General features: G+C 58.6%; 70 protein-coding genes, 1 tRNA gene and 1 other RNA gene. 38 read left to right on the top strand and 34 right to left on the bottom strand.

All coding sequences use genetic code 11. The annotated features are described in order from the left end of the window. Positions 1-277: 277 nt before the first annotated feature. Positions 278-354, top strand: a tRNA-Met gene (locus BMZ42_RS14195). A 236-nt stretch (positions 355-590) separates the two neighbouring features. Here BMZ42_RS14195 and BMZ42_RS14190 read toward each other — a convergent pair. After that, entirely contained in the window at positions 591-1,844 is a 1,254-nt protein-coding gene (locus tag BMZ42_RS14190; protein WP_091523660.1) for a glycosyltransferase, read from the bottom strand. A gap of 163 nt (positions 1,845-2,007) precedes the next feature. On the opposite strand from BMZ42_RS14190, the gene BMZ42_RS14185 reads away from it, so the two are divergent. After that, positions 2,008-3,558 (top strand): hypothetical protein, encoded by a 1,551-nt coding sequence (locus BMZ42_RS14185; RefSeq protein ID WP_244523272.1) that lies wholly within the window; start codon positions 2,008-2,010, stop codon positions 3,556-3,558. Positions 3,559-3,577: 19 nt separating this feature from the next. Here the strand turns inward: BMZ42_RS14185 and BMZ42_RS14180 are convergent, their stop codons facing one another. Continuing rightward, positions 3,578-3,811, bottom strand: coding sequence for a hypothetical protein (locus BMZ42_RS14180; RefSeq protein ID WP_091523658.1), 234 nt, complete (start codon positions 3,809-3,811; stop codon positions 3,578-3,580). Positions 3,812-3,916: 105 nt separating this feature from the next. On the opposite strand from BMZ42_RS14180, the gene BMZ42_RS14175 reads away from it, so the two are divergent. After that, the gene (locus BMZ42_RS14175; RefSeq protein WP_091523656.1) at positions 3,917-4,933 is read left to right on the top strand and encodes a glycosyltransferase family 2 protein; all 1,017 of its coding nucleotides are present in this window, start codon (positions 3,917-3,919) and stop codon (positions 4,931-4,933) included. 167 nt (positions 4,934-5,100) lie between these two features. Here BMZ42_RS14175 and BMZ42_RS14170 read toward each other — a convergent pair whose 3' ends face one another. Both BMZ42_RS14170 and BMZ42_RS14165 read right to left on the bottom strand, forming a co-directional pair. Beyond that, positions 5,101-6,528 carry an exopolysaccharide biosynthesis polyprenyl glycosylphosphotransferase gene (locus BMZ42_RS14170; RefSeq protein ID WP_244523271.1) on the bottom strand — a complete coding sequence of 476 codons (1,428 nt, stop codon included), beginning with the start codon at positions 6,526-6,528 and terminating at the stop codon, positions 5,101-5,103. 9 nt (positions 6,529-6,537) lie between these two features. Next, positions 6,538-7,788 carry a glycosyltransferase family 2 protein gene (locus BMZ42_RS14165; protein WP_091523654.1) on the bottom strand — a complete coding sequence of 417 codons (1,251 nt, stop codon included), beginning with the start codon at positions 7,786-7,788 and terminating at the stop codon, positions 6,538-6,540. A gap of 272 nt (positions 7,789-8,060) precedes the next feature. On the opposite strand from BMZ42_RS14165, the gene BMZ42_RS14160 reads away from it, so the two are divergent. Beyond that, positions 8,061-8,861, top strand: coding sequence for a WecB/TagA/CpsF family glycosyltransferase (locus BMZ42_RS14160; protein ID WP_244523270.1), 801 nt, complete (start codon positions 8,061-8,063; stop codon positions 8,859-8,861). Here the strand turns inward: BMZ42_RS14160 and BMZ42_RS18505 are convergent. Next, positions 8,853-9,539, bottom strand: a complete 687-nt coding sequence (locus tag BMZ42_RS18505) for a 4'-phosphopantetheinyl transferase family protein (protein ID WP_091523651.1) — start codon at positions 9,537-9,539, stop codon at positions 8,853-8,855. The genes BMZ42_RS14160 and BMZ42_RS18505 overlap by 9 nt on opposite strands. Beyond that, positions 9,529-14,133, bottom strand: coding sequence for a MupA/Atu3671 family FMN-dependent luciferase-like monooxygenase (locus BMZ42_RS14150; protein WP_091523649.1), 4,605 nt, complete (start codon positions 14,131-14,133; stop codon positions 9,529-9,531). Before BMZ42_RS14150 ends, BMZ42_RS18505 begins: the two co-directional genes overlap by 11 nt. Before the next feature lie 299 nt (positions 14,134-14,432). Here BMZ42_RS14150 and BMZ42_RS14145 point away from each other — a divergent pair, with 299 nt between their 5' ends. Genes BMZ42_RS14145 through BMZ42_RS14135 form a run of 3 tightly spaced genes read left to right on the top strand, consistent with a single transcriptional unit; the run spans position 14,433 to position 23,863 of the window. Further along, positions 14,433-20,885, top strand: a complete 6,453-nt coding sequence (locus BMZ42_RS14145) for a type I polyketide synthase (RefSeq protein ID WP_091523646.1) — start codon at positions 14,433-14,435, stop codon at positions 20,883-20,885. Positions 20,886-20,909: 24 nt separating this feature from the next. Further along, positions 20,910-22,331, top strand: a complete 1,422-nt coding sequence (locus tag BMZ42_RS14140) for an oligosaccharide flippase family protein (protein WP_244523268.1) — start codon at positions 20,910-20,912, stop codon at positions 22,329-22,331. Between the two features lie 2 nt (positions 22,332-22,333). Beyond that, positions 22,334-23,863 carry an O-antigen ligase family protein gene (locus BMZ42_RS14135; protein WP_175556731.1) on the top strand — a complete coding sequence of 510 codons (1,530 nt, stop codon included), beginning with the start codon at positions 22,334-22,336 and terminating at the stop codon, positions 23,861-23,863. Positions 23,864-23,890: 27 nt separating this feature from the next. On the opposite strand, the gene BMZ42_RS14130 is transcribed toward BMZ42_RS14135, so the two are convergent. Beyond that, positions 23,891-25,075, bottom strand: coding sequence for an acyltransferase family protein (locus tag BMZ42_RS14130; RefSeq protein WP_210185226.1), 1,185 nt, complete (start codon positions 25,073-25,075; stop codon positions 23,891-23,893). A gap of 345 nt (positions 25,076-25,420) precedes the next feature. Here BMZ42_RS14130 and BMZ42_RS14125 point away from each other — a divergent pair, with 345 nt between their 5' ends. The 4 genes from BMZ42_RS14125 to BMZ42_RS14110 all read left to right on the top strand — a co-directional run bounded on the left by BMZ42_RS14125 (position 25,421) and on the right by BMZ42_RS14110 (position 31,125). After that, positions 25,421-27,484, top strand: a complete 2,064-nt coding sequence (locus tag BMZ42_RS14125) for an acyltransferase family protein (protein ID WP_091523637.1) — start codon at positions 25,421-25,423, stop codon at positions 27,482-27,484. Beyond that, positions 27,481-29,061 carry a GMC oxidoreductase gene (locus BMZ42_RS14120; RefSeq protein ID WP_091523635.1) on the top strand — a complete coding sequence of 527 codons (1,581 nt, stop codon included), beginning with the start codon at positions 27,481-27,483 and terminating at the stop codon, positions 29,059-29,061. The genes BMZ42_RS14125 and BMZ42_RS14120 overlap by 4 nt, the downstream gene beginning before the upstream one ends. A gap of 5 nt (positions 29,062-29,066) precedes the next feature. Continuing rightward, positions 29,067-29,843 (top strand): SDR family oxidoreductase, encoded by a 777-nt coding sequence (locus tag BMZ42_RS14115; protein WP_244523267.1) that lies wholly within the window; start codon positions 29,067-29,069, stop codon positions 29,841-29,843. 133 nt (positions 29,844-29,976) lie between these two features. Next, on the top strand, positions 29,977-31,125 hold the full coding sequence (locus BMZ42_RS14110; protein ID WP_210185225.1) for a glycosyltransferase: 1,149 nt from the start codon (positions 29,977-29,979) through the stop codon (positions 31,123-31,125). A gap of 50 nt (positions 31,126-31,175) precedes the next feature. On the opposite strand, the gene BMZ42_RS14105 is transcribed toward BMZ42_RS14110, so the two are convergent. Beyond that, on the bottom strand, positions 31,176-32,033 hold the full coding sequence (locus BMZ42_RS14105; protein ID WP_244523266.1) for a response regulator transcription factor: 858 nt from the start codon (positions 32,031-32,033) through the stop codon (positions 31,176-31,178). 333 nt (positions 32,034-32,366) lie between these two features. Between BMZ42_RS14105 and BMZ42_RS14100 the strand changes: the two genes are divergently transcribed. Beyond that, positions 32,367-33,398 (top strand): acyltransferase family protein, encoded by a 1,032-nt coding sequence (locus BMZ42_RS14100; protein WP_091523629.1) that lies wholly within the window; start codon positions 32,367-32,369, stop codon positions 33,396-33,398. Between the two features lie 38 nt (positions 33,399-33,436). On the opposite strand, the gene BMZ42_RS14095 is transcribed toward BMZ42_RS14100, so the two are convergent. The 9 genes from BMZ42_RS14095 to BMZ42_RS14055 all read right to left on the bottom strand — a co-directional run bounded on the left by BMZ42_RS14095 (position 33,437) and on the right by BMZ42_RS14055 (position 42,012). After that, on the bottom strand, positions 33,437-34,396 hold the full coding sequence (locus BMZ42_RS14095; protein WP_091523626.1) for a glycosyltransferase family 2 protein: 960 nt from the start codon (positions 34,394-34,396) through the stop codon (positions 33,437-33,439). Between the two features lie 20 nt (positions 34,397-34,416). Continuing rightward, positions 34,417-35,157, bottom strand: coding sequence for an ExeA family protein (locus tag BMZ42_RS14090; RefSeq protein WP_244523273.1), 741 nt, complete (start codon positions 35,155-35,157; stop codon positions 34,417-34,419). Between the two features lie 133 nt (positions 35,158-35,290). Beyond that, a complete protein-coding gene (locus BMZ42_RS14085; protein ID WP_139207934.1) occupies positions 35,291-36,112 on the bottom strand; it encodes a P-loop NTPase family protein in 822 nt (273 codons plus the stop codon). 17 nt (positions 36,113-36,129) lie between these two features. After that, positions 36,130-37,611 (bottom strand): GumC family protein, encoded by a 1,482-nt coding sequence (locus tag BMZ42_RS14080; RefSeq protein WP_091523619.1) that lies wholly within the window; start codon positions 37,609-37,611, stop codon positions 36,130-36,132. Continuing rightward, positions 37,589-38,809, bottom strand: coding sequence for a polysaccharide biosynthesis/export family protein (locus BMZ42_RS14075; RefSeq protein WP_091523617.1), 1,221 nt, complete (start codon positions 38,807-38,809; stop codon positions 37,589-37,591). Before BMZ42_RS14075 ends, BMZ42_RS14080 begins: the two co-directional genes overlap by 23 nt. Before the next feature lie 247 nt (positions 38,810-39,056). Continuing rightward, positions 39,057-39,458 (bottom strand): peptide-methionine (R)-S-oxide reductase MsrB, encoded by a 402-nt coding sequence (msrB, locus tag BMZ42_RS14070; RefSeq protein ID WP_091523614.1) that lies wholly within the window; start codon positions 39,456-39,458, stop codon positions 39,057-39,059. A gap of 53 nt (positions 39,459-39,511) precedes the next feature. Beyond that, positions 39,512-40,702 (bottom strand): vWA domain-containing protein, encoded by a 1,191-nt coding sequence (locus BMZ42_RS14065; RefSeq protein ID WP_091523612.1) that lies wholly within the window; start codon positions 40,700-40,702, stop codon positions 39,512-39,514. A 5-nt stretch (positions 40,703-40,707) separates the two neighbouring features. After that, positions 40,708-41,154: a GNAT family N-acetyltransferase gene (locus tag BMZ42_RS14060; protein WP_091523610.1), complete on the bottom strand. Its 447-nt coding sequence runs from the start codon at positions 41,152-41,154 to the stop codon at positions 40,708-40,710. A gap of 18 nt (positions 41,155-41,172) precedes the next feature. After that, the gene (locus tag BMZ42_RS14055) at positions 41,173-42,012 is read right to left on the bottom strand and encodes an AAA family ATPase (RefSeq protein ID WP_091523608.1); all 840 of its coding nucleotides are present in this window, start codon (positions 42,010-42,012) and stop codon (positions 41,173-41,175) included. 129 nt (positions 42,013-42,141) lie between these two features. On the opposite strand from BMZ42_RS14055, the gene ssrS reads away from it, so the two are divergent. The 5 genes from ssrS (at position 42,142) to BMZ42_RS14030 (ending at position 45,608) form a co-directional block, all read left to right on the top strand. Further along, positions 42,142-42,298: non-coding RNA, 6S RNA (ssrS, locus tag BMZ42_RS14050), on the top strand. 42 nt (positions 42,299-42,340) lie between these two features. Next, on the top strand, positions 42,341-42,970 hold the full coding sequence (locus BMZ42_RS14045) for a 5-formyltetrahydrofolate cyclo-ligase (protein WP_091523678.1): 630 nt from the start codon (positions 42,341-42,343) through the stop codon (positions 42,968-42,970). Positions 42,971-42,992: 22 nt separating this feature from the next. Next, positions 42,993-43,817 (top strand): TIGR00282 family metallophosphoesterase, encoded by an 825-nt coding sequence (locus BMZ42_RS14040; RefSeq protein WP_091523605.1) that lies wholly within the window; start codon positions 42,993-42,995, stop codon positions 43,815-43,817. A gap of 160 nt (positions 43,818-43,977) precedes the next feature. Further along, positions 43,978-44,751 carry a TerC family protein gene (locus BMZ42_RS14035; protein ID WP_420492475.1) on the top strand — a complete coding sequence of 258 codons (774 nt, stop codon included), beginning with the start codon at positions 43,978-43,980 and terminating at the stop codon, positions 44,749-44,751. Between the two features lie 107 nt (positions 44,752-44,858). Then, positions 44,859-45,608 carry a YebC/PmpR family DNA-binding transcriptional regulator gene (locus BMZ42_RS14030; protein WP_091523604.1) on the top strand — a complete coding sequence of 250 codons (750 nt, stop codon included), beginning with the start codon at positions 44,859-44,861 and terminating at the stop codon, positions 45,606-45,608. A gap of 218 nt (positions 45,609-45,826) precedes the next feature. Here the strand turns inward: BMZ42_RS14030 and rpmE are convergent, their stop codons facing one another. Beyond that, positions 45,827-46,048: a 50S ribosomal protein L31 gene (gene rpmE / locus BMZ42_RS14025; protein ID WP_091523601.1), complete on the bottom strand. Its 222-nt coding sequence runs from the start codon at positions 46,046-46,048 to the stop codon at positions 45,827-45,829. Positions 46,049-46,236: 188 nt separating this feature from the next. Here rpmE and BMZ42_RS14020 point away from each other — a divergent pair, with 188 nt between their 5' ends. After that, positions 46,237-48,039 (top strand): ABC transporter transmembrane domain-containing protein, encoded by a 1,803-nt coding sequence (locus BMZ42_RS14020; protein ID WP_091523599.1) that lies wholly within the window; start codon positions 46,237-46,239, stop codon positions 48,037-48,039. A gap of 5 nt (positions 48,040-48,044) precedes the next feature. Here BMZ42_RS14020 and BMZ42_RS14015 read toward each other — a convergent pair whose 3' ends face one another. The 10 genes from BMZ42_RS14015 to BMZ42_RS13970 all read right to left on the bottom strand — a co-directional run bounded on the left by BMZ42_RS14015 (position 48,045) and on the right by BMZ42_RS13970 (position 58,880). Continuing rightward, positions 48,045-49,193, bottom strand: coding sequence for an amidohydrolase (locus BMZ42_RS14015; RefSeq protein ID WP_091523674.1), 1,149 nt, complete (start codon positions 49,191-49,193; stop codon positions 48,045-48,047). Between the two features lie 11 nt (positions 49,194-49,204). Then, on the bottom strand, positions 49,205-50,866 hold the full coding sequence (locus BMZ42_RS14010; RefSeq protein ID WP_091523597.1) for an FAD-binding dehydrogenase: 1,662 nt from the start codon (positions 50,864-50,866) through the stop codon (positions 49,205-49,207). A 151-nt stretch (positions 50,867-51,017) separates the two neighbouring features. Beyond that, positions 51,018-51,491: a hypothetical protein gene (locus BMZ42_RS14005; protein WP_091523595.1), complete on the bottom strand. Its 474-nt coding sequence runs from the start codon at positions 51,489-51,491 to the stop codon at positions 51,018-51,020. A gap of 312 nt (positions 51,492-51,803) precedes the next feature. Further along, complete coding sequence (locus BMZ42_RS14000) at positions 51,804-53,300, bottom strand: carboxypeptidase M32 (protein WP_091523593.1); 1,497 nt, start codon at positions 53,298-53,300, stop codon at positions 51,804-51,806. Positions 53,301-53,379: 79 nt separating this feature from the next. Next, positions 53,380-54,411 (bottom strand): peptidoglycan -binding protein, encoded by a 1,032-nt coding sequence (locus BMZ42_RS13995; protein ID WP_091523591.1) that lies wholly within the window; start codon positions 54,409-54,411, stop codon positions 53,380-53,382. A 1-nt stretch (position 54,412) separates the two neighbouring features. Further along, entirely contained in the window at positions 54,413-55,438 is a 1,026-nt protein-coding gene (locus BMZ42_RS13990; protein WP_091523589.1) for a MotA/TolQ/ExbB proton channel family protein, read from the bottom strand. A gap of 128 nt (positions 55,439-55,566) precedes the next feature. Continuing rightward, a complete protein-coding gene (locus BMZ42_RS13985; RefSeq protein WP_091523587.1) occupies positions 55,567-56,358 on the bottom strand; it encodes an inositol monophosphatase family protein in 792 nt (263 codons plus the stop codon). Positions 56,359-56,555: 197 nt separating this feature from the next. Next, complete coding sequence (efp, locus tag BMZ42_RS13980) at positions 56,556-57,119, bottom strand: elongation factor P (RefSeq protein ID WP_091523585.1); 564 nt, start codon at positions 57,117-57,119, stop codon at positions 56,556-56,558. 130 nt (positions 57,120-57,249) lie between these two features. Further along, positions 57,250-58,224, bottom strand: coding sequence for a tetratricopeptide repeat protein (locus BMZ42_RS13975; RefSeq protein WP_091523582.1), 975 nt, complete (start codon positions 58,222-58,224; stop codon positions 57,250-57,252). Between the two features lie 8 nt (positions 58,225-58,232). Continuing rightward, positions 58,233-58,880, bottom strand: a complete 648-nt coding sequence (locus BMZ42_RS13970; RefSeq protein WP_091523580.1) for a thiamine phosphate synthase — start codon at positions 58,878-58,880, stop codon at positions 58,233-58,235. A gap of 180 nt (positions 58,881-59,060) precedes the next feature. Here BMZ42_RS13970 and BMZ42_RS13965 point away from each other — a divergent pair, with 180 nt between their 5' ends. The 3 genes from BMZ42_RS13965 to rcdA all read left to right on the top strand — a co-directional run bounded on the left by BMZ42_RS13965 (position 59,061) and on the right by rcdA (position 62,451). Further along, complete coding sequence (locus BMZ42_RS13965) at positions 59,061-59,831, top strand: sulfite exporter TauE/SafE family protein (protein ID WP_091523578.1); 771 nt, start codon at positions 59,061-59,063, stop codon at positions 59,829-59,831. A gap of 51 nt (positions 59,832-59,882) precedes the next feature. Then, on the top strand, positions 59,883-61,523 hold the full coding sequence (locus BMZ42_RS13960; protein WP_091523575.1) for an acyl-CoA synthetase: 1,641 nt from the start codon (positions 59,883-59,885) through the stop codon (positions 61,521-61,523). 394 nt (positions 61,524-61,917) lie between these two features. Continuing rightward, positions 61,918-62,451, top strand: a complete 534-nt coding sequence (gene rcdA, locus BMZ42_RS13955) for a protease adaptor protein RcdA (protein ID WP_091523572.1) — start codon at positions 61,918-61,920, stop codon at positions 62,449-62,451. A gap of 17 nt (positions 62,452-62,468) precedes the next feature. Here rcdA and BMZ42_RS13950 read toward each other — a convergent pair whose 3' ends face one another. Continuing rightward, on the bottom strand, positions 62,469-63,251 hold the full coding sequence (locus BMZ42_RS13950; RefSeq protein WP_244523265.1) for a sulfite exporter TauE/SafE family protein: 783 nt from the start codon (positions 63,249-63,251) through the stop codon (positions 62,469-62,471). A gap of 135 nt (positions 63,252-63,386) precedes the next feature. Between BMZ42_RS13950 and ruvC the strand changes: the two genes are divergently transcribed. The 12 genes from ruvC (at position 63,387) to ftsH (ending at position 75,198) form a co-directional block, all read left to right on the top strand. Beyond that, entirely contained in the window at positions 63,387-63,914 is a 528-nt protein-coding gene (gene ruvC, locus BMZ42_RS13945; RefSeq protein ID WP_091523569.1) for a crossover junction endodeoxyribonuclease RuvC, read from the top strand. An 8-nt stretch (positions 63,915-63,922) separates the two neighbouring features. After that, positions 63,923-64,537, top strand: coding sequence for a Holliday junction branch migration protein RuvA (ruvA, locus tag BMZ42_RS13940; RefSeq protein WP_091523566.1), 615 nt, complete (start codon positions 63,923-63,925; stop codon positions 64,535-64,537). A gap of 42 nt (positions 64,538-64,579) precedes the next feature. Next, entirely contained in the window at positions 64,580-65,617 is a 1,038-nt protein-coding gene (ruvB, locus tag BMZ42_RS13935; protein WP_091523563.1) for a Holliday junction branch migration DNA helicase RuvB, read from the top strand. A 62-nt stretch (positions 65,618-65,679) separates the two neighbouring features. Beyond that, positions 65,680-66,072, top strand: coding sequence for a tol-pal system-associated acyl-CoA thioesterase (gene ybgC / locus BMZ42_RS13930; RefSeq protein ID WP_091523670.1), 393 nt, complete (start codon positions 65,680-65,682; stop codon positions 66,070-66,072). 291 nt (positions 66,073-66,363) lie between these two features. After that, entirely contained in the window at positions 66,364-67,080 is a 717-nt protein-coding gene (tolQ, locus tag BMZ42_RS13925) for a protein TolQ (protein ID WP_091523562.1), read from the top strand. A gap of 11 nt (positions 67,081-67,091) precedes the next feature. Next, a complete protein-coding gene (tolR, locus tag BMZ42_RS13920; protein WP_091523559.1) occupies positions 67,092-67,541 on the top strand; it encodes a protein TolR in 450 nt (149 codons plus the stop codon). Positions 67,542-67,545: 4 nt separating this feature from the next. Further along, positions 67,546-68,607, top strand: coding sequence for a TonB family protein (locus BMZ42_RS13915; RefSeq protein ID WP_091523558.1), 1,062 nt, complete (start codon positions 67,546-67,548; stop codon positions 68,605-68,607). 47 nt (positions 68,608-68,654) lie between these two features. Then, positions 68,655-69,971 (top strand): Tol-Pal system beta propeller repeat protein TolB, encoded by a 1,317-nt coding sequence (gene tolB / locus BMZ42_RS13910; protein ID WP_091523555.1) that lies wholly within the window; start codon positions 68,655-68,657, stop codon positions 69,969-69,971. A 277-nt stretch (positions 69,972-70,248) separates the two neighbouring features. Continuing rightward, positions 70,249-70,770, top strand: a complete 522-nt coding sequence (pal, locus tag BMZ42_RS13905) for a peptidoglycan-associated lipoprotein Pal (RefSeq protein ID WP_091523552.1) — start codon at positions 70,249-70,251, stop codon at positions 70,768-70,770. A 150-nt stretch (positions 70,771-70,920) separates the two neighbouring features. Further along, a complete protein-coding gene (ybgF, locus tag BMZ42_RS13900) occupies positions 70,921-71,802 on the top strand; it encodes a tol-pal system protein YbgF (RefSeq protein WP_091523550.1) in 882 nt (293 codons plus the stop codon). A gap of 9 nt (positions 71,803-71,811) precedes the next feature. Beyond that, positions 71,812-73,137, top strand: a complete 1,326-nt coding sequence (gene tilS, locus BMZ42_RS13895) for a tRNA lysidine(34) synthetase TilS (protein WP_091523547.1) — start codon at positions 71,812-71,814, stop codon at positions 73,135-73,137. Positions 73,138-73,260: 123 nt separating this feature from the next. After that, complete coding sequence (gene ftsH / locus BMZ42_RS13890) at positions 73,261-75,198, top strand: ATP-dependent zinc metalloprotease FtsH (protein ID WP_091523545.1); 1,938 nt, start codon at positions 73,261-73,263, stop codon at positions 75,196-75,198. A gap of 74 nt (positions 75,199-75,272) precedes the next feature. Here the strand turns inward: ftsH and BMZ42_RS13885 are convergent, their stop codons facing one another. Then, positions 75,273-75,929: a TetR/AcrR family transcriptional regulator gene (locus BMZ42_RS13885; RefSeq protein ID WP_175556730.1), complete on the bottom strand. Its 657-nt coding sequence runs from the start codon at positions 75,927-75,929 to the stop codon at positions 75,273-75,275. A gap of 35 nt (positions 75,930-75,964) precedes the next feature. Between BMZ42_RS13885 and BMZ42_RS13880 the strand changes: the two genes are divergently transcribed. The 5 genes from BMZ42_RS13880 (at position 75,965) to BMZ42_RS13860 (ending at position 81,959) form a co-directional block, all read left to right on the top strand. Beyond that, positions 75,965-77,200, top strand: coding sequence for a parallel beta-helix domain-containing protein (locus BMZ42_RS13880; RefSeq protein WP_210185224.1), 1,236 nt, complete (start codon positions 75,965-75,967; stop codon positions 77,198-77,200). 6 nt (positions 77,201-77,206) lie between these two features. Further along, on the top strand, positions 77,207-78,262 hold the full coding sequence (locus tag BMZ42_RS13875) for an SO2930 family diheme c-type cytochrome (protein ID WP_139207932.1): 1,056 nt from the start codon (positions 77,207-77,209) through the stop codon (positions 78,260-78,262). Positions 78,263-78,400: 138 nt separating this feature from the next. Then, complete coding sequence (glmM, locus tag BMZ42_RS13870; RefSeq protein ID WP_091523538.1) at positions 78,401-79,753, top strand: phosphoglucosamine mutase; 1,353 nt, start codon at positions 78,401-78,403, stop codon at positions 79,751-79,753. Positions 79,754-79,939: 186 nt separating this feature from the next. Further along, positions 79,940-80,728 carry an outer membrane protein gene (locus BMZ42_RS13865; RefSeq protein ID WP_091523665.1) on the top strand — a complete coding sequence of 263 codons (789 nt, stop codon included), beginning with the start codon at positions 79,940-79,942 and terminating at the stop codon, positions 80,726-80,728. Between the two features lie 178 nt (positions 80,729-80,906). Further along, entirely contained in the window at positions 80,907-81,959 is a 1,053-nt protein-coding gene (locus tag BMZ42_RS13860; protein WP_091523536.1) for an outer membrane protein, read from the top strand. 59 nt (positions 81,960-82,018) lie between these two features. Here the strand turns inward: BMZ42_RS13860 and BMZ42_RS13855 are convergent, their stop codons facing one another. From BMZ42_RS13855 to BMZ42_RS13845, 4 genes are all read right to left on the bottom strand, one after another. Next, positions 82,019-82,504 (bottom strand): hypothetical protein, encoded by a 486-nt coding sequence (locus BMZ42_RS13855; RefSeq protein WP_091523663.1) that lies wholly within the window; start codon positions 82,502-82,504, stop codon positions 82,019-82,021. A 271-nt stretch (positions 82,505-82,775) separates the two neighbouring features. Next, positions 82,776-82,934 (bottom strand): hypothetical protein, encoded by a 159-nt coding sequence (locus BMZ42_RS18055; RefSeq protein WP_175556729.1) that lies wholly within the window; start codon positions 82,932-82,934, stop codon positions 82,776-82,778. Between the two features lie 135 nt (positions 82,935-83,069). Next, complete coding sequence (locus BMZ42_RS13850; RefSeq protein ID WP_091523534.1) at positions 83,070-84,137, bottom strand: acyltransferase family protein; 1,068 nt, start codon at positions 84,135-84,137, stop codon at positions 83,070-83,072. Between the two features lie 431 nt (positions 84,138-84,568). Continuing rightward, the coding region (locus BMZ42_RS13845) for an ATP-binding protein (RefSeq protein WP_175556664.1) at positions 84,569-84,746 on the bottom strand (178 nt) is incomplete at its 5' end.

The raw sequence follows: 84,746 nt of genomic DNA, 5'->3' as shown, positions 1-84,746 counted from the left end.
CAAGACGCGGGAGAGTAGGTCGCTGCCAGGTCTGCCAAACACATGAAATATTCTCATCACAAACAAGCCGCAACAAAGCGGCGCATCAAAGGGGCAGCAGCCCCTTTTGTCATTCAGGACAAAATGTGGTCCAATGCATCAGCAAGGACCAAGGTGACGCGGGGTGGAGCAGCCCGTTCGGCCTACAATCGATCCTCAATCGATTGCTTGACGGCCTCACCTCATCAGGCTACGCCTGACTTCGCTCCCGGGCACAAAAGCCCGGCTCTAAAGGTGACGCGGGGTGGAGCAGCCCGGTAGCTCGTCAGGCTCATAACCTGAAGGTCGTTGGTTCAAATCCAACCCCCGCAACCAAAAGCGCAAAGACAATCACCGAGCATTCGAGCATGTTTCGCGATCTTTTGTAACCGCTTTGAAGGCTCTAAGTCGATGTATTCGCAAGCGTCTTATGCGGCGACAGCGGTTCCCATTTTCGGAAAATGCGCACATAGCCCTTCCAGCTCTCGGTTTGTCGTGTGCAGGCGTTCTAACGCGCTTCTTGTCCTGCGCAGTTAACCCGTGCTTTTGCCACCCAGCGCAACCCATTCGCCTTATAGTGACGCAGGAGTTGGCTGCTGCGTGATGGTTTGCGTCTCGGCAGGCGCTGAAATGCCGCTTCTTGCCATATGACGCTCTAGAAGACGGGCGGAAGTCGTGATGTCGTGGCGGGCGAGCGCCCGAGCTCGTGCCTGAGCGCCCATTGCGGCGAGCGTCGGGGCATCGACAGCAAGAGCTTCTTTCATTGCGATGGCCAGCGCGGCCGCGTCGCCTGCGGCAACCAGCCAGCCATTTTCGCGCTCCACCAGTTCCGGGATGCCAGCGACATAGGTCGTGATGGTCGGCGTCGAAAGCGCCATGGCCTCCATCAGTGCAACGGGGAGCCCTTCTGCAAAGCTTGGCAGGACCAATGCACGGGCGGTTTGGATCTCTTCGCGGATTTTCATCTGCGGTAGCGCACCCAACAGGAGAACGTGGTTCGATAGCTCCAGATCATGAATTCTTTTTTCCATGATTGGACGCAAAGGGCCATCGCCGGCCAGCCTTATCTGAAATTGCGCGCCCTGATCGCGCAGCTTGGCCGCCGCATCGATGAGAAGCAGGTGTCCTTTCTGTTCGCTGTAGCGCCCGATGCAAAGGAATGTGTTTGAAGGTTTTTTGGGTAAAGGCTGGTTGCGATATGTCGCATCGAGCCCGCAGTGGACAATGTGGAGCTTGTGCCAGTGCTCGTAGTCTGCCCACCGCATCAATTGGCTGCGACCGTAAGAGCTGATGGCCGCAACGAACGAGGCGGCCGCTGTCTTTTTGCCGAGCGCATGCTCGTGCGGCCGGTCGAATTCTTCGGGTCCATGAACGGTGATACTGAACGGTACGCCGGTGAGGTCGTGGACAAGAGCTGCGACAGTTGCGGGATTTGTCCCAAAATGGACGTGGATGTGTTCGACGTCGTCTCGCCTGAACCAATCGGCGAGCACCAACGCCTCGGCAAGATAGGCAAGATGTACCAGAAAGCCACGCTTGGAGTGGGAGGAGTAGCGGCTTGCAGTACGCGCAGCGCGAAAGAATGCAGCGGGACTGGAAAGGACGCTGCTTATGACGCTCGCCAAGAGCCGCGCTTTGGGCAGATGCAAGACATGCGCTGTCCGTTCCATTTCGGCGATGTCGTCCGGATCGATCAGCTCCTCTGGTTTGCAGCGCAGCGCATAGCGCAGGATCGTGTGGCCGCGCGTTTCCATCGCCCGGATTTCCCTTCGGATGAAGGTGTGACTGGTCGCGGGATATTCATTGGTGAAATACGCGATGCGCATCGTTTTCTCGTTGCAGACTTAGTCATTCTGTCGAGCATGAATGGTGCTTGAGAAAGGCGTAACAGAACAAGTGTTCGGCAGCGATCCAGCCAAAATGAGTAAGAGTGGAGAGTTGCCTGTACTATTGAGCAAGTACATCCTGAGACGAAGGATGGAGCGCTGTATGAAAAGACGAAATCTGCTGAAGCTGGTTCCGGCACTGGTGGCATCGGGCGTCTTGCCCCCGTCATCGGTCCGCAGTCAGGCTCTGAACGGTGGAAGCACGTCTCGCGCCGCGTCCTTTGGTATGAATTTAGCGCCGGTGAACTATTGGACAACCGAGCATCCATTCAAGAATCTTGCGCTGTGTGCATCACCCTGGCGCCTGCAGGAGGTGAACGGCCCTTATCGAATGGATCTGCCATTGCCCCCTGCAACGGCGGAGGGCTATCCAACCGTGGTTCCCAGGGGAACATTCCTCGAGACATTTCTCGTCTTCACGCCCTATCGCGCGCATCTGGGGCACACCCTTTCCGTCACTTATGAAGGCAAGGGCGTGATCGAATATCTTGCTGGCGGTGAACTGGTCTCTCGCGCTCCTGGCAAAGATGTTGTCAGATTGCTTCAGAATGAGGCCCCGGTGATAGCCCGGCTGAAATCGACGGATGCGAACACGCCATTGCGGGATGTTCGCGTAGCCGAGGTTGAGAGCGACGATCCGGAACCCAGCCGGTTCAGGACTGCGTTTCTCAACCGGCTGTCCTCCATGTCAGTGCTGCGCTTCATGGATTGGATGGAGACCAACAATTCGAAAATATCGCGCTGGGACGAGCGACCAGTCGAGGCTCGCTACAGTCAGGCAGAAGGGGGGGTGGCGATCGAGATCATGGTCGAGTTGTGCAATCGTCTCGGCATCCCGCCGTGGTTCACGATGCCGCATCTGGCCGACGATGATTATGTGCGCAACTTCGCCCAACTGGTGAAGACGACGCTGCAGCCACAGATTCCGGTCTATGTCGAGTACTCCAACGAAGTCTGGAACGGCCTGTTTGAACAGGCGCAATATGCCAGTCGCGAAGGGCTGAGCTTGGGCTTGTCGGCCAATCCGTACGAAGCCGGATTACGCTTTTATTCGCAGCGCAGTTCCGAGGTGATTTCGATCTGGGAGGATGTTTTCGCCGAAGAGCGGGATCGCGTTGTTGGCGTCTATGCGACACACGGCGTGAATGCCTGGACGAGCGAGGTCGTTCTTTCCTGGCAGGATGCGTCGAAATATTGCGATGTTCTGGCCATTGCGCCGTATTTTGGCGGCGCTATGGGCAATCGTGACAACGCACCAACTGTGTCCAAATGGAATCTTGATCGACTGTTTGAAGCGCTTGCCGCGGAAGTCGACGGAGAGAACCGTGATTACATCCGGCGACAGGCAGAAATTTCCAATCGCTTCGGAGTGCCGCTGATCGCTTACGAGGGCGGGCAGCATCTGGTCGGTTACAGCGGAACCGAGCATGACGAGATCCTGCATCGTCTGTTTGCAGAAGCAAATCGCGATCCCCGCATGGGCGATCTTTATCGACGCCATATTGCGCATTGGCGTGAAGCTGGTGGCGGCACCTATGCGCTGTTCAATTCCATGAGCCGAAGCTCCCAATGGGGATGCTGGGGCCTGTTGGAATATGAGAGTGACAGCGACGCCCCGAAATGGCGTGCCGTCGAGCAGATGCTGAATATGTGAGGATGCGGCAGATGATGCATCAACGCCTTGCGCGCGTCTTCAGCCACCAACAGGAGAATGCACCCAACAGATATCCTGCGTTGAGTGCGGTGACGACGACAATGGCAGCAAGAAGCCGCGAGCCGTCAAATGTGACATCGCTCAACAGCCCAATGACGACCGCCAGAGCAGCAAGCGGGACAATCGTGATAGGGCCGAAGCGGAGCGAGACCACAAAACCGATCGCGAGGGCAGCCAGAAGGGCTATCTGCATTCTTCGTCATTCCGTACGCGTGGTGGAATTCCGATCACAGCATGAACCTGCAGTCTTACCAGATGGTTTTCGCGAGGCGAAAAACCAACTTAGGCAGCTGAAAACATGAACGAATTCTTGGAAACCGTCAGCTACGCCGATGATGACCTGACCCTGCCTGCAATCGCGGTTGTCGTGATTGGACGAAACGAGGGGCAGAGGCTGATCGATTGCCTGGCCTCACTGGCGAGCTACGCCGGGCGCACGGTCTATGTCGATTCCGGCTCCACAGATGGAAGCTGTGAAGCGGCGCGGCGTTTTGGTGTACAGGTGGTCGAGTTGGACATGAAGCAACCGTTCACTGCCGCGCGAGCACGCAACGCCGGGTATCGCGAACTATGCACCAAATGGCCGGATACGCGCTATGTGCAGTTTGTTGATGGTGATTGTCGGGTTGACGACGACTGGATCGCGACGGCATGGCGGTTCATGGCGACGCGGCCCGATGTCGCCATCGTTTTCGGGCGCCGTCGTGAAAGTCATCCCGACCATTCCGTCTACAACCAGCTTTGTGATCGCGAATGGGATGGTCCGCCTGGAGATGTGATGGAATGCGGCGGGGATATTTTCGGCCGGGTGCAAGCGTTGGACGCGGCGGGTGGCTATCGCGCCTCGTTGATCGCCGGCGAAGAGCCCGAACTATGTGTCAGACTGCGCGAGCTTGGCTGGAAGATCTGGAGGCTGGATCATGAAATGACCCTTCATGACGCCAACATGACGACGATCAGGCAGTGGTGGCAGCGCAATCGCCGCGCCGGGCATGCCTTCGCAGAAGTGGCCAGTCTGCACTGGCAGTCGCCACAGGGAATATGGAAACGCAGTTTTCTGCGGACAGTAAGCTGGGGAGGCGTGTTGCCTGTCGTCGCGCTCGCGGGGGCTTTGGTGCATCCTGCCGCGCTTGTGCTTCTGCTGCTCTATCCCTTGCAGATGGTTCGAATCGCTGCGCGTGATGGTTTCAGCATTGAAGGGTGGCGCCACGGTTTTTTTGGAGTTCTAGGCAAATTCGCCGAATTTCACGGCGCCGCGACCTGGATGTTCAGGCGTCTGATCGGACAGCGAGAGAAGCTCATCGAATACAAGTAGATTGTGTCGTTGACCTTCTACAGCTTTTCCGTTTTTTCCTTGTTTCTATGTAATTCCGAACGCAAAGCGCCGCGCATTTTTGCTGGTATTGCTGACGCGTGTCGCGTTTTTCTGGATTGGCTTCACACGCTTCAAGTGTTCGTGCCAGCGCCGCTTTTGATGCAGGCCTAATGTCCGCGGAGAGATATGAAGGTCTGCAAGACGATCTTGATATCAAGCCACAAGGACCAATTGTCGATATACCAGCGGTCGTACTGAATGCGTTTTGCCATCAGTTCCACGGTCGGAGTCTCACCGCGATGCCCGCACACCTGGGCCCAGCCGGTGACACCCGGCTTGACGTGCCGCCGGGAGGCGTATTCGGAGATCAAAGGATCGAAAAGATTGTCGTGTGCGACAGCGTGAGGGCGAGGCCCCACCACCGACATTTCGCCTCTTAGCACGTTCCAGAACTGAGGCAGTTCATCGATGCTGTAGGCCCGAATAAAGGCACCGACCCGGGTGATCCGTGGATCAGCCACAGTGGCCTGGTTGACGCAATCGCCATCTTCCATCACCGACATGCTGCGAAATTTCACGATGCGGAATGGTTCGTTGTCGTGGCCAAGCCGCCGCTGCAGGAAAAGCACCGGGCCGGACGAATCGAGCTTGATGGCAATGGCAACCAACAGCAACATCGGTGCCAGCAGCAAAAGTGCGATTGCGGCGACCGCGATGTCGAATATGCGTTTGACCAGACGTTCGGCAGGCGCAAGGGGCGCGCTTTGAACCTGAAACGCTGACAGCTTTCCGAATTGTGCTCTCGGACATGACGCGACCGAGCCGATAAGGTTGTCGAACACAATCTTCGCCGGCAGCGGCAGTCTTCCAATGGCGATCAGCAGGTCTTCAAGCTGGTTGGCGTTGCCATCGCGCCAGATCACGATGATCTCGTCGATGCCGGAACGGGTATCAAGACCTGCAAGCCGGTCCTTGAGCTGTTCGGCAGAAATATCGTCGTCTGGCAGTAGCGCGAATGATACGGCCTGTGCCGAGCCGACATGGAGAAGCTGCTGGAGCCGCTCTGCCGGAAGCTCGCGTGGGCAAATCAGGAATGCCTTTCGCGGGCGCAGCAGGCTGCTTGCGAGCGCTGGTGCAATCCAGCGGTACATCGCAAAACGCATGCCGGCCAGTGTCAGCATCGACAGGAGCGTGAAGTAAAGGATTGCCCCACGCGAAAAGCTTTCGCCGAGCTTGAGAAAGAACACAATGGCAAGAACGAAGGCGAGAATTGTCGGAAACAGGAACAGGATCAGGAGCATCTGCCGGCGCATCGATGCCATGGAATCGTAGCTGTAGGCCCGCATCGACGCCATCGCGAGCACGAAGATCACCGCCGTCAGTATCCCCACGCCAAAGTTCATCGAGGGATCGCCAGTGATCCCGAACATGAGGTGATGGTACAAAGTTACGGCTGCGACCGTGGAAGCAAGGATCAGCACAATGTCCATCAGCGCCGCGACATGCGCCACCATGTCGAAACTAATCCTGCGGCGACGCCGTGTCGCCGCGGCAAGACGGGTGCGATGATTTGACGATTCTGCCGTGATCGACATGGTGCCGGCTCAATTCCGATAGTTCGTGGTTGAATGACGGGAGTTCATCGTCTCACCAGCGCTTGGGGGAACGGTGGAGGCTCGGCTGGTACGAACCCAGGAAATCTTGGGCGAGCGTGAAAAAAACATTTCGACATAGAGCGCAATCTTGCTGGCCAAATATCTGGGCAGAAGCAGCAGAGAGCTGAGGGGAAGGATTCGCCGCCCATGAACGAGCCACGCGATGAGCGTTCCACCCGTCACCATCATGAAAAGCACCGTGCACAACAGAAATGGCAGATAGCCCAGCCCGGCCACCGCCACCGCAGCGCTGATCACGGTCAGCGCGACAATCATGAAGACGAGCAGCATGAGTGGCGGCACCATCACGTCGAGGATCATGGCCGCATAGGGCAGCGAAAACGACCGCCATTGTGCAAAGCGGCGAAGACCGGAAATCATGATGCCCAAATGCCCATGCTCCCAGCGACGATGCTGGATTTGTGCGCTCGCCGCGGTGTCGGGAAAATAGCTGCGAACGCCGGCTTCTTCGCAATAGAGAGGGTAATGGCCCGCTGCTGCCAGATCGAGCCCGAGCTTCATGTCCTCGACGATTTCGCCGCTTGCCAGATGTGCGTTAGAAGCCAGATGCCACGGCAGAGCCATTCCGGTTCCCGTCAACTGGCAGGGCAGCCCCAATAGATTCAGGCCCCGCGCCCGCACATGGTTCTTGACCATGAATGCGAATTCGGAAATTCCGAACGCCTCTTTCTGGTCACCTCTGGTGATCATGAGATTGGATGCCTGCACCGGCCGGTCCTGGCATGACACGAGGCAGGAAAGCGCATCGAGCGTGCCGGCGGTCAGCGTACAGTCAGCGTCCACGAACGCCACGACCGGAAGGGGGGCGCTTGCAAGGTGGGAGATGCCGAAGTCGAGGGCATAGCCCTTGCCTATTCGCGAGGGGTCGGTGCGCTCGATGACTTCAGCGCCGGCCTTGCGTGCCATGGCTGCGGTGTTGTCGGAGCAATTATCGGCGATTACGACAAGCCGGTCCCCGGCACGCATCTGGGCGCGAACACTTTCCACCGTCCTGGTGATTCCCAGCGCCTCATCGTGAGCGGGCACAAGAATGGCAATGGCCGGTCGGCTCTGCCGGCCAGCGTGTCTGTCCCGTCGACGTGGCAGAGCTCCGGCAAGGCACTCGATCGTGTAGATCGCTGCAGGAACGGCCAACAGGCTGGCAGCTCCAAAGGTCAGGAGCCAGATCGTTGTAGCCATTTGGTGGGTTCACTCCCCTTTTTCAAAAGCCATGTTCGTCTTCTGAAAAAGGGATGTGAACGTACGAATTCGGGGTTCCATCTCAGAAATACGGTCGAACCGCCCGAGGGATTCTGCGCCATTCGGGGGTGGAGTTTTCTTCTCGCTACACCTTTGTGATGGCATTGGCTGGCTTGAGAGGAGCGCGCTCGCGCCAGCTAATAACTGCAACGCCAACAGAAGTTGTCGCAGCACTTTTCAGTGCAGGCGAGAAGGTTGCAGGAGACGCCGTGATGGCAAATGTAGAGATGTTCGAACCCGCGCCGGCGGATGGTTTGAAGGTCGAGCGCCAGCGCTTCCTGCATGTGCCTTTTGATCCGCTGGAGCAAAGCGCAGTTTTGCAGCTTGTGGGCCGGTCACATCGGGATCTGCCTTTCCGCTATATCGTCACGCCAAACGCCGACCATGTCGTTCGTCTCAACCGACAGCCGGAACTTATGCCATTTTACGAGCAGGCATGGCTGACCCTTTGCGACAGCAAGCCGATCCATCTGTTTGCACGGACACGAGCACGCAACCTTACACATGTCACCGGCTCGGACCTGACAAACAGGCTTTTCGACACAGTGATCCGTCCGGGTGATCGCATCGTCATGATTGTCGCGACACAGGCAATCGCGACAGACATTCAAGCTGCTTACCCTGATCTCGACATTCGCGCTCATGTGCCCCCTGCCGGTCTGCTCAACAATCGCGCCGCGATCGAGCACTGCGTACATTTCGTCGAACGCGAGCGGGGCCGCTTCGTTTTCATTGCAGTGGGATCGCCTCAGTCAGAGAAGATCGCGTGGCTGTTGGCGCGACGTGGCATCGCCGTGGGAATCGGCCTGTGCATCGGCGCTGCGCTGGAGTTTCTGGTTGGCAACAAGAAACGCGCGCCGCTGTGGATGCAGCAGATGAGCCTGGAGTGGCTGCATCGCATGGCCGGTGATCCGAAGCGGCTGTGGCGCCGCTATGTCTACGGTGCAATGCCGCTGATGGGGTTGTTCCTGCAAGAAATGTCCGAGCGGGACAAGGCGGGACACTCAGCGTAGGACCAGAAGAGAGAATATGTGTTGCTCGGCGATCCAGATTTTGCCGAACAGGGGGGCTTCCGGGCAGAACGCTCCAACTTTCTCGGTGAAATGTGCCGTAAAACTGTTGCGCCGCAGATCTGGTTCGACCCTCACGCGTTCGAAGCCGAACATTTCAAGCGTGAGCGGGAACTGACATTTGTAGACCGCTTCCTTGATGCTGAAAATTGCCTTGGCAAGGAGGCCGCGCGTTGCCGCAGGCTGGGATTGCAGCCACAAGCGTTCGCTTTCCAGACAGATTTCTTCGATGAGCTCGTCCGCAAGCGGTGTCAGTTCTTCGATGTCAAACCCGATCGCGCGGATGCCGTGCCCCTTGCTCGACACGGCGGCGGCGGCAAGCTTTGAGCTATGCGTTATTGAACCAACAACTTCCGCCGGCCAGATCGGGGACCGGTCGGCTGAGATCATGACTGGATGCGCCTCGAGGCCGAGGTCACGCATGGCTTGAGCCGCGCATAGGCGACCGGCCGCAAATTCGCGCTGACGTGACGCGACTGCACCGGCCGAGAGTGACGCTCTTTCAGACGAGTGCAGCAAATCAGGATTTCCGCTTGCAATCGATGCGACGCGTATCGCCAGTCCCCTTTCGGGGGACTGGCATGAGCTCGTCAACTCAGGCTCCTGCAATTCAGCGCCCATGTCCACCGCTGGCCATAACAGGTCGTCGCGCTTCCATCGCTGCGCGGCGCAAGGCGGCGCGTTCTGCAACCCTGTCCAATTGAGCTGACGGGTTGCTCTTCCCCGAAACGTGCTCTGCGAGGCCTGCTACCGTCGGGAAGCGGAAGATGTCGGTAATGGTCAGTTGCGGTGCAATCGTGGCTTTCAGATCCCGGTGCATCTGCACCGCCAGCAAGGAATGGCCGCCAAGGGCAAAGAAGTTCTCGTGTAAGCCAACCGCAGGGATGTTGAGCACCCGTTTGAACGCGTCCGCGATCTTGCGCTGATGCTCGGAACTCGGCGGAGCGTCGTCGGCTTTATCTGCAGGCGCAGCGACGGCGACAACTGGTTTCGGCAGTTTTGCGCGATCTACCTTGGCATTCGGAGTGAGCGGGAAGGAGGCCAGCGTGACGACATGCGCAGGGATCATGTATTCCGGCAGGTCTTTGGCAAGATGCTCGCGCACTGCTTCGATCGGAGTGTGTGCGGTTCCGCGAAGATACGCCACGATGCGTTTGTCGCCTGGATGATCCTCGCGCACCGTTACGATCACCTCACGGACGCCAGGCAGTTCCCCCAGCCGTGTTTCGATCTCGCCGAGCTCGATGCGATTGCCGCGGATCTTGACCTGATTGTCAACTCGCCCGACGAACTCAAGACTTTCATCGGCACGATAGCGCACCAGATCTCCGGTCGCATAGATGCGGCCTTCGGCAAAGGGATTGGGAATGAAGCGTTGATTGGTCAGGTCTTCCCGGTTGAGATAGCCGCGTGCCACGCCATCGCCACCAATATAGAGCTCACCTGCTTCACCGGGCGGAACTGGCTGCAGCCAGCGGTCGAGCACATAAAGACACGTGTTGGCAATTGGCGTTCCAAGCGACACGACTTCTTCATCAGTGTCGACTGTCTTGGTGGACGACCAGATCGTCGTCTCGGTCGGCCCATACATGTTCTCAAGCGTCGCAGCACTCGCCTGTCGCAGTTCCTCGACGAGGGTTCGTCTCAAAGGTTCGCCGCCAATGAAGAGATGCTTCAGGCTGGCCATGGCCGTGCGGTCTGCCGGGTCGTTGAGGAACATGCTTGCCATGGATGGGGTGCATTGCAGATGGGTGACGCCTTCGCGGCGAATGTCGGCTGCCAGACCCGTGGGAAGACTTTCAGCTGTCGCTGGGGCACGCATCGCCGCAACCACGCTTGCAAGTGGCACCAGCGCATCCAGCACCATCGTGGAGGCAAGCCCGAAGTCGATCAGGCAGGCAATCTCATCGACGCCGATGGCCTGGACCTGTCGAGCGCGCGCGATTGCATCCTCGACGGTTCCGAACAGACCGCTGTCCTCGAAATAGCGGGTGAAGGCGAATTCCAGGATCGCGTCCAATTCTTCCGGAGCAAGGCTCTGGAGGTCTACCTGCATCGGATTTGTGACCCCTGCCGGTTTTTTGAACGCAGGGAAGGCCCAGGCATATTGCTTGACCAGCGCCGCCGCGCTGCGCAGATAGTCCTTCATCGGCTCGCGCGCCTGGTCCCGCACCACTTCCCGGTCATCGCCGACCATGGTGTGCAACATCAGCGTCACCTTGTAGTCGGCCGGGTTGCGTCCTTCTTCGACCAGTGTCCTGCGATAAAGCGCGATCTTGTCGGCCAGTTCCTCGATGGACTGTCCAAGCAAGTGGGTCAGAACATTGGCGCCAGCGCGTGCAGCGTCGCGATAGGTTTCAGGATTGCCGGCGGTCGTCAGCCACACGGGAAGTTCCTTGCTCATCGGACGCGGCTGGGTCACCACGCCGACATTGCCGGTGCCGAAGCCAAACTCGACGCTTTCACCGCGCCACAGTTTCCTCACCGTCTCCATGTCGCGCAGCAACGCGGTCTTGTTGTGAGGGGGCGCGTTCTCCGGCCGCAGAACGAAGTCTTCCGGCATCCAGCCGGACGCGAAGGCAAGTCCAACCCGCCCGCCGCAAAGATTGTCGACAACAGCCCATTCTTCTGCGACGCGCGCAGGATGGTGAAGCGGCAGAACGCAGCTTCCGGCCCGAATAGCGAGATTGCGTGTGATCGCTGCGACTGCGGCGCCCGTTACGGCGGGGTTCGGATAAGGCCCTCCGAACGCGTGGAAATGTCTCTCCGGTGTCCATATCGCGGTAAAGCCGTGCTCGTCTGCAAAACGGGCACCTTCCAGCAATGTCTGATATTTCTGTGGGCCCACGCCGTCATCATTGCCCCAGTAGAACAATGAGAAGTCCATCGCTTCATTGCTCGCTGACGCGGGGGACTGACCTGACTTCACCTGATCGAGTTCGCTGGAGTGGATAACGACCTTGAAACCACGGGCCAATGTCCAGAAGATTTCAAGCACCGAAATGTCGAATGAAAGGCTGGTGACTGCCAGCCAGACATCTTGCTTGTCGCGACTACGGGGGATCCTTTCGTCCATTCCGGCAAAGAAGTTCAGGACGTTGCGGTGCTCGATCATCACACCCTTCGGACGGCCGGTCGAGCCCGAAGTATAGATGACATAGGCAAGGTCTTCGGGATTGGAGCGGTGCGGGTTGACCTGTGGTGCGGGCTGCCCGAGCAGCTCTTCAATGAGTAGCCTTTGCGCGGCCTCATGGGCGAGCCTGCCTGACAAGGCATCGGTGCTCAGGACCAGTTTCGTTTCGCTGTCTGAGATCATCTGATCGAGACGGTTTGCAGGAAATGCGGGATCGAGCGGCAGATATGCCGCGCCAGCCTTGAGAATCGCATAGGCGCCGACAATCATCTCGATCCCACGCGGCAGATGAAGTCCGATAATCGTATCAGGGCCTTGGACATGCCTGCCAAGATGCGCCGCTAGATGCGCCGCGCGCTGCTCCAGCTCGTGATAAGTGATCGAGTGCCCGCGATAGGCAATCGCCACCGCTTGCGGTGTTGCTGCCGCCTGGCGTGCCATCAACTCGTGTATCGAGGCTGTGCGCTCGTAGGAAGTGGCCGTCTGGTTCAGGCCGTAGAGCAGGCTTTGCCGCTCTGTATCGCTGATTATTGGAAGCGACGGGAAGGGCGTGGCCTCGTCGAGGCCTTCGAAAGAAATCGCCAGTCGACGGATCATCGTTGCGACCGAATCGGCAGCAATGCGGTTTTCGTCATGGATCAAGAGGCAGCCATTTTCGGCGACCACGAATGTGATGGCGCAACCGTCGATGTGTTTTGTCGCGTCCAACTTAGCTGTGCGGACGAGCCCGATGGAGAGTCCCGGATGGGCAAGACCCGGTGTGCGGTCCACCAGGTCAGCAGCATATGAAAGCTGCTGTTCTGCTTTGGCCATAGCTTGGCACGCGGCATCCAGGAAATCGCGTGTTGTTGCTTCCGCTTTTGCCCGGATATGGAGCGGGAATGAAGTTGCGAAATAGCCCGGATGCGCTGCGTTGAACGCGGATGTGGCGTCGGAGCTGTAGGCAATGTGGAAGTCGAGCTTGCCACTTTGTCTTGCAAGATAGGCAAGAATGAGCGCTGCTGTTTCGTTAGCTGAGTTGGCGCGCGGAAGATCAAGCGGAATGCTTCTGGTGTTGCCGCTGGGCAGGGGCAGGACCGCAGCAAGGTTGAGGTCTTCGAGATTGGCAAGCCGGCGGGCGATCAACTCTTCATGTGCGCTCACATGGGCGAGCGCCTTGTTCAGACTGTCGACGGAAGCTTGGCTCAAGAGTGGCAGCTGGTCTCCCTCAGCGACTACCGAAGAAAGCTGTAGTTGCTCGGGCGATGTGGATGCCACGACACGAATGCATCGGTCGGCAGTGGCGATCACGACATGCTCGCCATCCACCGAGACAACCGTTCCCGGCACGCTGTGTCTCTGCTCCCCTATTTTGAGATCTTGAACCAGAAACACGCCACGTGGTGTCACGATCTTGGGGAGCGCAAGCGGATTTTGGTAGCCGGATCCAAAAGTGAGACCTCGGAAGAGAGATGACAGTTCGGCGGCGCTGCGATCGAAACGAAGGGTTCCAGCCCCCTCGGGCCTGCGCTGCTTGGCGTAGTAGCGGCGCTGAGACAGGTCTTGTGGAACGCGCTGCAAGGTGCCTGCAGTCAGATCGCGGACCAGCCTGCCGAAGCTTTCGATCCCTGCTTCGTAGCAGCGTGTGTTCAACGTCAGGCTGGTGTCGTCGGGGCTGATGGCGAAGGTTTCGGCGACATGAATGTCGCCCTCGTCGATACCCCTGGTCAACGCATGCCAGGTCACTCCATGGCTTTCGTGTCCTTCGATCAGAGCCCAGCTGGGTGTGTTCAGGCCCGCAGCCTGGGGGAGCGGACCGTCATGGAAATTGATGGCGCCGAAGCGGGCCTGCTGCCACGCTGCTTCAGGGATGATGCGAAGATTGGCGATACTGAACAGCCAGTCATAGTCGAAGGCCAGCAACTGGCTGTCGATCCCGTTGCTGGTGCTGACCAGCGGGATCTGCCGCTCGATCGCCCAATCTTCAATGCTGGCGTTTTCAGTCGCGATGCCCGCGATCGTGCAGCCGTTCCGGATGAGAATATCTGCGCATTGGATCAGAAGAGAATTTTCGCCCACCAGCAGGCATTTGAAAGTTGCCATGAAACCCTGCACCGTTTTGCTTTTGTCGCTGACGACTGAACCTTCAGGCACAGCGCGCGGTCAATCACGCGAGAGTTATACTTTGGGGGAGGCAGAGCGCGCATTGCGACGCGCGCGCGTCGGCTCTCATCAATTCGGCTATCGAGACGCACTTACCCACACCCAAAGACGTAGCAGCGGCTGAAAGGCCGAACGACGCAAATAATGCAAGATTGAGACGGTCATGACGTCTGGCCGTTGAGATAGTGCAACGGATTTGGGGCTCACATTTATACTTGAAGGTCTTGCGGCTGCATCAAATGCTGAACAATTCTGACGGATATAATACAAATGATATCGCCATTGTCGGCATGGCGCTGCGTGTTCCCGGCGCGCGCAATGTGGACGAATTCTGGAAAAATTTGCGTGGCGGCACGGAGTCGATCCGCAGGTTGAGTACCGAGGAATTGCTGGAGGCGGGCGCGTCCAACGAGGCGATTCACGATCAAAACTTTGTTCCGTTCGCCGCTGACATGCCGGACATGAAAATGTTCGATGCGCAGTTTTTTGGCATGAGTGCCAAGGAGGCTGCGGTGATGGATCCGCAGCACCGACAATTTCTCGAATGCGCATGGGAAGCCCTGGAGGATGCAGGGCATATGCCGGACGCCTCGTCCGGTCCTGTCGGCGTTTTCGCCGGCTGTGGAATGGGCAGCTATTTCTATTTCAATGTCTGCAGCAACAAGTCGCTGGTTGACCAGACCGGCATGTTCTTGCTGCGACATACCGGTAACGACAAGGATTTTCTGGCGACCCGTGCGTCTTTCGCGTTTGATCTGCGCGGTCCAAGCGTGAGCGTTCAGACGGCCTGCTCGACATCGCTGGTGGCCATCCACTACGCTTGCCAGAGCCTTCTCAACGGGGAGTGTGATGCCGCACTTGCGGGCGGCGTGACGATCGAATTGCCAGCACGCCGCGGCTATCAGTACCAGGAGGGTGAAGTTCTATCTCCCGACGGGCATTGTCGCCCGTTTGACCATCGCGCGGCCGGCACCGTTTTTGGCAGTGGTGTTGGTGTTGTGGTGCTGCGACGCCTTTCCGACGCGCTGGCTGATGGAGACGCCATCCATGGGGTCATCAAGGCGACCGCCATCAACAATGACGGCAGCAGCAAGGCGGGCTATCTCGCGCCCAGCGCCAGCGGTCAGGCTGCCGTGATCGTCGAAGCGATGGCGATCGCAGGTGTCGATCCACAAACGATCCAGTATGTCGAGTGCCACGGCACCGGCACTGCACTTGGCGACCCCATTGAAATCGACGCGTTGACGCAGGCCTATCGCCAGTCGACCGACAAGGTTGGCTATTGTCATGTCGGCTCGGTGAAATCCAACATTGGCCATCTGGATACGGCCGCCGGCGTGGTCGGTGTCATCAAGACGGTGCTCGCGCTCAAGCATGGCGAGATTCCGCCGACATTGGGTTTTGAGCGTCCGAACCCCGCGATCGATTTTGCGACAAGCCCGTTCCTCGTCAATTCGACATTGGCGGCATGGCCCGAAACTGTGGGGGCGCGGCGCGCTGCGGTCAATTCGCTTGGCGTTGGCGGCACCAATGCTCATGCCATTCTCGAGCAGGCGCCTTATGTCGCGCGAAAGAAACAGAGCGCTGACGGAGCGGCCGCGCTTGTCCTGTCAGGACGGTCTCCGGCGGCGCTGGATGATGCCGCGCAACACCTTGCGCGTTGGCTTGCGGGCAATCGCGGCGCGAGCATTGGCGACGTGTCGCATACGCTTTTGACCCGCCGCAAGCGTTTCGAGCACAGTCGCATCGTGCCGGTGAGAGATCATGAAGACGCGGTGGAAGCGCTGGCTGATCCGGCACGCTGGCGCTCTCAAGCCAGGCTTGATGCTGCATCGGGTGCTGTATTCCTGTTTCCAGGTGGCGGTGCGCAGTATCGGGGCATGGCGGCCAGCCTCTACCGCAGCGATCCCGTGTTCCGGGCTACCGTAGATGAGGGCTTGTCTGTGCTGGCTCCGGAGGTGAACGAAGAAATCCGGGCAGCGTGGTTTGCTGACGTGACGTCTTCGGACAAGGATCCGTTGTTGCTTCCGTCGGTGCAATTGCCTGCAATCCTGATTGTCGAGGTTGCCATTGCCCACATGTGGATACGCGCAGGCGTCACGCCTGAGGCGCTCATTGGTCACTCGATGGGCGAAAATGCTGCGGCTTGCATTGCCGGGGTGATTGCATTCTCCGACGCAGTGCGGCTTGTGCGTCTTCGTGGCGAGCTGTTCGATGGCGTGGCAGCTGGCGGCATGCTGAGTGTGCCGATGGATGAGATTTCGCTGCGTGCGATGTTGCCGGACGCTCTGGATCTTGCATCGGTCAACGCACCGGGGCTCGCTGTCGTTTCCGGCAGGAACGCGGACCTAGCCGCTTTCGCCGACTCGCTTGCAGACCGAGACATCAATTGCGTGCGCATTCCCATCGATATTGCCGCGCATTCGCGCATGCTGGAGCCGATCCTGCCACGCTGGGAGAGCTTCCTGCGCGGACTGGTTCTGCGAGCGCCACAGATCCCGATCATTTCCAATGTGACCGGCGAGCAGCTCACGGATTCACAGGCGATGGATCCGATGTATTGGGTTCGTCACCTGCGATCCACGGTCGAATTCGCAAAAGGGATGGCGCGTCTGACGCAGGATCCGCATCGGGTCTATATCGAGGTTGGTCCGGGCAAGACCCTGTCGACGCTGACCAAGGCGCAAGGGACGGTCAAGCCGGATCAGGTCATTAACAGTCTGCCGCATGCCGACGAGGTCTGTGATGATGCGCTCTATCTGCTGGGCGCAATGGCGCGGGCGCGTGTAGCCGGACTGGCTGTCGAAACGGATGTTCTGTGTGGAAGTGATGGTCCGAGGCGGCATGTCCAGCTGCCACCCTATCCATTCCAACATCGTCGTTACTTCATTGAGGCGCAGGAGCCCTCGGGCGCACAGGCCGCCGACCAGCCAATCGTCAAGGAACCGGATCTTGCACGCTGGGGTTGGCGGCCGGTCTGGAAGCGATCAGCACCTGATTATGAATCAGGAGCTGAAGCGGTAGCGCAGACGTGGTTGATTTTCACCAGTGGAGAGGAGACCGAGACGGTTGCGAAACGCTTGCGTGGGCTGGGTCATCGGGTGGTGAGCGTGACGATTGGCGATGCCTATGCGCGCAAATCCGAAACCGAACACGTCCTATGCCCGGAACTTGGATTGTCGGGTTATACGTCTCTGTTTCAAAATCTTGAAGCCGATGGACTGCTGCCAACACGTATCGTTCATGGCTGGCTACTCGGGTCGGCCGCGCGTGCCGGGCTGAACACATTCCACGGCATTCAGGACAAAGGCTTTTACAGTCTGCTCAATCTCGCCAAGGCACTGGGCGATCTCTCCTTGGCGGCGGGCGTCCATATCAACATCCTCACCCGTTCTGTCCACCGCGTTGCCGATGAGGCCGTTGTTCATCCGGATCAGGCAACCATATTCGGGCCGGGCCTTGTCATTCCGAGGGAATTTCCCGACGTCACAATTCGGCTGGTGGACCTGGAATCCGGCCCAACGGCCATCCCGGTCCAGCGTCGGCTTTTTGCCAGACCAAGGCCGGAAAATGTATCTTTGAGCGATCAGTCCGACCTCCTGTGGGAGGATCTGCTCGCCGCGCCGCAATCGGAAGTTGTTGCGCACCGTCGGGGCAAGAGGTGGACCCGTTTCTATTCGCGCGTTGCCCTCGATGCAGAGCTGGCGACGCAGGCTCCCCTCAGGAAGGGCGGTGTGTATCTCTTCACCGGTGGGTTGGGAGATCTGGCAACCGCGCTGGCGCGCAGACTGGCCCAGCACTATCAGGCGCGCATTGTTCTGGTCGGACGCGCCGATCTGCCACCACGAAGCGATTGGAAAGCCTACCGCAGGCAGCACCGGACGAATGGGATTTCGAAGGGGCTGGATGCGATTGCGTCCATCGAGAGCAGCGGTGGCGAAGTGCTTTATTGCAGCGCTGACGTCACGGACGCGGTGTCCATGCGCGAAGCACTTTCAAAAGCCACAGAGCGGTTTGGCCGGATCGATGGTGTGTTTCATGCCGCAGGTATCGTTGATGACGGGCTCATTTCGGAAAAGACGATCGATAGTATCGAGAACGTGCTGGCGCCCAAAATGCTCGGCACGGCGGTTCTCGACGAAGTGCTGCACGACATCGACGTCGATTTCCTGATGCTGTTTTCCTCGACAAGCACGGTGACGGCGCCAGCCGGACAGGTCGATTATGTTGCAGCCAACGCATATCTGGATGCGTATGCAAACAGCGTTGCGTGGCGCTCCGACCGTCGAACGATTTCGCTTCATTGGGGTATCTGGAACGAGGTCGGCCTGGCAGCGCGGGCAACAGGTATTTCCGTTGAAAACGCAGCAACTATTGACGAGCCTGCGGCCGGCCCCTTCTACGAGCGCTGGGAAATTGATGAGGCGGGCCGGCATTGCCTTGCTGCCGATGTTTCGCCGTCGACTCATTGGATGCTCGACGAACATCGGTTGAAGTCGGGTGAAGCGGTGCTGCCGGGCACTGCCTATTTCGAGCTGATCGCGCAGGCTGCTCGCGAGCATGGCCTGCCGGATCGTCTTGAGATCTCAGAGCTGGTCATGCTGCGTCCGCTGCTGGTGCCGGATGATGAAACCAAGACTTTGCGGACCGCTCTGGAGGCTTGCGAAGATGGGTGGCGGGTGACGCTTTCGGCAGGGCGTCAAGGCGAAAGCTTTGTCAGGCATGCCGAAGCCATTTTGAAGGTCGCCGATGCGTTGCCGGCGGGCAACGTCGATCTCCAATCCCTGATGGCGCGTTTTGAAAAAGTTCGGCGTGCCAGCGCGGGTGAAACCCTTGTCACCCCGCAGGAAAATCATATCTGCTTTGGCCCACGCTGGCGGGTGCTTCAGTCCGAGCGCATGGGCAAAACCGAAGCAGTGGCCGAGCTGGCATTGCGCCCCGAACACCATGCGGATCTTGAGAATGGCGTGCGGGTTCATCCTGCGTTGCTGGACATAGCGACTGGTTTTGCCATGGAGCTCGTGGCAGGTTTTCGCGATTCAGATGTGCTTTGGGTGCCTGCTTCTTATGGCGCGGTGCGTCTGTGGGGGCCACTGCCCGCGCGCATCATCAGCCATGTTGTGAGCGTGCCAGCCACCGATTATGGCGCGGACTACGCTGCCTTTGATGTTTCGATTTTCGATGTTACCGGAAAGACCGTGTTTGAGGCCAAGCGCTTTTTGATGCGTCGCCTGGAGGCGGATACCGATTTCCTTTTGCCGGAAGCAGGGCAGGGGCATGTCGGATCTGCGAGCTTGCAGTCGGGCTCGCCCAAACTCGCGGCGCAAGTGCGCCAGGGGATCCTTCCTGATGAAGGATTTGAAATGATGATCCGCGCTCTTGGGACGGATGTTGTCGAGCCGATCATCAGTTCCATTGACCTTACGGCGCTTATGGCTCGCGCTGCTGTCGCAACAGAACAACCGTCTGTAAGCGCTTCGCCGCACTCAGACGATGCGGGCGTGGCAGAAGCCCGCAATCCGATCGAGGCGAGCCTGTGTGGCTATTGGCGCGACCTTCTGGGGACGGGCAACATCGGTATTCACGACAATTTCTTTGATCTTGGTGGGCATTCGCTGATTGCCGTGCGGCTTTTTCGGACCATCAGGAAGGAATATGGCGTCGATCTGCCAATCTCGACCCTGTTTTCGGCACCAACGATTGCCGAATGTGCTGAATTGATCGCCGCGCAGACAAAGACTGCCACGAATGAGCCAGTGTCCGAAGATGCCGGGGACCAGGCAAACCCACTGCTTCATGTGACGCTCATGCATGCGGGGGCTGTTACGACGGCGACGCCGGTGTTCGTTTGTGCCGGCATGTTCGGCAACATTCTTAACCTGCGCTATCTGGCAATGCAGCTCGGCGTGGATCGTCCAGTCTATGGCCTTCAGGCTCGTGGTCTGTATGGGGAGATGGAGCCTCACGAGCGGTTTGAGGACATGGCGCGCGACTATCTGCAGGAGATCGTGTCGGTGCAGCCAACGGGACCTTATTTGCTGGCTGGCTATTCTGGTGGCGGGATAACTGCACTGGAGATTGCGCGGCAGCTTCGCCAGCGCGGTGAACAGGTGGCGCAACTGGTGATGCTGGACACGCCGCAGCCGACCCAGCCACCGCTCAGCGTGCTCGACAAGGCATCAATGAAAATGCAGGATCTGCGCCGCTACGGGCTGGGCTATTTGCAGCGCTGGCTGAAAGCGCGCGCGCAATGGCGTGAGGAGCGCGCGCGCAAGATGCGTACACTTTCACCTGGTCATCAGGGAACGGAAGAAGTCTTCAACAATGAGCGTATCGAGCAGGCTTTCTATCGCGCTTTGGCGCGCTACGAAGTCGCGGCGTATGACGGAGCTCTGACACTTTACAAGCCGAAGCCACAGATCTGCTACCGGTTGGCTGACGGACGACGACTGATGGAAAATCGGAACATCGTGCTGGATGACAATGGCTGGCGAACTCATGTGCCGCAGGTGGATGTCGTTGAGGTGCCGGGTGATCATGACAGCATGGTGCTCGAACCCAATGTGCGGGCGCTCGCGCGACATATGCGCCGGGTGCTGAGCCGAGTTCCTGTGGCGCGCGCCAAGCAAGAGGCAGGTCGGGTTGAAGCGCGGACGGCCAATGTCGATCGACGTCAGCCCGAGCATGCTTAGAGCGCGCTGCCGATGGTAATGGTCGTGGAGACAAAGCCTACCCCCAAGGCAGTCTTGCGGGGCGTGCCAGCACCGGAAAAGCCGGACGCCAGCCTGCGCGCGCGGGTGCTGCGGGCAGTTGGATGGTCGATGGCCGCTCATGTCAGCGGCTATGGCCTGCGCTTTGTCGCCAGCCTCGCGATGACGAGATTGCTGGCTCCGGAGATGTTCGGCGTGATGGCCGTGGCGACGGTTGTGCAGGTCGTGACGGCGATGCTCTGCGATGTTGGCCTGCGGCAGGCAGTGATCCAAAGCCCACGTGGCGACAACCGGGACTTTCTCGACACCGCGTGGACGATGCAGATCATCCGCGGCGGCATCATCTGGGTCGTGTGCTGCCTTTGCGCCTTGGCCATCGTGTGGGCCGTCAACTCCGGCTTCTTTGAACCCGGCTCGGTCTATGCAGATCCGGTGCTGCCCTACATCATTGTCGTGATCTCCTTGTCTGCGGTGATCATGGGCTTCCAGTCCACAAAATCGATGACCAGCGACCGCCATCTCAATCAGCGTCAGCTGGCGATGGTCGAGCTGGTTTCGCAGGCCGCCGCGCTGATTGTGGCGTTCATCATCGGCTATGCGACGGGGTCCATCTGGTCGTTTGTTGTGTCCGCGCTCGCCGGTGCAATAGTCAACGTCGCGATGACGCATTTTTACCTGCCCGGTACGCGCAATCGCTGGCGTCTCGACCCTGCGTGTTTTCGAGAGTTGATCGGTTTTGGGCGCTGGATGTTCATCTCGTCGCTGTTCACGGTGCTGGCAGCGAACGGGGATCGCATCATGCTGGCCGGCTGGACAGACCCGGTCGTTCTGGGGCTCTACGTGCTTGCTTTCAATCTGATCGCAATGATCGATGGAGCAGGAGGGCGGCTGTTCTGGTCCGTCGGAACAGCGGCGTTCAGCAAGATCGCAAATGAGCGACCCGAGGCGATGCGCGCCGCCTACTACAGAAGCCGTCTGCCGTTCGACATCATCTATGTCGGCTGTGGGGGCATTCTTTACGGTGGTGGGGAAGCGATTATTCAGGTTCTCTACGATGCGCGATATGAGCAGGCGGGGCGAATTCTCCAGATCCTCTCCTTTGGTCTTCTGCTCTCGAGGTTCGGTCTTACAAGCGCGCTGTTTCTGGCACTGGGAAAGCCCAAATATCTCGGGTTGATTGCCGGCATAAAGGCGGCGGCACTTTTCATCACAGTCCCTCTGGGACACCATATCATGGGCTTTGACGGAGCCCTCTGGGGCATCGCGCTGCACGGGGTGGTGACCGTTCCCGTGATCTTCTTTCTTAAATGGCGTGAGGGTCTGGGCAGACCCTGGTTCGAACTTGCCGTTCTATGCTTCTGGCCGGTGGGCTACGCGATCGGTCAGCTTACGTCAGCGGCACTTCTATGGTTGCCGGGGGTGTTTTGACGATGAATGAGACCCATCGTGCGTTTGTCGTTGTCCTGGGGCTCGGCCTGTTCGGCCTTTATCTTGCCGGCAAAGCTTTGGCGCCCGTAGTGGAGCAGCGAGAGCTACGGTTGTGGAGAAACGGTTGGCTCGTGTCGACAGCGGCGCTGTTCCTGACCAACAGCATCTTTCTGTATGCAGCGGCAATTGCAGCCCTTTCGATCTATGTTCACCGAGCTTCGAAAGCGCCGTTCCTGTTTTTCCTCGTTCTGTTGCTGACCACGCCGACCGTAGGCGTGACGATCGGCATTCCTGGCATCATCAATTCGGTGATCCAGGTGTCGCCGCCAAGAATATTCTCCATCGCCTTCCTGCTGCCGGCGGCACTGAATCTGTGGCGAAGTCGGGAGACGATGCCGGGCGCGGCTACCGACAAGGTGTTCGTCGTGTTTATTCTGCTGGTCGGTGTACTTGCCCTGCGTCATGGCAGTCCAACCTATATGCTGCATGCCTGTCTGATGCTGATTTTCGATATCACCTTGCCCTACTACGTCTTCAGCCGGAGCATCCGCAGCGCGCAGACCTTGAGATGGGCGATGGCGGCGGTTGTGTTCGCCTGCGTCCCGTTTGCTTTAGCGGGCATGTTCGAGACGTTGCGCGGTTGGCGCCTCTACGATGCCGCAATCCTGCATTGGGGCGTCACGCTGTTGCAGACATATCTTTTCCGTGACGGAATGTTGCGTGCGGCTGCTACGGCTGTCGAGCCGATCGCTTTCGGTTTTGCATGCGTTGTCGGGATCGGTTGTTTTCTGGCGATCTATGATCGGATGGCGAAAGGGTATCTCCGTCTTGCGTGCGGCGGAATTATCGTTCTGGGGCTGATCGCGGGGCTGTCGCGCGGACCATGGCTGGGTGCGGCATTGCTGGTCGTCGTGCTGGCGGTGGTGCGGCCCAGGGGCATCGGAATGCTTGCCAGGATTTCTGTCGTTGGCGCAGTCTTGATGGTTCCTGTGCTCATGTCGTCCTATGGTGAGCGCGTTATTCGTCTGCTGCCTTTTGTTGGCGGGGTAGATTCCGCGAATGAGGATTATCGTCAGCAACTGATCGACGCCACAATTGCCATTGTGGGCCGCAATCCGCTGTTTGGTTCTGCACTGTATCTGTCGGAGCCCGAGATGCTGGAGATGTATCAGGGGCAGGGCATCATTGACGTGGTCAATAGCTACGCTGCCGTTGCACTGGAGCATGGCTTGACCGGGTTGGTCAGTTTCGTGTTGATCTTTGCCGTCGCATCATGGGGCCTTGTCAAGCTCAGCTACGCTGACGAAGGAAACGATGTAACCCTCGTGGCGCGCGCCATGCTTGCCACAATGGCAGCCATTCTTCTGATTATCGGCACGGTCAGCAGCGTCTCGGTCATCCCGTTCCTGTATTGGACGATGGCGGGTTGTTGTGTGGCCGTCGCAAGGGTGGCCGCGCAGGGACTGGCAAATCCGACGTCGACGTCAGCTGTGATGATGCCCAGACCACTGACGGTTTTGGGACGGCGCTGACGACCTTGTCCAGATATGACCTGAAGATCAGCCCGGCACGGTCTGTGCTGTCGTGGGGGCGATGGTAGCTCGCCGCATCCGGGCGCGTCGCCGACGGAAGTATCTGTCGACATAGCGGTCTACAAATGCCGCGAAAAGCACCGAGAGCCCAAAGCTAGCCAGCGCCAGAAGCACCGGATGCGCTGCCAGAAGTTCCACATTGTCGAAAAGAGCGACAATGAAAACCCGATGGATCAGGTAGATGGAATAGGAGTAGATTCCCAGCCGCACGAGAAACCGGTTGTCGAGAAAACGGAACGGCCAGCTCTGCGGGCGATTGACGGCGAGATGGAAGATCGGGATCAGGGCGATCCCCTGCAATGAGTAGCGAAATGTCTCGCGGAACTGCGGATCGCGGATGATGAACGTGGCGGACAGGAGCAGCAATCCGGCTGCCAGAAGCACCCATTCGGGCCATGACAGACGACTGAGATTGCGGTCGTCCTGCTTGCCCCATGTCGCCGCGGCAAAGGCGAGAATGCACCCGTAGAGGATGGAATCAAAACGGGTGTCGGAACCGTAATAGGTCCGCGACGCAGGCACATTCAGCCCATAGACGAGGAAGATGCGCCAGAGCAGGATGATGCCGCAAAGAGCAAGCGCGACGAACAGTTTGCTGCGACTTGAAAGGCCGATCAGGAAGCCCAGGCTCATCACAAGCGGGAACACGATATAGAAGTGCTCCTCGACTGCCAGAGACCAGAGAACGCCAGTTCCGGCGGGAATTTTTGCTGAACCGTCGAAGAAAATCTCGAAATAGTTCGCAAAATAGAAAAGTTGCACGAGAATGCCTTCGGGCGTGATGTTGCCTGCCAGGATGCCGACATAGGTGAGGCTATAGGCGATCGCCAAGGTCACGAGTAGTGGCGGGATGAGCCGATAGAAGCGGCGCAGATAGAAGGCAGGGATGTTGATACTGCCAAACTGAGCCTGTTCGCGTAGCAGCAATGTGGTGATCAGGAAGCCGCTGAGGAAGAAAAATATTGTGACGCCGAGGCCACCCGGTACGATCCGTTCGAAGCCTGCGTGGGACAGAAGAACGATGATGACAGAGATAGCCCGAATCCCGTTCAGGGACGGGATATCGCCCGGCATGCTACCGGTTTCATCTTTCACAATCACTGCCTCCGAGCCGTCGCTTCCGACATCCAGAGCGCAAGCGGTATCAGCCATGCGCTGGTCTTTGAGAAGCAGATTTTGGGCGTGCCGGGGGCCGGTGGGCAAGCTATCCGTTCCGAGAGCTTTTACCAAAAAAGGATGAGACGCTCGGCGTTGCAGACCGGTGCGGATCAAGTCCAGTCATGTCGAGATCGGTAATGCAGAGCGAAGCTACGCCGCCGTTCATCCAAATGTACTATCTGATGCAATCTTTTACTGACTCGATTGAAGATCGGTATTGTTCATAACCTCCGTCAATCCCAAGCGGTTGCGGTCGATGCATTTCAAGCGGCGACGACCGGAGGAGCGTATGATGAAGACTGTCGGACACATTCCTGCTGTTGAAGCTGCCATCTGTCGATGACCGCCGCGTTTGCGACCTATAATGCGGCACGAGATGCCAGTGCCGGGGGCGTGACCACGAATATCGCGCAGATCGACGGGTTGCGCGGCGTGGCCGTCGCTGCCGTTGTGGTGCATCACTTTTCGCGTGCATGGTTGCCGGGTGGCTTTGTCGGCGTCGACATCTTTTTCGTTATCTCCGGCTTCCTCATCGGCGGCATTCTGTGGCGGGAGCTGACTTCACGCGGCACGATTGACGTGCCACATTTTCTCTTGCGTCGCCTGCGTCGGCTCGCTCCGGCTTATTTCGTGATGGCTGCGGTCACCACCGTTGCCGCCTATTTCATTTTATTGCCATTCGAGTTTCGCGAATATGCAAAGTCGCTGATTGCGTCGGTGGTCTATCTCTCGAACGTCCAGTTCTTTCGCGAAGCTGGCTATTTCGACATCGCCTCCGAAAACAAGATCCTGCTTCACACATGGTCGCTTGCGGTCGAGGAGCAGTTCTATCTTTTCCTGCCGGTGCTTCTGCTGGTGTTCCGGCGCAGCAAGCGCATGCTCATCGGTGTGCTCGCCGCGATACTGGCCATCTCTTTGGTCGCTTGCATCCTGGTGACGCCGCTGTCACCGACGGCGACCTTTTTTCTCTTCCCGTTCCGCGCGTGGGAATTGCTTCTGGGCGTCGGGTTGGCGATTGCCTGGACGGAGCGACGCTTTTCCGGCGCCTATGGCGGAGCGCTATCGTGGCTTGGTATCGTCTTGATTGCGGCTGGCGTCGCGCTGACACGGCCGGAGCATGATTTTCCCGGCGCATGGGCCTTGTTGCCAACCGTTGGAACAGTGCTGCTGCTCCTCAACATGAACGACCGCAACCCGGTCAATTTGGTGCTCTCCTGGCGTCCGATGGTTATGCTGGGGCTGATTTCCTATTCGCTTTACTTGTGGCACTGGCCTGTTCTGACGTTGGCGTCCTACTATCATGATGGTGAGCAGCCCAGCTCGATGGTGTTGTGGCTGGCTGTCGCGATTGGCCTGTCGATCCTGTCATGGCGCTTCGTCGAACGTCCGGTTCGGGAGGCGCGCTTTCTTTCGGTGACGACATTGGTTTCCGGCGCAGGCTTCGCGTCGGCGGCGCTGTTTCTGGCAGGATTTTTCATCTACCATGGAGATGGTCTGCCGGGCCGCTATGGCACCGCGACGCGGATGCACATCCAGGCTTCGTCCGATTTCATTCAGGACTGGAGCCGATGCCGCATACCTTCGGACGGGCCGTTTTCAGGGATCGAGATTTGCCCGGTGGGCGTGCAGGGCGAGCCGACCTTCCTTGTCTGGGGCGACTCTCACGTCCGTGCGATGAAGGAGGGGATCGACCACGCCGCGCGTGAAGCGCAAAGTGCCGGTCTTCTGATCTGGCGGGCTGGCTGTCCGCCATTGTTTGACGTCGAGAAGCAGGAGAACGCTGCGACACCTGCGCAAAACAGTGCCTGCACGGCCGCAAATGCACAAATTCGTGCGGCACTACCGCAGTTGGTGTCTGTCGAGAAAGTTCTGCTGATCGGGCGCTGGACTTACTATTTCAACGGCGGCGGTACAGGGCTGGACAAGGGCAACCGCATTGTCATCAGTGCGTTGCAAGAAGAAGGCCGCTCGCAGGAACAGATCTTTGTCGATGCGACGCTTGCCACGATCGATGAGATTCGCAAGTCGATTCCCGATGTCTATGTCGTCGAGCAGCCGCCAGAAATTCCCTATTACGATTCCCGTGAAGCGGCGCGATTGCTGGCGCACGGAAGAACGCTCGACAACATGCCGCTCGTGCAGACGATGGCAGATCTCCAGACGCGAAGTGGACGTGCAGAAGCACCGTTTCGCCAGCTCGCTGCGGAGCAACGCATAAAATATCTCCCGCTCGTTGATCGCTTCTGCGACGGCAAGGTCTGCTCCGTCGTTCATGACGGTGTGTCGTTCTATTTTGACAACAATCATATCACCAACACGGCTGCCAACGCGATCCGGAGCGTTTTTGCTCCTGTTGTCACAGCCAGTTCCGGCGAGGCCGTTGCCCTGCATGTGCGTCCATGAAAACTGATCCAACCAGAAAGATTTGGGATGTTATCGTCGTCGGTACGGGTATCGGTGGCGGAACGATTGGCCGACGTCTCGCGGAGCGGGGCCTGTCGGTGCTGTTCGTGGAAAAGGGCCCTTACGGCTTTTCGAGTGAGCGGCAATATCTTGATACGGAGATGCAGGACCCGGAGGCGCGTCTGTTGCGCGGCTACTGGCCAAAGCCTGTGGTCGCGACCATCGATGGCCGTCGGTCTACATTCTTCGGTGCGATCGGCGCGGGCGTCGGCGGAACTTCCGCCTTCTACGCAGCGACCTTGGAGAGGCCGGAGCGTCATGATCTGGAACATTCGCCGACGCGTCCTCATCCAACCGGCGGATGGCCGGTGAATTACAATGACTTTCTTCCCTACTTCAGCGAAGCGGAACGTCTTTTCGCCGTCTGTGGTGAGCCGGACCCTTTGTCACGGGATCCCGATCCGCAATTGCGATCACCGCCGCCAATCAGGACGGACGATGATAGCATGATGGAGAGTTTCCGGCGCAACAAGCTGAACCCGTATCACGTTCATATGGGCATCCGTGCCGTTCCTGGCTGTCTCAATTGCTTCGGTCACAAGTGCCCGAAACGCTGCAAGATGGATGGCAGGACTGCAGGTATCGAACCGGCTCTCGCAACCGGAAATGCTGAGCTTCTGGACCGATGCAGTGTCGTAGCCGTCCATGGTGATGAGCGTCACGTCTCCTATATCGAGGCGCAGCTTGATGGCAGGATCGTCAACCTTCGGGCGCACAATTACGTTCTTGCAGCAGGCGGCCTCGGGTCGCCGCGATTGCTCTTGTCATCGCGCAGTGACGTCTGGCCATCCGGTTTCGGCAATCGCAACGATCTGGTTGGCCGCAATCTGATGTTTCATCTGACAGAGATGATCGCGATCTGGCCGGCCAAGGGGTCGAAGTCGACGGGGCCGACGAAGACCTTGGCTCTGCGCGATTTTTATTATGTAGATGGTGCGCGATTTGGTGCTCTTCAGGCGATGGGGGTGGATGCGTCCTACGGCATGATCGTTCACTACCTCAATGGTGTGTTCGATCGCTCGGTTCTGCGTGGCCTTCGTCCCCTGCGGGGGCTGACGCGTGTTGTCGGCTATGCGGCGGCCCGCATATTCGGCAAGGCCAAGATCTTTGCCGGGATCGTCGAGGATCTTTCATATCCCCACAATCGGGTGACCATCGACCCCGAAGACCCAGAGAAATTGTCGTTCGAATACACTGTGCCGACGGAACTCAATCAGCGTCGACGGTCTTACCGCAAGATTGTACGTCGAAGGCTCAAGGGGCATCGGACGGCGTTTCTTTCGCTCGAGCCCGCTCTCAATGTCGCGCATTGCTGTGGCACGCTTCGCTTCGGCGACGACCCTGAAACGAGCGTCCTGGACCGCAACTGCCGCGTGCATGGGGTCGACAATCTATATGTCACCGACTCGTCGTTCATGCCGACGTCGCTTGGGATCAATCCGAGTTTGACGATTGCGGCGAACGCGCTGCGGGTCGGAGACATCATTGCAGACGCAGCCAAAGGCGGAGCCCGGTGATGCGCATGATGAAAAAAGAGAACGCACCGCTGGCAATCGTGACCGGCGCAGGAACAGGCCTTGGCAGGGCCATGACCGTCGAGTTGGCCATTCGCGGTATCCCGGTTGCGGCGATCAGTCGGAACCCTGCAGACCTGCAGCGGACCGTCGATCTGGCTGTTGGCGCGATGGTGGTGCCGTTTCGCGTCGACGTGAGCGAAACGCGCGCCGTGCTTGATACATTTGCGGCAATTCGTCAGCAGATGGGTGATCCAACAATCCTGATCAACAACGCGGCCGTTCACCCGCACCGCGACTTTCTAGCCAGTCAGCCGGGAGAGTTCATGGAGTGCGTGTCGATCAATCTGGGCGGTGCCGTGAATTGCACGCATGCGGCACTGCAGTCGATGATCCGCACCGGAGAGGGTCGAATCGTCAATATTGGCAGCTTTGCCGACATTGCCCCGCAGCCGATGGCGGGTGCTTACAGTGTCTCGAAAGGGGCGCTACGCATCTTTTCGCGCACGCTGGTGGCCGATCTCGGAGACCGCTTTCCGGGGATTGTGGTGTCGACGTGGATGCCGGGCATTCTCGCGACGCGTATGGGGCTGGTCACCGGGCTTGACCCGGCTATTGCAGCGCGATGGGGTGTTGAACTTGCCTTGAGCAATGATGCGGGGCTCAACGGGGCGGTCTTCGAGCAGAATGTGCAACTGCCCGAAGCGCGTTCGTTGAAACGTCGAATCCTGGAAAAGCTCCTGCGTCGCGGACCGCCCCTGCGCCGGCTCGGTCTTGAGGCATGATATGAGCTCAATCGCGATACATCCGCGGCCAGCCGATGTCCTGACGCAAAAAGCGCCACGATCGCGAGCGGCTGATCGGGGGCGCTTACTGATTTACGCACCCGTGCCTGTCTGGCAGGAACACGGGCAACTGATGGTTGAGGCTCAGGCGGCAAATGGCTTGCGCCTATGGGCCAAGAATTTTGAACGTGTCGTCGCGATCATGCCGCTGGCAACATCGCGTCCTGCCGGTGCAATGGTGGCGTTGGATGCATCCGAGCCTGCCATCTCGGTCGAGCCTGTACCATTTGCCTACCGCCCGGATGTTTTCCTACGGCAGCTCTCTCCTGTCAGACGCAGGATGCGCGAACTCATCGCGCAAGCTGACTACCTTTCCTTCGCGCTCGGGGGGCTGATCGGAGACTGGGGCGCGGTGGCGGCGCTCGAAGCGCACAGGATGGGGCGGCGTTTCGCAGTTTGGACTGATCGGGTCGAGTCCGAGGTGGTCAGGCGTTCGGCGGGGGAGGGGCGGTTTCGCTCCCGGCTTCGTGCGCGGCTTACGCACAGACCTATGGCCTGGCTTGAACGGTATGTCATTGAGCGCTCGACGCTAGGATTGTTCCACGGGCGTGATACATTTGAAGCCTATTCGGGCTTCTGCAGCAATCCGCAGATCGTGCATGATATTCATCTGAAACGATCAGACCACATTTCCGCGGCGCAGCTTCATCACAAGCTTCAAGGCTGTCGACAGGGTCCGCTACGTATCGTCTATGTGGGGCGCGCCGATGCGATGAAGGCGCCGCTGGACTGGGTGGAGACTCTGGAACTCCTGGCGCGTGAGAATGTCGATTTCCGCGCGGTATGGCTCGGGGATGGCGAGCTGCATGCTGATCTGGTCAGCAGGATCGAACTGGCAGGGCTGGGCGCGCGCGTGACGGCTCCCGGCTACGTCGCAGATCGCGAGGTCGTACTGCGTGCGCTGCGCGACGCGCATGTTTTTCTCTTTTGTCACCGCACGCCTGAATCGCCACGATGCCTCATCGAGGCACTTGTATCTGGGTGCCCCATCATCGGGTATGAATCTGGATATGCGCGGGATCTGATCGCGTCAGCGGGTGGGGGAGCGATGGTGCCGAGCGGCGAGGTCGCAATGCTTGCGAAAGCATTGGCCGCCCTCGATCGGGACAGGGAAACGCTGCAGCGAATGATCATGAGTGCAACGCAGGACGGAAAGCCATTTGACGAGGAACTTGTCTTCCGGCACCGCAGCGAGCTGATCAAGGAGCATCTGGCGCCATGACCAGGAGCGAAGAAACGAATCTTGGCGGCGCTCCTGGTCAGGTTGATTACTCAAGCCATATAGCGCTCCATGCGCCCCGTCATTTCGGTCGGATACAAGGAGTTGATCTTGTAGACCACTTCCGTCCGATTGGTCGCATTCAGCTTTTTCATGATGTTGCGGATGTGGACCTTCACCGTGCTTTCACGCAGTTGCAGGTCGTAGGCGATGATCTTGTTTGCCTTGCCCTTCCGCAGTGCGTTGACCACTTCCGCCTGGCGCGGTGTGAACATCTCGGACAGTTCCCGGCCCTCGCTTGCACCGGTTTCAATGAGGTGCTTGATCGCAAGGACACAGGTCGCTGGAACAAAAATGCCTCCCGCAACCGCAAGCTCGATCGCTTCGGCGCACACTCCAATGTGTACGGACGACGGGATGAACCCCTTGGCGCCCAGTTCCAGAGCCTTCAGAACCTGAGAAAACTCATCTGTGTCTGCAAGCACAACGACCGGAATGTTTCCCAGTTCGGCCGTCAGCTTGTGGATGGAGTTTATGTATTCCGGTTCGGTAAGCTTGCCTGTGCCCAGATTGTACAGAACAGCCCCAAGTGGTGGGTACTGGTCCTTGATTGCGCGCCAGGCTTCGACGGACGGAGCGTCGATTATCTCCAGCTTGAGCTGATGTCGCGTCAGCGCTTGTGCCAGACACTCTCGTTCCAGTGGTCGGCTGTTAACGATAAGAAGGCCCTTGACAGCACGCTCTTGCAGCGAAGGTGGCATCTGGGGATCAAAGTGTGAATGTATTGTGCTCGCATTTGAGAAGGATTCCGGAGTATGCATTGCCTGACCTTTCCTCCGTTTATCTAGTTGTTCATCTTTTAACAGTAAGATGACTTTCTTTTGTATACCGCACGACAGAATCTGTAACAATAAACATGAGGTCTAGGTGGCGTTTGGTGCATTGTTGTGAATTATATCAATATTGATCTCTTGTTTAGTTGCTTTTGGCTAGCTAGTGTCTTGCCTCTACATACTATGGTTTAGGGATCATTAACGCGGCGGCTTATAAAAAGTTCCTCGTCTGCTGGCAGGTATTAAATCTCCGCAAGGAGGAATAATCGCTCACGACTGTTTTCTGGGACGCCGTGTTGCCGAATTACCTCGATCTCTACCACCATTGGAGAGGCAGAACAGACGAGCGGTTTCGGGTTAGATGATAGACGCGCGACATCTGTCTCAACCTCGCGCTCAGGCAGGTAGACCATGAATGGTCGCTACAGTTTCATCGATGGTCTGCGGGGCCTGGCGGCATTTGCCGTTGTGATGTTTCACGCTTTGCGCGGCAACCATGTCGACTTTGTTCCACGTGAGTTTGCACATATCGCCACGCTTGGTGAGGGCGGTGTCGCGATCTTTTTTGTGATCAGCGGATTCGTGATCATGCATTCGATATCGAAGGCACCGATTACTCCGCGCTTTCTCGTTTATTTCATGTTGCGCAGGTCGATCCGGCTTGATCCGCCCTATTGGGTAGCGATCCTGCTTGCGGTCGGCTTTTCAGTCTTGGCGAGTGCCGTTGTCGTTGGGCGACCCGATCCCGAATTTTCTGTCGGCCAATTGATCGCCCATCTGTTTTACGCGCAGGAAATACTTGGCTACACGCATTTGAATCCGGTTTTCTGGACTCTGTGTTATGAAATTCAGTTCTACGTCGTCCTTGCGCTTGTATTGGTGACGCGCTCAACCTCGGTGCTGTTGATTACGTTCTGTTTGAGCCTGTTGTGGCCGTTGGGCCTGGTGCCGGAATTCCGCGGTGTTTTCGTCAATTTGTTTTATGCGTTCCTGCTGGGAGTGGGGGTGCATTTCGCCTGGTGTTTCCCACGCACGCGTCCCCTGTTTCTGGCGTACACAGCTGTTCTGCTCGTCGCCTCCTTCCTTCATTCCAATCTCTTCGCACTGATTTCGAGCGCGACGGCCCTGATCCTTGCATCCGCCGCGATCAAGGGACGACTTCACAACACCTTGAACTGGCGCTGGTTGCAGTTCCTCGGGATGATTTCCTACTCACTTTATCTGACACACAACCCCATCACCGGCGCAACGTTTCGCGTCTGGTACATGATTGCCGGGCGTTCGGTAGCGGCACAGGCGTCAGGACTGCTGCTCGCGACTGTGACATGCGTGACGTTCGCGTGGGTCATGTACAGGGTGATCGAAAGGCCTTGCATCGCACTGGCACGCTCGGCCTCACGTGGCCGGATTGCATCTGAACCTTTGCCCCCAGTGCGTATTTGACGGCTGCCTTGTGGGTGAGTTTTGGCGACGGGTGCCGCTCAGCGCTGAAGGCTGTGTCGAAGGAAGTCGGTCAATAGATGGGGTGGGAGGTCGCTTCGCCGACGCAGAACCAGATGTCGCGTCCTGTACGCCAAATGTCCCATGATCCATGAGATATTCGCAATAAGGCGATAGCTGGCGCGATGATGCTTTCGAAAATAGAGATTGCGTGATCTGAACCAGTAGGATGGTCTGCGGGGCAGGCGGATGTCGCGGCGGGTTACGCCAGTCGACTGTCCGACAAGATGTACGACACGGCTGGTGGGGACGTGGTGGCATTCCCAGCCGGCACGTGCGGCCCGCCGGCAAAGGTCAACTTCCTCGAAATAGAGAAAATACTCCTCGTCGAACGACCCAACTTCCTGCAGAACGCGGGAACGCACCATCATGCTCGCACCTGAAACCCAGTCGACCCGAAGCGCTTCTTCTCCGATGTCGGGAACAACACGCCATGGGCTGAGAAGGCGCGAGATCACACCGATACGAGCTTCACTTTCCAGCTCCGCGGCAGCGGAAGGAAATCGGAAAGCGCATGCCTGAGGCGTGCCGTCGAAGTCCTCCAACCGGCTGCCGGCTATCCCGACGCTGGGCATTTGCACCACATAAGCCAGCAATTCCGTTATCGCCCGCGGCCGCACCACGGTGTCAGGGTTGAGGAACAACACATATTCGGGTTCACCATGACGCGCGCGCAGGTGCTCAAGACCTCGATTGTTGGCAAAGGCGAAGCCGCCATTCCGTTCCAGCGACAGCAACGCAGTCCGATCACTCCACCCGTTTGACACGATCGCCTCGCCGATCAATCGGGCTGAGTTATCGCTCGATCCGCCCTCGACAACTACAATTTGCGTGCCGTCAGGCAACACCGCCGGAAGATTCAGCGATTGCAGGCAATCGATGACCAGTTCGGCCGTTCGGTAGTTAACGATGATGATGCCCAGCCGAAATGGATTGGTCATGTGCGGCTCCAGACTCTTCCTCACCCGAGCGCAAGCTGGGCGGTGTGTCGGAAGACGCCGTGGCGCTGGCGCTCGTCAATAACCTGTTGGACCAGCCGTTGGCTGACGGACCGAAGGCCGCGGCCATAGGCGTAGGCCAGACACCGGTCTGCCAGAATGTTGATCTGTCGGGGGATGCCTTGCGTTTCTTCGGCAATCAACGCGCGCGCGCCGCGCCGGATGATCCCCGCGTGGCTGCCGACATACTCGAGCCGGTGACGGATATAGTGGTTCACCTCAGCTGGAAGCAGTCTTGGCAAGTGAAAATCGGACGATACGCGCAACGCGAACTGCCGCAGTTCGGGAGCGCTCAATGTGAGACTGAGCTCCGGCTGGCCGACCAGGATCAATTGCAGCATCATCCTTGCATCGTTCATATTGGAGAGCATGCGCAACTCCTCGATCAACGAGGGGCTCAGATTCTGGGCTTCATCAATCACGACAACGGCACGTCTGCCGTGGTCGGCAAGGCCAGCTACGAAATCGCTGAATCGGCGGTGAAGGTAAGCACGCGACTCGCCGACGGGTGCCGGCTGGTTGAAAGCCAGCAACAGCCATTCAAGAAGGTTGTCATCCTCTCGTGGCGTATTGTTGATGAGACCAATCGTCAGGTCGCCTTCCACGTTCCGGAGAAGGTGTTTGATCAAAGTTGTTTTTCCGGACCCGATTTCTCCTGTCACGACAGTGAAGCCAGCCTGATTCAGAACGCCGTATTCCAGCATAGACAGCGCCATGGAATGCGCTCTGCTAAGATAGAGAAAGCGCGGATCCGGCAGGATCGAAAATGGCATCTCGCGAAACCCGAAATGATCTGCGTACAATGTCTATCTCCAATAGTCGGGCTGACTGTTACGGCTAAAGCCCATGCCGGCCCGTCTTGTTGAGAATGTAATGAACGCCGCTGCGCTGTCCGAGGATGCTTTTGCAAGACTCGACCTGCGGCAGTGTAGTTTCACCGCTTGCCAGAACGACAACTACGTTGGTCGACAACGATATGTAGGCAGCTGCCAAATCGGATGCCGGCAAAGGCGGCAGATCAAGCACGATCACGGTTGCCGGCCATCGGCGGTTGGTCCGCGCGCCATCTATCAGGGCATGTGCGTTATCACGGGCGTCGTCATTGGCAATTTCGAGCCACATCCCGACATTGCCTGCCAGGATATGCCCGCCGCTTGCCTCGTTGCTTGGCCAACTCGCATCTTGCCAATCCTGACCCTCCAACCCCAAATAACGAAGCAGAGAAGGGTCGGTCGCCCCATCCGGAGAGATCAGCACAACACGGTGTTTTTGGTTCCGTGCGAATGTGAATGCCAGATTGGCGGCGGTGACCGTCGCGCCGTTACCTGCAGCTGCTCCGGCGACTGCAACGATGATAAAATCCGAACCCATTTGATCGTGGATGATCTGGTCTCGCAGCAGGTCATAATGTCGGCAAGCAAAGGCAGTCGGTTCGAAGGCCACGATCCTATTGCGCTGCAGAAGGGTGGCGTCGAGCTGAACGCTCGTTTCGGCGCGGTGCGCTCCTTGTGTGCCAGACGTGGTCGATGGCGACAGGTTGTCCGGCTCGCGTGTGACGGAAGACACGCCCATCCGCTTGCCAGATAACGTCACGAACGGTGATGAAGGGGATTGTCTTAGTTCTCGCGCCCTTTGTACGGCCTTGGTAATGCTGTCCATGGAATGACTCTTGCCTCTCAGGCGTTGGCCTGGGTTTTCGGATGACGTACCCCTGCTAACCAGTCGAGCGCGACATCTACCAATTTTCGGCGTTCGTTCTGGGGCTGCCAATCGGGGATCATCACGAGGGTTGAGCCAGCAAGCGCGTTACGAAGGTCGAAGCTGCCGCGAATGGTGCGCTGCAGACTGTCGCCCAGATAGACTCCACCGATGCCCGCGCCAAAAGCGGCGGCGAGCGCAAGCAGAAAGAGCCGTTTTCTGTTCGGCGAGGCCGGGTAAAGTGGGACCTCCGGCTGTTCAATGATCTGAACCTGCGAGTTGGAGTCGGCAATTTCGAGTCGCTCGCTTGAGCGTGCTGCAGCCAGCTTTCCATTGGTATCGTCGGATGCACGCCAAATGCCGGCGCGATCGCGTTCGAAAGCGTCGACTTGAGCCTGAACTGCTGGCGCGCGCGCGAGGATGTCACGAAGTTCGGTGATCCGGCTGATCGTTTCAGCATGCTCGGTTTGCAGCGTTTCCTGGCGTCGTTTACCGATGGCGATCCGTTCAGTGATCATCGTCAGTTCGGGCGGCAGGTCGGGTCGTTGAGCAGGGGTGGTAATGCCCAGCGCGATGCGCTGGCGAAGGCTCTCGATGCGCTGGTTCAACGAACGCATTTCCGGGTGTTCGGCAGAATAGATGACGGACTTGCTGTTGTGTTCGGCTTCAAGCTGGGACAATTGATGACGCGCCTGGGCAACGGGTTCGGAGCTCTGCATCGCGGTGCGCAGTTCAACCTCGGAAAGTTGGATTTCCTGGGTCAATGCGGCAAGTGTGGCGGCTTGTGTCGAGGCCTCGCGCTCGCGCTCATGCAGTTCGCTTTCAAGGCCGGTGACGCGTGCGGGCATCGCGTCTGCATTGGCTGCAACGAAGTCGCGCCATTCCGCTTCGCGCTGGGCAATGCGCTCGGCAAGGGTCTTTGCCTCCAGTTCCAGGAACCTGGTTGCTTCGGTGGCGCGTTGAATGCGAAGGCGGCGGTTTTCCTCGATGATCATCTCCACCAGTCGCGACGTCACCGCTGCAGTGCGTTCCGCTGAGTCTGAACGAAAGGCGACCCGCATTGCGCTGGTTGCAGCGTGGCGCGCGGATGGTTCAGCGGCGACCGTGTTGATGTTGATGTGCTGGCGTACCAGGTCAGCAAGCATCGTCGTCGACATTTCCGTCCGTGCACCGGGGAAGAGGTCGAACTCGTTGGCCAGAGCCAATAGTTTTTCACGCGCGAGAACGCGCTGCTCGATGAATTGCAGTTGCTCGCTCATGACCGTCTCGGGAAGCAGGTTCGATGATGCTGGGGTGGGCTCCACCATCAACAATGCTTCGGACTGATAGGTGCGCGGCAGCAACAGGATCGCAGCCAGAGCGACGACCAGAACCGTTGCGCCCGGCACAATCGCAAACAGGGGGCGCTTGGCGAAGGCCTCGGCATAGTAGATGGCGTTACGAAGGAGATCGTTGAGCATTTTCAATTCCCGTCGCAGATGCGGGGTGAGGCGGGGTTTCCTCGCTCGGGCGCGAGACGCGGATCAAGTCGCCAGGCTGTACTTCGGAGAGTTCGGAGGCATCGATCTCGATTGGCTGTCCGTTGACCGATCTGACGACCTTGATGATGAGTTGCGTGGATGGGGAATCGCTATCCAGGGGAGCGGCGTCGAGAAGAGAAAGGAGGCGCTTGTTGTCTGCCAGCGTCAGCGTGGCATTTTCGAGCTGCCGCTCCGTGTCGCGAAGATCGATGATGAGCTGGCCTCTGCGCGCAGCGAGCAATTCGCGGTATGTTTCGCCCTCATCGGCTACATTGAGACGTGCCGTGACGATCTGGCCCTCCAGTTCATGACGACGTGCCCGCAATTCGGCGATTTCGCTTCGGATCTCTATCTGCCGGGTTTCATTGGCGTAGCCTTTCTCAACCAGTTGCGAGATTGAGCGCAGTCGAGCCTCGGCCAGTTCGACCTGTAGCTCGATGGCTTTGCCTTGTTCGCTGAGTGTCTCTGCCAATTCGCGGCGGATCTTCAAACGTTCTGCATGCGCTCGTGCCTGTTCGCTCTTTTCCTCAAGCCGGGAACGGAGGATCGAGCTTTCACGGGCAATGTCCGTCGGCATGGCTGTGGACGCATCGATCGTCGTGCGATCACTCTGCTCCGAGCGGATACGGGCCGCCTGGGCCGTCAGCTGGGAAATCAGCGCCGTCGTGCGATCAATCTCGCCATTCGTCGTGATGCGCCGTTCATCGCTCGATGCGGTGCCGGCGCCACGTGGACGTCCCCCAGCCATGCTGATGCTGTGCGCGACCAGAAGGCCGGGCCGATAGGGATAGGCACCTGGATTTGTGACGTCGCCGTTGACATAGATAGTCTGCTCACGCTCGGCGCCGGGAACGAGCATCAGCGTCAGGTCCGGGTCGTCCTTGAAAAAGGGCCGGAGCTTGTCTTTGATCTGTGTTTCCAGCTCGATGAGGGTAAGGCCGGCACCTTGAAGGTGCCCTGCCAGAGGCAGTGAAAGCCAACCGTCGGGACCGATCGTGACCGTGCGTCGCATCGCCTCATCGACAGAAGTCCAGATTTCCACCCGGTCACCTGTCGCAAGGCGATAGTGGTCCTGTGCGTGCCCATTGGCGCACAACGTCACCAGGCACAGCCCTGCCAATACCAGTCTACCTTGCATCAATATACTCCGCCGGGTCGCGAGCCCGTTTCAATGTACGCAAAGAATAGGTTGCCGCAGGGGCACAAGAAACAACGCCCTATTGGGTAAGAGCTACTGCTAATGCGCAAACAGGTGGAGTGAAGGATTGTTGGTTACACCTTTTGGATAGGGAGGATGTCGTGAGGCGGCAGATAGCCCAATAGAAAAGCCGCCGAACGCCTGGCGATCAGCGGCTTTTGACGGGTGAATAGAACTCGCGCAGGCGTTAGTCTGGCTGGAACTTGAGCGCCACACCGTTGATGCAATAGCGCAAGCCGGTCGGCGGTGGGCCGTCGGGGAACACATGCCCCAGATGGCTGCCGCATGTGGCGCAGTGCACTTCTGTACGAACCATACCGAATGACCGGTCTTCGGTTGTCTCGACCGCGCCGGGTAGAGGATCATTGAAGCTCGGCCAGCCGGTTCCGCTCTCGAATTTCAACGTCGCGGCAAACAGCTTTTCGTCACAGCCCACACACTGAAATGTGCCGGCGCGATGTTCATGCAGCAAGGCGCAACTGCCGGGGCGCTCGGTGCCGTGCTGGCGCATCACCTGATACTGTTCCGGGGTCAAAAGCGCGCGCCATTCAGCGTCCGTGCGGCTGACAGGAAAGGTCTTGGCGTCCATGATTGGCTCCTGATTTGTTGTTGTGCCAGATGTAGGGTCGGTAATGCGCGCCCTCAATGCTTGCGCGATAGTTCTCGCGTTGCGCGCTCCAGCCCCTCGAGGGTCAGCGGATACATGCGATCCGAGAAAAGTTCACGAATCATCTGAATCGAATGTGTGTAGCCCCAATGTTTTTCCTGCACTGGGTTCAGCCAAACCGCGTTGGGCCACTGGGCGCGCACGCGCTGGAGCCAGACGGCACCCGCTTCCTCGTTCCAGTGCTCGACCGATCCGCCTTTGTAGGCGATCTCGTAAGGGCTCATCGACGCATCGCCGACGAAGATCACCTTGTAGTCGGAAGCGTATTTGTGCAGCACGTCGAAGGTTGGGATGACCTCCGAATGACGGCGGCGATTGTCTTTCCACACGCCTTCGTAAAGGCAGTTGTGGAAGTAAAAATACTCCATGTGCTTGAATTCGACGCGAGCTGCCGAGAACAGCTCTTCGATCACCTTGATGTGGTCGTCCATGGAGCCGCCCACATCGAAGAACATCAACAGCTTGACCGCGTTGCGGCGCTCGGGCCGCGTCTTGACGTCGAGATAGCCGTGCTCTGCAGTCGATGAAATCGTGCCGGGCAGGTCGAGTTCTTCATGCGCGCCCTCTCGCACCCAGCGCCGCAGACGTTTCAGGGCGACCTTGATGTTGCGGGTGCCAAGCTCGACACTGTCGTCGAAATTCCTGAACTCGCGCTGGTCCCACACTTTCACGGCGCGGCGGTGACGGCTTTCGTGCTGGCCGATGCGAACGCCTTCCGGGTTGTAGCCATAGGCGCCGAAGGGCGAGGTGCCGGCGGTACCGATCCACTTGTTACCGCCCTGATGACGGCCCTGCTGTTCTTCGAGGCGCTGTTTCAGCGTTTCCATCAGCTTTTCAAACCCGCCAAGCGATTCGATCAGCTTCTTTTCCTCGTCGCTCAGGTGCTTTTCAGCCAGGCGGCGCAACCATTCCTCCGGCAGGTTGGCGACGTCGACGGCACCTTGGCCTGACACAGCCTCCAGTCCCTTGAACACGTGCTTGAAGACCTGGTCAAAGCGGTCGATATATCGTTCGTCCTTCACCAGCGAGGCGCGTGCCAGGTAATAGAATGCCTCGACATCGTAGTCGACAAGCCCCGCTTCCATGCCTTCCAGCAGCGAAAGACATTCTCGCAAGGAGACAGGTACCTTGGCGGCTTTCAGTTCCAGGAAGAATGGCAGGAACATGGGCGTCAGGTCCGCTGGTATTTGATGAAGGGGGTGAGGGTTGCGACGCGATCGTAGAGTTTGCGTGCATTCTCGTTGAAGTGCTGCGTCATCCAGTAGACATTTGCCGCCCCAGCCGCATCTGCCTGCGCATAGACCGCCTCGATCAGCGCCCGGCCGATGCCGGTGCCTCGCACGCCCGGTTCTGCGTATAGATCCTGAAGATAGCAGTTGTCGGCAACCGCCCAGCAGGTGCGGTGGTAGATGTAGTGCACCAGTCCAACCGGCTTGCCGCCGGCTTCCGCGATCAAGCCGTTCGGTTCGTATTTCCCCTCATCGAGAAGCCGCGTCCAGGTGGACTCAAAGACGTCGGCGGGCAGCGCGGTGTCGTAGAAGGCAAGATAAGCCGTCCACAATCGCCGCCATTCCTCATGGTCGGACGGGGCGAGCGGGCGAATGATCAGGTTGGCCATGCGGGTTCTCTGCTGATGCTAGCCTTGTCGGCGCGCCAGAAATGCGAGCCGCTCGAAGAGGTGAACGTCCTGTTCGTTCTTGAGCAGCGCGCCGTGGAGGCGGGGCAGGGCGTTCTTTGCATCGCCGCGCAGGTCTTCGGGCGAGACATCGTCAGCAACGAGCAGGCGGATCCAGTCGAGAGCCTCGGAAGTCGAGGGCTTTTTCTTCAGGCCGGCAACTTCTCGGACTTCGTAAAACTGCGTCAGCGCTGCGCTCACCAGCTTCTGCTTGATGCCGGGATAGTGAACTTCGACGATCCGGTGCAGCGTCTCGATGTCGGGAAAGCGAATGTAGTGGAAGAAGCAGCGGCGCAGAAACGCGTCTGGCAGCTCTTTCTCATTGTTCGACGTGATGATGACGATCGGGCGGTGCTTTGCGCGAATGGTTTCGCCGGTCTCGTAGACGTGGAACTCCATCTTGTCCAACTCCTGCAGCAGGTCGTTTGGAAACTCGATGTCAGCCTTGTCGATCTCATCGATCAGCAGCACCACCTTCTTGTCGGTCGTGAACGCTTCCCACAGCTTGCCATGGCGAATGTAGTTGGAGATGTCGTTGAACCGCTCGTCGCCAAGCTGGCTGTCGCGCAGACGTGAGACTGCGTCGTACTCATAAAGTCCCTGCTGTGCGCGGGTGGTGGATTTTACGTTCCATTCGATCAGCTCCAGACCCAGCGACGAGGCAATCTGCTTGGCGAGTTCCGTCTTGCCGGTGCCCGGCTCGCCCTTGACCAGCAAGGGGCGTTCAAGTGCGATGGCCGCGTTGACGGCAACCATCAGATCCTTGTCGGCAACATAGGCCGCCGTTCCTTCAAAGCGCATGCAATGCTCTCCCGATTGTCGCGGGCGACACTAGTACCGGCATGTGGCAAGGGCAAGGATGGGCGATGCGGCGTGTGGGAGGCAAATGCCCACTGGCGCACATGCCTTTACCCTCCTATATTCGCCAGTAGCGATCTGCGCTTCTCGACAGGAGCAACACTTCCCCGGGGCCTTACTGATCCTTAGGGAGCTGTCCCTGTCCGAACCCGTGGGTTCGGACACACGGCGCCCACCTACTTTGTAGGCCACCGGGATCAACCGCGACATCGGTCGTCGTGGATCGCTACTGTTCTTTTCTGTCCTGCTGGTACTGGCCAGTTCATCGCCCATGTCGCTTGCCTCTTCGGACATCAAGAAGCAGTTGCGCGCTGAAGCTCTGGCGCGGCGAAACGCGCTGGACCCGGTTTTGCGCGCCGAAGTTGCGCTTCAGCTTGGACATGCAAACGACCTGCTGCGGATAGAGCCGGGCACCATCGTGTCAGGGTTTTGGCCCATGCGCTCGGAACTCGACCTGCGCCCGTTGATGTTCCGACTGATCGACAGCGGCATGCGCGTGTGTCTTCCTGCCATCCTCGACAAGACGACCATCGTTTTTCGCGAACTCAAGCGCGGAGCGCCACTGGTCGACATGGGGTTTGGGACGCGTGGCCCTGATGGGAACGCAGCGTTGCTCGAGCCGTCGGTCATGCTCATCCCGCTGGCAGCGTTCGACGCACGCGGTCACCGAATTGGCTACGGCGCGGGATATTACGACCGTGCGATCGCCAGGCTGCATGCAGATGGTCATTCGCCGCGCCTCGTTGCGGTTGGCTTCGACTGCCAGGAGGTGCCGCGGGTTCCGGAGGCCGCGCATGATGTCCAGCTCCATCAATTGTTGAGCGATACGGGCCTTCGATCGTTTCCGCTTGCGGCTCGCCCGCCTGCCTACGCGCCGATTAACGCTTTCCACGCGTCGTAGAACTGATCTATAGAGCCCGGCCATGAGACTGTTATTTCTTGGCGACATGGTCGGACGCTCCGGCCGCACGGCGGTTTGGGACAAGCTCCCCGGACTGATTTCCGATTTCCGGCTCGATTTCGTCATCGTGAATGGCGAGAACGCAGCTGGCGGCTTTGGTATTACCGAAGAAATCTATCTGCGCACGCTCGATGCGGGCGCCGATGTGGTGACGACTGGAAACCACGTCTGGGACCAGCGTGAGGCACTTGAGTTTGCGTCGCGCTCGGATCGCTTCATTCGTCCGGCAAACTTCCCGCTCGGCACGCCGGGTCGCGGTACGGGCCTTTATGAGGCACGGAACGGCGCTCGTGTCTTCGTGACGAATATTATGGGCCGGGTGTTCATGCACCCGGAACTTGATGATCCTTTCCAGGCTGCCGAACGCGAACTGGAGGCGTGTCCATTGGGTGAAGTCGCCGATGCGGTGGTGATCGATTTTCACGCCGAGGCAACGTCCGAGAAGATGTGCATGGGACATTTTGTCGACGGCAGGGCGAGCCTTGTGGTCGGCACGCACACGCACCAGCCGACCGCAGACCACCAGATTCTGGATGGCGGCACTGGTTACCTGAGCGACGCCGGCATGTGCGGCGACTACAATTCGTCGCTTGGAATGGACAAGGAAGAGCCGCTCAATCGCTTCCTGTCAAAAGTGCCGCGTGGCCGCTTTGAGGCTGCTGGCGGACCGGCGACGATCTGCGGCGTTGGTTTGGATATCTCCGATCGTACGGGCCTTTGCGAACGGATCGCACCGTTGCGGCTTGGACCGCGCCTTGAGGAAACTGTTCCAGCCTTCTGGCGCTGATAACCGTGCAGCGGCGTCAGACATCTTCTGCCATGCAATTTCACCTATTTGTTTGGAACGGAAATTCAGCTCGCGCATTTTAGGGCGCTGGTCGCGTTGTCGGAAGTGACGCGACGCGGATAATTTATTGCGCCATTCTTTCAACACGCGGGTGTTTTCTATGGAGTTTTTTGCCGGGTTCTTCGACTGGATCAACGACCCGACGGCATGGGTTGCGCTTTTGACCCTCGTGGTGATCGAGGTTGTTCTGGGCATCGACAATCTCATCTTTATTTCGATCCTGACCAACAAACTCCCCCCAGAGCATCGAGTGAGTGCACGCCGTATCGGAATCGGCGCCGCGCTATTGATGCGACTTTTGCTGCTGGCAACCGTTGCCTGGATCGTCCAGCTGACCAATCCCCTCTTCACTTTGTTCGATCAGCCATTCTCATGGCGCGATATTATCCTGATCGTCGGCGGTCTGTTTCTTGTGTGGAAGGCAACGAAGGAAATCCATCATTCGGTCGACCCGCAAGACAGCAAAGGCAACATGGTCTCAGATGTAGTCACTTTGTCCTTTGCGGGCGCAGTCTTCCAGATCCTGCTGCTCGATCTGGTGTTCTCGATCGACTCCATCATCACTGCGGTCGGTATGACCGATGAGATCGCCATCATGTATATCGCGGTTATTGTCGCTGTGGTCGCGATGCTTCTGGCGGTGAACCCGTTGTCCCGCTTCATTGAGCGAAATCCCACCATCGTTATGCTGGCGCTCGCGTTCCTGCTGATGATCGGCATGACCCTCATTGCCGAAGGCATGGGTTTCCATGTCCCCAAGGGCTACATCTACGTGGCGATGGGATTTTCTGCTTTGGTGGAGATTCTGAATATGCTGTCGCGTCGCCGGCGCGCCGGTGCTCGTAGTCCGCAGCACAGCCTTCCTGACAGTTGAGGTGCTTCGGCACCTCGGCTGGCCAGTGCCTTGGCTGGACGTTTCCCGGCGTTTTATCTATAAGCCCCGGCATTCAACACGTTGGGAAAAGTCCGAACAGGGGTGTTATGGCAGGTCACTCACAATTCAAGAACATCATGCATCGCAAGGGCCGGCAGGACGCCGTTCGCTCGAAGATGTTTTCCAAGCTTGCGCGCGAGATCACTGTCGCGGCCAAGATGGGCGCTCCCGACCCCAGCATGAACGCCCGCTTGCGCCTTGCGATCCAGAACGCCAAGGCGCAGTCGATGCCGAAGGACAACATCCAGCGCGCCATCAACAAGGCGTCGGGCAGCGATAGCGAGAACTACGACGAAGTCCGCTACGAAGGCTACGGCCCCGGTGGTATCGCTGTCATCGTCGAGGCGTTGACAGATAATCGCAATCGCACGGCCTCGACCGTCCGCGCAGCCTTCACCAAGGCGGGCGGCGCACTGGGCGAAACCGGTTCGGTGTCGTTCCTGTGGGATCGCGTTGGCGAGATCGTCTATAGCGCGGCGGCAGGCGATGCCGACAAGGTGATGGAAGCCGCCATCGAAGCCGGTGCTGACGATGTCGAATCCGATGATGAAAGCCACGTCATCCTTTGCGCCTTTGAAAGTGTCGGCGAGGTCACGGCTGCGCTTGAGGCTGCCCTTGGCGAACCCGAATCGGTCAAGACGATCTGGAAGCCGCAGACCAATACGCCAGTCGACGAGGATCGCGCACGTTCAATCCTCAAACTGGTGGCGACGCTTGAAGACGACGATGACGTTCAGAACGTTTACGCCAACTTTGAAGTCGACGACGAGACCATGGCCAAGCTCAGCGCCGTGTAGGACGGTTTCGCGGTTCCGGTTGCTTGATATGGCCGGAGCCGCGCGCTCGCTTTTGCAGCAAGCTGAATCTCTGCGACCTCGGGATGATTTGAGCCCAAGCGCGACTGAGCACAAAAAAAACCCGCCAAACTGGCGGGTTTTTCTGTATTTGATTTGGCGCAAGGCTTGTGACTACGGCATCTCTATACCGAGACAAGTCTTGTTTCGGGCATGCGGTATCAGATACCGAGGCCTTCGTAGCGCTTCTTGAACTTGGAAACGCGGCCGCCACGGTCCATCAGCGTCTGCGACGCACCGGTCCAGGCCGGATGGGTGGTCGGGTCGATGTCGAGGTTCATCGTGTCGCCTTCCTTGCCCCAGGTGGAGCGGGTGAGGTACTCGGTGCCATCGGTCATCACGACTTTGATGGTGTGGTAGTCTGGATGGATATCGGTCTTCATCGGTGTCGTCCTGGCTTTCGGGGCTAACGCGCGCGCTTCGCTGCGGCGATGCGCCCACTATCAAAACCTGAAGCCGCGGCTAAGGAAGCTGCGGCTCCAAAAACAGTCGGCTGGCATATACAGGAGCCGGTTTGAATTCACAAGGCCGGTGGCACGGCAATTTCGCCGATACGGCACAGGAAGGGCTCATGGCAAGAGAAATCATGAACGGCGAACGCAAAGGTCGGTCCATCGGCCCATTGCGGCGTCTCGTCCCGTATCTGGCCCGCTACCGCGCGTTGGTCATCGGCGCGCTCATCTCCCTGGTCGCAGCCGCGGTCACGACGCTGACCCTGCCGATCGCGGTGCGGCGGATGATCGACCATGGTTTCAGCGAAACCAATTCCGGCTTCATGGCCAATTATTTCACCATGCTGATCGTGCTGGTGAGCATTCTCGCTCTGGCGTCGGCCACCCGGTACTATTTTGTCATCACGCTTGGCGAGCGCGTCGTGTCCGATGTCAGGCGCGATGTATTTTCGCATGTTGCGACGCTGTCGCCTGCGTTCTTTGACCGGACCCAGTCGGGTGAGATCGTCTCGCGGCTGACTGCCGACACAACGCAGATCAAGTCCGCTGTTGGGGCAACTGCCTCGGTGGCGTTGCGAAATCTCATCATGGGCCTCGGTGCGCTGGGGATGATGGTGGTGACGAGCCCGAAGCTGTCGGCGTTGGTGATTGCAGCAATTCCGGTCGTCGTTGTGCCGCTCATAGCGTTCGGGCGATCGGTACGTCGCAAATCGCGCCTAGCCCAGGACACGCTTGCGCAAGCCAGCGCTTATGCGAGCGAGCAGATTGGCGCAGTGCGGACGCTCCAGGCCTTCACCAATGAGGGGCTGGTGACCAAACGCTTTGCCGATGCAGTGGAAACTGCGTTCCGCGCGGCGCGCGCATCGGTGTTTGCACGGGCATTTTTGACTTTCTTTGCCATCTTCACGATTTTCACGTCGGTTGTGGCTGTGTTGTGGATCGGTGCAGGCGACGTCCTTTCCGGCAATTTGTCGGCGGGGACGCTGGGACAATTCTTGCTCTATGCGGTGTTTGCCGCCGGCGCGCTGGGTGCACTTTCGGAGGTCTGGGGCGAGCTGAACCAGGCGGCCGGGGCGGCTGAGCGTCTGACCGAGCTTCTGGATGAAGTGCCCGCAATTACGGCTCCCAGCCAGCCTGCAATGATGCCGGAGCCCGCCGCAGGCAAGGTGGAATTCCATGATGTGCGTTTTGCCTACCCGACACGGCCCGGCCATTCGGCCCTTGAGGGACTGACATTTGCAGTTCAGCCGGGGGAGACGGTTGCGATTGTCGGTGCATCGGGTGCTGGCAAGAGCACGGTCTTTTCGATGTTGATGCGGTTCTACGATCCGCTCGAGGGCAAGATCCTGATCGACGGCGTGGATGTGCGGGAGGCAGACCCGGCAGACGTTCGCAGCCGTATCGCGATCGTGCCGCAGGACGTTACCATCTTCGCCGCCACAGCAGCCGACAACATTGCATTTGGCAAGCCGGGAGCAAGCCGGTCCGATATCGAGGCTGCTGCGCGCGACGCCCATGCTGACATCTTCATCTCCCGGTTGACGGATGGCTATGATACCGAGCTTGGCGAGCGCGGTGTTACGCTTTCCGGTGGTCAGCGCCAGCGCGTGGCGATTGCCCGGGCCATCCTGCGCGATGCGCCGATTCTACTGCTCGATGAGGCAACATCGGCGCTGGATGCCGAGAGCGAGACGCTGGTACAACAGGCGCTCGACCGGCTGATGGAAGGACGCACGACAATCGTCGTCGCTCATCGTCTGGCTACAGTGTTGAAGGCCGACCGCATTTTCGTGATGGAAGACGGACGCATCGTCGAAGAGGGCACCCATCGCAGTCTTGTTGCCAAGGGCGGCGTGTATGCGCGCTTGGCCAAATTGCAATTCGACGTTGGCGGCGAGGCCTTTTCGAAAGCTGCCGAATAGGCCTTCTATCCGACGAGATTTCGAGCGGTGCGCATGAAGATGCGTGTGCCGATCTCGATCAGATCGTCGGGAAAATCATAATCGGGGTTGTGCAGTTGCGGATGGTCCGTGCCTGCACCCAGAAATAGCATCGCGGATTTTGCGCCATGCCCGAATGTGCCAAAATCTTCCGATGCGCGCATCGGCAATTCGGCCTCGTCGTGAGAAATACCCTCGGCGTCAAGCGCGGTGCGCAGATGCTCAACGGCTTCGGGCGCATTGATGCTGGCGACAAAGATCTCGTGGTAGTCGAAAGCTGCTGTCAGCCCGTTGCGAGAAGCGGCTTCCTGAGCCATCGCCTCGGCGTCGGCGCATAAGGCAGCCATGCGTTCGTCGAGACGCGTGCGAAGGGTGATACGCAGTTCGGCATGGCCGGGTGCAATGCCGAACACAGGCTCACCCATCGAAGCATGGGTGACGGTGATCATCGAGAACTCGTCATCATTGAAGCTCCCGCTGCCCAACCCGACCAGCGCTGGCATCAGCGTGGCGATCGCCCACATCGGAGAGATGCCCGTTTCGGGCATCGATGAGTGAGCAGTCTTGCCTTCAAGCGTGATGCGCATTCCGCGAGAGGCACAATTGACGACGCCCGGCTTGAGGCGAACATGCCCCAAGGGTGTTCCAGGCAAATTGTGAAGCGAAAACGCGAAATCCGGCCGGATATCGTCATAGCGCGGATCGCTGACCACACCAGCCGCACCGTTGCCGGTCTCTTCGGCCGGCTGGAACATCAGGACAACTTTGCCCCGGGCCGGCTTCTGCCTGCCGAACTGCCGCGCCAACGCAGCGAGAATTGCAGTATGTCCGTCATGCCCGCACATGTGCGATTTCCCGGCGACGGTCGAGCGATGTGGGATCTGGGAAACTTCTTCAATCGGCAGTGCATCCAGTTCGCTTCGAAACAGGATTGTGGGGCCGGGCTCATCGCCGTCATAAACCAGCGCCACGCCGTAACCGCCGAGATTTGTGATCACATTGCCGGGATTGGTGTTTGCGAGAAAATCGACAACACGCTGCGCGGTGTGTTCTTCTTCGTTCGAGATTTCTGGAAACCGGTGCAACTCATGGCGAAAGGCGATCAGTTCGCTCATGTCTTCAGGAGTCAGGCCCATGTCATGATCCTTCACAGGTTTTGCGCTGCGTGACGACCGGCATTGCGCCCGGAGAAAATGCAGCCGCCGAGAAACGTGCCTTCCAGCGCGTTGTAACCGTGGTAGCCGCCGCCGCCGAAGCCCGCGACCTCACCTGCCGCGTACAAGCCGGAGATCGGATCGCCATGCTCGTCAAGCACCTGGCTATCCAGATTCGTATGCAGGCCACCCAGTGTCTTGCGTGTGAGGATGTGAAGTTTCACGGCAATCAATGGCCCGTGAGCAGAATCGAGAATTCGGTGGGGCCGTGCGGTGCGCACCAGCTTGTCACCGCGATACTGGCGCGCGCCGCGTATGGCGGTCACTTGGGCGTCCTTGGAAAAAGGATTGGCGATCTCGCGATCTCGCGCTTCAATCTGCATGGTGAGGTGATCGAGATCGATCAGGTCGTCGCCGGTCAGCGCGTTCATGCCGGCAACGAGTTCGGGCAGAGTATCGGCGACAATGAAGTCACTGCCATTTTCCTTGAAAGCCTCGACCGGCTCTGGCGCACGCTTGTTCAGCACGCGGCTCCTGATGACGTTCAGCCACTTCTTGGATGTGAAGTCGGGGTTCTGTTCGGAGCCGGACAGCGCGAACTCCTTCTTGATGATCGACTGGGTCAGCACGAACCAAGAATAATCGTACCCCGTGGCGAGAATGTGCCGCAACGTTCCAAGCGTGTCGAAGCCGGGAAGATATGGCGCCGGCAGCCGCTCGCCACAGGCATCGAACCACATCGACGAGGGACCGGGCAGAATTCGGATGCCATGTGCCGGCCAGATTGGAGCCCAGTTGCGCACACCTTCGGTATAGTGCCACATCCGATCGGCGTTGATCACGGCGCCGCCGGCATTCTGTGTGATGGCAACCATGCGGCCATCGACATGATGGGGCACGCCGGCGACCATCGTCGTCGGACACGGCCCGAGACGGTCCTCTGGCCAGGCCTTGCGGACCAGTTCGAAATTACCGCCGATTCCGCCGGATGTGACGATGACGACCGGAGCCAGCAATTCGAATGCTCCGGTGATGGATCGGCTTGATTGCTGGCCGCGTTCGACTGCGGTGGGTTCGAGAATTTCGCCGCCTACACCTGAGATCATTCCACCGGCGCGCAGGATGCGACTGACCTGGTGACGGAAACGGATCGCAATGCGCCCTTTCCTGCGATGCTCCTGTACTCGCGCCAGGAATGGCTCCAGGACACCGGGGCCTGTGCCCCATGTCAGATGGAATCTCGGAACCGAGTTGCCGTGACCATGGGCGTGCCCCCCTCCACGCTCTGCCCAGCCTACAACCGGAAACCAGCGCATTCCCATTTGGTGAAGCCAGGACCGCATTTCACCGGCAGAAAAATCGACAAACGCTTCAGCGACCTGGCGTGGCCAGAAATCTTCGGAACGGTCGAATTGCGCAGAGCCGAGCCAATCCTGTAGCGCAAGATCGCGGCTGTCGCGTATGCCCATTCGGCGCTGCTCGGGGCTATCGACAAAGAACAGGCCGCCGAGGGACCAGAACGCCTGTCCGCCAAGCGACTGCTCACCCTCCTGCTCGATCATCACGACACGCTTGCCGGCGTCCGCCAGTTCCATAGCGGCCACAAGGCCAGCAAGTCCTGCACCCACAATGATAGCGTCGACCGCTTCGCTCATATTTCCTCCCCCGTAATAACTGGAAGAGTGACGTTGTTTAGGCAGTCCGGTCAACGTCTGATCGTCAGTGCCGTTGCAGGCCCGACTGCAAGCATAAAGAAGGCCGCCTCGCGGCGGCCCTCTGGAAGCGATATTTCAGGTCAAGCTGAAATCAGCCGGTGACGAGCGCGTAAGCACCCTGGTTCACAGCCTTCAGTTGCTGGGAAAGGTCGTGGAAGGCTGCATTGGAAACGCCACCTGCTGCCTGCTGACGAATGTTGTCAATCTGAGCGCGCAGCTGTGAAACGCGTCCTGCATCGACATAGCCGTTCTGACGAGCATTGTTGACGTTGCTTTCAGCGGCCTTGATCTGGCGCTCGAGCTGCTGGGTCAGAGAAAGCGAAGGAGCCTGGCGCTGGGCCGAGATCGAAGCTTCGTAGGTGAGGTCCGCAGGGGACTTGCCGACATAGCCGGAGGCGGCGCGGTTGATGCTCGAAGTCGAGATCGTGTCGACGCTGTCGATCGAGCGCGAATAGACACGGTCTTCCGGAGAAATCTGTGAGCTGAGGGGCTGTGCATAGGCTCCGACGAGCGGAGTGGAGGCGAGGAGAACAGCGAGGGTGGTCTTGATTGCGAAGTTGTTCATTTTTCTTGTCCAATTCAACAGGTCGATGTTGGGAGCCATCGACCTACAATTGCACCGTCAGGTTGCCCGTCGGCCACGCTCTCACCAAAGCGTGCCCGGGCAACCCCGGCTGATTGGAAGCTATGTACGAGGGCAGGGACGTTCAACCCCGAGGAGCAATGAAGCTTGGAGGTGACGTCGCGTCGCGTACTTATAAGTACATGAATTCAAACATTAAAAACACTAATGAAAGTTTTCGTGAACGCTCTGTTGTCAGTTGTGTGAACACAATTTCGCGACTTAGCCGAGTAACGAAATTGCGCGTTTTGAGGTCTAGTCGGTTACATTTGAACCATACCGTTCCGTCAGATGGTTTTTGAGGTGAGTCGCGTTGAGTGGCTCGCCCGTGGCTCGCAGAATCAGTTCCGGCGTCGACCAGCGCGAGCCCTGCGACCAGATATTCTTTTTGCGCCATTCATTGACTGATCGGAAGTTTCCGACCGCGAACTCTTCTTCAATTCCTTCATGCGTGCGTTGGATTGCGGCCCATTGTTGCGCGGCAATGACAGCTCCAAGCGTGTAGGACGGGAAGTAGCCAAATGCTCCCGATGGCCAGTGCACGTCCTGCATTGGCCCATCGGCGGGATTGTCGATTGTGGAAAGCCCGAGATAGGCTTTCATTTTCGCATCCCAGGCTTCCGGCAGGTCGGAAACGGCGAGCTTACCCGACACCAGTTCCTGTTCGAGTTCGAACCGCAGGATCACATGCAGGGGATAGGTCACTTCGTCAGCGTCAACGCGGATCAGGCTTTTCTCGACATGATGGACATGCGGCATGAGATCTTCGATTGACCAGTGCTCACCCAGATGCCGTTCAACGACAGGAAGTGCCCAGCGCCAGAAGGATGGATTGCGCCCGATCTGTTTCTCCACGAACAAGCTCTGGCTTTCGTGGAGCGCTATCCCACGCGCCTTGCCTGACGGCCAGTGAACCCATTCGGCAGGAAGGTTTTGTTCGTAAAGCGCATGGCCGGTCTCATGCAACACACCCATCAGTGACGAGAGAAATTCGTCCGTGCGATACCGCGTCGTGATGCGGGTATCGGTTGGAACGCCGCCACAAAATGGATGGTGCGAGATACTCAGGCTGCCCCGGGTCATGTCGAAACCAACGGCTTCCATCAAGGCAAGACAAAGGTCGCGCTGCATGTCGATCGGGTAGTTTCCGGACAATGCCCTGAGCGGGCGCTTCGCCAGTCGTTGTGCCTGAACGTCCAGCGCCTGAGGAACAAAATCGACCAGAAATGCTTTCAAGTCGTTCAGCACCGGTTCCACCTCGGCCACGCGGTTGCCGGGGTCGTACTGCTCCATCAGAGCATCGTATGGCTTCAACTGCAGCGCGTCAGCACGTAGCTGGGCCTCTTCACGAACCATCGCCACGACAGCATCGAGTGCTGGCTGGAAGTTGGTCCAGTCATTTTTCGCACGCAAGTCACGCCATAGCTGCTCGCAGCGCATCCGCGTACGTGTCTGGTGCTCAACGAATTCTGCCGGAAGGCAGGTGACATTTGTGTGCGTACGCTTGAACTCGCGTAGTGCCGCTGTCTGATCCTCGTTAAGCGTCTCGTTTTCGGCAGCTTCGATCCAGTCTGCAATTTCCGGGGCTGTCGCAGTGCGATGACGTATGCCAGCAAGGGTCGCCATCGCTTCCGCACGCGCTTCACCACCGCCCACCGCCATGTGGGTGGCTTCATCTGTGCCGAGAATTGCGAGCGCGTGATTATACGCGTCGAGGCGCCGGTTGAGGTCATCGAGCTTTTGAAACGACATTGGGTACCTGTTGGGCTGAGTTATTGATGTTGGTCGCGATAGCGCGACGCCAGAGGGGAGCCATGCGACTGCAAGATGATTATCGTTCCGTGAGCTTCAGCTCGATGCGTCGATTGCGGTTGCGTGCTTCGGGGGTGTCTTCGGGATCCAGCGGCTGATATTCACCAAAGCCGGCTGCAACCAGACGCTGTGGCGGAACGCCCTGTTCGATCAGGAACTTCACCACGGATGTGGCACGCGCAGACGATAGTTCCCAGTTGTCCCGATAGCGACCGGAGCCCGAAAGGGGAATGTTATCGGTGTGTCCGTCAACACGCAGCACCCAGTTGATTTCAGGTGGAATTTCCCGCTGCAATTCCAAAATAGCGCCCGCGAGCTTTGCCATCTCGGAGCGTCCGGCTTCGTTGATCTGTTCGGAGCCGAGCGGGAACAATACCTCTGATTGAAAGACGAAACGGTCGCCGACAATGCGGATGTTTTCGCGGTCAGACAGGATCTCACGCAAGCGCCCGAAGAAATCGGAGCGGTAGCGGTTCAGTTCCTGTACGCGTTGAGCCAGCGCCACGTTCAGGCGCCGCCCCAGATCGGCAATCTTGGCGTTCGACTCGCGGTCACGCGATTCGGAAACCTCGAGCGCCGACTCCAGTGCACCGATCTGGTTGCGCAGCGCAGCGATCTGGCGATTCAGCAATTCGACCTGGCTCAAGGCGCGTTGGCTGATCTGGCGCTCGCTGTCGAGTTCACCCGAGAGTTGGCCTGCCCGTGCTTCCGCAGCAGCGCCAGCCCCCGAACCTGCCGACAGCAATTGCTCCAGACGCGAACGCTCGCCTTCAGATTCTGCCAGCGAAGACCGCAGGTTGGACAGCATGTCTTCCAGGTCCTGCGAGTTCGATTGCTCCAGTGCGAGCAACTGGGTCAGTTCATTGATCTGCGTGTTGAGGCGTCCGAGCACCTCGTCTCGCCCGCTGATTTCCTGGCTGAGTAGAAACTGTGCCAGCATGAACACAGACAACAGGAACATGATGGCAAGAAGCAGCGTCGACAAAACGTCGACGAAGCCAGGCCAATAATCAATGTGGCGATCGCCGCGACGGTTGCGCGCCAGCGCCATCTTACTGCCTGTCCTGTTGCTTGCGCAGGGCGTCCGCAAGCTTGTCCAGCGTCACGCGCATCGCCTTCTGTTCGTTCGCCTGCGCTTCAACCCAGTCGCGCATCAACTGCTGTTCGGAGCGCATGTTCTTCACCAACCCTGAAATGCCGTCTGCGAGATTGGCCATCGACGCAGCAATACGCGGATTGGTCGGGTCGCCTTCCTGCATGGCGCGCAGTCGTTCCGACAATAACCGCAATTCTTCTGACGTGTTGAGACTGTCGCTGCTGACCGCGAAGTCGGAATTGACATCGGTCACCGACGACAGCCAGTTTTCGAGTTCGATGTAGAACCGCGTTTGCGCCCGTCCGGCCTGAAGGTCGAGGAACCCCAGGACCAGCGATCCGGACAATCCGAACAGGGATGATGAAAATGCTGTGCCCATACCTGCCAGCGGGGCGGACAGACCAGTCTTGAGGGTATCCAGCACCACATTGGCATCGCCTGAGCCGGGATCCAGCGTCTGGATCGTGTCGCCAATCGATCCGATGGTCTGAAGTAGTCCCCAGAAAGTGCCAAGAAGACCGAGAAAAATCAGAAGGCCGGTGAGATAGCGCGAAATGTCCCGGCTTTCATCCAGGCGCGTTGCAATCGAATCGAGGATGGATCGCATTGAAGAAGTCGAGAGAGCTTGCCCGGACGAGCGTCCGACCAGAGCTTTCATCGGGGCGAGCAGAACAGGATCTTTCGCCTGTCTTCCGGCTCGGAACGAGTTGACCCATTTCACTTCGCGGAAAAGGCGCAGCACCTGCCCGAAGATCAACAGGATACCGACGGCGAGAACCCCGATGATCAATCCGTTCAGGCCGGGGTTGGTCTGGAAAGCGGACGATATCTGACGATAGAGAATGGCGGCGATGAAGCCGGCGATCGCCAGGAAAATCAGCATCGACAGAAGGAAAACCTGCGGACTTGACAGGTTGCGAGGGTCGTAGTCTGACCCCTCCGCCAACCCGTCGTCAGCCCCCAGCGAACGGAGAATTGCCATGCATGCGCCCTTGCGAGAATCCAGCCTTCACTCTTGGTCACGACTCTAAACGGAATTGTGACGAAAATGAAAGGCGGCGTAAGCAGCAAAAGCGGTACTGACGCAGGTTTGCGCGATTGGCGCTCTGGTCAGATCGATTTTTGAACGGTCTTCAGCAGCGCTTTGTGGATGAATTCATTGCCCGCCACGATATTGCCTGCGTCCAGCATGTCCTGCCCACCCTTGATGTCGGTGCAGAAGCCGCCAGCTTCGCGCACCATCAGGATGCCAGCTGCCGTGTCCCAGGGTGCAAGCCAGCTCTCCCAGTAGCCATCGACGCGTCCTGCCGCGACATAGGCAAGGTCCAGCGATGCTGTGCCGAAACGTCGAACGCCGGCCACTTCGCCCATGACATTCTTGAGCTCGACCAGGGCATGCCCGTGGTGGCCGCGACCAAGATGCGGGATTCCGGTGGTGATCACTGCGTCACTGAGCGTTTTGCGGGCGGCAACGCGCAGACGGCGATCGTTCATGAATGCGCCGCCGCCGCGCTCGGCTGTGTAAAGCTCATCCATTGCCGGGTTGTAGATCACGCCGGCCACGATCTGGCCCTGACGCTCGAGCGCGATCGAAATGGCAAAGATCGGGATGCCGTGAAGGAAGTTGGTCGTCCCGTCGAGCGGGTCGACGATCCAGCGGTGCTGATCGTCCTCACCTTCGACCGCGCCACGCTCTTCCATCAGGAAGGAGTAAGAGGGCCGCGCTTTGGAAAGTTCGGCGTGAATGATCTCTTCAGCCTTGCGATCTGCCTGGCTGACATAGTCACCTGGGCCCTTCAGTGACACCTGCAGGTTCTGGACTTCGCCAAAATCACGCGCCAGCGAACGGCCCGCCTTCATGGCAGCCTGGACCATGACATTGATGATTGCTGAACGCGCCATGAAGTATCTCCGAAAGCGTATGCTGGCGACAAGGGGAACGGGTCAATGAGAGTCCGTTTTCGGACGACACCGCTGCTCTGTCAAATGTCCTGAGCGTCTTTCTACACCGGGAGCACGTTGGACAACCGGGAGAACGGAAGCGGCGATCTTGATGGGGGCTGCATCTTCAGCCCGCCATCAATCGTCGATGTGCTGGTTCAGGCGCGGCTGATATAGGTGATCTCGTTGGTGTCGACGATGATCTTTTCACCCGAGGAGATGAATGGCGGGACCAGAACGCGAATGCCGTTTTCGAGCATCGCCGGCTTATAGGACGATGCAGCCGTCTGGCCTTTCACGACCGGATCGGCTTCAGTGATGGTCAGCGTCACCTGGTCTGGAAGCTTGATGCCGATCGGGCGCTCTTCGTGCAGTTCCACGGTCACTTTCATGCCGTCCTGAAGGAACGCCGCGCGGTCGCCCACGAAATCCTTCTCCAGTTCGAGCTGCTCGTAGCTCTCATCGTCCATGAACACCAGAGCCTCGCCCTGCTCGTAAAGGAACGTGAAGTCCTTCTGCTCCAGACGTACACGCTCGACTGTTTCCGCAGCGCGGAAGCGCTCGTTGAGCTTGGTGCCGTTGATGAGGTTCTTGAGTTCGACCTGATTGTAGGCGCCGCCCTTGCCAGGCTTTACCGCGTTGGTCCTAACTGCCACCCAAAGGCCGCCATCGTGTTCGATAACATTGCCCGGACGGATTTCGTTGCCGTTGATCTTTGCCATTGCTCTGTTCCGGAATCTAAAAGGGCGCGCCTAAGCGGGCGCGCGTATCGGCGCTTCCAAGACCACAAATTGGCCCTTGAAGCAAGAGAGTGCGCATATCCTGTTGCTTTGGCCCTTTGGGGCCATGCCGTCAGAGCACGGCTGCGCGCGAATTAGCCAGCTTCAGCTCGTCTTCTGTGAGGCCGTCGATCTGGTCCTCCATGAGGGGGTCGATGAGGCCCGCGCGGCGCGCGCGCAAATACCAGGCGACAGCGGTTACGCGGTCAGCCTCGACACCAACGCCTGAGCGGTAAAGCTTGGCGACACGGTTCTGGGCAGCGGGATTTCCGGCTTGTGCGGCGCGCATCAGCCAGCCAAAACCGGCTTCATCCACATCGGGGCCGCCGTTGCTCTCGACCAATTCGGTGCCAAATTCGATCTGCGCTGTGTCGAAGTTCTGCGCGGCAGCCTTTTCAAGCCAAAGACGAGCCTTTTCAGGATCTACTGCCTTGCCGCCACGACCGGTGCGGTACAGTTGCGCCATTGCGTATTGAGCATCTGGCAGGCCGGCTTCTGCGGCTTTCTCATAATAGACCGCTGCCTGTGCGAGGCCGCTTTCTGTCGTGCTGCGGGCGACGATCATCTGCGCAAGATTGAACTGGGCAAGACGGTGGCCGGCTTCTGCGGCGCGTTTCATCAGATCGTAGCCGCGTTCGGCGTCCTTAAATTCTGGACTGTCCTCGAGCAGCATCATCGCAAACTGGAACAGCGCCTCGGGAACGTTCTGTTCTGCTGCCTTTTCGTAGAATTCGGCAGCGCGGATCGGGTCGCGCTGAACCCCAAGTCCGCGCGAATAAATTTCGGCAACCAGTGTTTGGGCAGCCGGATCCCCCTGCAGCGCCAGCGGCGAGGCAAGGTTGAGCGCCGTGATGTAGTAGCCGCGTTGAAAGGCGCCATAGGCGATATCCGAAGGACGCGTTGCAAACCTGCCAGGGTCGACCGCCTCCAGCGTCGGTGCGGTCACGCGCGCGCCGTCCGGACCATTCTCGGCGCCGCTCTCGGTCTCCTGCGCTAGCGCGGGCAGGGCGGAGAGGGCAAGGATGAGAGGGATCGCAGCGTGGCGCATGGCACTCGTCAGCTTTCGAATTGCGGTGCTTGTTCTTCGAGAAGGGCGTTGGCGCGGGCAACGGCAACGGCAGGGTCAATCCCATCGCCATAAACCGCGGCCGAAACCGCCACGAAGTCGACCCCGGCAGCAGCGACGTCGATAACACTTTCGATCGTGGAGCCTGCAAGAACGATGCAGGGCACTTCGACCATCTCCGACCACCAGCCGCCGAGTTTAAGATTGCGCGGGTGGGGTTCTGGCTTGTTGTCGTAGTTGAAGCGGCCAAAAAAAATGTAGTCTGGCTGGAGCTCGCCGAGCTCGAGGGCATCGTCGCGGGTCGTCACACCACCAGAGCCTACCATCATCTTGCCCTGATGCTTCTCGATGAGGTCGCCGATCGTGTCCTTCGATCCTTCGACGTGGATGCCGTCGGCATGGACGCGTGCTGCGATGCGCGGTTCGCCTGCCAGGATCACCGCGACACCCTCTTGCTGGGCTGCAGGCACGATTTTTTCGGCAAACGACTGGAAGGTTGCGTCATCGATTTCACCTTGCGGCAGGATCAGCGACGCGACATCGCCCCCTGCCAAGGCGGAAAGAACGCGCTCGGGAGACGACGAGGGCGGCGCGATAAGAACGAGGCGGCAGCGGTTTGGCGCTTGGGTGGGGTTCATGGCTTTCCTGCGCAGTTCTGCCCCAAATGGCGGGGGATCATGGTAGGAATTGGGCATAGAACAACCGTGACCGTTTGAACAGCGCTGACGGCCGTGTTCGTCATCGCGAGGCTGGCGCCGGCGCGTTGCTGATGACGGCAAATGCAGCTAAGGAGCTTCCCCGGGGGAGATGCCATAGCAGTGCATGACTTACTGACCGATCCGTGGTTTTATGCCGCCGCCATACCTGCGGTCATGCTGGTGGGGCTGGCCAAGGGTGGCCTTGGCGGTGCGATGGCGCTGATGGGCGTGCCGTTGATGTCTTTGGTTATGTCACCGGTGCAGGCAGCTGCGATCCTGCTCCCGATCCTCGTTCTGATGGACGCGGTGTCACTGTGGACATGGCGCGGAGAGCGCGACACGGTCACCCTCAAACTGATGATGCCGGGGGCGATGGCTGGCCTTGCGCTGGGATGGCTGACCGCAGCGATGGTTTCAGCCAGTATGGTGCGTTTGATTGTCGGTATTGTCGCCATCGCGTTTTTCGCTCGTTGGATCTGGCAAAAGATCGCTTCCGGTGAGCGCGCCGCGCCGCACAATGTCGTGAAGGCTGCGGTCTGGAGCCTGATCACAGGCTTTACAAGTTTCGTTGCGCATGCCGGTGGTCCGCCCTATCAGGTCTATGCATTGCCGCTGAAGCAGCCACCGGCCCTCTATGTCGGAACCAGTGTCATCTTCTTTGCCGTGCTCAACACGGTGAAGCTGGTGCCGTATTTCATGCTCGGGCAGTTTGATCCTGCTACGCTGGCTGCATCGGCCGTGCTGGCACCAGTCGCCCCGGTTGCAATTCTTGCGGGTGCATGGATTGTCCGGCGGATGCGGCCTGCGCTGTTTTATCCGTTCATGTATATCCTTGCGCTGGTTGTTGGCCTCAAGCTGACTTGGGACGGCATTTTCCAGCTCTGGGGGTAATGACGGCTCGGTTCGGATGTGCATAATCCGCGCCGATCAGGAGGCTACCAGATGACCAATCCCTACGAGACAGATCTTGGCAAGAACCCGGCCAACTTTCAGCCTCTGACGCCGCTCAGTTACTTGGAGCGTGCGGCCAAGGCCTATCCCGATCAGCTTGCCATCATTCATGGTGCGCAGCGCGTCAGCTATCGAGATTTCTGGCGGCGCTCGCTGAAACTCGCCTCCGCTCTGGCGCGGCGTGGTATCGGCAAGGGCGATACCGTCTCGGTGATGCTGTCGAATACGCCGCCGATGCTGGAAGCCCATTTCGGGGTGCCGATGGTCAAAGGCGTGCTGCATTCCCTGAATACGCGCCTTGATGCCGCAATCATTGCTTTTCAGCTTGACCATGCCGAGACGAAGATCCTGATCGTCGATCGGGAGTTCTCGCCGGTCGTGAAGCAGGCGCTGACGCTGACAAGCGTCAAGCCATTGGTGATCGACTATGACGACCCGGACTTCGATGTCGATGCGCCCTACAGCAAGGGTGAGCGTATCGGAATGCTGGACTATGAGGAGTTCGTCGAATCTGGCGACGAGAATTTCCGGTGGTCGATGCCCGACGACGAATGGGATTCGATTGCGCTCAACTATACGTCGGGCACAACGGGCAATCCGAAAGGGGTCGTCTATCATCACCGCGGCGCGGCGCTGATGGCTTTTTCAAACACAGTTCATGCCGGGATGGGCAAACACCCGGTCTATCTGTGGACGTTGCCAATGTTCCATTGCAACGGCTGGTGCTTTCCCTGGACGCTCGCGATCACCGCTGGCACTCATGTCTGCCTGCGCTGGGTTCGGGCGAAGGCGATGTTCGATGCCATTGCTGACCATGGCGTAACCCATCTGTGTGGAGCGCCGGTGGTCATGTCGGCCCTGATCAACGCCAAGGATGACGAGAAGCGCAGCTTTGACCAGATCGTGACGTTCAATACGGCTGCTGCCCCGCCACCTGAAGCTGTTCTGGCTGGCATGGCAGATGCCGGGTTTGCAGTCACGCATCTTTACGGCCTGACCGAGACCTATGGTCCTGCGGTGGTCAATGAATGGCATTCCGATTGGGACGGTTTGGAGCGCGACGCGCGCAACTCGAAGAAGGCGCGCCAGGGTGTTCGTTACGCTGCCCTTGACGGATTGAGTGTGCGCGATCCGATAACAATGGAGGAAACACCCGCCGATGGTGAGACCATTGGTGAAGTGATGATGCGCGGCAACATCGTTATGAAGGGGTACCTCAAGAATCGGACGGCCACGGAAGAGGCATTTGCGGGCGGGTGGTTCCATTCCGGAGACCTCGGCGTCATGCATCCCGATGGCTATATCCAGCTCAAGGACAGGTCGAAGGATATCATCATCTCCGGCGGGGAGAATATCTCCTCGATTGAGGTCGAGGATGCGATCTACAAGCACAAGGCAGTTTCATCCTGTGCTGTGGTGGCGCGGGCCGACGACAAGTGGGGCGAGACGCCCGTGGCCTATGTCGAGCTCAAGTCTGGCCAGACGGCAACCGAGGAAGACATCATCGAGCATTGCCGCTCGCTGCTTGCGCGGTTCAAATGTCCACGCACGGTCGTGTTCGTGGAGATCCCAAAGACCTCGACTGGAAAAATCCAGAAATTCGTGTTGCGTGAGATGGCCAAGCGCCTTTGAGGCGGAGTGTTTATGCCCCCTTCAAATGGAGCCCGTCAGCAGCGCGACTGTCTCCCGATGGCACATTTTTCTGCAATGCCAGTCACCGTGTTAAGGTTTGGTTAAGCTTCATATGTGATATTTGTGGGTATCCAGTGATCTGGATTCTTACCGAGTGGCTTGGCCACTCCGTTTGACGCCTCCCTGTTTAACTCCTGAGAGCCGCCTTTTGCGGCTCTTTTTTTGTTTTCTGGCTGTCATGTCGACGGCCTATCGCATTAACCCTTCATTAAACATGTGCTTGCGTTTGCGTCATGAGGGGATCAAATTCCCGTCGGGCTCGTTTAGTCAGCGCGCCTTGGGCCGCTGTCATTCTAAACGCAGTGGCGTTGTAAGTTTACGGGGTGTGGGTTTCATGCACGAGCAGGGTTTCCAGAGCGGCAACACGATCAAGCTCGCCGAAAGGCGGGTCTATACCGACTCGTTCAAACCCCTTTACAATGAGGGCATGGGCCTGGTAGAGCGCGCCGCCGAGTATCTGGATGGCGATGGCCGCGTTGCGGCCAAGGAACTGTCACGGATTGCCGCCACGCTCTACGCTGCAGAATCCATGCGCCTGACCACCCGGCTGATGCAGGTTGCGTCGTGGTTGTTGCTTCAGCGCGCGGCAAATGCCGGCGAGATGACACGTGACCAGGTGGCTGCCGAAAAGACCAAGGTGCGCCTCGACACGGCGTCGGCGCCACAGGATACGCCGGGCTGGGTCGAATTGCCGGGCGATTTTCGTTCGATCGTCGAGCACTCGTTGCGACTGCAGGCACTGGTGCGGCGCGTCGATGAGGATCTCGATACCGATCCGATGGCACCTGCCGTCTCGACCACGGTACGCCGTGGCAATCCGGTTTCCGACCAGATCAATCTTCTTCACACCGCATTTGGGCGCAACTGACCAGCAAGTGGCGGGGGCTACCCGCCAAAAAGGCTGAACAGAGAGTCAAAGACTGGCAGAGCCAGCAGGGCGGCCAACAGAATGAGCATGAAGGTGGCCGCACGATAGAGCCGCTCGCCGCCTTTTGAAAAGGCGGCGCTTCCCAGTGAAATGCCGATGAAATAGATCGGAGCCGCGATCAGCGCGCGTATCGCTATCTCCCACGCAAAGATGTCTGCGTAGATGAGGTTTGCGAGCGTGATGAATGTCGAGATGAAGAACAGCGACAGAAGATTGGCGCGCACGACCATCGCGGGAAGGCCAGAAGTCATCCAGTAGGCGATGATGGGCGGGCCGGGGATCGACGCGATGCCGGAAAGAACGCCCGCCACTCCGCCAATTCCGAACGAGACCGCAAGGTTGCGAGGGCCGCGCCATGTCCAGCGCAGCCACAAGATCACCACGCAGCCCAGAATCGTCAGGCAGATCAGCCACCGCAGAAACAGCTCGTCTCCAGTGACGAGGATCCAGATACCGAGCGGAAGTCCGACGACCATGCCGAAGAGGATCGGGATGATCTCCCGCCACCGCGCGATGCGGAAGGCGGGGATCGTTACGGGCAGGGATGGCACGATGTCGATCAGGACCAGAAGCGTGAGCGCCGCCGGCGGGCCGTAGATCGCTCCCGCGATCGGCGCAATGATCATGCCGGACCCAAAGCCGGAGAGGCCGCGAGCGATCCCTGCAAGAAAAATCACGCCCAGAAGCAGGATATAGGCGGTGTTGAATTCGGGCAGGGCCCACAAGCTCATTTCGCTCATGCAGATGGCTGTGGCGCGCGTCGTTCGTGCTGCCTAGGGGCAAAAGCAGCACTCCGGTTGCTCCAGATCGTGTGTGTTTCTGGTTTGTTCACTTTTCTGATGGCAATCCTTACCCGTCAAGCTAGGGTGAGTGTCATGAACGAGACGATTCGTATTATCGGGATAGATCCCGGCCTTCGACGCACGGGGTGGGGCATCATTGATGTCCTGGGAAATTCGTTGCGTTTTGTAGGGTCAGGAACCGTCCTGTCTGACGGCAAGGCGGAGCTTGCGACCCGGCTGTGCCAGTTGCATGACGGCCTCAGCCAGATCGTTCACGGCCAGATGCCACATGAAGCCGCAGTCGAACAGACATTTGTTAACAAGGATGCGGTTGCTACGTTGAAGCTGGGTCAGGCGCGAGGCGTCGCGCTGCTGGTGCCTGCGCTCGCGGGTTTGCAGGTTGCGGAATATGCGCCAAATGCCGTGAAGAAGGCGGTCATCGGGGTCGGCCATGGCGATAAGAAGCAAATTCACATGATGGTGCGTGTTTTGATGCCCAAGGCGACATTCGACACCGATGATGCGGCCGATGCATTGGCAATCGCAATATGCCATGCGCACCACCGTCAGAGTGTTACAGGAAGGATGGCCGCCGCGTTGGCGATGGCGAAAGCGGGGTAGGGAAGGTCATGATAGGCAAGCTCAAGGGCACGGTGGACGAAATCGGTGATGATCATTGCATCATCGATGTGCATGGCGTCGGCTATGTCGCGTTTTGCGGTGTCCGCACGCTGGCAACGCTCCGCCCTGGTGAGGCCGCCGTGCTGCTGATCGAAACCTATGTGCGCGAGGACATGATCCGGCTATACGGTTTCACCACGGCCCTGGAGCGCGAATGGTTCAAGCTGTTGCAGAGCGTGCAGGGCGTCGGTGCCAAGGTGGCGCTGGCAGTGTTGTCGACACTGACGACCGCCGAACTGGCAAATGCCATTGCGCTGCGTGATCTGGCAATGGTTTCGCGCGCACCAGGTGTTGGCAAAAAGGTGGCTGAGCGCATCGTCACGGAGCTGAAAAGCAAGGCTCCTGCCTATGCCGGCGAGGCGACGGGGACGATCGGGTTGAAGCAGGAGCTGGGCGAAGGCGTGGCACCCGCGCCGGTAGCGGATGCTGTTTCGGCGCTGACCAATCTTGGCTATTCGCGGGATATTGCTGCAAACGCGGTTGCTGCGGCGCTCAAATCGGCGGGGGAGGATGCGAACTCTGCCACCCTCATTCGCCTCGGCCTGAAAGAACTGGCGCGCTAAGCTGATGTTGCAAGCCGCCCTGCGTCGTGAAATGACAGCTTCATGAGTGTACCACCCCGTCTCCTGACCCCGGAAAAGCGCGGCGAAGATGTCGACGTCTCGCTGCGCCCGCAGACACTGGACGATTTCGTCGGCCAGCAGGCCGCGCGTGCCAATCTCAAGATATTCATCGAAGCCACCAAGGGGCGTGGCGAAGCGCTCGACCACGTGTTGTTCGTTGGCCCGCCCGGGCTGGGCAAGACGACGCTGGCGCAGATCATGGCGCGCGAACTCGGCGTCAATTTTCGCTCGACCTCCGGACCGGTGATCGCCAAGGCGGGTGATCTTGCGGCGCTTTTGACCAATCTGGAAGAACGCGACGTCCTCTTTATTGATGAGATCCACCGCCTGAGCCCGGCGGTTGAGGAAATCCTCTATCCGGCGATGGAAGATTTTCAGCTCGATCTGATCATTGGCGAGGGCCCGGCGGCGCGTTCGGTGAAGATCGATCTGGCAAAATTCACGCTGGTAGCCGCGACGACCCGGCTTGGCCTTTTGACCAATCCTTTGAGAGATCGTTTTGGCATTCCGACGCGGCTCGACTTCTACACTGTCGAAGAACTCGAGCTGATCGTGCGGCGCGGCGCACGCATTCTGTCCCTGCCAATGAGCGACGATGGTGCGGTGGAAATTGCGCGCCGGGCGCGCGGCACGCCACGTATTGCCGGGCGGTTGTTGCGGCGCGTGCGTGACTTTGCATCGGTCGCAGGAGCAGAGATCGTTGACCGCAAGGTTGCCGATGCCGCCTTGTCGCGGCTTGAGGTCGATGCTCTCGGGCTCGACAGTTTGGACCGGCGCTATCTTGGGATGATCGCACGAAATTTCGGTGGCGGGCCCGTGGGTATCGAAACGATTTCGGCCGGCCTTTCCGAGCCGCGTGATGCGATTGAGGACATCATCGAGCCTTATCTGATCCAGCAGGGCTTCATTCAGCGCACCCCGCGCGGGCGGGTGATGACCAGTAATGCCTGGAAGCATCTTGGCCTCAACGCGCCGGAAGAGATCGTGCGCCAGCAGATCAACCTGTTTCAGGAAGAATAAGCGTGACCGAGACCAGCCTGGCCGGGCTTTCCGGCGAACTCACCACGTTTGGCCATCGCCTGATGGCGCGGGTCTATTATGCCGACACGGATTTTTCCGGCGTCGTCTACCATGCGCGTTATCTGGAGTTCCTCGAACGTGGCCGGTCGGACTTCCTGCGGCTGGCTGGCGTTCATCACACGGAACTCGCCGAAGGCAAGCACGGCGAAAAGCTGGTCTGGGTCGTGCGGCGCATGGAGATTGATTTCAAGGCACCCGCCAAGATTGACGACGTTCTGACCATCGATACGCGGACCGAAAGCTTGTCCGGTGCACGCATCTTCATGGCGCAGCAGATCCGCCGCGGCGACGAGGTGCTGATCGAGGCACGTGTCGAAGCGGCGATCATTTCCGAATCCGGACGCCCGCGTCGCTTCCCCAAGGAGTGGATCGACGTGTTCATGCCGCAAGGCTAAGCCGCGGCGCTACCGTCCACGATTATCGCGAACGCTCCGGTGCGGCGGTGCACATTGGACACGACATTCGTGCCGCGCAGAATCCTAACTGAACATTAACCTTAACGGCCCATGAAGGATCGTTGCGAGGATTGCGAGGCAGGTACGCGCCTTCCTTTCACCAAATTTCGCTCAGACAAGGCCGGAACAGCGCATTGAGGGCGGTTCTTGTCTTTAACGGGCGAGGGTCGACAGGGAATGATGCGTACAGGCCCGCATGAGGCGGTCCAAAACTCTTAGGGACTAACATTCATGGAACAGGTGGCTCTTGCCGCGCCCGGCGGCGATCATTCCTTGTGGAGCCTTTTCTGGCAGGCTGGCTGGGTCGTCAAGCTTGTCATGCTGGGGCTCATTGCTGCATCGGTCTGGACCTGGGCAATCATTGTCGACAAGATCCTGACTTATGCGCGCACCCGCGCTGCGCTGACGCGTTTCGAAGAAGTATTCTGGTCGGGACAGTCGCTTGAGGAGCTCTATCGCACCCTGGCTGAACGCAAGACTTCCGGGATGGGCTCAATCTTCGTCGCAGCGATGCGCGAATGGAAAAAGAGTTTCGAAAAGGGCGTGAAGTCGCCCATCGGCTTGCAGAACCGCATCGACAAGGCAATGGATCTGGCGCTGACCCGCGAGATGGAGGGTCTGGAAAGCCGTCTTGGCTTTCTTGCCTCGGTCGGTTCAGCAGCGCCCTTCATCGGGCTGTTTGGAACTGTGGTCGGTATCATGACCTCGTTCCAGGCGATTGCAGCATCGGGCGCGACCAATCTTGCAGTTGTTGCACCAGGCATCGCCGAAGCGTTGCTGGCGACAGCTCTGGGACTTCTTGCCGCCATTCCGGCCACCATTGCCTACAACAAGCTGTCTGCCGATGCAGGCAAACTGGCGCTGCGCATGGAGGGCTTTGCGGACGAATTCTCGGCCATACTGTCGCGACAAATCGATGAGAAAGTGCCCGTCAGGGCTGCGGCGTAGGAGCGGGTTCGATGGCTATGTCGATGGGTGGACGAGCAGGCGGTGGCGGACGCAGACGGCGTGGCCAGCGCCGCGCGCTGGTCTCCGAAATCAACGTCACGCCCTTTGTCGACGTCATGCTGGTGTTGCTGATCATCTTCATGGTGGCAGCACCGCTGATGACTGTGGGCGTGCCGATCGAACTGCCAGAGACGCAGGCGCGTGCGCTTGAGGCCAAGACGCAGCCAATTACTGTTTCGGTCAACGAGCAGGGACAGATCTTTTTGCAGGAGACCGAAATTTCGCTCGATGAGATCGTTCCGCGCCTGCAAGCCATTTCCCAGACGGGTTATGAAGAACGCATTTTCGTGCGCGGTGACCGCAGCGCGGATTACGGCACAGTCATGCGCGTGATGGCGCGCATCTCTTCGGCGGGTTACCGCAACCTTGGTCTTGTCACCCTGCAGGAACAGGGCAACTGACGCAATGAAGACCGGCCTGTCGACATCGGTGGCATTGCATGTGGTCGTGATCGGGCTGGGCCTTGTCTCATTGTCTTCGCCACAGCCGATGGAATTGGGAGCGGTTGAATCCTTTCCCGTCGACATCGTGCCGATGGAGGAGGTTTCCCAGAGCGTGCGCGGTGAGCGTACCGCGCCTGTTGCAGAACGCCCGGCACCGGTTCCGACGACCAGACCTGATGATGTGCCAGAGGCGCAGGAGGTGGGTGACAACAAGGTCGATCTGACGACCCCGCCGACGCCGGATCCGCGACCGCGTGAGGTCGAGGTGGCAGCCGCGCCGCCGCCGTCCGAAACGCCGACACCCACGCCAGAACCTGTGCCTGAGCCAGAACCGGCGCCCGCACCGCAGCCTGAACCAGAACCTGTGCCGACAACCGAAGTTGCGCCGCAGCCGCAGCCACCTCAGGAAGTCGCCCCGGATCCAGTACCCGAACAGGTGACAGAAGCGCCTGCGCCCGCACCTGACGTTGCTGCATTGCCGACGAGTGCGCCGGTGCCGCAGGCACGCCCACAGCCACCGCAGGCCCAGGCCGCGCGCACGCCCGAGAGGCGCGAGCCTGACCGCCAGCCGCAGCAGCCGCGACGAGAATCTGCATCGAGCGAATCGAGCGAGAAGAGCGTCGAAGATCAGGTTGCTGCGCTCTTGAACCGTGATCGTGCTTCGGGCGGAGGCGCAAAGCGCTCGCAGGAGCAGGCATCGCTTGGTGGACGTCAAACGACCGGCGCAAAGCTGAGCCAGAGTGAAGAAGATGCGATACGTCGTCAGCTCGTCGCGTGCTGGAACGTGCCTGCGGGCGCGGTTGGCGCGTCGGACCTGAAGGTGACGGTCAGTTTCAAGCTGGATCCTTCGGGGACGTTGCAGGGCTCGCCGACCGTGGACAAGCCCAGCGGCGATCGCACGTTCGACGATAGTGCGCTGCGCGCAGTTCGCCTTTGCAATCAGCGCGGCTTCCAGCTGCCAAGCGACAAATACGATGCGTGGGCGGAAGTGACCGTCAACTTCGATCCACGTGACATGTTCTGATGATTTCAATCCGGCATGAGCCCATTCGGACCCATGAGGCCAAGTGAATGATGAAAATTTTCAAGACTCTCTTCTCCCTCGGTTTGTTGGCAACAGGCGTTGCCATTGCGGGGGTTCTGCCTGCCCGTGCTCAACTCGTGATCGACGTCACGCAAGGTGTCGTCGAGCCGTTGCCGATCGCGATCACCGACTTCGTGTCGAGCGATACGATGGGGGCCGAGATCTCCGCGGTGGTGGCCGCCAATCTGAAGCGATCAGGTTTGTTTGCACCGATCGACAAAGGCGCCTTCATCGAGAAGATCAGCAACCCGGACGCTGCGCCGCGATTTTCCGACTGGTCGGTGATCAACGCGCAGGCGCTGGTGACAGGGCGTGTCACACAGGAAGCCGATGGCCGGCTGCGTGCCGAGTTTCGGCTCTGGGACACGCTGGCAGGTCAGCAGATGGTTGGTGAACAGTTTTTCGCCAACCGGAATAATTGGCGTCGTGTGGCGCACATCATCTCCGATGCGATCTATGAGCGTCTGACCGGCGAAAAGGGTTACTTCGATACGCGCATTGTGTTCGTTGAAGAGAGCGGCCCGAAAAACCAGCGCGTCAAGCGCCTGGCGATCATGGATCAGGACGGCGCAAATCAGCGTGCCCTGACCGACGGTCGTTCGATCGTGCTCACGCCGCGCTTTTCGCCGAACCGTCAGGAGGTCACCTACATGTCTTATGAGGGGGGGCAGCCGCAGGTTTATCTGTTGCAGATCGAGACCGGTCAGCGTGAGCTGGTGGGCAACTTCCCCGGCATGACCTTTGCGCCCCGCTTCTCGCCCGATGGCCAGAAGGTGATCATGAGTCTGCTGCGCGATGACGGCAACAGCAACATTTACGCTATGGATTTGCGCAGCCGCACCACGACGCGCCTGACCTCGTCCAACGCCATCGACACGTCGCCCTCCTATTCGCCGGATGGCAGCAAGGTCGTGTTCACATCTGACCGTGGCGGACGTCCGCATATTTACGTGATGGGTGCCGATGGTTCGAACCCGCAGCGAATTTCCTTCGGGGATGGCACCTATTCGACGCCGGTGTGGTCGCCACGCGGTGATCTGATCGCGTTCACGAAGCAGACTTCCGGTCAGTTCCAGATCGGGGTGATGCGCGTCGACGGTTCCGGCGAACGTATTTTGTCGAGCGGAAATCTTCAGGAAGGCCCGACATGGGCACCCAATGGGCGTGTCATCATGTTCTTCCGTGAAGGCGGTGGTCAGAGCGGGCCAAAACTGTACTCGATCGATCTGACCGGCCGCAACGAGCAGTCGATCCCAACTGCACAGTTTGCGTCCGACCCTGCATGGTCGCCATTGCTCGACTGATTACGCAGCACTGAATAGTGAGTGAAAGGCGGCCTCGGGTCGCCTTTTACTTAAAGTCGCCTAGTTTCGGCCCCAATTCGATTTAGGGTTCAAGCCAAACCGTCAAGCAGGCGATTCATGCCGACGAGGTGGGACAGTTCAGCGGCCGGGAGCAATGTCTACAGCAGCTTGTCTTCGGCATTCACAAGTCATTAACCCTGTTTCTTGAGCGTACGTTAACCGCGACATGGTTACTGGATGGTCAGGAAAATCATTTAAATGCGAAGGAGAGGCGGTCATGCGCCGTATCGCAGCGATCACACGTAATCCAGCCGTTATCGCGCTCGTCGCCATGCTCGCGGTAGCCGGGTGCGCCAACAAGAATACGCCAAACAACCCCGGTGATCTGGGGCTGGGCGCTGGTGGCATTGGCGGCGCAGGTTCGGCCACGCCAGGTTCGGCGCAGGACTTCACCGTCAATGTCGGCGACCGTATTTTCTTCGATACGGACTCGACCCTTATTCGCGCCGATGCGCAGACCACGCTGAGCCGCCAGGCGCAGTGGCTTGCGCAGTACAATCAGTACTCGATCACGGTCGAAGGCCATGCCGACGAACGCGGCACGCGTGAGTATAACCTTGCGTTGAGCGCTCGCCGCGCCGCCTCCGCACGCGACTTCCTGATTGCTCGCGGCGTGCCAGCCAATCGTATCCGCACGATCTCTTACGGCAAGGAGCGTCCGGTTGCGGTTTGTGACAACATCTCCTGCTGGTCGCAGAACCGCCGCGCTGTCACGGTTCTCAACGGCGCAAGCATGTAATTCAGGCATTTTTGCTTGAAATGGAGGCGGCCTTCGGGTCGCCTTTTTCTTTGCGACTGCTGCAAACAAAATTTGGCCGAACTCAGGGAGCCTGATAGAAGGAAGCGCTTTCCAATCCTTCTAGACAGACTGCAGGTGATGAGACGGACCATGTTTCCAAAAACCTTGATCAGTGCCCTTTTGGCCCTGCCTTTCATGCTGGTAATGGCGCTGCCATCGTCAGCACAGGGTGCCGACCAGCGTGTCCTGCAACTTGAAGAGCAGGTGCGTCAGCTGACCGGCACGCTGGAAGAGCTCAATTTCCAGATCCTGCAGATGCAGGACCAGTTGCGCCGCATGCAGGAAGATAATGAACTGCGCTTCCAGGAACTGGAGGGTGGTTCTGCATCGGGCGATAAATCGCAGCAGCAGGGCAATGCCGGCGGCAGCGGGGACGATGAGTTTTATGCACAGACACCGCGCGTCGAAGACGGCGCGCGGATCGAGCAGCCAGCTGTGGCTCAAGGCGATGCACGGGTGATGGGCGCACCGCCCAGAGATTTCGGCACGATTACCTTTGATGCAAACGGCAATGCCACCGGTGCGGGTGTAAACCCGGTGCCGGCACCGGCCGACAACACGACCGTTGCCGCGCTGCCGCCGCAGGGCGACACCGATGACGAACTGTACCGCAATGCCTATGAATTCGTGTTGCAGGGCGATTATGGTACTGCCGAGGCTGGATTTCGTAGTCTGATCGAGCGGTTCCCTCAGAGCGATCATGCGTCTGACGCGCATTTTTGGCTCGGCGAAGCTTTGCTGGCGCAGCAGCGTCCCCGAGAGGCAGCCGAGATCTTCCTGTCGGCGAGCCGCACCTATCCCCAGGCTCGAAAGGCTCCTGACACGCTCTTCAAACTTGGCGTTTCCCTTGCCGCCATGAACCAGCGTGACGTTGCCTGCGCCACCTTCCGGGAAGTGCTGCAGCGCTATCCGCAGGTTTCGGCTGCGCTGAAGACCAGCATCAGCCAGCAACAGAAGCAGGCGTCCTGCTGAAGGTTGGCCATGTGCCTCGACACAGATCACCTTTTTTGTGATCTCTCCCCTCCGATGTCTGGCTTTGTCGTAGCTGTTTCCGGAGGAAGCGACTCCCTCTCTTTGCTGATCGCAGCCCATTCTCACGCTGAACGGCATTGGCCGGACACAAATCTTGTGGCGGTGACCGTCGATCATGGCTTGCGCAAGGAATCTGCTGATGAAGCGCGCGGCGTTGCCCAATTTTGCGCGTCACGTGGCATCCGGCATCGCACTATGAATTGGCAAGGCGCCAAGCCGGTTTCCGGACTGAGCGCTGCAGCACGCGAGGCGCGCTACGCGCTGCTTGCACAAGCTGCAGAGGAGGCGGGCGTCGATTGTATTCTCACCGGTCATACGCTGGACGATCAGGCTGAGACCGTCGTCATGCGCGCGAAAAGAGGGGCTGGCGGCGGGCTTGCGGGCATGGCGCGTGCCACACTTTATGACGACCGCGTCTGGATTGTGCGGCCCCTGCTGGATCAGAGACGCGCTCATCTGCGTAGCTTTCTAAGCGCGAAGGGCGTGAGCTGGTACGACGATCCGAGCAACGAGAATGCGGCCTATGAGCGGGTCCGCATCCGCGAGAGCATGCAGGATCGTGAAGTCGAAGCTGCTTCCGTCACTGCGAAAGTGGCCGGTGAGAATAGGCGTGCTCTCTCCAACGCCGCTGCAAGACTATTGGAAAGCCGGGTGAGCATGCCGTCTCCGGGCCTTTTCAGGGTTGAAAGATCGCTCTTGGCAGAAGACAGGTCAGAATCGATCCATGCGCTTCGCCTGCTGCTGGCGAGTGTGGGCGGGCGCGCCTATCTGCCTGCTGTAGAGCGTGTCGCGGCGCTTCATGCCGCGATTTCCACCGGCAGAAGACGCGTCTCGTTGTCGCGCGTAGTGATCGACGCACGTTCCGAGGCGGTGTGGATGTATCGGGAGGCGCGTGGATTGCCGACCCTGCAAGCTGGGCAGTCGACATTGTGGGATGGCCGCTGGCGGATCGAGAGCCCGAAGGGCGCTTCCGACGCTGAGATCCGCCCCGGACCAGGCTCGGTAGTCATCGGCGAGACGTCAAACCGGGAATTTCCAGAGGGGCTGGCGCGCGCGGCGCTTGCGGCGGAGCCGTGGATTTATCGCAATGGCAGACCTCTTGGGACTGCGATTGAAACCAACAACTGCAATATCGGCTTGTCGGCGCGCCGCATAGTCGCACCATATTCGCTTTTTTTGCCGGAGTTTGATCTTGCGGCTGCGAGTGTGTTGTCCCACCTGATGGGTAACCCGAAACTGAAATCGTCGCCTTGGAAGAAACACATTGCGCCGTGAGCGTAGACAAGTACGTCGGTTGTGCTTGGCAAGGCCCCAGGCGCTCCTTATGTTAGGCCAAGCGTAAGCTTATTTGGCGATGTTCGCAGAAACATGGACCTGCGGACATGAATGGGAAACACAATGAATCCGAATTATCGCAATCTCGCGCTCTGGGCGATCATCGCCGTCTTGCTGATCGCGCTTTTCAACCTGTTTCAGGCTCCGCAGCAGCGTGGCATGGCGCGTGAGATTCCCTATTCAGAATTCTTGCGTGAAGTCGATGCCGGTCGCGTGACCACCGTGACAATCGCAGGTGAGCGCATTACGGGCACTTACGGCGACGCAAGCACCGGATTCCAGACTTATTCGCCCGGCGACACCGCGCTGGTGCAGCGCCTTGAAGGCAAGGGCGTGACGATCAACGCTCGTCCCGAAACTGACGGCTCGAACTCCATTCTCGGATATCTCGTATCCTGGCTGCCGATGATCCTCATTCTCGGCGTGTGGATTTTCTTCATGCGCCAGATGCAGTCGGGCTCGGGCCGCGCCATGGGCTTCGGCAAATCGAAGGCCAAGCTTCTGACCGAAGCGCATGGCCGCGTGACTTTTGCCGACGTTGCCGGTGTCGACGAAGCCAAGCAGGATCTGGAAGAGATCGTGGAGTTCCTGCGTGATCCGCAGAAGTTCCAGCGCCTGGGCGGCAAGATTCCGCGCGGTGTGCTGCTCGTGGGCCCTCCCGGCACTGGCAAGACCCTGACCGCGCGAGCGGTTGCCGGCGAAGCCAATGTGCCGTTCTTTACCATTTCCGGGTCGGACTTCGTTGAAATGTTCGTCGGTGTCGGTGCAAGCCGCGTCCGTGACATGTTCGAACAGGCCAAGAAGAATGCGCCCTGCATTATCTTCATCGACGAAATCGACGCGGTCGGACGTCACCGTGGCGCAGGCCTTGGCGGTGGCAATGATGAGCGCGAACAGACGCTGAACCAACTGCTGGTCGAAATGGACGGCTTTGAGGCGAATGAGGGCGTGATCCTGATCGCCGCAACCAACCGTCCCGACGTTCTTGACCCTGCGCTGCTGCGTCCAGGCCGTTTCGACCGCCAGGTTGTGGTGCCGAACCCTGACGTGCTGGGCCGCGAGAAGATCCTCAAGGTGCATGTGCGCAACGTGCCGCTGGCGCCAAATGTCGACCTCAAGGTCATGGCTCGTGGCACGCCGGGCTTTTCGGGTGCCGACCTTGCCAACCTCGTCAACGAAGCTGCGCTGATGGCGGCCCGCCGCAACAAGCGGCTCGTGACGATGGCCGAGTTCGAGGACGCCAAGGACAAGATCATGATGGGTGCGGAGCGCCGCTCCAACGCCATGACGCAGGCCGAAAAGGAACTCACCGCCTATCACGAGGCCGGTCACGCGATCACCGCGCTGCATGTTCCCTCTGCTGATCCGCTGCACAAGGCGACGATCATTCCGCGTGGCCGTGCGCTCGGCATGGTGATGCAATTGCCCGAAGGCGACCGTTACTCGATGAGCTACAAGTACATGACCTCGCGTCTTGTGATCATGATGGGCGGTCGTGTCGCGGAAGAGATCAAGTTCGGCAAGGAGAACATCACATCGGGCGCGTCGTCCGATATTGACCAGGCGACCAAGCTGGCGCGCGCCATGGTGACGCGCTGGGGCTTCTCCGACAAGCTTGGCCACGTTGCCTATGGCGACAATCAGGAGGAAGTGTTCCTCGGCCATTCGGTGGCCCGCACGCAGAACGTTTCGGAAGAGACCGCGCAGATCATTGACGCCGAAGTGCGCCGCCTGATCGACGAGGCCTACAAGGAAGCGCACCGCATCCTGAAAGATCATCGGGACGAGTGGCTGGCGATTGCGGAAGGCCTGCTTGAATACGAGACCCTTTCCGGTGACGAGATCAAGGCTCTGATTGCGGGTGAAAAGCCGGCGCGTGACCTTGGCGATGACAGCCCGACCTCGCGCGGCACCGCCGTTCCGAAGGCTGGCAAGCCCAAGGCCGACAAGAAGGGCGGCGAAGAGCCGGATTCGGGCCTTGAGCCGCAGCCACAAGGCTGATTTTACCGAGCCAACCGAAACGCCGCGATCTGATCGCGGCGTTTCTTTTTTGAACACCGCTGGGCCTATTTAGCCTATTTCAGCCGGCACAACATGAGTTGCAGATGGGCCTCCAATTCGGTGCGCACCGTGGCGCGCTCGAGCGGATCGCTGGTGACGAGATAGAGGTCGACCATCGTCACCAGGATCGTCCCGATAATACGCAGACGGATCGCGGAGTTTTCGGTGCCGGGCGCAAAACGCTGCAGAAATGGTGAGATGACCGTTTCGGCGAGTTCCGTACTCTCGCGGGGATGGCCGTTCTCGAACGGACGGATGCGACGCATTTCAGCCAGCAGTGCGGCGTGAGCGGGAAGTTTCTCGGACGCCTCCAGATATATGTTCAAGAGCTCGGAGGCTGCTTGCGCGATGGGCATCGAGGCTGGCAACTCGTCCAGAGCTGCCTGGCAACAACTGACCAGACGCAGGACTATCGCGTCATAGGCGTCAAGGAGCATCGCGTTGCGATTTTCAAAGTAGCGATAGATCGTCCCCACCGCGGTTCCTGCCTCTGCCGCGACCCGTGTTGTCGTGACATGATCAGCCCCGTCGCGCGCGACGATTGTTTCCACTATCTCCAGAACTCGTGCGCGCGTGGCAATGGCGCGTGGCTGTTGCGGAATAATCGGGCTGGATGGAGTGGCGCGGATCATAACTGAAATTGCTTCATGTTCGTTGACTTCATTCGTCACCAAGCGCATCGTTACAGTAATTCGGGAGGGTGGTCATGAAAACTGCGCGCGTTGCCACGATTTTAGGCATGATGTTGCTTTCGACAACAGCTATGGTCGCAGCAGCCGAGCACAGAATTGTTCCGGGAGACGGAGCTAACGAGCGGTTGCTCGAGGCGCTCATCATGGCTGAGCCGGGCGACATGATCTTGATCGGGGCGGGGCGTTACGATCTGACCGAAGGGTTGTCTCTGGCGGTCGATGACGTGACGGTGCGCGGCGAGGGGCCGGACGCCACGGTTCTGTCCTTCAAGGGTCAGACCGCCTCCGGCGAAGGGCTTCTGGTGACGTCCAACAAGGTTGTCCTTGAAGATTTCGCAGTCGAGGACAGCAAGGGTGATGGCGTCAAGTCGAAAGGCTCGGACCAGATCACGTTCCGCAACCTGCGAGTGGAGTGGACGGCCGGGCCCAAGGCCGAGAACGGCGCTTATGGCGTCTATCCAGTATCTTCAAAAAATGTCCTGATTGACGGTGTGCTCGTCCGGGGCGCGTCAGATGCCGGAATTTATGTCGGTCAGAGCGAGAATATCATCGTTCGCAACTCGATCGCTGAGTACAACGTTGCCGGAATCGAGATCGAAAACTCGGTCGGCGCGGATGTTTTCGGCAACATTGCCCGACATAATACCGGGGGAATCCTGATTTTCGACCTGCCGAACCTGCCGGTTCAGGGCGGTCGCGACATTCGCGTGTTCGACAATGACATGGTCGATAACGACACCCCAAACTTTGCGCCTGCCGGCAATATCGTCGGCATGGTGCCGCGTGGGATGGGGCTGATGGTGATGGCCAACCGCAACGTCCATGTTTTCGACAACCGGTTCGAGCGAAACGGCACCGCTCATGTGCTAATCAACGCGTATCCAAACGACTATGACGACGACAATTACATGTTCGTGCCACGTGGTGTTTACGTGCACGACAACCATTATGGCGAAGGCGGTTCAGAGCCAGATGGCGAGGTTGGCAAGCTGATTGCAGACCTCTCCGGAACCCCGGTTCCCGATATTGTCTGGGATGGGGTTACGCGCATTCCGGAATATTTTTCTTGGGTTGCGGCAGCAGATCGGATCTACATCAAGGAAGCTGAGGGCACCACTTTTGTAAATCTGAAGATGATCTCCCAGATGTTGCTGCCTTGGGGTTGGTGGCCAGACAAGGACATCAATGCCTATCGAGGTACATTGCAAGAGCCGTCACCTGTGCAGTTGCCGCAGGAAAGTGGAGCTTGATACACCGTGAAACGTCTCTGGCGAGCGCTCGCTTATGCGGCGATGGCGACAAGCTGGGCAGGATCAGCCTATGCTGTTTCCGACGCGGCAATCCTGGCGCCGCGACCGCCGAAGCTTCTCTCGGAATTTGGCTTCTTTGATGATCTGAAAGATCGGAAGCCAGCCGCTGGTGTCGTGAATTTCGCGCCCAGCACTGCACTATTTTCCGATGGCGCCTTAAAGGATCGCTTTGTCTATGTGCCTGAAGGAAAAGCCGCTTCCTATGTCGAAGGTGAAGCGTTCGAGTTTCCGACCGGCTCTGCGCTGATCAAATCCTTTTCTTTTCCGGCCGACTACGCAGATGCATCCTCGGTCGTTTCAATCATCGAAACCCGTGTGCTTCTGAAGCACGATTCAGGCTGGCAGGCATGGGCCTATGTCTGGAATGACGAACAGACCGATGCAACGCTGAATATCGCCGGGGCGAAGGTGCCGGTCGTCAGCGTGGCGGAAGATGGTGCGCCGATAAGTTTCACCTATGCGGTACCCAACAAAAACCAGTGCAAGGCGTGTCATGATGTCGGTGGGGTGATCGTGCCGCTTGGGCCCAAGGCACGCAACCTCCATTTTGAGCTGACCTATCCTGACGGCACAGTGGCAAACCAGCTTGAGTATTGGCAGACGATCGGCATTCTGGAGGGCGTGCCGGCACTTGACCGGATCGAGGCAGTGCCAGATTGGCGTGATGAAACGGCTGATATCGACGCACGCGCACGTGGCTGGCTCGATGTTAATTGCGCACACTGCCACCGAAGGACGGGGCCAGCGAGCAATTCGGGACTTTTCTTGAACTGGTCTGAGCCGAAAGGACCGTCTTTTGGTATCAACAAGCGGCCCGTCGCAGCTGGACGCGGCTCGGGTGGCCGGCTGTTCGACATCAAGCCCGGAGATCCCGACGGCTCAATTTTGGTCTACCGCCTTGAGAGCACGGAGCCCGGTGTAATGATGCCCGAGATTGGCAGGGTGCTGGAGGATGTCGAGGCGACTGACATGCTGCGCCGATGGATCAGCAGTCTCAAATAAGGTGTGTGCAGTGGACAAGCAGTGCAAGTCGCACGCGCCAGCATTTCCGGTTCGGTAACACAATCTCATACAATGTGATACCAAACCCGCCTGTCATTGTGGCAAACCTGCGGAAATGGGCAACGCCGACGAGTGAGTATGAGCAGACGCTATTTTGGAACTGACGGTATCAGGGGACGCGCCAACCGGCTGCCGATGACGGCAGAAATCGCCATGCGGGTCGGTATGGCAGTCGGGATGTCGTTCAAGCGTGGAAGTCACCGCCATCGTGTGGTGGTAGGCAAGGACACGCGCCTGTCGGGCTACATGATCGAAAACGCGATGGTGGCAGGTTTTTGTGCTGCGGGAATGGATGTCTTCCTTCTCGGACCGATTCCGACCCCAGGCGTTGCCATGCTGGTGCGCTCGCTGCGCGCCGATATCGGTGTGATGATCTCGGCCTCCCACAATCCGTACTACGACAACGGCATCAAGCTCTTTGGCCCGGACGGTTACAAGCTTTCCGACGAAATCGAGATGCGGATCGAGCAATTGCTGGATCAGGATGTCGAAATTGCGCTCGCCGATGCCGAGGGGCTGGGCCGTGCCAAGCGTATCGACGGCGTGCATGATCGCTATATCGAGTTTGCCAAGCGCACATTGCCACGTTCAATGTCGCTCTCGGGTCTGCGCATCGTCATCGATTGCGCCAATGGTGCAGGCTACAAGGTGGCTCCAGCGGCTCTTTGGGAGCTGGGCGCGGAAGTGATCACCATCAATAACGAGCCAAACGGTCTCAACATCAACGAGGATTGCGGCTCCACGCACCCGTTGGGCTTGGCCAAGAAGGTTCATGAAGTGCGTGCCGATATTGGCATCGCGCTCGATGGTGATGCTGACCGTGTCGTCATCGTCGACGAAAACGGAACCGTGATCGATGGCGACCAGATCATGGCGCTGATCGCTGAGAGCTGGCATCGCGCGGGAAGGCTGGCCGGCGGCGGCCTCGTGACCACTGTGATGTCCAATCTTGGCCTTGAGCGGTATCTGGGCGATATCGGCCTGTCGATGCACCGTACCAAGGTGGGCGATCGCTACGTCGTGGAACATATGCGTGGCCATGGCTTCAATGTGGGTGGGGAGCAATCCGGCCACATTGTGCTTTCTGATTTTTCCACGACCGGCGATGGCCTGGTCGCGGCACTGCAGGTGCTGGCTTGCATCAAGCGTGCTGACCGGCCGGTGAGCGATGTCTGCAGGAAGTTTGAGCCGGTGCCACAGATCCTGAAGAATGTACGCTTTTCAGGGGGCGCACCGCTTGAGCATAATCTTGTGAAGGCTGCGATTGACGAAGCGCGCTCGCGCTTGGGCAATTCCGGACGCCTGGTCATTCGTCCGTCGGGCACCGAGCCTTTGATCCGTGTAATGGCCGAGGGCGACGACCGCTCACTGGTCGAGCAGGTGGTGGATGACATCATCGGGGCAATCGGCGACGCCAAGTACGCAGCCTGACGCTATCTCTTCAGAGACTTGAAAGCCCGCGACAGCAGTTGCGGGCTTTTTTCATGCCTCGGCCTAGCATGGGATGGTTAATCCGCAGGGTTAAGTCGAGCTTAACTTTTCCATTCTATTATCCTTACTGGGATCAACTGTCGCCCGTGCAGATCAGATCTGTGGGTGCATGCCGGGGTAATGATGATGTTGAAGCTTGCCAAACTGCTGACGACGGTCGCTACTCTGGCCTTCGCTGCCGCAGTTCCGGCAGTCGGTGCTGACTTGTACGAACCCCCCGTCATCGAATATGTCGCGCCGGAGCCGGTACAGTTTGGCGGATGGTACTTGCGCGGGCACATTGGCATGTCGAACCAGAAGGTCGGCAGCCTGTACAATGTGTTGTTCGACACGACGACCGGACTGAACGTTCTGGACAAGAATTTCGAGGCAGGCCCGACGTTTGGCGCCGGTGTCGGCTATGCGGTGAACGACTTCCTGCGCGTCGACGGTATTGTCGAGTATCGCGGTGAAGTCGGCTTCCATGGTCTTGATACCTGGATGGACGGCACGACCACACGATACAACAACTACACTGCCAAGAAGTCCGAATGGCTGCTGATGGCAAATGCCTACGCAGATCTCGGCGAGTTCCGTGGTGTTGTGCCCTATATTGGTGCCGGTATCGGCGCTAGCCGTAATACGATTCATTCGTTCCGCGACGCCGGCACCACCGGTCCCGGCGGCTCCCCGACGCTGGCTTATGCCGATGCAGCCTCGACATGGAACCTGGCATGGGCGGTTCATGCGGGTGTCGGCTTCAAGGCCACGGACAGGATGACCATCGACCTTGGCTACAGCTATCTTGATCTGGGCCATGCGCGATCAGGTGACATCAGGCCCTATGACGGCCCCGGAAGCATCGATAACCCGATGCACTTTCGCAAGATCACGTCGCATGACGTGAAACTGGGCATTCGCTACGCTCTGAATTGATCGTACCTGCAAAATTCATCGCAAAAACCCGGCTCTGGCCGGGTTTTTTCATTTAGCCCACGCTCTTGCCCTGCCGTCAGTAACTATTGGTTATCCTTAACTGCAGTTTAACGACTATAGTTAACAATGCTCATCAAATCCTGGCAGGTGCTTGCGCGCCGTTCTCTGGAGTGGACAGATGAGCCTCAAAAGCAGATTTTTCGCTTCCTGCGTTGCAGCGCTGGCCATCACGGCGAGCGCGCAGGCAATTGCAGCCGACTATGATCCGCCGATCTTCATCGAAGAGGCGCCCGAATGGGTGCCTGTCGAAATTGGCTCGGGGTGGTATCTGCGCGGCGATGTCAGCTACGCTTTCAAGAAAAATCACAAGGACACGCGGATCTCGGTCGACGATTCGCTGTTTGACAACAACCTTGTTGGGTTGGGTTGGGTTGGCCCGGTCGATTTCTTCTCGGCCAGTGCCGATGTGTGGCCAGTCAATGGCAGCGTTGGCTTCGGTTACCGCCTCAATGACTATATTCGTGGCGATTTGACCGTCGGCTATCTCGGCAAGGAGAATTACACTGGGTCCGCACATCTGAGCGCGGGCTATCTGCAGCCCTACAGCATTGTCAATGCGATGGACCCGGCTCTGTCGCGGGTGCCTGACTTTGGCTGCCTGGGATCGCGAGATGTCACGACCACTGTGCAGTCAATTGACAGCACAGGTAGTCCCGTCGGCGCGCCTTCGGTCAATACGATTAGCAACGCCGACTGGCGCAATGATTGTATGGTCTATGGCGCCGCTGAAAAAGCTGCATGGAACGGCATGGCCAATGGATATGTCGATCTCGGTACTATTTCCGGTTTTACGCCTTATGTTGGAGCGGGCATCGGATTGCTGTTCACCAGCACCAAGTTCAGTGCTGAAGGCGCCTGCGAAAACGAACGCTGGAGCGAGACCACCTCGACCAGCAGTGCCGTCTCGACGACTGAGGTCAACTTCAACTGTCGTGGTACCCCGGGACGGCATCAGGCCGCAGACTACAGCAAGACCGACTACAACTTTATGTACTCGCTGTCGGCCGGCGTTGCCTATCAGCTTGCTGAAAACACAAAGATTGATGTCGGTTATCAATATCTCAGCGCACCGAATGTCCGCCACTATGTGATCAACGAGGACGGTATTCACTCGCGCAAGGGGCTAAGCGAACATCAGATCAAAGTCGGATTGCGCTACGAACTCTGGTAGATGATGGAACATTGAAGCAAAAAAGGCGGGCATTGGTGTCCGCCTTTTTTGCTGGCGCCTTAGAGGCGGAACGTCCAGTAAAGACAAGCCAGAGTGGCTGCGATGAAGATCAGGAAAAACAGCGTGCGCATCAGCACATTCGCGCGCATGGCGTTGAGGAAGAAGTGTGTGGCAACGATCGCGGCGGCAAAAAGGAACTGCCAGTCGACCAGCGTCCACAACGCGTCGGATTTGCCAAAGCCAAAGCGGGCACACTGAACCCCAAGGATTGTGGCAAACAATACCAGCGCAGTGGCATGAACCGGCGCTGCCGCATTGATGTAGACAAAACCGGCAGCCTTGAGCGGCAAGAGCACCATCAAAGCGCCCGACAAGGCATAGAGTGCAGCCAGTGGCATGAAGGTCGCCGCGCTAGCCAGCGCATCAAGCCTTGCGATGCCCAATGCGCCAAAGCCGTAGCCCTTGGTCTGAAGCGCGAGGCTCAAAGCGGCCAGAAGGCCGGTGAGCACGGCAATGAGTATGAATGATGAAAGGGTCTTGTTCACAAAGGGCTCCGCAGAATCGGCTTGATTGGCGGAGCATAGAAACTTTACGCAAATCTGTCCGCCATTCCGCAGCGTCATCGGAACGCTTTCGACAATCGCGCATTACCATTTGCATCTGCCGCTTTGGTGGAAGCACTCAGGCAACAGGCCCCGTCGACTCCGGTCGGCGGGGTTCTTCGTTTTATGATCTAGCCTGAACCTATGTCATCGAACTGAAGCGGCAACCCTTCAGAAATGAAAAAAGAAACTTTTTCATTTTCATGCGCGTTACTCAGAGGCGCGAAACACCGACCAGCATGACAAATACGCCGAAAGTCGAGGCAACGGCCAGCATGGTAATGGCCGGCCAAAATCCGACCGTGGCGATGCCGGCAGCTACCAATGCGATGGCGACAAGAGCGATGATCAGAAAGAGGGGGGTGGGGGACATCGGATATCTCCTTTTTGCCGCTTATGCCGCACCGCAGCGCGAGCGCCTAGACTGTGGCGGGGTGACAAACTGTCCCTCGCGGACTTGGACAAAAAGAACCCAATGGGGACTTTGCCATGCAACAAGTGTCGTGCCTCAAGTTGCGGGGGCTGGTTCTTGCGGGCGCAGAGAGAATTTAGCAACTTGAAACAATGGGCGTTCGATAAATCTAAAACTGAGGTATCCCGCAAAATAGGTGGCGGCCAACCCCGTTGCCATGAAAGCAATAGCTGTTCCGGGAGTGTGCTCGAGTTGGAGGGCGCCGTGCGCGAGTGATCTCATGATCACCCAATGCCACAAATAGATGCTATAGCTCCAGTCGCCGATGGCAAGGAGCCATCTTGGTACCCGCAGACCACGCTGGCGCTCAATAGTGACAAGCCCGTACAGAAACAGCGCGGCGGGAAACCCGTAGCCCCAGATGCGGTAGACCGCGACGTCGCCAGACGTGAAAAATGTTGTTGCCAGGAACCAGAGCAGCCCCACAATAACCATCACGCGTGGTAGCACGGTTATACGGTTGATGACTGCCAATCCCACCAATGCGCCGAAGACAAATTCCAGCATGATGCGGTCGCCGATGCGGACGTAAGGCAGGATCTGGAGGCTCGTCAGGCTGACGCAGGTGACAGTGCCAAGGCAAGCAATCAGGATTCCCTTCTGGAGTTTGGCCCGGAAAACCAAGAGCACCATGGCAATCAGGGCGTAAAACCGAACTTCAAACATCAGCGTCCATGCAATCGGCAGCGCGACCGGCGTGTCGTAGAGCACAATTGACGCCAGGGGGCCGTGGCCGACCACAGTGAGCCACGCTTGCTCGCTGGCGATAGTGAGCCAAGTTCGCTCAACAATGATTGAGGCCGCCAGTGCGATCCAAAACAACGGGTATATTCTGATGATGCGACGGAAGAGAAAATAGGCTGCATCCCTAAAGACTGTGTTGCGCCTTTGTTTCCCGGTGATAAGAACGATAATAAATCCACTGATGCAAAAGAATATATCGACTCCGGATTGACCAATCGTACTGTGAAAGGTTCGGAGCGATGATGATAGGCCTTGTTCAGAGCCGTAAAGCTCTTCCGCAACTGCAGCAAAATGCCCAAAAGCAACCATGCTGGCAGCAACGCCGCGCATCACCTGAATTCCATGAATTTTATTATTCATGATTATGACGCCAGCATTGATGATAATAATTCAAATGAGACAGTTTTGTAGTTTTGAATAAACTTCAATTAATAATTTATTCAAAATCTGTTGTGGTCAAGTATGAATTACTTTGTGCGGGATAGTGCTCTGCTTCTTTTGGGCTCAGGGCTGACCTATTGAGCTGTCCGCGGATATGGTGATCAGTGGCTTTGTTACCGTGCACGCAGGCGCTGAATGAGTGATTTGGTTCACGCAGAAGTCAGCCAAGGAGCGAGCGCGGCTTTGTTTGTGAATGCGACTGTCAATGACCGTGGAAACGGGACCCCGCCTTTTCGTGTAAAAGGGACCCCGGTTAGAGCTTGTGAAGGGCACGCCGGTTAGCGCCCGATCAGGCGAAGCTGGTCGGGGTTGCACAGCCTGATCGGGCGCGGCTGATTGGCTTTTCGGCTTTAGCTTTGAGAGCGGCTTTTGAAGCGCCAGGATTCGTTTCCGGTCTCGACGATTTCGCAGTGGTGCGTGAGCCTGTCCAGCAGTGCGGTCGTCATCTTGGCGTCGCCGAAGACGCTCGGCCATTCTGCGAAAGCGAGATTGGTGGTGATGATGACGCTGGTGCGCTCGTAAAGCTTC

Source organism: Aquamicrobium aerolatum DSM 21857 (assembly GCF_900113935.1).
Classification (GTDB): domain Bacteria; phylum Pseudomonadota; class Alphaproteobacteria; order Rhizobiales; family Rhizobiaceae; genus Aerobium; species Aerobium aerolatum.
This window is presented reverse-complemented; position numbering and strand designations above follow the sequence as displayed.

Bases quoted from the DNA above. Each gene is read 5' to 3' on its own strand.
- BMZ42_RS14190 (WP_091523660.1), bottom strand. From the start codon at position 1,844: ATGCGCATCGCGTATTTCACCAATGAATATCCCGCGACCAGTCACACC.
- BMZ42_RS14185 (WP_244523272.1), top strand. From the start codon at position 2,008: ATGAAAAGACGAAATCTGCTGAAGCTGGTTCCGGCACTGGTGGCATCG.
- BMZ42_RS14180 (WP_091523658.1), bottom strand. From the start codon at position 3,811: ATGCAGATAGCCCTTCTGGCTGCCCTCGCGATCGGTTTTGTGGTCTCG.
- BMZ42_RS14175 (WP_091523656.1), top strand. From the start codon at position 3,917: ATGAACGAATTCTTGGAAACCGTCAGCTACGCCGATGATGACCTGACC.
- BMZ42_RS14170 (WP_244523271.1), bottom strand. From the start codon at position 6,528: ATGTCGATCACGGCAGAATCGTCAAATCATCGCACCCGTCTTGCCGCG.
- BMZ42_RS14165 (WP_091523654.1), bottom strand. From the start codon at position 7,788: ATGGCTACAACGATCTGGCTCCTGACCTTTGGAGCTGCCAGCCTGTTG.
- BMZ42_RS14160 (WP_244523270.1), top strand. From the start codon at position 8,061: ATGGCAAATGTAGAGATGTTCGAACCCGCGCCGGCGGATGGTTTGAAG.
- BMZ42_RS18505 (WP_091523651.1), bottom strand. From the start codon at position 9,539: ATGGGCGCTGAATTGCAGGAGCCTGAGTTGACGAGCTCATGCCAGTCC.
- BMZ42_RS14150 (WP_091523649.1), bottom strand. From the start codon at position 14,133: ATGGCAACTTTCAAATGCCTGCTGGTGGGCGAAAATTCTCTTCTGATC.
- BMZ42_RS14145 (WP_091523646.1), top strand. From the start codon at position 14,433: ATGCTGAACAATTCTGACGGATATAATACAAATGATATCGCCATTGTC.
- BMZ42_RS14135 (WP_175556731.1), top strand. From the start codon at position 22,334: ATGAATGAGACCCATCGTGCGTTTGTCGTTGTCCTGGGGCTCGGCCTG.
- BMZ42_RS14130 (WP_210185226.1), bottom strand. From the start codon at position 25,075: ATGGCTGATACCGCTTGCGCTCTGGATGTCGGAAGCGACGGCTCGGAG.
- BMZ42_RS14125 (WP_091523637.1), top strand. From the start codon at position 25,421: ATGACCGCCGCGTTTGCGACCTATAATGCGGCACGAGATGCCAGTGCC.
- BMZ42_RS14120 (WP_091523635.1), top strand. From the start codon at position 27,481: ATGAAAACTGATCCAACCAGAAAGATTTGGGATGTTATCGTCGTCGGT.
- BMZ42_RS14115 (WP_244523267.1), top strand. From the start codon at position 29,067: ATGATGAAAAAAGAGAACGCACCGCTGGCAATCGTGACCGGCGCAGGA.
- BMZ42_RS14110 (WP_210185225.1), top strand. From the start codon at position 29,977: ATGGTTGAGGCTCAGGCGGCAAATGGCTTGCGCCTATGGGCCAAGAAT.
- BMZ42_RS14100 (WP_091523629.1), top strand. From the start codon at position 32,367: ATGAATGGTCGCTACAGTTTCATCGATGGTCTGCGGGGCCTGGCGGCA.
- BMZ42_RS14095 (WP_091523626.1), bottom strand. From the start codon at position 34,396: ATGACCAATCCATTTCGGCTGGGCATCATCATCGTTAACTACCGAACG.
- BMZ42_RS14090 (WP_244523273.1), bottom strand. From the start codon at position 35,157: ATGCTGGAATACGGCGTTCTGAATCAGGCTGGCTTCACTGTCGTGACA.
- BMZ42_RS14085 (WP_139207934.1), bottom strand. From the start codon at position 36,112: ATGGACAGCATTACCAAGGCCGTACAAAGGGCGCGAGAACTAAGACAA.
- BMZ42_RS14080 (WP_091523619.1), bottom strand. From the start codon at position 37,611: ATGCTCAACGATCTCCTTCGTAACGCCATCTACTATGCCGAGGCCTTC.
- BMZ42_RS14075 (WP_091523617.1), bottom strand. From the start codon at position 38,809: ATGCAAGGTAGACTGGTATTGGCAGGGCTGTGCCTGGTGACGTTGTGC.
- msrB (WP_091523614.1), bottom strand. From the start codon at position 39,458: ATGGACGCCAAGACCTTTCCTGTCAGCCGCACGGACGCTGAATGGCGC.
- BMZ42_RS14065 (WP_091523612.1), bottom strand. From the start codon at position 40,702: ATGTTCCTGCCATTCTTCCTGGAACTGAAAGCCGCCAAGGTACCTGTC.
- BMZ42_RS14060 (WP_091523610.1), bottom strand. From the start codon at position 41,154: ATGGCCAACCTGATCATTCGCCCGCTCGCCCCGTCCGACCATGAGGAA.
- BMZ42_RS14055 (WP_091523608.1), bottom strand. From the start codon at position 42,012: ATGCGCTTTGAAGGAACGGCGGCCTATGTTGCCGACAAGGATCTGATG.
- BMZ42_RS14045 (WP_091523678.1), top strand. From the start codon at position 42,341: ATGTCGCTTGCCTCTTCGGACATCAAGAAGCAGTTGCGCGCTGAAGCT.
- BMZ42_RS14040 (WP_091523605.1), top strand. From the start codon at position 42,993: ATGAGACTGTTATTTCTTGGCGACATGGTCGGACGCTCCGGCCGCACG.
- BMZ42_RS14035 (WP_420492475.1), top strand. From the start codon at position 43,978: ATGGAGTTTTTTGCCGGGTTCTTCGACTGGATCAACGACCCGACGGCA.
- BMZ42_RS14030 (WP_091523604.1), top strand. From the start codon at position 44,859: ATGGCAGGTCACTCACAATTCAAGAACATCATGCATCGCAAGGGCCGG.
- rpmE (WP_091523601.1), bottom strand. From the start codon at position 46,048: ATGAAGACCGATATCCATCCAGACTACCACACCATCAAAGTCGTGATG.
- BMZ42_RS14020 (WP_091523599.1), top strand. From the start codon at position 46,237: ATGGCAAGAGAAATCATGAACGGCGAACGCAAAGGTCGGTCCATCGGC.
- BMZ42_RS14015 (WP_091523674.1), bottom strand. From the start codon at position 49,193: ATGGGCCTGACTCCTGAAGACATGAGCGAACTGATCGCCTTTCGCCAT.
- BMZ42_RS14010 (WP_091523597.1), bottom strand. From the start codon at position 50,866: ATGAGCGAAGCGGTCGACGCTATCATTGTGGGTGCAGGACTTGCTGGC.
- BMZ42_RS14005 (WP_091523595.1), bottom strand. From the start codon at position 51,491: ATGAACAACTTCGCAATCAAGACCACCCTCGCTGTTCTCCTCGCCTCC.
- BMZ42_RS14000 (WP_091523593.1), bottom strand. From the start codon at position 53,300: ATGTCGTTTCAAAAGCTCGATGACCTCAACCGGCGCCTCGACGCGTAT.
- BMZ42_RS13995 (WP_091523591.1), bottom strand. From the start codon at position 54,411: ATGGCGCTGGCGCGCAACCGTCGCGGCGATCGCCACATTGATTATTGG.
- BMZ42_RS13990 (WP_091523589.1), bottom strand. From the start codon at position 55,438: ATGGCAATTCTCCGTTCGCTGGGGGCTGACGACGGGTTGGCGGAGGGG.
- BMZ42_RS13985 (WP_091523587.1), bottom strand. From the start codon at position 56,358: ATGGCGCGTTCAGCAATCATCAATGTCATGGTCCAGGCTGCCATGAAG.
- efp (WP_091523585.1), bottom strand. From the start codon at position 57,119: ATGGCAAAGATCAACGGCAACGAAATCCGTCCGGGCAATGTTATCGAA.
- BMZ42_RS13975 (WP_091523582.1), bottom strand. From the start codon at position 58,224: ATGCGCCACGCTGCGATCCCTCTCATCCTTGCCCTCTCCGCCCTGCCC.
- BMZ42_RS13970 (WP_091523580.1), bottom strand. From the start codon at position 58,880: ATGAACCCCACCCAAGCGCCAAACCGCTGCCGCCTCGTTCTTATCGCG.
- BMZ42_RS13960 (WP_091523575.1), top strand. From the start codon at position 59,883: ATGACCAATCCCTACGAGACAGATCTTGGCAAGAACCCGGCCAACTTT.
- rcdA (WP_091523572.1), top strand. From the start codon at position 61,918: ATGCACGAGCAGGGTTTCCAGAGCGGCAACACGATCAAGCTCGCCGAA.
- BMZ42_RS13950 (WP_244523265.1), bottom strand. From the start codon at position 63,251: ATGAGCGAAATGAGCTTGTGGGCCCTGCCCGAATTCAACACCGCCTAT.
- ruvC (WP_091523569.1), top strand. From the start codon at position 63,387: ATGAACGAGACGATTCGTATTATCGGGATAGATCCCGGCCTTCGACGC.
- ruvA (WP_091523566.1), top strand. From the start codon at position 63,923: ATGATAGGCAAGCTCAAGGGCACGGTGGACGAAATCGGTGATGATCAT.
- ruvB (WP_091523563.1), top strand. From the start codon at position 64,580: ATGAGTGTACCACCCCGTCTCCTGACCCCGGAAAAGCGCGGCGAAGAT.
- ybgC (WP_091523670.1), top strand. From the start codon at position 65,680: ATGGCGCGGGTCTATTATGCCGACACGGATTTTTCCGGCGTCGTCTAC.
- tolQ (WP_091523562.1), top strand. From the start codon at position 66,364: ATGGAACAGGTGGCTCTTGCCGCGCCCGGCGGCGATCATTCCTTGTGG.
- tolR (WP_091523559.1), top strand. From the start codon at position 67,092: ATGGCTATGTCGATGGGTGGACGAGCAGGCGGTGGCGGACGCAGACGG.
- BMZ42_RS13915 (WP_091523558.1), top strand. From the start codon at position 67,546: ATGAAGACCGGCCTGTCGACATCGGTGGCATTGCATGTGGTCGTGATC.
- tolB (WP_091523555.1), top strand. From the start codon at position 68,655: ATGATGAAAATTTTCAAGACTCTCTTCTCCCTCGGTTTGTTGGCAACA.
- pal (WP_091523552.1), top strand. From the start codon at position 70,249: ATGCGCCGTATCGCAGCGATCACACGTAATCCAGCCGTTATCGCGCTC.
- ybgF (WP_091523550.1), top strand. From the start codon at position 70,921: ATGTTTCCAAAAACCTTGATCAGTGCCCTTTTGGCCCTGCCTTTCATG.
- tilS (WP_091523547.1), top strand. From the start codon at position 71,812: ATGTGCCTCGACACAGATCACCTTTTTTGTGATCTCTCCCCTCCGATG.
- ftsH (WP_091523545.1), top strand. From the start codon at position 73,261: ATGAATCCGAATTATCGCAATCTCGCGCTCTGGGCGATCATCGCCGTC.
- BMZ42_RS13880 (WP_210185224.1), top strand. From the start codon at position 75,965: ATGAAAACTGCGCGCGTTGCCACGATTTTAGGCATGATGTTGCTTTCG.
- glmM (WP_091523538.1), top strand. From the start codon at position 78,401: ATGAGCAGACGCTATTTTGGAACTGACGGTATCAGGGGACGCGCCAAC.
- BMZ42_RS13865 (WP_091523665.1), top strand. From the start codon at position 79,940: ATGTTGAAGCTTGCCAAACTGCTGACGACGGTCGCTACTCTGGCCTTC.
- BMZ42_RS13860 (WP_091523536.1), top strand. From the start codon at position 80,907: ATGAGCCTCAAAAGCAGATTTTTCGCTTCCTGCGTTGCAGCGCTGGCC.
- BMZ42_RS18055 (WP_175556729.1), bottom strand. From the start codon at position 82,934: ATGTCCCCCACCCCCCTCTTTCTGATCATCGCTCTTGTCGCCATCGCA.
- BMZ42_RS13850 (WP_091523534.1), bottom strand. From the start codon at position 84,137: ATGAATAATAAAATTCATGGAATTCAGGTGATGCGCGGCGTTGCTGCC.